General features: G+C 53.0%; 108 protein-coding genes and 3 tRNA genes (2 of these 111 running past the window's edge). 89 read left to right on the top strand and 22 right to left on the bottom strand.

All coding sequences use genetic code 11. The annotated features are described in order from the left end of the window. Nucleotides 1-396 carry the 5' portion of a 2OG-Fe(II) oxygenase gene (locus ACW4YW_RS10845; protein ID WP_457137544.1) on the bottom strand. It extends 210 nt beyond the left edge of the window, so 396 of the gene's 606 nt are visible here — the first part of the coding sequence; the start codon lies at nt 394-396; its stop codon lies off the left edge, out of view. 598 nt (nt 397-994) lie between these two features. On the opposite strand from ACW4YW_RS10845, the gene ACW4YW_RS10840 reads away from it, so the two are divergent. Continuing rightward, complete coding sequence (locus ACW4YW_RS10840) at nt 995-2,431, top strand: MBL fold metallo-hydrolase (protein WP_457137543.1); 1,437 nt, start codon at nt 995-997, stop codon at nt 2,429-2,431. A gap of 91 nt (nt 2,432-2,522) precedes the next feature. Here ACW4YW_RS10840 and ACW4YW_RS10835 read toward each other — a convergent pair whose 3' ends face one another. From ACW4YW_RS10835 to ACW4YW_RS10825, 3 genes are all read right to left on the bottom strand, one after another. Continuing rightward, nucleotides 2,523-2,906 (bottom strand): hypothetical protein, encoded by a 384-nt coding sequence (locus ACW4YW_RS10835; protein WP_457137542.1) that lies wholly within the window; start codon nt 2,904-2,906, stop codon nt 2,523-2,525. A gap of 83 nt (nt 2,907-2,989) precedes the next feature. Then, nucleotides 2,990-5,881, bottom strand: coding sequence for a TonB-dependent receptor (locus ACW4YW_RS10830; protein ID WP_457137541.1), 2,892 nt, complete (start codon nt 5,879-5,881; stop codon nt 2,990-2,992). Between the two features lie 291 nt (nt 5,882-6,172). Beyond that, a complete protein-coding gene (locus tag ACW4YW_RS10825) occupies nt 6,173-8,956 on the bottom strand; it encodes a TonB-dependent receptor domain-containing protein (RefSeq protein ID WP_457137540.1) in 2,784 nt (927 codons plus the stop codon). Nucleotides 8,957-9,567: 611 nt separating this feature from the next. Between ACW4YW_RS10825 and ACW4YW_RS10820 the strand changes: the two genes are divergently transcribed. The 10 genes from ACW4YW_RS10820 (at nt 9,568) to ccmI (ending at nt 16,673) form a co-directional block, all read left to right on the top strand. Then, nucleotides 9,568-10,032, top strand: coding sequence for a c-type cytochrome (locus ACW4YW_RS10820; protein ID WP_457137539.1), 465 nt, complete (start codon nt 9,568-9,570; stop codon nt 10,030-10,032). A gap of 123 nt (nt 10,033-10,155) precedes the next feature. Continuing rightward, on the top strand, nt 10,156-10,779 hold the full coding sequence (gene ccmA / locus ACW4YW_RS10815; protein WP_457137538.1) for a cytochrome c biogenesis heme-transporting ATPase CcmA: 624 nt from the start codon (nt 10,156-10,158) through the stop codon (nt 10,777-10,779). Then, entirely contained in the window at nt 10,779-11,447 is a 669-nt protein-coding gene (ccmB, locus tag ACW4YW_RS10810) for a heme exporter protein CcmB (protein WP_457137537.1), read from the top strand. The genes ccmA and ccmB overlap by 1 nt, the downstream gene beginning before the upstream one ends. Before the next feature lie 6 nt (nt 11,448-11,453). Beyond that, entirely contained in the window at nt 11,454-12,197 is a 744-nt protein-coding gene (gene ccmC / locus ACW4YW_RS10805; protein ID WP_457137536.1) for a heme ABC transporter permease CcmC, read from the top strand. Beyond that, nucleotides 12,197-12,391, top strand: coding sequence for a heme exporter protein CcmD (ccmD, locus tag ACW4YW_RS10800; RefSeq protein WP_457137535.1), 195 nt, complete (start codon nt 12,197-12,199; stop codon nt 12,389-12,391). Before ccmC ends, ccmD begins: the two co-directional genes overlap by 1 nt. Next, nucleotides 12,388-12,855 carry a cytochrome c maturation protein CcmE gene (gene ccmE, locus ACW4YW_RS10795; RefSeq protein ID WP_457137534.1) on the top strand — a complete coding sequence of 156 codons (468 nt, stop codon included), beginning with the start codon at nt 12,388-12,390 and terminating at the stop codon, nt 12,853-12,855. The genes ccmD and ccmE overlap by 4 nt, the downstream gene beginning before the upstream one ends. Further along, complete coding sequence (locus ACW4YW_RS10790) at nt 12,852-14,822, top strand: heme lyase CcmF/NrfE family subunit (protein ID WP_457137533.1); 1,971 nt, start codon at nt 12,852-12,854, stop codon at nt 14,820-14,822. The genes ccmE and ACW4YW_RS10790 overlap by 4 nt, the downstream gene beginning before the upstream one ends. Continuing rightward, nucleotides 14,819-15,355, top strand: a complete 537-nt coding sequence (locus ACW4YW_RS10785; RefSeq protein ID WP_457137532.1) for a DsbE family thiol:disulfide interchange protein — start codon at nt 14,819-14,821, stop codon at nt 15,353-15,355. Before ACW4YW_RS10790 ends, ACW4YW_RS10785 begins: the two co-directional genes overlap by 4 nt. Next, nucleotides 15,352-15,810, top strand: coding sequence for a cytochrome c-type biogenesis protein (locus ACW4YW_RS10780; RefSeq protein ID WP_457137531.1), 459 nt, complete (start codon nt 15,352-15,354; stop codon nt 15,808-15,810). The genes ACW4YW_RS10785 and ACW4YW_RS10780 overlap by 4 nt, the downstream gene beginning before the upstream one ends. After that, entirely contained in the window at nt 15,810-16,673 is an 864-nt protein-coding gene (gene ccmI / locus ACW4YW_RS10775) for a c-type cytochrome biogenesis protein CcmI (protein ID WP_457137530.1), read from the top strand. Before ACW4YW_RS10780 ends, ccmI begins: the two co-directional genes overlap by 1 nt. 81 nt (nt 16,674-16,754) lie before the next feature. On the opposite strand, the gene ACW4YW_RS10770 is transcribed toward ccmI, so the two are convergent. The 6 genes from ACW4YW_RS10770 to aceE form a co-directional block, all read right to left on the bottom strand. Then, nucleotides 16,755-17,237, bottom strand: a complete 483-nt coding sequence (locus tag ACW4YW_RS10770) for a cupin domain-containing protein (RefSeq protein WP_457137529.1) — start codon at nt 17,235-17,237, stop codon at nt 16,755-16,757. Nucleotides 17,238-17,434: 197 nt separating this feature from the next. Beyond that, a complete protein-coding gene (locus ACW4YW_RS10765) occupies nt 17,435-18,568 on the bottom strand; it encodes a DUF6607 family protein (RefSeq protein WP_457137528.1) in 1,134 nt (377 codons plus the stop codon). A 60-nt stretch (nt 18,569-18,628) separates the two neighbouring features. Beyond that, complete coding sequence (locus tag ACW4YW_RS10760) at nt 18,629-19,288, bottom strand: cytochrome b/b6 domain-containing protein (protein WP_457137527.1); 660 nt, start codon at nt 19,286-19,288, stop codon at nt 18,629-18,631. A gap of 261 nt (nt 19,289-19,549) precedes the next feature. Further along, nucleotides 19,550-21,328, bottom strand: coding sequence for a dihydrolipoyl dehydrogenase (gene lpdA / locus ACW4YW_RS10755; protein ID WP_457137526.1), 1,779 nt, complete (start codon nt 21,326-21,328; stop codon nt 19,550-19,552). A 16-nt stretch (nt 21,329-21,344) separates the two neighbouring features. After that, nucleotides 21,345-22,688 carry a dihydrolipoyllysine-residue acetyltransferase gene (aceF, locus tag ACW4YW_RS10750; RefSeq protein WP_457137525.1) on the bottom strand — a complete coding sequence of 448 codons (1,344 nt, stop codon included), beginning with the start codon at nt 22,686-22,688 and terminating at the stop codon, nt 21,345-21,347. A gap of 129 nt (nt 22,689-22,817) precedes the next feature. Then, a complete protein-coding gene (gene aceE / locus ACW4YW_RS10745; protein WP_457137524.1) occupies nt 22,818-25,472 on the bottom strand; it encodes a pyruvate dehydrogenase (acetyl-transferring), homodimeric type in 2,655 nt (884 codons plus the stop codon). A 198-nt stretch (nt 25,473-25,670) separates the two neighbouring features. Here aceE and ACW4YW_RS10740 point away from each other — a divergent pair, with 198 nt between their 5' ends. Continuing rightward, the gene (locus tag ACW4YW_RS10740) at nt 25,671-27,125 is read left to right on the top strand and encodes a M17 family metallopeptidase (protein ID WP_457137523.1); all 1,455 of its coding nucleotides are present in this window, start codon (nt 25,671-25,673) and stop codon (nt 27,123-27,125) included. Between the two features lie 10 nt (nt 27,126-27,135). After that, entirely contained in the window at nt 27,136-27,543 is a 408-nt protein-coding gene (gene arfB / locus ACW4YW_RS10735) for an alternative ribosome rescue aminoacyl-tRNA hydrolase ArfB (RefSeq protein WP_457137522.1), read from the top strand. Between the two features lie 87 nt (nt 27,544-27,630). Here the strand turns inward: arfB and ACW4YW_RS10730 are convergent, their stop codons facing one another. The 6 genes from ACW4YW_RS10730 to ACW4YW_RS10705 form a co-directional block, all read right to left on the bottom strand. Then, nucleotides 27,631-28,671, bottom strand: coding sequence for a M48 family metalloprotease (locus ACW4YW_RS10730; RefSeq protein WP_457137521.1), 1,041 nt, complete (start codon nt 28,669-28,671; stop codon nt 27,631-27,633). A 109-nt stretch (nt 28,672-28,780) separates the two neighbouring features. Then, nucleotides 28,781-30,472, bottom strand: a complete 1,692-nt coding sequence (locus tag ACW4YW_RS10725) for a potassium channel family protein (RefSeq protein WP_457137570.1) — start codon at nt 30,470-30,472, stop codon at nt 28,781-28,783. Between the two features lie 52 nt (nt 30,473-30,524). Beyond that, nucleotides 30,525-30,893: a DUF6394 family protein gene (locus ACW4YW_RS10720; RefSeq protein ID WP_309566689.1), complete on the bottom strand. Its 369-nt coding sequence runs from the start codon at nt 30,891-30,893 to the stop codon at nt 30,525-30,527. A 70-nt stretch (nt 30,894-30,963) separates the two neighbouring features. Further along, nucleotides 30,964-32,448, bottom strand: a complete 1,485-nt coding sequence (locus ACW4YW_RS10715) for a CYTH and CHAD domain-containing protein (RefSeq protein ID WP_457137520.1) — start codon at nt 32,446-32,448, stop codon at nt 30,964-30,966. Between the two features lie 15 nt (nt 32,449-32,463). Continuing rightward, complete coding sequence (locus tag ACW4YW_RS10710; RefSeq protein ID WP_407993958.1) at nt 32,464-33,096, bottom strand: nucleotide-binding protein; 633 nt, start codon at nt 33,094-33,096, stop codon at nt 32,464-32,466. Between the two features lie 46 nt (nt 33,097-33,142). Beyond that, entirely contained in the window at nt 33,143-33,595 is a 453-nt protein-coding gene (locus ACW4YW_RS10705) for a SixA phosphatase family protein (protein WP_457137519.1), read from the bottom strand. A gap of 121 nt (nt 33,596-33,716) precedes the next feature. Between ACW4YW_RS10705 and ACW4YW_RS10700 the strand changes: the two genes are divergently transcribed. The 34 genes from ACW4YW_RS10700 to ACW4YW_RS10535 all read left to right on the top strand — a co-directional run bounded on the left by ACW4YW_RS10700 (nt 33,717) and on the right by ACW4YW_RS10535 (nt 64,798). Then, entirely contained in the window at nt 33,717-34,613 is an 897-nt protein-coding gene (locus ACW4YW_RS10700) for a hypothetical protein (RefSeq protein ID WP_457137518.1), read from the top strand. Then, complete coding sequence (gene recJ, locus ACW4YW_RS10695) at nt 34,613-36,307, top strand: single-stranded-DNA-specific exonuclease RecJ (RefSeq protein WP_457137517.1); 1,695 nt, start codon at nt 34,613-34,615, stop codon at nt 36,305-36,307. Before ACW4YW_RS10700 ends, recJ begins: the two co-directional genes overlap by 1 nt. 81 nt (nt 36,308-36,388) lie before the next feature. After that, nucleotides 36,389-37,141, top strand: a complete 753-nt coding sequence (tpiA, locus tag ACW4YW_RS10690) for a triose-phosphate isomerase (protein WP_457137516.1) — start codon at nt 36,389-36,391, stop codon at nt 37,139-37,141. Nucleotides 37,142-37,174: 33 nt separating this feature from the next. Beyond that, the gene (gene secG / locus ACW4YW_RS10685; protein WP_309566676.1) at nt 37,175-37,510 is read left to right on the top strand and encodes a preprotein translocase subunit SecG; all 336 of its coding nucleotides are present in this window, start codon (nt 37,175-37,177) and stop codon (nt 37,508-37,510) included. A gap of 27 nt (nt 37,511-37,537) precedes the next feature. Next, nucleotides 37,538-37,622: transfer RNA gene (locus tag ACW4YW_RS10680), tRNA-Leu, on the top strand. A gap of 143 nt (nt 37,623-37,765) precedes the next feature. Continuing rightward, nucleotides 37,766-38,029: a hypothetical protein gene (locus ACW4YW_RS10675; protein WP_457137515.1), complete on the top strand. Its 264-nt coding sequence runs from the start codon at nt 37,766-37,768 to the stop codon at nt 38,027-38,029. Nucleotides 38,030-38,335: 306 nt separating this feature from the next. Next, on the top strand, nt 38,336-38,692 hold the full coding sequence (locus ACW4YW_RS10670) for an NADH-quinone oxidoreductase subunit A (protein ID WP_230346657.1): 357 nt from the start codon (nt 38,336-38,338) through the stop codon (nt 38,690-38,692). A gap of 13 nt (nt 38,693-38,705) precedes the next feature. Further along, nucleotides 38,706-39,182, top strand: coding sequence for a NuoB/complex I 20 kDa subunit family protein (locus tag ACW4YW_RS10665; protein ID WP_011480281.1), 477 nt, complete (start codon nt 38,706-38,708; stop codon nt 39,180-39,182). 11 nt (nt 39,183-39,193) lie between these two features. After that, nucleotides 39,194-39,787, top strand: a complete 594-nt coding sequence (locus ACW4YW_RS10660) for an NADH-quinone oxidoreductase subunit C (protein ID WP_457137514.1) — start codon at nt 39,194-39,196, stop codon at nt 39,785-39,787. Next, nucleotides 39,780-41,033, top strand: coding sequence for an NADH-quinone oxidoreductase subunit D (locus ACW4YW_RS10655; protein ID WP_457137513.1), 1,254 nt, complete (start codon nt 39,780-39,782; stop codon nt 41,031-41,033). Before ACW4YW_RS10660 ends, ACW4YW_RS10655 begins: the two co-directional genes overlap by 8 nt. After that, nucleotides 41,030-41,509, top strand: a complete 480-nt coding sequence (gene nuoE / locus ACW4YW_RS10650; protein ID WP_457137512.1) for an NADH-quinone oxidoreductase subunit NuoE — start codon at nt 41,030-41,032, stop codon at nt 41,507-41,509. The genes ACW4YW_RS10655 and nuoE overlap by 4 nt, the downstream gene beginning before the upstream one ends. After that, nucleotides 41,506-42,831 carry an NADH-quinone oxidoreductase subunit NuoF gene (nuoF, locus tag ACW4YW_RS10645; RefSeq protein WP_407996829.1) on the top strand — a complete coding sequence of 442 codons (1,326 nt, stop codon included), beginning with the start codon at nt 41,506-41,508 and terminating at the stop codon, nt 42,829-42,831. The genes nuoE and nuoF overlap by 4 nt, the downstream gene beginning before the upstream one ends. Then, entirely contained in the window at nt 42,824-45,250 is a 2,427-nt protein-coding gene (gene nuoG / locus ACW4YW_RS10640; protein WP_457137511.1) for an NADH-quinone oxidoreductase subunit NuoG, read from the top strand. Before nuoF ends, nuoG begins: the two co-directional genes overlap by 8 nt. Further along, complete coding sequence (nuoH, locus tag ACW4YW_RS10635) at nt 45,247-46,266, top strand: NADH-quinone oxidoreductase subunit NuoH (protein ID WP_457137510.1); 1,020 nt, start codon at nt 45,247-45,249, stop codon at nt 46,264-46,266. The genes nuoG and nuoH overlap by 4 nt, the downstream gene beginning before the upstream one ends. A 42-nt stretch (nt 46,267-46,308) precedes the next feature. Beyond that, nucleotides 46,309-46,800, top strand: coding sequence for an NADH-quinone oxidoreductase subunit NuoI (nuoI, locus tag ACW4YW_RS10630; RefSeq protein ID WP_457137509.1), 492 nt, complete (start codon nt 46,309-46,311; stop codon nt 46,798-46,800). A gap of 199 nt (nt 46,801-46,999) precedes the next feature. Then, a complete protein-coding gene (locus ACW4YW_RS10625; protein ID WP_457137508.1) occupies nt 47,000-47,641 on the top strand; it encodes an NADH-quinone oxidoreductase subunit J in 642 nt (213 codons plus the stop codon). A gap of 16 nt (nt 47,642-47,657) precedes the next feature. After that, nucleotides 47,658-47,966: an NADH-quinone oxidoreductase subunit NuoK gene (gene nuoK / locus ACW4YW_RS10620; RefSeq protein WP_457137507.1), complete on the top strand. Its 309-nt coding sequence runs from the start codon at nt 47,658-47,660 to the stop codon at nt 47,964-47,966. Nucleotides 47,967-48,025: 59 nt separating this feature from the next. Continuing rightward, a complete protein-coding gene (nuoL, locus tag ACW4YW_RS10615; RefSeq protein WP_457137506.1) occupies nt 48,026-50,050 on the top strand; it encodes an NADH-quinone oxidoreductase subunit L in 2,025 nt (674 codons plus the stop codon). A 6-nt stretch (nt 50,051-50,056) separates the two neighbouring features. Next, a complete protein-coding gene (locus ACW4YW_RS10610) occupies nt 50,057-51,544 on the top strand; it encodes an NADH-quinone oxidoreductase subunit M (protein WP_457137505.1) in 1,488 nt (495 codons plus the stop codon). A gap of 21 nt (nt 51,545-51,565) precedes the next feature. Next, nucleotides 51,566-53,014, top strand: coding sequence for an NADH-quinone oxidoreductase subunit NuoN (gene nuoN, locus ACW4YW_RS10605; protein WP_457137504.1), 1,449 nt, complete (start codon nt 51,566-51,568; stop codon nt 53,012-53,014). A gap of 47 nt (nt 53,015-53,061) precedes the next feature. Beyond that, nucleotides 53,062-53,355: a DUF2818 family protein gene (locus tag ACW4YW_RS10600; protein WP_457137503.1), complete on the top strand. Its 294-nt coding sequence runs from the start codon at nt 53,062-53,064 to the stop codon at nt 53,353-53,355. A gap of 39 nt (nt 53,356-53,394) precedes the next feature. Beyond that, nucleotides 53,395-53,979 carry an NUDIX domain-containing protein gene (locus ACW4YW_RS10595; protein ID WP_457137502.1) on the top strand — a complete coding sequence of 195 codons (585 nt, stop codon included), beginning with the start codon at nt 53,395-53,397 and terminating at the stop codon, nt 53,977-53,979. Further along, nucleotides 53,976-54,806, top strand: coding sequence for an SDR family oxidoreductase (locus ACW4YW_RS10590; RefSeq protein WP_457137501.1), 831 nt, complete (start codon nt 53,976-53,978; stop codon nt 54,804-54,806). Before ACW4YW_RS10595 ends, ACW4YW_RS10590 begins: the two co-directional genes overlap by 4 nt. A 357-nt stretch (nt 54,807-55,163) precedes the next feature. After that, complete coding sequence (locus ACW4YW_RS10585; protein WP_457137500.1) at nt 55,164-56,963, top strand: methanol/ethanol family PQQ-dependent dehydrogenase; 1,800 nt, start codon at nt 55,164-55,166, stop codon at nt 56,961-56,963. Between the two features lie 87 nt (nt 56,964-57,050). Next, nucleotides 57,051-57,893: a methanol oxidation system protein MoxJ gene (gene moxJ / locus ACW4YW_RS10580; protein WP_457137499.1), complete on the top strand. Its 843-nt coding sequence runs from the start codon at nt 57,051-57,053 to the stop codon at nt 57,891-57,893. 25 nt (nt 57,894-57,918) lie between these two features. Then, the gene (gene moxG / locus ACW4YW_RS10575) at nt 57,919-58,413 is read left to right on the top strand and encodes a cytochrome c(L), periplasmic (RefSeq protein WP_457137498.1); all 495 of its coding nucleotides are present in this window, start codon (nt 57,919-57,921) and stop codon (nt 58,411-58,413) included. Nucleotides 58,414-58,513: 100 nt separating this feature from the next. Further along, nucleotides 58,514-58,789: a methanol dehydrogenase gene (locus ACW4YW_RS10570; protein ID WP_457137497.1), complete on the top strand. Its 276-nt coding sequence runs from the start codon at nt 58,514-58,516 to the stop codon at nt 58,787-58,789. Between the two features lie 139 nt (nt 58,790-58,928). Continuing rightward, the gene (locus ACW4YW_RS10565; RefSeq protein WP_457137496.1) at nt 58,929-59,948 is read left to right on the top strand and encodes an AAA family ATPase; all 1,020 of its coding nucleotides are present in this window, start codon (nt 58,929-58,931) and stop codon (nt 59,946-59,948) included. A 31-nt stretch (nt 59,949-59,979) separates the two neighbouring features. Next, nucleotides 59,980-60,843, top strand: a complete 864-nt coding sequence (locus ACW4YW_RS10560; protein WP_457137495.1) for a DUF58 domain-containing protein — start codon at nt 59,980-59,982, stop codon at nt 60,841-60,843. Beyond that, nucleotides 60,843-61,715, top strand: a complete 873-nt coding sequence (locus ACW4YW_RS10555) for a hypothetical protein (RefSeq protein WP_457137494.1) — start codon at nt 60,843-60,845, stop codon at nt 61,713-61,715. The genes ACW4YW_RS10560 and ACW4YW_RS10555 overlap by 1 nt, the downstream gene beginning before the upstream one ends. Continuing rightward, nucleotides 61,712-62,713: a vWA domain-containing protein gene (locus ACW4YW_RS10550; protein WP_407993938.1), complete on the top strand. Its 1,002-nt coding sequence runs from the start codon at nt 61,712-61,714 to the stop codon at nt 62,711-62,713. The genes ACW4YW_RS10555 and ACW4YW_RS10550 overlap by 4 nt, the downstream gene beginning before the upstream one ends. A 14-nt stretch (nt 62,714-62,727) precedes the next feature. Further along, the gene (locus ACW4YW_RS10545; protein ID WP_457137493.1) at nt 62,728-63,270 is read left to right on the top strand and encodes a hypothetical protein; all 543 of its coding nucleotides are present in this window, start codon (nt 62,728-62,730) and stop codon (nt 63,268-63,270) included. A 2-nt stretch (nt 63,271-63,272) separates the two neighbouring features. Then, nucleotides 63,273-64,298: a VWA domain-containing protein gene (locus tag ACW4YW_RS10540; RefSeq protein WP_457137492.1), complete on the top strand. Its 1,026-nt coding sequence runs from the start codon at nt 63,273-63,275 to the stop codon at nt 64,296-64,298. Beyond that, nucleotides 64,295-64,798: an SRPBCC family protein gene (locus ACW4YW_RS10535; protein WP_457137491.1), complete on the top strand. Its 504-nt coding sequence runs from the start codon at nt 64,295-64,297 to the stop codon at nt 64,796-64,798. The genes ACW4YW_RS10540 and ACW4YW_RS10535 overlap by 4 nt, the downstream gene beginning before the upstream one ends. 66 nt (nt 64,799-64,864) lie before the next feature. Here ACW4YW_RS10535 and ACW4YW_RS10530 read toward each other — a convergent pair whose 3' ends face one another. Both ACW4YW_RS10530 and ACW4YW_RS10525 read right to left on the bottom strand, forming a co-directional pair. Then, nucleotides 64,865-66,334: a pyridoxal phosphate-dependent decarboxylase family protein gene (locus tag ACW4YW_RS10530; RefSeq protein WP_457137490.1), complete on the bottom strand. Its 1,470-nt coding sequence runs from the start codon at nt 66,332-66,334 to the stop codon at nt 64,865-64,867. Continuing rightward, complete coding sequence (locus ACW4YW_RS10525; RefSeq protein WP_457137489.1) at nt 66,331-66,969, bottom strand: 2OG-Fe(II) oxygenase; 639 nt, start codon at nt 66,967-66,969, stop codon at nt 66,331-66,333. Before ACW4YW_RS10525 ends, ACW4YW_RS10530 begins: the two co-directional genes overlap by 4 nt. Nucleotides 66,970-67,108: 139 nt before the next feature. Here ACW4YW_RS10525 and ACW4YW_RS10520 point away from each other — a divergent pair. The 28 genes from ACW4YW_RS10520 (at nt 67,109) to ACW4YW_RS10385 (ending at nt 99,594) form a co-directional block, all read left to right on the top strand. Next, a tRNA-Val gene (locus tag ACW4YW_RS10520) sits at nt 67,109-67,185 on the top strand. A 271-nt stretch (nt 67,186-67,456) separates the two neighbouring features. Further along, nucleotides 67,457-70,099 (top strand): TonB-dependent receptor, encoded by a 2,643-nt coding sequence (locus ACW4YW_RS10515; protein WP_457137488.1) that lies wholly within the window; start codon nt 67,457-67,459, stop codon nt 70,097-70,099. Between the two features lie 362 nt (nt 70,100-70,461). Then, nucleotides 70,462-71,301, top strand: a complete 840-nt coding sequence (locus ACW4YW_RS10510; protein ID WP_457137487.1) for a PEP-CTERM sorting domain-containing protein — start codon at nt 70,462-70,464, stop codon at nt 71,299-71,301. A gap of 114 nt (nt 71,302-71,415) precedes the next feature. After that, nucleotides 71,416-72,246, top strand: a complete 831-nt coding sequence (locus ACW4YW_RS10505) for a PEP-CTERM sorting domain-containing protein (protein ID WP_457137486.1) — start codon at nt 71,416-71,418, stop codon at nt 72,244-72,246. Between the two features lie 213 nt (nt 72,247-72,459). Next, on the top strand, nt 72,460-73,068 hold the full coding sequence (locus ACW4YW_RS10500; RefSeq protein ID WP_457137485.1) for a CAAX prenyl protease-related protein: 609 nt from the start codon (nt 72,460-72,462) through the stop codon (nt 73,066-73,068). Beyond that, on the top strand, nt 73,053-74,312 hold the full coding sequence (gene epsL, locus ACW4YW_RS10495) for an XrtB/PEP-CTERM-associated polysaccharide biosynthesis outer membrane protein EpsL (protein WP_457137484.1): 1,260 nt from the start codon (nt 73,053-73,055) through the stop codon (nt 74,310-74,312). Before ACW4YW_RS10500 ends, epsL begins: the two co-directional genes overlap by 16 nt. Before the next feature lie 9 nt (nt 74,313-74,321). Continuing rightward, nucleotides 74,322-75,707, top strand: a complete 1,386-nt coding sequence (locus ACW4YW_RS10490) for an undecaprenyl-phosphate glucose phosphotransferase (RefSeq protein ID WP_457137483.1) — start codon at nt 74,322-74,324, stop codon at nt 75,705-75,707. A gap of 58 nt (nt 75,708-75,765) precedes the next feature. Further along, nucleotides 75,766-76,695 carry an EpsD family peptidyl-prolyl cis-trans isomerase gene (locus tag ACW4YW_RS10485; protein ID WP_457137482.1) on the top strand — a complete coding sequence of 310 codons (930 nt, stop codon included), beginning with the start codon at nt 75,766-75,768 and terminating at the stop codon, nt 76,693-76,695. 31 nt (nt 76,696-76,726) lie between these two features. Continuing rightward, a complete protein-coding gene (epsE, locus tag ACW4YW_RS10480; RefSeq protein ID WP_457137481.1) occupies nt 76,727-77,518 on the top strand; it encodes a polysaccharide export protein EpsE in 792 nt (263 codons plus the stop codon). 31 nt (nt 77,519-77,549) lie between these two features. Further along, nucleotides 77,550-78,977 carry a chain length determinant protein EpsF gene (epsF, locus tag ACW4YW_RS10475; RefSeq protein WP_457137480.1) on the top strand — a complete coding sequence of 476 codons (1,428 nt, stop codon included), beginning with the start codon at nt 77,550-77,552 and terminating at the stop codon, nt 78,975-78,977. After that, nucleotides 78,974-79,858: a chain length determinant protein tyrosine kinase EpsG gene (epsG, locus tag ACW4YW_RS10470; protein ID WP_457137479.1), complete on the top strand. Its 885-nt coding sequence runs from the start codon at nt 78,974-78,976 to the stop codon at nt 79,856-79,858. Before epsF ends, epsG begins: the two co-directional genes overlap by 4 nt. Nucleotide 79,859: 1 nt before the next feature. Beyond that, nucleotides 79,860-80,753, top strand: coding sequence for an exosortase B (gene xrtB / locus ACW4YW_RS10465; RefSeq protein ID WP_457137478.1), 894 nt, complete (start codon nt 79,860-79,862; stop codon nt 80,751-80,753). Between the two features lie 6 nt (nt 80,754-80,759). Next, nucleotides 80,760-81,443 carry an exosortase-associated protein EpsI, B-type gene (gene epsI / locus ACW4YW_RS10460; RefSeq protein ID WP_457137477.1) on the top strand — a complete coding sequence of 228 codons (684 nt, stop codon included), beginning with the start codon at nt 80,760-80,762 and terminating at the stop codon, nt 81,441-81,443. A gap of 52 nt (nt 81,444-81,495) precedes the next feature. Continuing rightward, a complete protein-coding gene (locus ACW4YW_RS10455; RefSeq protein ID WP_457137476.1) occupies nt 81,496-82,953 on the top strand; it encodes an oligosaccharide flippase family protein in 1,458 nt (485 codons plus the stop codon). Nucleotides 82,954-82,959: 6 nt separating this feature from the next. Continuing rightward, nucleotides 82,960-83,988: a polysaccharide pyruvyl transferase family protein gene (locus ACW4YW_RS10450; protein WP_457137475.1), complete on the top strand. Its 1,029-nt coding sequence runs from the start codon at nt 82,960-82,962 to the stop codon at nt 83,986-83,988. After that, nucleotides 83,985-84,845, top strand: a complete 861-nt coding sequence (locus ACW4YW_RS10445) for a glycosyltransferase (RefSeq protein ID WP_457137474.1) — start codon at nt 83,985-83,987, stop codon at nt 84,843-84,845. The genes ACW4YW_RS10450 and ACW4YW_RS10445 overlap by 4 nt, the downstream gene beginning before the upstream one ends. A gap of 33 nt (nt 84,846-84,878) precedes the next feature. Continuing rightward, the gene (locus ACW4YW_RS10440; RefSeq protein ID WP_457137473.1) at nt 84,879-86,009 is read left to right on the top strand and encodes a glycosyltransferase; all 1,131 of its coding nucleotides are present in this window, start codon (nt 84,879-84,881) and stop codon (nt 86,007-86,009) included. Continuing rightward, the gene (locus ACW4YW_RS10435) at nt 86,006-87,493 is read left to right on the top strand and encodes a hypothetical protein (protein ID WP_457137472.1); all 1,488 of its coding nucleotides are present in this window, start codon (nt 86,006-86,008) and stop codon (nt 87,491-87,493) included. Before ACW4YW_RS10440 ends, ACW4YW_RS10435 begins: the two co-directional genes overlap by 4 nt. Beyond that, complete coding sequence (locus ACW4YW_RS10430) at nt 87,477-88,685, top strand: glycosyltransferase (protein ID WP_457137471.1); 1,209 nt, start codon at nt 87,477-87,479, stop codon at nt 88,683-88,685. Before ACW4YW_RS10435 ends, ACW4YW_RS10430 begins: the two co-directional genes overlap by 17 nt. After that, nucleotides 88,685-89,599: a glycosyltransferase family 2 protein gene (locus tag ACW4YW_RS10425; protein WP_457137470.1), complete on the top strand. Its 915-nt coding sequence runs from the start codon at nt 88,685-88,687 to the stop codon at nt 89,597-89,599. The genes ACW4YW_RS10430 and ACW4YW_RS10425 overlap by 1 nt, the downstream gene beginning before the upstream one ends. A gap of 14 nt (nt 89,600-89,613) precedes the next feature. Beyond that, entirely contained in the window at nt 89,614-90,108 is a 495-nt protein-coding gene (locus tag ACW4YW_RS10420; RefSeq protein WP_457137469.1) for a serine O-acetyltransferase, read from the top strand. 5 nt (nt 90,109-90,113) lie between these two features. Beyond that, nucleotides 90,114-91,154, top strand: coding sequence for an acyltransferase family protein (locus tag ACW4YW_RS10415; protein ID WP_457137468.1), 1,041 nt, complete (start codon nt 90,114-90,116; stop codon nt 91,152-91,154). A gap of 65 nt (nt 91,155-91,219) precedes the next feature. Next, complete coding sequence (locus ACW4YW_RS10410) at nt 91,220-92,197, top strand: acyltransferase (RefSeq protein WP_457137467.1); 978 nt, start codon at nt 91,220-91,222, stop codon at nt 92,195-92,197. Nucleotides 92,198-92,248: 51 nt separating this feature from the next. Beyond that, nucleotides 92,249-94,468, top strand: a complete 2,220-nt coding sequence (locus ACW4YW_RS10405; RefSeq protein WP_457137466.1) for a cellulase family glycosylhydrolase — start codon at nt 92,249-92,251, stop codon at nt 94,466-94,468. 25 nt (nt 94,469-94,493) lie between these two features. Continuing rightward, nucleotides 94,494-96,176, top strand: a complete 1,683-nt coding sequence (locus ACW4YW_RS10400) for a DUF4124 domain-containing protein (RefSeq protein WP_457137465.1) — start codon at nt 94,494-94,496, stop codon at nt 96,174-96,176. Between the two features lie 42 nt (nt 96,177-96,218). Beyond that, the gene (locus tag ACW4YW_RS10395; protein WP_457137464.1) at nt 96,219-97,388 is read left to right on the top strand and encodes a glycosyltransferase family 4 protein; all 1,170 of its coding nucleotides are present in this window, start codon (nt 96,219-96,221) and stop codon (nt 97,386-97,388) included. Further along, nucleotides 97,385-98,491 (top strand): glycosyltransferase family 4 protein, encoded by a 1,107-nt coding sequence (locus ACW4YW_RS10390; RefSeq protein WP_457137463.1) that lies wholly within the window; start codon nt 97,385-97,387, stop codon nt 98,489-98,491. The genes ACW4YW_RS10395 and ACW4YW_RS10390 overlap by 4 nt, the downstream gene beginning before the upstream one ends. Beyond that, nucleotides 98,488-99,594 (top strand): glycosyltransferase family 4 protein, encoded by a 1,107-nt coding sequence (locus ACW4YW_RS10385; protein WP_457137462.1) that lies wholly within the window; start codon nt 98,488-98,490, stop codon nt 99,592-99,594. Before ACW4YW_RS10390 ends, ACW4YW_RS10385 begins: the two co-directional genes overlap by 4 nt. Nucleotides 99,595-99,711: 117 nt before the next feature. On the opposite strand, the gene rfbD is transcribed toward ACW4YW_RS10385, so the two are convergent. The 4 genes from rfbD to rfbB are packed head-to-tail and all read right to left on the bottom strand — an operon-like array spanning nt 99,712 to nt 103,137. Then, nucleotides 99,712-100,617, bottom strand: a complete 906-nt coding sequence (gene rfbD, locus ACW4YW_RS10380; protein WP_457137461.1) for a dTDP-4-dehydrorhamnose reductase — start codon at nt 100,615-100,617, stop codon at nt 99,712-99,714. Then, the gene (gene rfbC, locus ACW4YW_RS10375) at nt 100,617-101,165 is read right to left on the bottom strand and encodes a dTDP-4-dehydrorhamnose 3,5-epimerase (RefSeq protein WP_457137460.1); all 549 of its coding nucleotides are present in this window, start codon (nt 101,163-101,165) and stop codon (nt 100,617-100,619) included. The genes rfbD and rfbC overlap by 1 nt, the downstream gene beginning before the upstream one ends. After that, the gene (gene rfbA / locus ACW4YW_RS10370; protein WP_457137459.1) at nt 101,165-102,043 is read right to left on the bottom strand and encodes a glucose-1-phosphate thymidylyltransferase RfbA; all 879 of its coding nucleotides are present in this window, start codon (nt 102,041-102,043) and stop codon (nt 101,165-101,167) included. Before rfbA ends, rfbC begins: the two co-directional genes overlap by 1 nt. Continuing rightward, complete coding sequence (gene rfbB, locus ACW4YW_RS10365) at nt 102,040-103,137, bottom strand: dTDP-glucose 4,6-dehydratase (protein ID WP_457137458.1); 1,098 nt, start codon at nt 103,135-103,137, stop codon at nt 102,040-102,042. Before rfbB ends, rfbA begins: the two co-directional genes overlap by 4 nt. Before the next feature lie 158 nt (nt 103,138-103,295). Here rfbB and galE point away from each other — a divergent pair, with 158 nt between their 5' ends. The 14 genes from galE to adh all read left to right on the top strand — a co-directional run. Then, nucleotides 103,296-104,300 carry a UDP-glucose 4-epimerase GalE gene (galE, locus tag ACW4YW_RS10360; protein WP_457137457.1) on the top strand — a complete coding sequence of 335 codons (1,005 nt, stop codon included), beginning with the start codon at nt 103,296-103,298 and terminating at the stop codon, nt 104,298-104,300. Nucleotides 104,301-104,473: 173 nt separating this feature from the next. Then, nucleotides 104,474-104,953: a hypothetical protein gene (locus ACW4YW_RS10355; RefSeq protein WP_457137456.1), complete on the top strand. Its 480-nt coding sequence runs from the start codon at nt 104,474-104,476 to the stop codon at nt 104,951-104,953. Nucleotides 104,954-104,963: 10 nt separating this feature from the next. Beyond that, complete coding sequence (locus tag ACW4YW_RS10350; RefSeq protein WP_457137455.1) at nt 104,964-105,407, top strand: PEP-CTERM sorting domain-containing protein; 444 nt, start codon at nt 104,964-104,966, stop codon at nt 105,405-105,407. 94 nt (nt 105,408-105,501) lie between these two features. Then, nucleotides 105,502-106,539 (top strand): TIGR03790 family protein, encoded by a 1,038-nt coding sequence (locus ACW4YW_RS10345; RefSeq protein WP_457137454.1) that lies wholly within the window; start codon nt 105,502-105,504, stop codon nt 106,537-106,539. Between the two features lie 225 nt (nt 106,540-106,764). Continuing rightward, a complete protein-coding gene (thrS, locus tag ACW4YW_RS10340) occupies nt 106,765-108,672 on the top strand; it encodes a threonine--tRNA ligase (protein ID WP_457137453.1) in 1,908 nt (635 codons plus the stop codon). 84 nt (nt 108,673-108,756) lie between these two features. Then, the gene (gene infC, locus ACW4YW_RS10335; protein WP_457137452.1) at nt 108,757-109,266 is read left to right on the top strand and encodes a translation initiation factor IF-3; all 510 of its coding nucleotides are present in this window, start codon (nt 108,757-108,759) and stop codon (nt 109,264-109,266) included. A gap of 111 nt (nt 109,267-109,377) precedes the next feature. Beyond that, nucleotides 109,378-109,575: a 50S ribosomal protein L35 gene (gene rpmI, locus ACW4YW_RS10330; RefSeq protein WP_011480222.1), complete on the top strand. Its 198-nt coding sequence runs from the start codon at nt 109,378-109,380 to the stop codon at nt 109,573-109,575. A gap of 11 nt (nt 109,576-109,586) precedes the next feature. Then, nucleotides 109,587-109,949: a 50S ribosomal protein L20 gene (gene rplT / locus ACW4YW_RS10325; protein ID WP_011480221.1), complete on the top strand. Its 363-nt coding sequence runs from the start codon at nt 109,587-109,589 to the stop codon at nt 109,947-109,949. 139 nt (nt 109,950-110,088) lie between these two features. Beyond that, nucleotides 110,089-111,072: a phenylalanine--tRNA ligase subunit alpha gene (gene pheS / locus ACW4YW_RS10320; protein ID WP_457137451.1), complete on the top strand. Its 984-nt coding sequence runs from the start codon at nt 110,089-110,091 to the stop codon at nt 111,070-111,072. A gap of 26 nt (nt 111,073-111,098) precedes the next feature. Next, nucleotides 111,099-113,453: a phenylalanine--tRNA ligase subunit beta gene (pheT, locus tag ACW4YW_RS10315; protein WP_457137450.1), complete on the top strand. Its 2,355-nt coding sequence runs from the start codon at nt 111,099-111,101 to the stop codon at nt 113,451-113,453. Between the two features lie 25 nt (nt 113,454-113,478). Then, on the top strand, nt 113,479-113,781 hold the full coding sequence (locus ACW4YW_RS10310; RefSeq protein ID WP_226757146.1) for an integration host factor subunit alpha: 303 nt from the start codon (nt 113,479-113,481) through the stop codon (nt 113,779-113,781). Continuing rightward, on the top strand, nt 113,762-114,184 hold the full coding sequence (locus ACW4YW_RS10305; RefSeq protein WP_457137449.1) for a MerR family transcriptional regulator: 423 nt from the start codon (nt 113,762-113,764) through the stop codon (nt 114,182-114,184). The genes ACW4YW_RS10310 and ACW4YW_RS10305 overlap by 20 nt, the downstream gene beginning before the upstream one ends. Nucleotides 114,185-114,268: 84 nt before the next feature. Further along, nucleotides 114,269-114,345, top strand: a tRNA-Pro gene (locus ACW4YW_RS10300). A 311-nt stretch (nt 114,346-114,656) separates the two neighbouring features. Further along, nucleotides 114,657-115,343 carry the 5' end (the start) of an aldehyde dehydrogenase gene (gene adh, locus ACW4YW_RS10295; protein WP_457137448.1) on the top strand. Its footprint extends 834 nt past the window's final position, so the window shows 687 of its 1,521 coding nt (coding positions 1-687); its start codon is at nt 114,657-114,659; its stop codon lies off the right edge, out of view.

Raw genomic sequence — 115,343 nt, 5'->3', positions numbered from 1 at the left:
ATGCTTTCCCACGGAATCGGCGTGCCAACGGAAATAACCTTCTTTTTGCGGATACATTTGGATCTTATATCCGGTTGCCTGCAAGTCGAACGACTGCAAGACCGGGCTTTTCGATAAATAATGCGATATGCAGGTTTGTATCCTGGGATGGATGCGTTGGAAAATATCCTGCCAAGCGCCTGCATTGCGTATCTCCAGATCCCAGGAGCGCTTGGTGTCCTCTTCGTAAGACACGTTCCCCGGCCCGCCGACGATTTTCCCGCGCCACTTGCTTTCATCTTGATCGAAAAGCGCAATGATGGATTGGCACAATTCTCTTTCCAACGCTTGATAGACAATAATGAAGTCTTGATCGTAAACGACATTGGCGAGCGGTTTTTCGTTAAGGTTTTGCAAGTTGCCTATATCCTGATGCTAATCAATAAAGAGCCTAATGTGATCTCAAGCATGAAATGACAATGCTGGATCCATGCAAGTTTTATTCCTCTCATCCAATGAACAATGTTCTTGACCAGCCTATTGCACAACAGATAAGCGTTTGGGTCTTGGGCGAGCTGCTTGGTATGAGGTGACACACAAAATGGTTGTAAAGCCAAATATAAGAAGTTAGCCATCGAGGTGAAGAATTGATAGGCCCGATTATGGATGCAATGCTATTTTTGCCTGCTTAATACCGCAGCGTGTGGTGTGAATGCAGCAACCCTATTTTGACTTTTGTTGTGCAAGCAACATTTCAATGGGCATTGCATTTAGTTGGAGATGGAAGCGTGCTTTTCCTAGCGTTTCTTCATTGTATAAAATGTAGATATATCAATGCATTATATGGGGCATGCATTGAACCTGTCTTAAGGAGGGCTTGGCATCGTAGCTGGTGTGTAAATTGCTGATTACCTGGGTTAATTGAGCGTGGTTTTTAAATTAATCTTTAAGGGAGAAACACATGTCGGCTTATTTCCACAGGCTTCACTGGAAGCATGCAGCAGCACTGCCAACCTTGCTTTTTTCATTAGGCCTGATCCCCACTTATTGCCTGGCAGCGGGTACGCTGCAGGAAGCGAGCGATGCGCTCGAGGCCAGTAAAGTTCAGTCCATCGCGTTTACCGGCACGGGCCGCTGGTACCAGTTCGGCCAGGCGCCGAACCCCAAGTCGCCGTGGCCTCCATTCGATGTCAGCAGCTATAGCGCCGAGATCAATTACGACCAGTCCGCCGCCCGCGTCCAAATTACACGCAAGCAGGTGGTGGAATCCGGCCGCGTCAGACCGGCTCCCGTGGAGCAGAAACCGGACCAATACGTGAAGGGCAATGTAGCCTGGAACCTGGCAGTGCCGCCTGGAGGCAGCGCTCCTGCGGTCCAGCCGCAGCCATTACAGATTGAGGAGCGTGCTGCCGAAATATGGTCCACGCCCCAAGGGCTCCTGAAAGCCGCCGCTGCGCATCATGCTGTGTCCGAGGCGTATAAAGGCGGCTCCAAGGTGACTTTCAGCGTGGGCAAGCACCGTTATGTCGGCATCATCAATGCAAAGAACCAGGTCGAGCGCGTGCAGACATGGATAGACAGCCCCGTGTTGGGCGATACCGAAATCGATTACGCCTATTCCGATTACAAGGATTTCAACGGCATTGCTTTTCCAACGCATATCGCACGCAAGCAGGGCGGTTATCCGGTACTCGACCTCAAGATTTCATCTGTCACTGCCAACCCGAATGTGCAGATCGATGTACCTGCGGAAGCTGGCAATGCACCGGCTATTGCCGTAACGTCAGAAGAGTTGGCGCCTGGTGTTTACTACCTCAGGGGCGGTACGCACCATAGCGTGCTGATCGACCAGAAAGACCATTTGGTGATCGTCGAGGGCCCGTTGAACGAGGAGCGCTCGCAGGCTGTGATTGCCAAGGCCAAGGAGCTGGCACCCAACAAGCCGGTTCGTTACCTGGTCAATACCCACCATCATTTCGATCATTCGGGAGGTGTACGTACTTTTGTCGCCGAAGGCGCAACGGTCGTGACGCACAAGGACAACAAGCCTTATTACGAAAAAGTATGGGCAAACAAACATACCATCAATCCCGACCGCTTGGCGCAATCGAACACGCCGGCAAAATTTGCCGCGTTCTCGGATAAGCATGTGCTGACCGATGGTCAGCGCAGCATCGAAGTGCATACGATCAAGAATAGCGGCCACAACGACGCATTTGCCCTGGTGTACTTGCCTGCGGAAAAAATATTGATCGAGGCCGACGCTTACACGCCATTGGCAGCTGGCGCGCCAGTGCCCGCAAGCGTCAATCCATACTCAGTGAACCTGCACGACAATATCAAGCGCCTGAAGCTGAGCGTGGACAAGATTGCGGCTTTGCATGGTCCTGGCGTAGTCACCTTGCCCGACTTGGAAGCGTTCATCGGAAAGTCGCAGAGCGCAAGCAACTAGCATCTAGGTTGTTTCATACGAATAAAAAAGGCCCTTGCGTAGGGCCTTTTACATGTTCGCCATCTATAGGCTTATTCGCGGTGGGCCGGCATCACTTGAATTTTTCACCGGCTGTTTTTGCATCTTCGGCAATTTTGCTGTTGGCTTCTTGTATTGCCAATTGCTCTTCCCTCGCCTGGTTGTTGATGGTCTGGATATCTGCATTGGCTTCCTCCACGATGCAATCCAGGTAAGGTTTCACCTGGCCCCGGTAAGCATTCACAGCGCCTACGCTCTGGTTGTAGGCGTCTTCATTGGTGAGGTCTAGCCTGGGTGCGACAGGCCTGCTCCCGCATTTTGCCGATGACCATTTGCCATCGGCCAGCGTTCCGGCGTCGGCAATATTGTTAAAGCTGTAGGCCGATATGGCTGCAATGGCAATGAGCTTGCAAAGCGTATTGATCAGGCTGCTGAGGTGAATGTGGTTGGCTGTCATGAGTTAGGTCCATTTAAGAGTGATGAAGAGGGAAAAGGCCTTGGGATATGTGAGTACCAAGGCCTCATTGATGCAAAGTCGCTTTATAGCTGCCCGCTCAGGCTGATGCCTATCCAGCGAGGATATGGGTAAGGCGCATAGCTCGCCCATCCCTCCTCGTGGGACCGATCGTTGAATGCATTGCGGGCAACAAAGCTGAGGTCAAATTGCTTGCTGAGTTGCAGGCCGATGGATAAGTCGGTACGGCTCAACGGCGTTATCCAGCCATAGCTTGAGAGGTTGTCGGTATTGTTGTATTTGCTTTGATAATTGGTATTGAAGCTGGCATGGAAAATCTTGTCGCCCAATACTGGCCGTCTATATTCGGCACCGACATTGAATGTCCACTTGGAAACTCCCGGCAGCGTCTTTCCACTTTGATCCATATACGGGTTGGTGGACGATGCCAAATAGCCTAGTTCCTCGGGAAATGCCGCATTGCCGAAATCGACGTAACGCGCATCAGTATACGCACCGGCAAAGCGGACGGTGGTGTATGGGATGCCGGAATAGAAGGCGTCGATCTCAATCCCCTGGGTTTTGGCTCTCTTGATGTTGCCCTGTGCGGTTATATAGGCGACCGGGTTTGTTTGGTTGTTATCAATATTGATTTGGGTCTGGATTTCGTCAAGCATGCGGATGGCGGCTTGGTAATCGCGGATATCCATATAAAAAAGATTGGCGTTGAATGCCAGCTTGTTATCCAGCCAGTTGGACTTGAAGCCGATTTCGTATGCATTGGTTTTCTCCGGCCTGACGTTGCGCGACCCGAAATTCACGTTCAAGGCGGAGCCGGATTTTTCGCCATATTGAAATGAGGTGTAAGCAGCTAGATTGTCATTGATCCTGTAGGTGGGGGTGACGACAGCCGTAAACAAGACATCCCGGTATGAGCTCTTCACGCTGTTGCTAAGCGATGCGATGGCATTGGCGCGAATTGCTTTTGCCGCGGCAATTTGTTGTTTTTGTTGAGCAGATAATCCGTTATATGCCACACCTGGATTGTTAGGGTCGATCGTAGCGCCAAAAAATTTATTAGCGACGCTATCGGCAAGCTGCAATTGCTCAGTCGTATTATTAGCCGTCAATTGACCCGGTTGAGTACTAAGGTCACCACTGAATGCATTCGAGTCGAAGCCTCCTAAATTGACGCCTCGGATGGATTCCGGATTGAGTGCTGAACCGACACCATTAGAGGCCAGAAATTTCGTATCCTCTGTCGTCCTGTCCTCATGGGTAATCCGCAAGCCGGTCAGCAAATCCAGCTTCTCGGTCAAATGCCAATTGATTTGCCCATAAACCGCGTTATGGCTAGTGTTCACTTTTGTGTCTGCAATGGTATAGGCATCGTCCAAGGAATCCTTAAGCAGTGCCAGGCCAGAGCCACGGTTAATTCCAGCATTGGTTTCCAGCACATTGTACTGGGCAGTGGTCGCAAGCCAGGCGCCCGCATCCGATCCCCAGCCGACCTTCGAGGAAATGGTGTCCTCTGTCTTCATTGCAAAGAACCCGGCGCTGTAATCGACTTTTTCTCCGGGCTCGGAGACGATCCTGAATTCCTGGGTATATTGCCTGTAGTCGACGCCGCCGCCATTGTTGCGCAGGATGTCAAACGGTGTGCCTTCATCGTTATGAGCGTCAAAACTGTAACTTCTCCATCCGGTGATGGATGTTAAGGTATGGCCGGGAACCAGGTAGTTCAACTCCAGGGATGCGCCCCGATTGGTGACGGTCTGTCCCTGGTTCTCGTTCTGCAAGAGCCTTTTGTTGATCCAGTCGTCGTATGTATATACGCCATTGAACTTGCCGTTGGAGCTATAAGTGCGGTTTTGGAACCATGAGCGGGAGGTCAGCTTTGCGCGTTCGCTGGTTCCATTGGGGTCGGTAGGCGCGCCGTTGGCATAGTACTGAGGTGGTGTTTTGCGGAAAGTCAGGCCATTTTCCACTTGAGGCGCCTCGGGTTCCAAATCGAAACTGAAGCGGGCAGAGAAATTCTCGGTCGGCGTCAGCAGAAACTGTGCGCGGCCTGCCAGGCGGTTGCGGTTGTAAAAGCTGTAATTCGAGTCGTAGTCGCTGTCGTAGAAACCCCGGCCGCGGTCTGCAATGAAAGAGCCGCGCCACGCCAAGACGTCATCGACAATCGCCCCGCCAAGGTTGGCTTTTGCCACCACGGTATCACGTACGCCATATACCAATTGATAATCCGCAGAAGGGGTAAACGAGGGACGCTTTGTCTTGATGGCGACACCTCCAGCACTGTAATTGAGGCCGCCTGCGGTTCCTTGAGGGCCACGCGACACTTCGACGTTGTCAATATCGTAGAAATCAAAATTCCCTAACTGCGTCAACCCATAGGGAACGCCATCGACAACCAAGCCCACGCTAGGATCTTGCGTTTCCGTGAAGGAGCGTTTGCCAAGTCCTCGGATCGATAAGGAAGCGCCACGCGTATTGTTTTGGTTGAATTGAATCCCCGCGGCACGGCGCGTGATCGCGCCAAGGTCAAAACCTAGCTCACGGTCAAGTTCCGCCCCTGAAATGACAGATATTGATTGTGGTACGTCTTGCACAAGTTCCAACTGACTGCGTGCCTGCACAACAACACTGCCCAATTGCGGTGGTTCCTGCCCTTGTGCAACAGCATCGGGAGATGCGCCAGCCTCGCTTTCAGGTGGAGAGATGACGCCTCCTTGCGCTGCAAGCGCTTGACGGCTTTTTTCTAACTCCTCTCTCAACTTGGCATTCTCTGTTTTTATCCGGTCATTTTCCGCTTGGAGTTCGGATAAGGAGGGTTCATCGGCTGCATATAGATAGCTAATGCCAAAAATGAACATCACGCTGATAGCAAAAATGAAGTTCTTGAGCGTTGAAAATATAAAACGAAGGACGAAACGGTGTGAATGAAAATACGATAGCGCTACTATTTTATTCTTCATTTGAATTTAATCCCTGCTTGTTATATTGAAATTGCATATGAATAACAGCAGAAATCATGCCAATTTTTATAAGAGTAAAACTTCTGGATTAATGTATTTAAAATACATAATGTTACGTTTTATTTGTAAAAATTAAGGAAGAGCGACGAATAGATATTTTCCGGATAATTGATGAATTTTGCACAGAATAAAACATGAGATTATTAAAAATAAGCAACGATAAAAATAAAAAACGGACTCTCAAGGAGTCCGTAATTAATTGATCTCAATCTTTATAATTATTTATTAGGTTTAGAGATCGCTCGTGAACATAACGCCAATCCAGCGAGGAATCGCAGGAACATAGCTGTTCCATGTGCGAATGAGGGCTGTATCATCATCAAACAGGTTTTTAACAAGGATGCTTGCATCAAACTTACGATCTCTTCTGCCAATTCCAATAGAGAAATCAACCCGAGTATTGGCATCAACCCAGCCATAATCAGAAAGATTTACTGCAGAGTTGAATCGACTCCTGTAAGCTAGATTGAAACTGGTATGAAATTCTGCATTTGAGAAGACAGGATAACGGAAATCACCCCCAATATTGAAAGTAAATTTTGAGGCCCCAGGGAGGTTTTCACCTGATACGTCACGATATGGATCTGCGTAATTATTGGAATTTACTTCAGGAGGCAATGGGCTGTTTTTAAACTCTCTGTAATATGCATTGTTATAAGCTCCGGCAAAACGCAAAGTGGTATGTTTAATACCGGTATATACACCATCTATTTCTAAACCGTAAGAGCGAACTTTTGCTGCATTTCCTGTAGCCTCGGTATATTGTATGTCTCCATTGGGATCCCCTGCTGTCCCATAAGCATCAAAAATGAGTACTCTTTGTTGATAGTCTTTAATATCCGTAAGATATAAGTTTGTGTTGAGTGTGAGAGTGTTATCAAGAAGAAGTGATTTAATTCCCGCCTCATAAGAAATGGTTTTCTCTGGCTTGACCTTCGCATCATAGCCATTCACCACTTGGGCAAGGCCAGCTTTCTCTCCATATTGCAAAGTTACATATCCAGTTAGGTTATCGTTAAATTTGTAGCTGGGGCTTAACAGAAGTGTTGGTTGAAGTTTTCTGAAGGTTTCTGCTTTTGTTTTGTTATATACGATACCAATATTTTGCGCACGAAGTGCCCTAGCGGCGTCAATTTGCTCTATTTGCTCAGGAGTTAAATTTCCATAATCAACGCCAAAATATTTCTGAGCTACAGCATCTGCAAGTGCTAGCTGTGTGGGGTCAGAAAAATTATCCTTATCATAACCTCCTAGTAAAATTCCATTGACAGAGTAAGGATTAAGCTCTGCACCATATCCTTGATTTACTATACTTTTCTCAGAACTGTTTTTTCTATCCTCTAAAGTTAATCTAAGTCCTGTTGTTACGGTTAGTGGCTCATTAATCTGCCAGTTAGCTTGACTGAAAATAGCGGTACTTTTGCTATAAATATCTTGAGGAGTATTATGCTCTAATCCATTAAGGGCGTTCTGCATCAAAAGCGGACCTGCACTGGCACTCCCATCCGGGTTAGCTAAAGTTTGGGGGTTTATTGCTCTGCTGAGTATTGCATATTGATCTGCACTGGCAAACCATGCACCTGCATCAGAGCCAAAACCAGTTCTGGAGCTGTAATTGTTACGCGAGCTCAAGAAATATAATCCTGCCTGATAGTCTACTAAATCAGGAATGCTGGAACTTAACCTGAATTCCTGGCTGATTTGATCATGACGTGTGACAAGACCCCCGCCATTTTTTGTAATATCAAAAGGGGTACCTTCATCATTACGCGCTTGAAATGAGAAGTTCTTGTAAGCTGTAATGGAGGAAAGGGTGTAATCGCCCACATTCCAATTCAAAACAGCTGATGATCCCCATGTAGATGTCACTAGTGGCCGTTGATCATTCATATTGACACTGTTATCAAGATAGTCATTTTGATAAGAATAGTCACTACGTTGGCGGAACCAACTTCTTGCTAAACGCCTTGATGGATCGGAGCCGAGCCTAGTTGCTGTTCCATCAGTATATGTAGTAGGAGTTGGAGTATAGAAATTCCAACCGTTGTAATACTCTTCATGCTTGGGAGTCAGTTCTAGTTTGACCAACGCATCGAAATTTTCAGTTGGAGTGAATAAGAACTGTACCCTACCCGAGACATTGTCTTTATTCATAAAGCGGAAATCACGATTGTAATCGTTGGGATAGTAGCCTTCCCCTTTATCCACCATGAATGCGCCTCGCCATGCGAGAACATTGTCAATAACAGTGCCTCCGATCGCTGCACTTCCAATGACCCGGTTATTGTCACCAAGTGTTAATGCATAACTTTGTTGGGATTCAAATGTGGGACGTTTTGTCGTGATGGTTATCGCCCCCATGCTGGCATTCTTTCCTCTCAATGTGCCTTGAGGCCCGCGAGCAACCTCGACTGCTTCAACATCGTAAAAGTCAAAACTTGCTAAAGGGTTATATCCATAAGAGACATCATCCACGGTCACGCCGACGCTAGGGTCCATCGCATCCGTTTGGGCTTGTTGACCCAGGCCTCGGATAGAAATGCTGCTGGTTCGCGCATTGCCCTGGTTCCATTGGATATTGCCCACACGTTGAGTAATTGACCCAAGGTCACGTGCCTGAAAGCGGTCGAGTTCTTGCCCGCTTACTACCGAGATTGAAATCGGCACGTCTTGCAGCGCTTCCAGCTTGTTCCGGCTACGGACGACGATTCTACCTAGCTCTGCCGGTTCTTCTTCCTGTGCTACTTGTTGAGGTTGTTCAGACGGTTGGGTTGCCTGGGTTTCTGAAGTCGTGGTTGGTTGCCCACTTTTTTGCGCAGCCAGTTCCTGCTGGCTTTTTTCCAATGCCTGCTTCAGGCGGGCGATCTCGGCCTGCAATTCTGAAATGTTGGGATCGTCCGCGGCATAAAGCGCGCTCGTCCCCATGAGGCTCAGTGTTGCACCGACAGCAGTGACGATTTGGGAAAGCTTGAACGGTCGCTGTAATGGTTTACGGCGGCGATGTGAAGAACTCATTATTTTAATTGCTCCCTAAACTGATGGATTAAAAACGGTGCATCAGTTAGCGCAAGGAGTATGCCAATTTATAATGTTTTATTCTTTACATAGTGTTAAATATTCCTTATTTGCCTATTGAGGCCTTGATATTATTGGCCTCGGCAAGAAATGCCGCAAAGAAAAAATCAAGATTTGGCTTGATCAATATTTGATAGTCGCTGTTGAGTTTGAACCACTTTTTGTGAAAAAGACGATAGTTCGCTGGTGTATTCCAAGCAGAATTTGCAGCGAGAATAATGCTTAAAAATTACCATAATATATTGCGAATGATAGTTATTTTTAAATGGGTGTGAGTGTGTGAAAAGTAACTGCTATTTTTTGAGCAGTAATTGTTTTTCTTTGAACAATGATGATGTTCCTTTTGTGATGAGAGTCTAGTAACTGGTTGATTATAAACAATGGTATGGATATTGCATTTAAAACCACAATGCCGAGCTTGGTTTGTCTGTCGCAATACGTTTTCTTGGTCAACCAATAGATATTTATGAATGAAACCGGCTGTGGATTTGCCGGTATTGAAATAGCAAAAAATCCAAGACTCTCAAAAACTAAATTACAAAGGAATCAACGTGAGAAAGTTATTACAGAAAATTGTTCTTGCAATGGCTGTCAGCGGGGCATTGCATGTTGCGTACGCGGCAGATCCGAAACCGGAGGAGGAAATCCGCTACCGTCAGTCTGCATTCAATGTGATCGGACGCAACTTCAATGCATTGGGCGCAATCGCCAAGGGCGAGCGTCCTTATGACCAGGCATTCGCGGTCAAGACCGCTACATTGCTGGAATTGCTGGCGCCATTGCCATTCGGCTCGTTCGGTCCAGGAACAGACAAGGGCGCCTTGAACAAGGCAGACCCGAAAATTTGGACTGAACAGGCGAAATACAAAGAGGCTGCCGAGAAATTCCAGGGAGAGATTGCCAAGTTGTCCGCCGCAGCCAAGGATTTGAATTCCCTGAAGGCGCAGGTTGGGGAAATCGGCAAGACCTGCAAGGGCTGCCATGACGACTTCCGGCTGAAGGAAGCTCGCCAATAGCGAATTCACAGGGTTGTCCTTTAACTAACGAAATCCTCAAGGTCGAAGATATTGGGGCCGGTTGGTTTAGCCGGCCCCGTTTTTGTTTGAATGCAGCTGTCGCGTATTGAAAAAGGCGGATAAGTGGTGGATCAATTGAAGGCTGAGCATCTCGCTTGCATACGCGGAGATAGGTTGTTGTTCAGCAGCCTGGATTTTTCCTTGCGGTCAGGGGAGCTGCTTTATGTGTCAGGCGAGAACGGTGCGGGCAAAAGCAGCTTGTTGAGGGTATTGAGCGGTTTGGCAATGCCGGAACAGGGAGCGGTGTTTTGGAATGGCGACGATGTGGGCAAGCGACAAGAGGCATATCGCCGCAGCTTGCTGTTGATCAGCCATACGGATGGGCTGAAGGACGATTTGAGCATTGCGGAGAATTTAAGGTTTGCCTCGCGCTTGGCGGGGCAGGATAGCCATGACGCCGAGATCGGGGACGCGATGGGTGCGGTCGGCCTTGAGGTATATGCGGATGAGCGGGCGGGGAGCCTATCGCAGGGGCAGCGCCGCCGGGCAGGATTGGCCCGCCTCTGGTTAAGCCGGGCACGGTTGTGGCTACTGGACGAGCCTTTTGTCTCGCTGGACAAGGCATCGGTCTCCATATTGGCGGAACGCATAGGTCAACATTTGGTGGGCGGCGGCATGGCGGTGCTGACTTCGCACCAGGCGGTGGATATACCAGGCCAAATCGTGCACCGGATCAAGATCGCCTGATGGCCGGGATATGGATTGAAGTCATCCGCCGAGACTTGTTGCTGGCGGTGCGCAAACCCGCCGAGGGCGTGACAGGCGCAATCTTCTTCATCGTCGTGGCGAGTTTGTTTCCGTTGGCGGCCAACCCTGCCCCGGCTGTATTGCGCAGCCTGGCGCCGGGCGTGCTGTGGGTGTCGGCATTGCTGGCTTGCCTGTTGTCCCTGCCGCGGATGTTCGCTGCGGATTATGCGGATGGCGCGCTGGAGCAAATGGTGATTGCTCCCCAGCCGTTGGCCGCGCTGGCGTTGGCCAAGATGGCAGCCCATTGGCTGGTGTTTGCCCCGCCATTGCTGGTACTAGCCCCTGCGCTGGGCATCCAGTACGGTCTGCAGGGCAGGCCCTTGTACGTGCTGGAGGCTGCGCTGTTGCTGGGGACGCCGACGCTGAGCCTGGTCGGGGGGATTGGGGCTGCGCTGACGCTGGGCAGCCGCGGAGGCGGGTTGCTGCTGGCCGTCCTGGTGTTGCCCTTGTACATCCCGGTCCTGGTCTTCGGTGCGGGGGCGGTGAGTGCCAGTCAGACGGGGCTGGAGCCGCAGGCCTACTTTGCGTTGCTCGGCGCATGCTTTTTACTATCGTTGGTGGTGGCTCCCTGGGCCGCTGCCGTTGCTTTGCGGATTGCATTGGAATAGGGCTACATGTCAGGCATCAATTGGTTCAAATATGCGGCGCCGCAGGCGTTCTATCCTGTGGCCGGCCGCTGGATTCCCTGGCTCTATAGCGTCGCCGCCTTGTTGGCGGCAATTGGGATTTACATCGGTTTGTTCATCGCTCCGAGCGATTTCCAGCAGGGAGAGGCCTACCGCATCATTTTCATTCATGTGCCCGCCGCATGGATGTCGATGGTGATCTATCTTGCCATGGCCTTCTGGGCAACGGTGGGGCTGGTGTTCAACACTCGATTGTCCGCGATGATGGCCCAGGCGCTAGCACCCACGGGAGCGCTGTTTACCCTGCTAGCGCTCGTAACCGGGTCGCTGTGGGGCAAGCCCACCTGGGGAGCATGGTGGGTTTGGGATGCCAGGCTTACTTCGGAGCTGATTCTTTTGTTCCTTTACATAGGCTTCATGGCGCTGCACGCCTCCATCGACAACCCCCAGCGTGCGGACCGGGCGGCGGCCGTCATTGCCGTGGTCGGGGCGGTCAACGTGCCTATCATCTATTTCTCGGTACGCTGGTGGAACACGCTGCACCAAGGCGCCTCCGTCAATGTGTCGTCGGCGCCGAAAATGGCAAGCATCATGCTCGCGGGCATGCTGGTGATGGCGCTGGCAAGCTGGATTTACAGCATCGCAGCCGCATTATCGCGTGCGCGTTGCGTCATTTTGGAGCGCGAGCGGCATTCGGCCTGGGTACAGCAACTGGAAGAGGTAAGAAGTTAATGCAATGGAATTCAGCAGCGGAGTTTTTCGCCATGGGAGGGTATGCCTCTTATGTATGGGGTTCGTTCGGGCTGACCCTGATTGGGCTGGCTTGGGAGCTGAGCGGGCTGGCATTCAGGCGCCGCAAGGCATTCAGGCGTATCCGGCAGGCACGTGCATGGAATGAGGCGCGCAAAGTGGGGCATTCGGAATGAAGCCGAGACACAAACGTTTGGCATTGGTCGGCGTAAGCGCCGTGCTGGTCGCCCTGGCGATCGCATTGGTCTTGAGCGCTTTCCGTAGCAATCTCGTGTTCTTCTATACGCCTTCGCAAGTGGCCAACGGCGAGGCGCCGGCCAATACCAGCTTCCGCATCGGCGGCATGGTGGCCGAAGGCAGCCTGGAGCGGCAGGCCGACGGCTTGACCGTGCATTTTGTCGTGACGGATACGGTCAAAGACATTCCGGTAAGCTACCAGGGAATACTGCCGGATCTTTTCAAGGAAGGAAAAGGCGTGGTGGCGCAAGGCGCTTTGGATGCGGATGGCCGTTTCATCGCGAGCAATGTGCTGGCAAAGCACGACGAGAACTATATGCCGCCCGAGGCGGCGGAGGCGCTCAAGCGGGCTAAGACTGCTGGAACGGGCCAGGCGGCCGATGTCGCGGGAGACAAGTCTTGATTCCCGAGATCGGCCATTTTTCATTGGTGCTGGCATTGCTGGTCGCCGTCGTGCAAGGGGTGTTCCCGATTGCAGGGGCAGCATTGCGCAGGCCTGCCTGGGTCGCGCTGGCCAGGCCCGCCGCCCGCCTGCAGTTCGTGCTGGTGGCCTTGTCTGCCGCCTGCCTTGCCTATACGTTCGCCGTCAAGGACTATTCCGTGCTTTACGTGGCGTCCAACTCCAATTCGCAACTGCCGCTGCACTACCGGGTGGCCGCGCTCTGGGGCGGGCATGAGGGGTCGCTGCTGCTATGGGTGTTCATCCTCAATGCCTGGGCGCTGGCAGTCAGCTTTTTCTCCAAGGGGTTGCCCGAGCTGACGCGGGCCCGCATCCTGGGCGTGATGGGGCTCATCAGCATCGGTTTCCTGCTGTTCCTGCTGACGGTTTCCAACCCTTTCGAACGGCTGATTCCGGCGGCGATAGACGGGAGGGACCTCAATCCGCTCCTGCAGGACCCGGGCATGGTGTTTCATCCTCCCATGCTGTATATGGGCTATGTCGGCTTTTCCGTCGCTTTCGCCTTTGCGATTGCCGCTTTGCTGGGAGGCGAGCTCGACGCAGCCTGGGCCCGATGGTCGCGACCATGGACCATCCTTGCCTGGCTGTTCCTCACCGTGGGCATCATGGCAGGCAGCAACTGGGCATATTACGAGCTGGGCTGGGGCGGGTGGTGGTTCTGGGATGCTGTGGAAAATGCCTCCTTCATGCCATGGCTGGTCGGCACCGCCTTGATGCACTCGCTGGCTGTGACGGAAAAGCGCGGCAGCTTCAAGGCCTGGACCGTACTGCTGGCCATCGCGGCATTTTCCCTAAGCCTGTTGGGAACCTTTCTCGTACGTTCCGGCGTGCTTACCTCGGTCCATGCGTTTGCCACCGACCCCGAGCGAGGTTTGTTCATCCTCGCTTTCCTCGTCATCGTGATCGGCGGTTCGCTGGGCTTGTTCGCCTGGCGCGCATCCTCGGTGGGCAGAGGCGGAGGCTTCAGCGCGCTTTCCCGCGAAAGCCTGCTGCTTTCCAATAACGTGCTGTTGGTGGTTGCGGCAGCTTCCGTCATGCTGGGCACGCTGTATCCCTTGGTCCTCGATACGCTCGGCTTGGGCAAGATATCGGTCGGGCCGCCGTATTTCGACACGGTATTTGCTCCGCTGATGGCTCCCGCGGTCTTCCTCATGGGCATAGGCCCCTTGGCGCGCTGGAAACATGCAGAGCTGCCGGAGTTGGCTGTACGGTTGCGCTGGGCCTTCGCCATCAGCCTGGCTACTGCGGTATTCCTGCCCTTGCTGCTCGGCCGCTGGACGCCGATGGTGGGACTGGGCCTGTTCCTGGCATTCTGGGTGTTTGCCGCTTCGGCGCAGACGCTGTGGCTGCGCTTGCGCGTAGGCGGGCTGCCGCTGGCCGAGCGCCTGCGTAGCCTGGCCCGCGCCTGGTGGGGGATGTGGCTCGCGCATGTGGGCATTGGCGTGTTCATCCTGGGCGTGACCATCGTCAAGGGTTTCGAAACTGAAACGGCAGTGCGCATGTATCCGGGCGATGTCGCCCACTTATCCGGCTACGACTTCGTGTTCGAAGGGGTGACCGAAGTGCAAGGGCCCAATTACACCGCCACTCAGGGCAACATGCGGGTACTCTACAACCAAAAGGAAGTGGCGACGGTGCATCCGCAAAAGCGCGTGTACACGGTACAGAACATGCCGATGACGGAAGCAGGAATTTCTGCTGGGATATGGAGCGATCAATATGCCTCCTTGGGTGAGCCGCTGGGTGACGGCAGCTGGAGCGTGAGGATTTACTACAAGCCAATGGTCAACTGGATCTGGGGCGGCTGCCTGTTGATGGCGGCAGGTGGATTCCTGGCCTTGAGCGACAGGCGGTATCGCATGCGCAGCAAGGCTAAGGCAAAAACTTTGCAGGAAGTGGTTGCAGCATGAGGCGCCTGTTGATTCTGGTGCCGTTGCTGGCTTTCCTGGTCCTGGCTGGATTCCTGGCGGTGGGTTTGCGCCATGACCCGCACGAGGTGCCGTCACCCTTGGTGGGCAAGCCGGCGCCCGTCTTCGGCCTTCCCAGGCTGGACGATCCGCAACGCGAATTTTCCCCTGTTGATCTGCAGGGTCAGGTCTGGCTGTTCAATGTGTGGGCGTCTTGGTGCGCACCGTGCCGGGAAGAACATGGTTTATTGCTGAAACTAGCCGCGAGCCAGGTCGCTCCTATCGTCGGCATGAATTATAAGGACCAGCGAGAAAGGGCGCTCGCCTGGCTCAAACAAGGCGGTGGCGACCCGTACTTGACCTCTGTGACCGATACGGACGGCAGGGTGGGGATCGATTACGGCGTTTACGGCGTGCCCGAGACTTACGTGGTCGACAAGGTGGGCATCATACGCTACAAGCACATCGGCGCATTGACCGAGCAGAGCGTTGCCGAGAAGTTGCTGCCCCTTATCATGGAGCTAAAGGCAGAATGAAATATTGCTTGATCATGCTCGGCCTGCTGTGGCCGGTGCTGGCATTACCGGCGCAGGAAGCGGTGCCATTGGCGGAAAATCCGCAGGTCGAGTCCCAGGTTTCGCGCCTGGCGGAGGAGTTGCGCTGCCTGGTATGCCAGAACCAGACACTGGCCGATTCCGACGCGCCGTTGGCGGAGGACCTGCGTAATGAAATCCGCGAAATGGCCGCCAAGGATATGAGCGATCAGCAAATCGTGGACTACTTGGTAGCGCGCTATGGAGATTTCGTACGCTACCGGCCGCCATTCAAGCCCAGCACGGCGGTCCTATGGGCCGGGCCGTTCGTACTGTTGGCAGTAGGTTTGATATGCATCGTCCTGTTGGTTAGGCGCCGCGAAGTGCCGCCGGTTGAGTTCCCTTTGGATGCGGACCAGTCCCGCAAGGTCGATGAGTTATTGAGGCAGGAGCAATAGTGTTGTTGATATTCTGGGCTGTGGCAGCATTGTTGCTGCTATTGGCGGTGGCAGTGCTGATTAGGCCGTTGCTGAGGCGCCAGGCTGCGCCTCTCGCCGCGATGCCAGCGATGGTCGCCGTGTACCGCGAGCAATTCGCCGAGCTGGAGCATGACCGGGAGAGCGGCCTGCTGGACGAAGCGCTATACCAGCAAGCGAAAAGCAAGCTGGAGCGGCGCTTGGTGGATGAGGCGCGCAATACTAAGCCAGCATCCGCTAAGGCCGATGGCAGGCCCGAGCGCTTGCTGGCCGCATCCCTGCTGTTGTTGTTGCCGGCGCTTGCCGTGCCGATCTATCTCAAGACTGGCAACCCCGAGGCGATCATTGCGTTGCACCAGCAGCAGGCCAGTCCTGTCGCCGATAGCGGAGCTGTTCCCGCCAACGTCGAGGCGATCCTGCAATCCCTCAGGCAAAAGCTAGAACTGGACCCGGACGATGGTGCGGGCTGGGCCTTGCTCGCCCGCGCCAACACCAAGCTGCACCGTTACGACGAGGCTGTGCAGGCATTCGAGCAGGCGGTCCGTACAATTCCCGACGATCCGCAGTTGCTGGTGGATTACGCCATCGCGCTGGCTTTCCTCAACCAGCACAGCATGGCCGGCAAGCCCGAAGCCCTGGTGGCGCGTGCGCTGGAGCTGGACCCAGGGCAAGCCAAGGCACTGATGCTGGCGGCATCGGCCGCATTCGACCGCGGCGACTATAGCCGCGCTATTGATCTATGGGAGCGCTTGCTGCAGAAACTGCCCCCGGACTCCGAGGCAGCGGCATCGGTCAGCCACGCACTGGAAGATGCCCGTAGGCTGCAGGGGCAGGAGTTGCCATGATAAGTGGGGGCATTGGCATGCAGATGCCTTTCGCCACGGGAACGTCAGCGGCTGTCTAGAACGGCGCTGGTGGTCGTCCTGCTATTGCTTTTCTGCAGCGCGGGTGGAGGTGGCTGGGCCGATGCCTACAATCTGGAGAATCGTGTCCTCGTCCTTGGCGCCGTCGTAGTGGATTTCATTGGCGTAATGCGTCACGAAGCTTCCAGCCGGCACGGGTTTGAAGTGCGCAGGGTTGTAATCGGCGCCCGTGGCAACCCACCACGTTCCTGACAATACGGTAATGAACCTGTCATTGGGGAGCGAGTGGGGCTTGCTATGGTGATTGGCTTTCCATTTGTTGAGGACTACATACAAGCCTGGCTTGGACGGGTCCCCTACCAATACCGCCGTTTCCGAGCCGCTTGGGTTGGCCGTCCACTTGATTTCCTTGGGTAGCTTGATCGAAATGGCTTTGGGATCCAGCTCTTCACCCGCGCTGGCAATGCCTACGGCGGTCGTAAGCGCTGCCAGGCCGATCAGTCCGGCGATGCCAAATACGATCAAAGGCTTGAAAGGGTTATCCATTGATTGCTCTCCATGGTTGTGAAATAAGGAGACCAGCACTGCGAGCATGGCCTGTATGATTGGATAGCAATCGATATGCCAAGCGCCGTCCATATATAACCCACTGATGGATATTGGATTTTACCTGGGGCGCGAGATGCGGGAGTTGCCACGGCAACAGCTAGGGCATGCATGCTGTTGCAATGGCAAATCTTAAATCAAGGAGTTGTTGAATTGCCGCCTGCAAGATAGGCCTGCACTGCCTGGTGGACCTTTGCCCTGATTTCTGTCGTTGGAACCGGGTTTTTGGCTTCCGCGACCTCCTGCGCATACCGGTAGAGCGGGACGAACAAGTTATCCTTGTCCGGGGCGCCGCGCAGCCGCAGGAACTCGTTGTCAGCGATCAGCTTGTCCCACTCCTCGCGCACTGCGGTCCATACTGGCCTGGTGGCCTCCAGGTACTTGTCGCCGGCGTCCCAGTCATATTCCTGGATGCGTTCGTAACGGTTGAAACCGGATTCGCGGCCGACGACGGGGGCATTCGCCGCAATTTTCGCGGTCTGGTCCAGCTTGACCTTGAGGTTCTGCTGCTCATGCACCCAGCCGGTGGGCGTGATGATATGCCGATTGTTCCCGATTAATACGTCATAGTCGCTGCGCACGCTGTATTCGCGGCGCGGCAAGGGCCTCCAGCCGTCTTCGTCGCTCCAGCTGGAGTAGTTGCCCAGGTGCTGCCATTTTGCGATGCCGGAGTAACGGGGGCTGTCGTCGACCTGGTAAACGGTCTGCCTCCATTGGCCATGTTGCCGCCCAGGCGTCTTGATGCGCTGCCAGGTATTGTTGCCGCGAAACACCAGTTGCTCGGAGGGCTCGTATTGCCAGTCCTGCCGCCAGTGCTTAGTGACGAAAGGTCCTTCGGCCTTGCCGTGTTCGCCCACGAAGGACATGACCAGAAGATGCTGCAAGACAATGGAGTCACCCTTGTCCTCGACGACATATACCTTTTCCGTGCCCCAGCTGCGGTAGGGGCGGTTGGGTTTGTAAGCGGAAACGAAACCGGCCGTTTCTACGAAGTCGAACGTGGCGCGATAACCACCTGCCATGGCCAGGATGGCGCGGCGGTCGCGTTCAAAGTCGCTCAGGCCGGGCTCTTGCAAGGCTTTCCATTCCGGTGTCGGCTCGGTGACCAGCTTGACGGGAGCGCCCTGGGTCGTGCCGCCCCTGGGCGACAGGTCTGATTCATCCTGGAATTGCCATGAGAACGTATATTGGCGCCCGGCAGCCGGTTGCGCATCGGCATGGGCCAACGGGATGCACAGCAAAAGCAATATGGGGACAAGTCTGGCAGCCATGAACGATTCTCAGTTAGTTTAATGATGCCATTTTCCTGGGAAATGGCATCGTTGCCAACCCTATCCGGCCCAGTGGGTGGAAATGAACCAAGTAATTCCTACGCTCGCTGCCAGCAACACCAGGCCAAGGATCACATGGCCGCCTTGACTGGCATGCGCATCAGGGATGGATGCGGGCACTTGCTTGCGCCCGGTGATCATGGCGCTTACCAGGTTTTCGCGCTTGAACAGCCGGTAATAGATGATGGCGGCGACATGCAGTCCGATCAGGCCATAGAGCACGTATTGATTGACCGTGTGCAAGTAGGTCAGGTAGTCACTGGTGTCCTTGTCGACTAGCGAGTACAGCGGGCCCTCGGTGAAGATGTCGTCATTGGCGAACAAGCCAGTGATCACCTGCGCCAACAGCAGCGCCAGCATCGCAACGACCGACCATCCGCCGAGCGGGTTGTGGCCGATAGTCTTGTCTCCCTTGCCCTTGACGTAACCCAGGATGGCACGCGGGCCGCGGATGAAGTTGGAGAACTTGGCATAGGTGCCGCCGGCAAATCCCCACAATATGCGGAAAATCAGCAAAGCTAGCAGCGCCAGTCCTGAAAGGACATGCCATTCCAAGGCGTTGCCGCCTATCTTGACGGTAATGATCGCAGTGGCGAAAAGCGCGACTAGCGCCCAATGGAAAACGCGTAAGGGAATATCCCAGGTTTTGATGTACTTCATGCTGACTCCTAAGTTCTTCTCATGCAGTTGGCTGCACAATATCCCTGGAGTGACAGCAAGTACCGTACCCGCCCAAGGGTATTGTGAATACAAAGACTTAGCGGTGGATAGGCCGGGATGGCAAAGCAGTCTGCTCAAGATTCAGCAGGAAGTGTTTTGTTCCAGGCAGGTATTTTGCTGGATGTCCCAGCAAGATTGCCCTTGTCTTTTCATAGACGAAAAAAATCCCGCATTGCGCGGGATTCTGTTGTGGGATGTTGATTATCTTTTCTTGATATAAAGGTCGGTGATGGTGCCTTCCTTCATCTCGGCCGCGAAGCAGATGGTCTCGGACAAGGTCGGGTGGGCGTGGATGGTGAGGCCCAGGTCGTGGGCATCGGCGCCCATCTCGATCGCCAGCACGGCTTCCGCCAGCAATTCGCCGGCATTGGTACCGACAATGCCGGCACCGATCACGCGGTGGGTTTCCTTGTCGAAGATCAGCTTGGTGGCGCCTTCGGAGCGGGCAATGGATAACGCCCGGCCGCTTGCCGCCCATGGGAAGGAGGCTTTCTCGATCTCCAGGCCCTTGGCCTTGGCTTCGGTTTCGGTGACGCCGACCCAGGCCACTTCGGGATCGGTATAGGCAACGGAAGGAATCGCCATGGCCTGGAACTCGACCTTGTGCCCGGCAATGACTTCAGCCGCCACTTTGGCTTCATGCGTCGCCTTGTGCGCCAGCATGGGCTGGCCGACGATGTCGCCGATCGCGAAGATATGCGGCACGTTGGTGCGCATCTGCTTGTCGACGGCAATGAAGCCGCGATCGTCCACTGCAACGCCTGCGTTTTCGGCGCCGATGTTCTTGCCGTTCGGTCGGCGGCCGATGGAGACCAGCACGCGGTCGTAGACCTGGCTTTCCTTGGGTGCGTTTTCACCTTCGAAGCTGACGTGGATACCGTCTTTCTTTGCTTCGATCTTGGCTACCTTGGTGGAGAGCATGATGCTCTCAAAGCGTTTTTCCATGCGCTTCTGCAACGGGCGGATCAGGTCGCGGTCGGCACCCGGGATGAGGCCATCCATGAACTCGACTACGCTGACTTTGCTGCCGAGCGCGTCGTACACTGTGCCCATTTCCAGGCCGATGATGCCGCCACCGATCACCAGCAGGCGTTTTGGCACGTCTGCCAGCGCCAGTGCGCCGGTGGAATCCATGATGCGATCGTCTTCAGGCGCGCCTGGGAACTTGGTGGCCTGTGAGCCGGCGGCGATGATGGCGTTCTGGAAGCCGACAGTGGTGACCTTGCCATCGGCTGCGGTCACGGCGATCTGGTTGGGACTGGTGAATTGACCTACGCCCTGCACCACGGTTACACCGCGCTGTTTGGCCATCTGTGCGAGGCCGCCGGTGAGCTTGGCGACGACGTCATTGGCTTTCCAGTTGCGCAGTTCTTCCAGATTGATCTTGGGTTTGCCGAAGCTGACGCCGTGATGGCTGGTTTCCTCGGCCTCGGTGATGACCTTGGCAGTATGCAGCAACGCTTTGGACGGAATGCAGCCCACATTGAGGCAGACGCCGCCCAGTGTGGAGTAGCGCTCGATCAGCACGACCTGCTTGCCGAGGTCGGCTGCACGGAAGGCTGCCGTATAGCCGCCAGGGCCAGAACCGAGCACCACGACTTCGGTATTGATGTCGGAGTCGCCGGTGGCGGTTGCCGGAACAGGCGCCGGTGCGGCAGGCGCTGCCGCGGGCGCAGGTTGGAATGGTTCCTGGGCTGCTGGTGTCGGGCTGGCAGCAGCAGCGCCAGCCTGTTCCGCACCGGCTTCTTCCACCAGCAGGATCAGCGCGCCCTTGGCGACCTTGTCGCCCACCTTGACCTTGACTTCCTTCACCACGCCGGCGTGGGAAGAGGGAATGTCCATGGAGGCCTTGTCGGACTCCAGGGTGATCAGCGCATCTTCCTTGGCGATGGTGTCGCCGGCCTTGACCAGTACTTCAATGACGTCCACGCTATCGAAGTTGCCGATATCGGGAACCAATACTTCAGTAATCTTGCTCATGTTGATCCCTCAATCCTTACAGCAACAAACGGCGCACATCGGACAACACCATGCGCAAATGGCTGGTGAAACGGGCGCCATCGGCACCATCGATCACGCGGTGGTCATAAGATAGGGACAAAGGCAGGACCAGGCGTGGCTCGAACTCCTTGTTCTTGCTGTTGAATACCGGCTGGATGCTGGAGCGCGATACACCCAGGATCGCCACTTCGGGGCAGTTGATGATGGGGGTGAATGCCGTGCCGCCGATGCCGCCCAGGCTGGAAATCGTGAAGCAGCCGCCCTGCATTTCCTCGACCTTGAGCTTGCGCTCGCGTGCCTTGGCGGAAAGCTCGCCCAGCTCGGCCGCGATTTCGAGCACGTCTTTGCGGTTGACGTCGCGGATCACCGGCACAACCAGTCCGTCCGGCGTGTCGCAGGCGAAGCCGACGTTGTAATACTGCTTGAGGATCAAGTTTTCGCCGTCGGCGGACAGCGAGGCATTGAAGTTAGGGTAGGCGCGCAACGCGTTGACCGAGGCCTTGATCAGGAAGGCCAGCATGGTGAGCTTGACGCCGCGTTTTTCCGCTTCGGATTGCATGGACTTGCGGAAATCCTCGAGGTCGGTGATGTCGGCCTCGTCGAATTGCGTGACGTGCGGCGCGGTGACCCAGTTGCGGTGCAGGTTGGCGCCCGAGAGCTTCTTGATGCGCGATAGCGGTTTGGTTTCGGTCTCGCCATATTGCGAGAAGTCGATGACGGGGGCCGAAATGACGGCAAGGCCGCCGGCTCCGGTGGCGATACCGCCGCCGCGAGGCTTGCTCAGCTCGCCCTTGACGTAGGCCTGAACGTCGGATTGCGTAATGCGGTTCTTGGGGCCGCTGGCGGTGACCAATGCCAGGTTGACGCCCAGCTCGCGTGCGAACTTGCGCACCGATGGGCTGGCATGCGCAAGCTTGCCAGCAGCGGTTTCAACGCTGGCCGCAACCGGGTTGGGCGTGGTTTGCGGCTGTATGGTCTGGGGAGGCTCGGGCGCAGGGCGGGTGGCCTCGGGTACGGGCGCAGGGGTTGCCGGCGCAGCTGCGGCAGGTGCTGGCTTGGCTTCCTCTTGCGGGGAGGCAGCGGGGACGCTTGCGCTTTCTTCCTCCGCTTCCAGCGTGAGGATGAGGGCGCCTTGGGCCACCTTGTCGCCTACCTTGATTTTTACTTCCTTCACGGTGCCGGCGAATGGCGCGGGAATGTCCATCGAGGCCTTGTCGGACTCCAGGGTGATCAGCGAGTCGTCCTTGGCAATGCTGTCGCCGGCTTTGACCAGGACTTCGATGACATCCACGCTGTCAAAGTTGCCGATGTCGGGAACGAGTACGTCTTTAATTGCCATGCTTGATGTTCCTTAAAATGTATCTTTTTAAGATATGCATTTACGCAAAACGCCCGCATGCGGTAAGCCGGGGCGTATGATTGCTGCGAACGGCCGCCAGGGGTGCCTGGCGGCCTGTTTGCCATGGGCTTACACCGTTGCCGGGTTTGGCCTGTTGGCGTCGAGCTTGTATTTCTTGATTGCTTCCGCGGCCTTGGCGGCAGGCAGTTTGCCTTCGTCCGCCAATGCCTTCAACGCTGCAAGCACGACATGGTAGCGGTCGACCTCGAAGAAGCTGCGCAACGCCTCGCGCGAGTCGGAACGGCCGTAGCCGTCGGTGCCCAGTGCAACATAGCGCTGCGGGATGAAGTTGCGGATCTGGTCGGCAAACGCCTTCATGTAGTCGGTAGAGGCGATCACCGGGCCTTCGGCTTTCTTCAATTGCTTGGCGACGTAGCTCTCCTTCTGCGGCTTTTCCGGGTTGAGCAGGTTCCAGCGCTCGACGTCCAGACCTTCGCGGCGCAGCTCGGTGAAGCTGGTGACGCTCCAGATGTCGGCGGATACGCCCCAGTCCTTTTCCAGCAGCTCGGCCGCGGCAATCACTTCGCGCAGGATCACGCCGCTGCCCAGCAATTGCACCTTGGGGCCTTTGGCCTTGGACTTGCTGAACTGGTAGATGCCCTTGAGGATGCCTTCCTCTGCGCCCTTCGGCAGCTCGGGGTGGGTATAGTTCTCGTTCATCAGGGTGATGTAGTAATACACATCTTCCTGGTTCTGTACCATGCGGCGCATGCCTTCCTGGATGATGACCGCGAGTTCGTAGGCGAAGGTCGGGTCATAGGAAACGCAGTTTGGGATGGTGGCCGACATCAGGTGGCTATGGCCGTCCTCGTGTTGCAGGCCTTCGCCGTTCAGCGTGGTGCGGCCGGCGGTCGCGCCCAGCAGGAAGCCGCGCGCGCGGCTGTCACCTGCCGCCCATGCCAGGTCGCCGATGCGCTGGAAGCCGAACATGGAGTAGAAGATGTAGAATGGGATCATCTGCACGCCGGTGACGCTGTACGAAGTCGCGGCAGCCAGCCAGGATGAGAATGAGCCGGCCTCGTTGATGCCTTCCTCGAGGATCTGGCCGTCCTTGGATTCCTTGTAGAACATCACCTGGTCGGCATCCTGCGGCTCGTAAAGCTGGCCGACGGAGGAATAGATGCCGAGCTGGCGGAACATGCCTTCCATGCCGAAGGTACGGGCTTCGTCAGGCACGATAGGCACGACGTACTTGCCGATCTGCTTGTCGCGCACCAGTGTGGAAAGAATGCGCACGAAGGCCATGGTGGTGGAGATTTCTCGCTCGCCGGTGGAGCCCAGCATGTTCTCGAAAGCGGACAGGGCCGGCACGGTCAGCTCGTTGCCCTTGCGGCGGCGTGCAGGAATGAAGCCGCCCATGGCTTCGCGGCGCGCCTGCAGGTATTGCATTTCCGGGCTGTCGTCGGCGGGACGGTAGAAGGAAAGTTTCTCCACCTGTTCGTCGGTCAGCGGCAGGTTGAAGCGGTCGCGGAATTTCTTCAGCGTTTCGATGCTCATGCTCTTCTGCTGGTGGGTGGTGTTCTGGCCTTCGCCCTCGTCGCCCATGCCGTAGCCCTTGACGGTCTTGGCAAGCACGACGGTAGGCTGGCCCTTGTGGTTCACTGCGGCCTGGTAGGCCGCGTACACTTTGTGCGGGTCATGGCCGCCACGGTTGAGGCGCCAGATGTCCTCGTCGGACATCGCCGCGACCATTTCCTTGAGTTCGGGATATTTGCCGAAGAAGTGTTCGCGCGTATAGGCGCCGCCCTTGGCCTTGAAGTTCTGGTATTCGCCGTCCACGCATTCTTCCATGCGCTTCTTGAGCAGACCGTCCTTGTCCATAGCGAGCAATGGGTCCCAATAGGAGCCCCACAATACCTTCACCACGTTCCAGCCGGAGCCGCGGAACGCGGCTTCGAATTCCTGGATCACCTTGCCGTTGCCGCGCACCGGGCCGTCCAGGCGCTGCAGGTTACAGTTGATGACGAAGATCAGGTTGTCGAGTTTCTCACGTGCTGCGAGTGAAATTGCGCCCAGGGATTCCGGCTCGTCCATTTCGCCGTCGCCGCAGAACACCCATACCTTGCGGTCGGCCGTATCGGCAATGCCGCGGTTGTGCAGGTACTTGAGGAAACGCGCCTGGTAGATGCCGGCGATCGGACCCAGGCCCATCGAGACGGTAGGGAACTGCCAGAAGTCGGGCATCAGCCAGGGATGCGGGTATGAGGACAGGCCGTTGCCGTTGGACTCCATACGGAAATTGGACAGCTGCTCTTCCGTAATCCGGCCTTCGAGGAAGGCACGCGCGTATACGCCGGGAGAGGAGTGGCCCTGGAAATAGATCAGGTCGCCGCCGAAGCTTTCGTTGGCAGCGCGGAAGAAATGGTTGAAGCCGGTGTCATACAAGGTGGCGGCAGACTGGAAACTGGCAATGTGGCCGCCCACGCCCGGGGATTTCTCGTTGGCGCGCAGCACGGTCATGATGGCGTTCCAGCGGATCAGCGCACGGATCTTGCGCTCCATGGCGGTGTCGCCGGGGTGCTTGGGCTGCAGGTGCGCCGGAATGGTGTTTACGTATGCAGTGGTTGCGTTGTACGGTAAATATGCACCTGAGCGGCGGGCTTTATCGATCAGCGTTTCCAGCAGGAAATGCGCTCGCTCGGTTCCCTCGTTCTCAAGTACCGATGAGATGGCTTCAAGCCATTCCTGGGTCTCTTGAGGGTCGATATCGGGGGTCAATGCCATGTAAGGTTCTCCGGGAAACTTTTAAGATACGCTTGGGTATAATCAGCCTGATGCAGCATCAAGCTTCAAATATTTGTTATGGCTTGAGGCCGTTGTGAAGACGCTATATTGGCTTTTTTGACTGTTTAGGTCAAGTTTTGTCGCTTGCCGCAGCGCATGAAAGTACGGGCCTAACCCGCTAAAAACAAGAGAAAACTTATGACTGTGCAACTCAAGCAACTCCCGCATCCCGCAGACGAGAAATCACTGGCAACGGCAAACCATATACTGTTTGTTCTGCCCAGGAGAAAGCCTGCCTCGCTACCGTTCGCCTCTGTGCTGGAAGCCAGGTTGCGCCGTGCCCGCAGCAAATATACCGACCTGGTGAAAAGCCATGTATCGGCGGACCTCCCGAACGGGGGCGTTGCAAGCTGGGTGGTGATGGATGAGCGGCAGAATGCTTTCCAGCGTCATACCTTGCTTCGCAAGGCTGCCAAGATATTGCTGGATGACCAGCCGCAATCGGTGACCATTGCGGTGTTTGGCGATGAAGCGTTGCGGGCGTTCGCCGCGCGCGAAGCGTTTTACGTGGTGAGCGTGAACGCGGTGGAGCTGCCTGCGCGCAAATCCAGGCACAAAGCGCATCCGCTCAAGCATATCGTGGTCCAGGGATGGAAGCAGGCCGACGGCTATGCCGGAATCAATGCGCTGGTGGCCGGCAATGCATTGGCGAGAAGCCTGACCCTGACGCCGCCTAATGAATTGACGCCGACCGCATACCGGGAAAAGATCGCGGAACTGGCCAGGCAATATGGCTGGAAACGCCAAGAGTACGACCTCAAGAAACTACGCAAGCTCGGTGCGGGAGCCTTTGTCGCGGTGGCGCAAGGCTCGCCAGAAGAGGATGCCGCGATCGTGCACTTATCTTACCAGCCCAAGGGTGCGCGTCAGCATGTGGCTGTGGTCGGCAAGGGTATCTGCTTCGATACCGGCGGACACAACCTCAAGCCGGCCAAATACATGCACGGCATGCATGAGGACATGAACGGCTCTGCGGTGGCGCTGGGCATCTTGCTCGCCGCGACCGAGGCTCAGCTGCCGGTCAAGATAGACTGCTGGCTGGCATTGGCGCAGAACCATATCGGGCCGCGCGCCTACAAGCAGAATGATGTGGTGACTGCCCTCAACGGCACGACCATAGAAATTGTCCATACCGATGCGGAGGGGCGAATGGTGCTGGCCGATACGCTGACCCTGGCCTCGCGCGCCAAGCCAGGATTCATGCTCGACTTCGCCACATTGACCGGCAGCATGCAGGTGGCATTGGGAGACCGTTATAGCGGCGTGATCGGCAATGACCATGACTGGCTGGACAAGGCGGTACAAGCCGGACTCACTGTCGGTGAGCGAGTATGCAGTCTGCCGTTCGACGAGGATTACGAGGAGGAGCTGGAAAGCGGCATTGCCGACATCAAGCAATGCGCGCTGGAGGGCGGCGCCGACCACGTGCTGGCCGCACGCTTTCTAGCCAGGTTCATCGAGCACGATATCCCCTGGGTGCACACGGATTTGTCTTCATACCACCGCAAGGGCGGGCTTGGCGCCGTGGGCAGCGACGTGAACGGCTTCGGCGTCAGCCTCGGCTTGCAGTTGATACGCCAGGTGCTGGATTAACGGATTTGTTATGGATTTGCCTGAACTGTACCTGGAGCCCGATGAAATCACGCTGACTGCCGTACGGGCGCAGGGAGCGGGCGGCCAGAACGTGAACAAAGTGTCGAGCGCCATCCACCTGCGCTACGACGTCAAGGCCTCCTCTTTGCCCGACCTGGTCAAGGCCAGGCTGTTGCGCTTGCGCGACCACAGGATCACCAAGGATGGCGTGATCATCATCAAGGCCCAGCTGCATCGCAGCCAGGAGTTGAATCGTGCCGACGCGCTCGCCAGATTGCATGAGCTGGTCAATAGCGTGGCCAGGACGCCCGCGCCGCGCATCGCCACCAAGCCGACCAAGGGCTCGAAACTGCGCCGGCTGGAAGGCAAGCGCCACCATGCCGAGCGCAAGGCGTTGCGGCGCAATGTCATTCAATAAAATGGCGGCAAACTTAACGCAGGTATACTGGCTATCCGCTGCGATGCAGGCAGGAAGACAGAGCCAAGCATGTTTCATCCGCCTCGCTTACTTCAGGTTGGGTACCAGCGCTTGTCCCAGTAGCTGTTTTTCATCGATTTCCTTGACCGCCTGGTCCAGCGCCAGGTAACGGTTGGCGGTATTGGGGTGCGACGCGCCATGTGAGATCGCCTTCGGGTGCTCCGCGCCCATGCGCCGCCAGAAGTTGGGCGCGCTCCTGATATCGTAGCCTGCGCGAGCGGTGGCATAGATGCCGACATAGTCGGCTTCCGTCTCGAAGTCCTGGCTGAATGCCCCGGCGCCGAGGTTGCCTCCCAGGTTGGTGACATCGACGCCGGTCACCGCAGTCACGACCGCCCCTAGAATGACGCCCAGCAATTGGTTGTTGGATTTCTTGCCCATGTGATCCATCTGGTTGTGCGCAAGCTCATGCCCAATCACGGTGGCCAGTTCATCGTCGTTTTCGGTAAAGCGCAGCATGCCGCTGGTGATGTAAATCCCTTTACCATCGGCATAAGCGTTGACATCGTCCGCGGTGACCACCGTCACGGGATAGTTGCATACCACGTCCATGGGAATATGGAGGGTCTGGGCCTCGCCGGCACGCAGGATGTCGACGGCGATTTCCCGGCCTGGTGTGTGGGGCGCCGCAATCAATGCCTTGAGGTCAGCCTGCTTGCTGCTGACGGTTTGGTTGTTGATGCGGACGATCACATCGCCTTTTTGCAACCCGGCGTTTTCGGCGGGGCTGCCGGCAAAGATTTCCACTACTTTGTAGTCGTCGGTCAAGTTCCAGTGTTTGACCGCCGCGCGCTGCACGTCGCCTTGAAACTGCGACTGGTAATATGCGAGGAAGCCAAGGTGGGGAGCAGTGTTGCTACCGCAGTGCGGGGCGGAGGTTCGCAATATCGGCAAGGCGACGCGCATGGCGTGCAGGTGCCGCTTCGCCTGGTTCTGGAAGGCCAGCTCATGCTGGATGGCTTTTTCAGATTCGCTGACCTGCTGGTCGATAGCGGTTTGCTTGGTGACGGGAGTGGAGCAGGCGAGAAGCAGCGAGCTGATTGCCAAAGCGCTGAGATTGCGGATCATACGTCCCCCTTGAATCGTGCCAATGGTTCGCCGGATACCTATGCTGGTATCTCAGGGCCGGGACAACATATCCCATGAAGAAATGTTGAACAGGCTATCGCCAGCAGTGTTACTGCTGTGCTTGTTTGCGCAACTTGCGCAAGCGGGTGAGCTTGCGCGTCACCCAGCGCCAGAGCCAGCCGTCGGCAATTTCGCGGCCATTGATGATCCACGTGAGGGTCTTGTGGTTGCTCAGGGTGATCGGTTGCACGCTCTTGGCCATGGCGCTGCCGCAGAATAGCAAGCGGTCGCCAACGTGCAACTGCTCGGTGACTTCCGGCAGCAAGGTGTATTGGCCGCTGCGTACCAGCATGAGGGGGACCAGGTCTAGTTTCTGCGTGCGGTTGCCGGGGTCGCGCGTCAATGCATTGAGCGTCACGGGCAGTCCCCAGGCAATCAGGTTGGCGACAGCGGGGCTGTGTTCCGCATCCACGGTCACGCCCCAGGCATCCGGTACGTTCTCGCCCACCACGCCCACTAGGCGGCTGATCAGTTGGTTGGCCCAGCTGTTATCCTGCGTGCGCACCAGCTGCAGGAAATGCGTCATCATCGGGGTGATCATGCGGGCCAGGCATTCATGCGCAATGATGTCGCTGGGATCCATCGAGATATCGGCATTGAAGTGCTCGAACAGGGGCTCGTTGAAGCGGCGGTTCTTGCGCACGACGACGAACAGGTTGGGGTTCATCTTTTGCGCGGTCATCACGATCGACAGGTTGTTGATGTCATTGTTGGTGCCGGCGATGATGCCCACGGCATCGTCTATCCCTGCCGCTTTCAGCGTCGAAGCTTCGGTGCCGCTGCCGACGATGCAGTTTTCGCAGTGCGTGAGCTCGGGGTCGGCCTCGATGACGATGGTCGTGATTTGCTCGCGCTCCAGGTTTTCCACCACCGCCTTGCCGAAACGCCCGTAGCCGCACACGATCCATTTGCCAATGGGGGGTACCTTGGGCAGGGTCAGGATATCGCCCGGCACGCCGGTGAGCCATTGGTGCAGCAGGTAAGTCCCGATCGCGTGAACCTCCATACCGAGCTGGTCGCCAAACAAGGTGTAGGGGTTGAGGATATGATCGGTGCCGAACGAGGCCATGTTGGCGGCGACCTCGTCGTCTTCCGCCCGCGCCAGCACCATGAGGTCGGGGTTGAGCAGCTTGGCCGCCACCGCCACCGCCAGGTTGACATGGTCGTTGTCGGTGAGCGCGGCGATGCCCTTGCACATGGGATGGCGCACTCCCGCGCGCAGCAAGGTGTCAGGCATCTTGGCATCGGCGCAGAGCACCGGGATGTCGAACTGGTAGTCTTCGAGCTCCAGGTCGTTGACGCGGTCCTGGTTCACTTCGGTGACCACGACGCGTATGCCTTTGTGGTCCAGCGCCTTCACCAGCAGGCTGCCGGTTTCACCATAGCCCGAGACGATGAAGAAGGGCTCGTGCAGGTGATCCACGGCCCGGGCGAAGCTGTTGGTGGTGAGCGCTTGCTTGAGTGCGGGGTCCTGGAACAGTGAAATGATCTTACCTATGGCGTAAAACCAGGGGATGACCGTGAAATAGATGGAGAAGGTCATCCATAGCCGCTGCGCATCGCTGTAGGGGAAAGGGACTTCGCCGAAGCCAATGGTGGTGGCCGTATAGCTGATGACATAAAAAGCCTCGAACAGGCTCATATGCCAGGGGTTGCCGTGATTATCGACGCCAGGCATCAATGTCAGCCCGACAATCGCGATGGTGTAGCTGACAATCACGGTGATCAGCGGCGCGCGCATGCGCCGCAGGATCAGGAAGAAAATATTGTTCACAAGCGGTTCCGCTCAGGATTTACCGGCGTAGCGTAATCGTTTCCGCAAGCAGCAGGATGACCGAGGTGATATTGGCGAGCAGGGCTCCGCCACTGAGCGAGACGACGCGCGCGGCCGTGCCGGATTCTTCGGCGCTGGCGACTACCCAGACGATGGCTGCCGCGATCAATTGCAGGTCAGCGACCAGGCTGGTGGACAGGTGGATGGCGCCGATCTGCGAACGGTCGCCGAACTTGAGCACTGTGGCGATCAGGTTCACCACGATCGCGGTATACAGCTCATAGATATGGTGTTCGATGGGGTTGCCGCTGCCCCCGACGAAGAAACCGAAGTTAAGGGTCATCGCCAGTACGATGAAGAAGCCGAAAATGACTTTTTCCAGATTCATTGTGATCCCTGTATGTGTGGAGTTGAGAGAATGGAGGCGAGTTTAGTGGATTTTGCCCGACATGGCACCTTTACCAGGCGGCAGGGGCTTGTTGAAACGCCTTCCATAGCGCCGGCAGGTCGGCAATCTGGCGCTTTTCCCGTTTGCGCGCGGCCTGCTGCCAGGCGAGCCAGGCCGGTTGCAGGCCAGGGTTGCGCTTGCTCATGCGCTCCAGGGTGCGGTTGGTGACGGCAAGGTCGTTGAGCGCCCCGAGGCTGGCTTGGATTCCGCTCAATGCATCCAGCAGTTTGGCCGTTTGTTTTTCCGCTTTCTTGCCCGGATAAAGCGGGCTGAATAATTCGACCGCGTAACGCAGGCGGCGCGCCAGGATGCGCAGCTTGTGCCTTTTCTCCACGGACAGCTTGCTGAGTCGCTTGCCTTGCTTGAGCAGTTTCTTATGCGTGTTGCGCAAATGCGATGCGGCGGTCTTGGATACGGCGTGACGGATTGCGGGCAATCCCATGGCAAACAGGTGGCCCAGCGTGAGCAGCAGGCTTTGATAGCGTGATTGCCTCAGTCCGTTGCGTAACGCGCCGTATGCCTGGCTTCTTGCGCGGGCAACGTGGGCTTGGGCCTGCTGCAGCTCATCTGCGGGCAGCTTCAGGCCCGGTAGGGTTTCATGCAGCAGTACATCGAGGTCGCGCGCCTTGGCGAGCAAATCATTGAGCCAGTCGATTTCATCGCCGAGCACATCGTCCTGGCTGCCAAAGGCTTTCAAGGCCACCTTCAGGCGGCGCAGCGCCACCCGCATCTGGTGCACGCCTTCCGGATCGTCGCCCTGTATTGCGATCGCCTGGTTGCTTTGCAACTGGCGCAGGCATTCCCAGCCCGCCTTCTCGAAGGCTTCTCCCGGGCTGTCCTTGGGCGTCAGGCCTGCAGGCTTGGCTTTGGAGGCCTGCTGCGGGAAATCACGGTAATAGGCATAGCCGCGCTGGGCTTTGCTGACGTTTTCTATGGTGAGCGGGATGTCGGATTGCAGCTCGAGCGCGAGCGCAAACAGGTGCGCGACCTTGCCGCTCTTCAGCTCCAGTTCGATCTCGATGAGCGGCTGACGGTGGTCCTTTGCGATCAAGAGACCGTCATCCAGCGACAGCTCGATGTGGCTGCCTTGGTAATCCAGCTGCCATTCGGTACGGCGCATATCGGTGGTGAAGATGGGAAGCAACGCCTGCCGGAGGACGGGATCGTCAAAAATAGGGGTAAGGCTGGGATCAGTGATCTTGGTGTAATCAGGCTCCCCTTTGGAGATGATGTCTTCCCACTCCAGGCGCTGGTGCAGCCCCGCAAGGGAATGGCCTGCCGCCTTGACCGCCTGGAACCAGCCGCCGGCCATGCGCCGTACCCGCAGGCTCACGCGCTGGTCGAGCAGCTGCAAGTCGGGCGTGTCGTAGTAGGTGCTCACCAGGCGGCGCGTGACGGCTCTTTCTGCCAGGTGCTTGCGGATGGCGGCATGCCGGCGCAGGCGGGGAATGTCCTCCTTGGCAATGCGCAGCTTGAGCTCGATCTCGTTGGGCATATTCCCTCCTGGTGTTTATTTTTGCTTGTTAGCGTTGACCAACCAGTGCAGCAGCGGAGCCCATTGCTGCAAATCGCGGCTGACCTGGGACGGGCGGATGTCGAACAGGCTGGCGCCTTGCTCCGCCGCGAGGGCGTACACCTGGGCATTGCGCAGGTTGCCGACGGAAGGGAAGCCCGATTTTGCGAGGAAATCCTGCAAGGCCAAGGCGGCGCGCGTGCGGTTGTCCACGCGCATGCCGACCATCGCGACGAAAGTGCGGCCTTTGCGCACGGATTTCTCCTCCTGCAGCACTTGCAGGAAATCCCGCGTCGCTCCCATGTCGAAAGCAGACGGCTGCATGGGGACGAGGATGAAATCGGCATCCTTGACGGCCTGGCTTAGCTTTTCGCCGCGCAACCCGGCCGGGGAGTCGACAATGGTCCAATCGGCGCTGAGGCTGTTGGTGTATTTGCCGCGGCCATCCTGGCCATGGATCAATGGCAGCTTGTACGGCCTACGCTCCAGCCATTGCAGTGCGGAGCGCTGCCGGTCCATGTCTGAAAGCACCACGTGCCGTCCTCGGCTGGCGAAATACCCGGCCAGGTTGGTCGCCAGCGTCGTCTTGCCGCTTCCTCCCTTGGGGTTGGCAATCAGCACGGTACTCACTTGTTCTCCCCAGAGCGATGGGTGGTTGGGATGGATGGGATGCTCATCAAATCAGCTCTGGCGTGACCATGGCGCGCAGTATGGTTTGCTCTTCCTCGCCGCGGCGGCGGTTGGCGATCCACCAAACAGCCCCTTTCTTGATGCTCCAATACTGCATGCGGCGCGTCATGGCATAGGCTGCAGCCATGCCCAGCGTCGGCTGGTGGCCGATGATGAGCACGCTGTCTTTACCCAGCGGCCAGCCTGCCGCATCAAGCAATACCTGGGGCGATGAACCCGGGGCAAGCTCGTCCAAAGTGGTAAACTCCAGCCCGAGGGCGTTGGCTGTCTGTTGCGTGCGTCTGGCAGGGCTCACAAGAATGCGGGTATCGGCTGGCATGTGCTGTTTCAGCCAGGCTGCCATTTTTGCCGCCTGTTGCTCCCCTTTCGGGGTAAGCTCGCGGGCAAGATCGGGAGAGCCTTCTTCGGCTTCAGCGTGACGCCATAAAATAATATCCATAAACCTTGTTGCTAAGCGGAGAATGTCCTTCTATCTTAGCGCTCAACCTGCTTCATGACAAAGTGACATCTGTGTGAAATTGCAAATCTTTCTTGCTGATACTGCTGAAAGCCGGGCTGCCATGGCGGCCGATGATGCCTTGCTGCGGCTGCTGGCGCGAGGCCGGGTGCAGTGGCTAGCGACAGGCTGGGAAGCCTATCTGTGCCAACAGTTCGGCATTGCAAAGCAGCAGGACTGGCCGCTCGCCGCATTGGCACGCCTGGGAAATCGATTGTCCGTAGACGGGGCGTACTGGATGCTGGCAAGCCCGGTGCATCTCATGTTGCAGCGGGACTCTTTCTCGCTTGCCCAGCCGGCGCCGCTGGCGCTGGGCGCCGAGGAAAGCGAGGCATTGCGGACCAGTCTCAACCGGCATTTTGCCGGGGAGGGATTCGAGTTCCTGCCGGGAGCACAAGGGCATTGGCACCTCAAGCTGCAATCGGCGCCGGCACTGTCGACCACCTCGATCAGCGTTGCCGCCGGGCGCGACGTGACACCCTGGCTGCCACAAGGGGATGATGCGCAGCACTGGCGGCAACTGCTCAATGAAATGCAGATGCTGTTGTTCAGCCATGAAGCCAATCAGGCGAGGGAAGCGCGCGGCGAGCTTGCCGCCAATAGCGTCTGGCTGCATGGGGGCGGCGTGTCGCCAGGCCAGGCCAAGGCAGTGCCGTGCAAGGTGTATAGCGGCGACGCCAGCGTGAGAGGCATGGCAGAGCGCGCAAGCCTGGAGCATGCTGCCGAGACCAATCTGCAGGCAGTGTTGCAGGAATCCTGCGCACAAGCCGTCGTGCAGTCTTCATATGCCGGGCTGGGGGCGGGCTGGGGTGGGCTGTTATGGCAGGCATTGAAAGCGCGGCGCATACAGCAGCTGGAGATATATTTCCCGTGGTTCGATCGCATGCTGCAGTTGCAGCTTAAGCCGGTTGATGTATATAAATTCTGGCGCAAGCCAACAGCATTGGAAACGTATTTTTGATGGTGCAGATCATACAGAGAAATATTGAGCAGGATGCCTATGAGGCATTGGTCGGGGCGGGCGTGCGCCCCACCATGGCGCGATTGTTTGCCGCGCGTGGCGTACGGGATATCGGCCAGATGGAGGCAAGTCTGGCCCGCCTGATTGCGCCGGAACGACTGACGGGCAACCCCGAAATGGCGACTCTGCTGGCAGATGCGATTGCGGCAGGCAAGCGCATCATGGTGGTGGGCGACTACGATGCCGACGGCGCAACCGCCACGGCGGTGGCCGTCAAGGGGTTGCGCAGCATGGGCGCTGCCGTGGATTTCCTCGTGCCGAACCGCTTCGAGTACGGTTACGGCTTGACGCCGGAAATCGTGGCATTGGCCGCCGGCCATCAGCCTGACCTGATCCTGACTGTGGATAACGGCATCGCCAGTGTCGACGGGGTCGATGCGGCCCATGCGCTTGGCATTCCTGTGCTCGTGACGGACCACCATTTGCCCGGGGATGAGACGCCTCGTGCGGCGTGCATCGTCAACCCGAATCAACACGGATGCGATTTTCCCAGCAAGAACCTGGCGGGCGTCGGCGTGATGTTTTACGTCCTGCTCGGACTGCGCGCAGAGTTGCGCCGGCGGGGGACGTTCGATGCAGGTTCCGAACCCAACCTGACCGAGCTGCTGGACCTGGTGGCGCTGGGCACCGTGGCCGACCTGGTGCGGCTGGACGACAACAACCGCATCCTGGTCGAGCAGGGCCTGCGTCGCATCCGTGCAGGCAAATGCAGCCCCGGCGTGCTGGCCTTGTTCGAGGTGGCGGGGCGCGACTATGCCAAGGCCGGTCCACAGGACCTGGGTTTCAGTATCGGCCCGCGCCTGAACGCGGCGGGGCGTCTTGACGACATGACGCTGGGCATCGCCTGCCTGTTGGCGCCGGATATGGCATCGGCCCGGCAGATGGCGCAGCAACTGCATGAGCTGAATCAGGAACGGCGCAATATCGAGGCCGATATGCAGGATGACGCCCTGGCGGTGCTGGACGAGATCGATGCTGCCGGACGCTATAGTCTGAGCCTGTTCCGTGACGGCTGGCACCAGGGCGTGATCGGCATCCTGGCCTCCCGCATCAAGGAGCGTTTTCATCGCCCCGTGATTGCATTCGCATCCGCGGGCGACGGCGTCATCAAGGGTTCCGGGCGCTCGATTGCCGGCCTGCACCTGCGCGATGCGCTCGACCTGCTTTCCAAACGCGAACCAGGGCTGCTGCTGAAGTTCGGCGGGCATGCCATGGCGGCGGGCTTGAGCATACGCGAACAGGATTTTCCGCGGTTCGATGCAGCGTTTGAGCAAGTGGTTGCTAGCCTGTTGACCCAACAGCAGCTTGAGGCCGTGATCGAGGTCGACGGCTCATTGTCCGTAGAGGATGCCGGGCTGGACATGGCGTATGCGTTGGAGCGCCAGGTATGGGGGCAGGGATTCCCTCCGCCGTTATTCCTGGACGAGTTCCGCGTCGTCAACCAGCGCATTGTCGGGGAACGGCATCTCAAGCTGAGCCTGGAAAAATCAGGCCAGGTGTTTGACGCCATCTTCTTCAGGCAGGAGCATTTCCTGCCTGAGCGGGTGCATGCGGTGTACCAAATGCAAGTGAACGAGTTTCGCGGTGCGCAGTCCGTACAGCTATGCCTGCAGCATTGGCAGGAGCCAGTCTAGCCGGGGCCGCGTGCGTTGACCGGCCCAATGGCTGCACTGTAATATCGACCAACAATATCAAGTAAACTTTTCGGGTTTTTTATGCGTCGCAAGCTGGTTGTCGGCAACTGGAAAATGAATGGCAACCTTGCTCAGAACAAAAGGTTGCTGGAAGCGCTCGTACGTCGCTTGCAGGGTGTGGACCACGCGGATATCGCTGTCTGCGTCCCTTATCCCTACCTGTTCCAGGCCCAGGAAATGCTCAGCAACACCAATATCGCCTGGGGCGCGCAGAATGTGGCCAAGCACGAGAATGGCGCCTATACCGGCGAAGTCAGCGCCGCCATGCTCAAGGAGTTTGGCGCCAGCTACGTCATCGTCGGGCACTCGGAGCGTAGCGACGCCTACTGCGAAAGCGATGCCAACATTGCCGACAAGTTCGCCATCGCCAAGCATTACGGCATCACCCCTATCTTTTGCGTCGGCGAAACCCTGCAGGAGCGCGAGTCGGGGGTCATGGAATATGCGATCGCCAACCAGCTGGACGCCATCCTATCCGTCTCGGGCGGCGCCTTGCTCGACCAGGCCGTGATTGCCTACGAGCCGGTCTGGGCCATCGGCACCAACAAGACGGCCACGCCGGAACAGGCGCGCGCTGCGCATTCCTTCATTCGCGAGCGTGTTGCCGCCATGCATCCCGGGGCGGCGGAAAGCGTAAGAATCATCTATGGGGGTAGCGTAAATCCGAGAAATGCGGCACAATTGCTGTCTATGCCGGATATAGACGGCGGATTGATCGGCAGGTGTTCTTTGGATGCCGATGATTTTGAAAGAATTTGTCGCGCTGCTTGCTGAGTTTACACTCAGGCAGGGGATTTAAAAGAGAAAATGGAAACAATCGTAACCGTCATTCATGTGATTGCAGCGCTGGGCGTAGTCGGCTTGGTATTGTTGCAGCATGGCAAGGGTGCCGACATGGGCGCTGCGTTTGGTAGCGGCGCTTCGGGCAGCCTGTTTGGTGTCAGCGGCTCATCCAACTTCATGAGCCGTGCAACCGCCATCTGCGTTGCGATCTTTTTCGTGACCAGCATGAGCCTTGCATACTTGGCCAGCCACCGTTCTGAACAAGGCAGCGTGGTACAGAAGTCCGTGGTAAAATCCGCTCCTGTTTCTGACGTGCCCAAGCCTGCTGAACCTACATCGGCAAAGGACGTACCTCAGTAATTAAAAGTTTTCGGGCGTGAGCCCATTGCCGTCGTGGTGGAATTGGTAGACACGCTATCTTGAGGGGGTAGTGGCGAAAGCCGTGTGAGTTCGAGTCTCACCGTCGGCACCAAATAAATCGAGAAATCGATCGTAAAACCCGCATTAACCTAAGTGTTGTGCGGGTTTTTTTATTGGCTTTAATTGCTGTTAAGAAGGCCATGCGAGGTGAGCGTTGTCTGCTTTGTGGCTGGAGCTAGTTCTTGTTTCATTTAATTGAAATATGACGGCAATACCATATTCATCAATGCGATTGCACGCATTGAATCTTCCAAACTCATGCAGGCCCATCCGGGCCTGTTTTTTCTTGATGTCTTCCGATCTGTCCTTCTTCCCGCCTTCCCTCTTGAGGCGGTGTTGCAACAGAAAGTGTTGTTGCCGCTGAATCACCTTTTCTTGATGCCTGATGATCTCTTGAAGTGTTCGATGCTTTGCGGGCTGACGTCTGGAAATCTTGTCGTTTTCGTCTTGTATGAATAAATTGAAATCCCTGTGAACTATTGAGGTTTTTGCGGGTATAACCTGTATCTTGTGGGGTTATTTTTGTAACAAAAAGTTAATTTGATTGCATTTTAACCCTGGTTTTATAAGGTTATTTGCAGCTAAACATCATATGAAACAATTGCTAATGGTAAAATCAGCCCCTGTGGCGGCATTCCGGGCTGTTTAGTTGTAATTTTCATGTTACAATTCATTAACAAATGCGGGGTATGATGAATGCATCGTTACCGCTGTCAAGTTGAATGAACTTGATTTCCTCAAGGCTGATTTGTATAGGGTTAGAACGTGCTGGAGAACTACTTCCCGATATTGCTGTTCATCATTGTGGGTCTTGGTGTCGGTGTCGCTCCTATTGTGCTTGGCAAGCTGGTTTCTCCCAATCGTCCTGATGCTGAAAAGAATTCTCCCTATGAATGCGGTTTTGAAGCGTTCGAAGATGCGCGCATGAAATTCGACGTGCGCTATTACCTGGTTGCCATCCTGTTCATCCTGTTCGACCTTGAAATCGCCTTTCTTTTCCCCTGGGCCGTCGTCTTGCAGGAAATCGGCCTGTTCGGCTTTCTGGCGATGATGGTCTTCCTTGGGATACTGGTCGTGGGTTTCGTCTATGAATGGATGAAGGGGGCGCTGGAATGGGAGTAAGAGGTAATCTGGCATGAGCATTGAAGGCGTACTCGAAAAAGGCTTTGTGACCACCACGCTGGATACGGTGATCAACTATACCCGTACCGGCTCCCTGTGGCCGATGACGTTCGGGCTGGCTTGCTGCGCGGTGGAAATGATGCATGCCGGCGCGGCACGCTACGACCTGGACCGTTTCGGCATTGTATTCCGTCCCAGTCCCCGCCAGTCCGATGTCATGATTGTGGCAGGTACGCTGGTCAACAAGATGGCGCCGGCATTGCGCAAGGTCTATGACCAGATGGCCGAGCCGCGCTGGGTGATCTCGATGGGTTCATGCGCCAATGGCGGCGGTTATTATCACTACTCTTATGCCGTCGTGCGCGGGTGCGACCGTATCGTGCCCGTGGACGTCTATGTCCCAGGCTGCCCGCCGACTGCCGAGGCCTTGCTCTACGGCATCATCCAATTGCAGAACAAGATTAAGCGTACCAATACGATAGCCCGCTGAGAGCCGACACAATGACGCGCCTGGAACAATTAAAGCAGAACTTGCAGCAAGTGCTCGGGGAAAGCATGACCCGCCTCAAGGACGATGGAGGCGAGATCACGATCGAGTGCAAAGCGCCATGCTTGCTGGAGGTGTCCAACCTGTTGCGCGATCACAAGCTGTTGAAATTCGAGCAATTGATCGACTTGTGCGGCGTCGATTATGCCGATTATGGCGAGGGTTCGTGGTCCGGCCTGCGCTATGCCACGGTATACCATTTTCTTTCTGTCAGCTTGAACCAGCGGCTGCGCCTGCGCGTGTTCGCGCTGGACGATGATTTCCCGGTATTGCCTACCGTGGTGGATGTCTGGCCGGCCGCCAACTGGTTCGAGCGCGAGTCCTTCGATTTGTTCGGCATCATGTATGAGGGCCATCCCGACCTGCGGCGCCTGCTGACGGATTACGGTTTTGTCGGCCATCCGTTCCGCAAGGATTTCCCGATGATAGGCAATGTGGAAATGCGCTACGACCCCGAGCAGCAGCGCGTGATCTATCAGCCGGTGACGATAGACCCGCGCAACAATGTGCCCAGGGTGATCCGCGAAGAAGGCTTTCATCATGGCTGAAATCAGGAATTACACCATGAATTTTGGCCCGCAGCACCCTGCAGCGCATGGCGTGTTGCGGTTGGTGCTGGAGCTTGATGGCGAGGTGATCCAGCGCGCTGATCCGCATATCGGCCTGCTGCACCGCGGGACGGAAAAGCTTGCCGAGAACCGCACCTACCTACAGTCGGTGCCTTACATGGACCGCCTGGATTACGTGTCCATGATGGCCAACGAGCATGCCTACGTCATGGCGATCGAGAAACTGCTCGGGCTGGAAGTGCCTTTGCGCGCGCAGTACATCCGCGTGATGTTCGACGAGATTACCCGCATCCTCAACCACCTGCTCTGGCTGGGCGCGCATGCGTTGGACGTGGGGGCGATGACGGTGTTCCTTTATGCGTTCCGTGAACGCGAAGATCTGTTCGATTGCTACGAAGCGGTATCCGGCGCGCGCATGCATGCGGCCTACTACCGCCCTGGCGGCGTCTATCGCGACCTGCCGGACCGCATGCCGCAGTATGAGGAATCGGCGGTGCGCAGCAAGGAAGACGTCAAGCAGCTCAACGAGAACCGCCAGGGTTCGCTGCTGGATTTCATCGAAGATTTCACTGACCGCTTTCCGGCCTATGTCGATGAATATGAAACATTGCTGACGGACAATCGCATCTGGAAACAGCGTACCGTGGGCATAGGCGTGGTGTCGCCCGAGCGCGCCTTGGCGCTGGGATTGACCGGGCCGATGCTGCGCGGCAGCGGCTTTGCCTGGGATTTGCGCAAGAAGCAGCCTTACGAGGTATACGACCGGCTCGATTTCGATATCCCGGTAGGCGTGAACGGCGACTGCTACGATCGCTACCTAGTGCGCATCGAGGAGTTCCGCCAATCCAACCGCATCGTCAAGCAGTGCATAGACTGGCTACGCAAGAACCCGGGACCGGTCATCAGCGACAATACCAAGGTCGCGCCCCCTCCACGTGAAGAGATGAAGCACGACATGGAGGCGCTGATCCATCACTTCAAGTTGTTTACCGAGGGTTTCCACGTTCCTGCGGGCGAAGCCTATGCCGCAGTCGAGCATCCCAAGGGCGAGTTCGGTATCTATTTGATTTCCGATGGTGCGAACAAGCCATACCGCGTGAAAATCCGTGCACCGGGCTTTGCCCATTTGGCGGCTCTGGACGAAATGACGCGCGGCCACATGATCGCCGACCTGGTGGCGATTATCGGTACGCAGGATATTGTATTCGGAGAAATTGACCGATGAGTTTGTCTGCTGAATCCTTAGCCAAGATCGACCGCGAGTTGACCAAATACCCGCCCGAGCACCGCCAGGCGGCGGTGATGTCCGCATTGCGGATCGCACAGACCGAGAAGGGCTGGCTGTCGAAAGAGACGATCTCGGAAGTAGCCGACTTCCTTGGTATTCCCGCCATCGCCGCACTGGAAGTGGCGACCTTCTACAACATGTACGAACTGGAGCCGGTCGGCAAGTACAAGATCACGGTGTGCACCAATATTTCCTGCATGCTGCGCGATTCCGCCGAAATCGTGGAGCATTTGCAGAAGCGCCTGGGCATTGGCTTCAATGAAACCACGGCAGATGCGCGTTTTACCCTCAAGGAAGGTGAATGCATGGGATGCTGCGGCGGGGCGCCGTTGTTCCATATCAACAATACCGAAATGCATGAGTTCCTGACGCCGGAGAAGGTGGACCAGATATTGGAGGGCCTCGAGAAATGAGCGCGACACAAACATTGGTTTGCTTGCGTACCGTCGGGCAAGAGAATCCTGCGTCGCTGGATACTTATCTCAAGGTGGGCGGCTATGCCCAGCTGAAGCGGCTGGTGACCGAGAAGGTCAAAGCCACCGAGATCATCAGCCAGGTCAAGCTCTCCGGCTTGCGCGGGCGAGGCGGGGCTGGTTTCCCAACTGGCCTCAAGTGGAGCTTCATGCCGCGCTATTTCGACGGCACCAAGTACTTGGTATGCAATACCGATGAGGGCGAGCCTGGCACCTTCAAGGACCGGGACATCATCCGCTACAATCCGCACCAGTTGATCGAAGGCATGGCGATCGCAGCCTATACCCTGGGCGCGCGGGTGGGTTACAACTATATTCACGGTGAAATCTGGCAGGATTACGAGATATTCGAAGCGGCGCTCGACGAGGCGCGAGCAGCGGGCTATCTCGGCGAACGACTGTTCGGCACCGACTTCAGTTTCGATCTATATGCAGTACACGGCTACGGCGCTTATATCTGTGGCGAGGAGACTGCATTGATCGAGTCGATAGAGGGCAAGAAGGGGCAACCGAGGTTCAAGCCGCCTTTTCCTGCCAGCTACGGCGTGTTTGGCAAGCCGACCAATGTGAACAATACGGAGTCATACACGTCGATACCATGGATCATGGAGCACGGCGGCCAAGCTTTTCAGGAACTTGGTGTCGCCAATTCAGGGGGAACCAAAATCTTCTCGATCTCGGGTCACGTAGACAAGCCCGGGAATTACGAGGTGAACATGGGCATTCCTTTTGCTGAATTGCTGGCACTGGCTGGAGGTGTATGGAAGGGGCGTCAGTTGAAAGCCGTCATCCCCGGAGGGCCGTCAACTGCCGTTTTACCAGCTTCAGCCATCATGGGAGCGACCATGGATTACGATGGTCTTTCCAAGGCGGGTTCGAGCTTGGGCGCCGGCTCCATGATTGTCATGGACGAAACCACCTGCATGGTGAAAACCCTCAAGCGCTTGTCCTATTTCTTCTTCGAGGAATCTTGCGGGCAATGCACGCCGTGCCGAGAAGGCACGGGTTGGCTATACCGGGTCATCAAGCGCATTGTCGACGGGCAAGGCCGGCTGGAAGACCTGGACTTGCTGACCGACGTCAGCAGCAATATCTCCGGCCGTACCATTTGCGCGCTGGGCGATGCGGCCGCGACGCCGGTGCTGAGTTTCATCAAGCATTTCCGCCCCGAATTCGAATACTACATCCGCCATGGCCGCAGCATGGTGGAGGACGGCCTGGCAGGGCAAGGCCAGGCGCAGCAAGAGGTAGCCTATGCTTAATGTCGAGATAGATGGCAAGCAGGTCGAGGTAGAGCACGGCTCCACCATCATCGATGCAGCCGACCAGTTGGGCATTGCCATTCCGCGCTTCTGCTATCACAAAAAGCTTTCCGTCGCGGCCAATTGTCGCATGTGCCTGGTGCAGGTGGAGAAATTCAACAAGCCGCTGCCCGCCTGCGCCACGCCCGTGGCCGACGGCATGAAAATATTCACGCGCTCCAAGGCTGCGGTGGAAGCCCAGCAGAGCGTGATGGAGTTCCTGCTGATCAACCATCCCCTCGATTGCCCGATCTGCGACCAGGGCGGCGAGTGCGACCTGCAGGATATCGCGGTGGCCTATGGCGCGCCCGCATCGCGCTACACCGAGGAAAAGCGCGTCGTCATCAACAAGAACATCGGTCCCCTGGTATCCACCGACATGACGCGCTGCATCCAGTGCACTCGCTGCGTGCGCTTCCTCAAGGAAGTCGGCGGCATGATGGAGCTGGGGTTGATCAACCGCGGCGAACATGCCGAGATCACGGCCTATGTCGACAAGAGCGTCGATTCGGAGCTTTCCGGCAACATCATCGACCTTTGCCCGGTGGGCGCCCTGACCAGCAAGCCGTTCCGCTACACCGCGCGCAGCTGGGAGCTGATCCGCCGACCCTCCATTGCGCCGCATGACGGCTTGGGCTCGCATATCGAGGTGCATATCAAGGACGGCAAGGTGCTGCGCGTGCTGCCGCGCGAAAAGGAAACCATCAATGAATGCTGGCTGTCCGACCGCGACCGTTTTTCCTACGAAGGATTGAACAGCCCCGACCGGCTCAAGGTGCCCATGGTCAAGCACAATGGCGCCTGGCATGAAACCGACTGGAAAACCGCGCTCGAGCTGGCTGCGGGACAGATCAAGGATATCGTGAACAGCGAGGGCGGGGATGCGCTGGGCGTGCTGGTCTCGCCCAATAGCACCATGGAGGAAGCTTACCTCGCCACCAAGTTCGCCCACGGCCTGGGTTCGGACAATGTCGACTACCGGCTGCGCCACACCGACTTCCGTCATGACGGCAAGCGCCTTGGCGTGATCTGGATGGGTTGCAACATCCCCGATGTGCAGGAAATGGACCGCATCCTGGTGATCGGCGGCAACCTCCGCAACGAACACCCCTTGCTGGCCCAGCGCATCCGCCGCGCGGTTGCCAACGGGGCTGAGCTTTCCGTGGTGAACCCGCTGGATGACGACCCTTTGATCCCGATCAAGCACAAGGCCATCTGCTCGCCGAACGACATGGTCAACGTGCTGTCGCAGATACTCAAGGCCGTTTCGGGCATGGAAAGGCTTTCCCTGTGCCTGCCCAAATCCTTGAGCGAATTGCTGGAAGGCGTCAGCGTCTGGGACAACAGCAAGGCTATCGCCCTCAGCCTGACAGGCCATGGCGAAACCATGGACTTGATCAGCCCGCGCTCCGCCGTATTCCTGGGCAATATCTCCCAGCACCATCCGCGCTATACAGAAATATTCAGCCTGGCCGAAGCGATTGCCTCCCTGTGCGGCGCGACGTTCGGCGTATTGAGCGCCGGCGCCAACAGCGTCGGCGCCAACCTGGTCGGCGCCATGCCCAAGGCCGGCGGCCTGAACGCCCGCACCATGCTGGAATCGCCGCGCAAGGCCTATATGCTGGTCAATGTGGAGCCCGAGCTGGATTGCCATAACCCCAGCCTGGCGAGAAATGCATTGCAGCAGGCGGAGTGCGTGGTGGCATTGACCGCGTACAAGTCGGAAGCGCTGGAGCGTGATGCCGATATCCTCTTGCCCATCACGCCGTTTACCGAAACCTCCGGCACTTTCATGAGCATGGAGGGCAGGGTGCAGAGCTTTACCGCCGTGACCAAGGCATTGGCCGAAGCGCGCCCCGGCTGGAAGGTGCTGCGCGTATTGGGCAATCTTGCCAGCGTGAGCCATTTCGATTTTGACAGCACCGAGCAGATCAAGGACGAGATATTCGGCGGCGAGAAGCCTTCGGCCGTTGTCTGGCGCACCTTGAACAACAACCTGCGAGAGCTGATCGATGTCGAGATCAAGGTCAAACTGGATAGCGATTTGCAGCGCGTGGGTGAAATTCCTCAGCTCCAGTCCGACGGCATTGTCCGCCGCTCGCCGCCTTTGCAGAAGACGCGCCAGGTAGCGAAGGCGGTACTGGCTGCGCTGCATCCCGAGCAGATGCAGAAGCTGGGCATCCAGGAAGGGGAACGTATCCTGGTCAGGCAAGGCGAAGGCAGCGCTGTGCTGGAAGCGCATGCGGATATCCGCGTGCCGCATGGCTGCGTGCGGATTCCCGGCGCCTTGCCACAAACCGCGGGCTTGGGCGATTTGCTCGGCGAGATTACGGTAGAGCGTATTCCTGTCGAGCAGCCGGCGGATGAGGTGGTCGCATGATCGCGGAAGTGCAAACCCTGCTGGGGCCGCTTTGGCCCGTGGTCTGGAACCTGCTCAAGATCATTGCCATCGTCCTGCCGCTCATGGGTGCCGTGGCCTACCTGACCTTAGCCGAACGCAAGGTGATCGGCTTCATGCAGGTACGCCTCGGGCCGAACCGTGTCGGTTATCGCGGCCTGCTGCAGCCATTGGCGGACGGCATCAAGCTGCTGATGAAGGAAATCATCATCCCGAGCGCGGCGAACCGCACCTTGTTCCTGCTAGGCCCGGTGCTGGCGATCGCGCCAGCATTGGCGGCCTGGGCCGTGGTGCCGTTCGACCTGACCCTGGTGCTCGCGGACATCGACGCAGGCCTGCTCTATATCCTGGCGATGACCTCTGTCGCCGTGTACGGCGTGATCATTGCGGGCTGGGCTTCCAATTCCAAGTACGCCTTTCTCGGATCGCTGCGCTCCGCCGCACAGATCGTTTCCTATGAAATCGCGATGGGCTTCGCGCTGGTGGGTGTGCTGATGTCTGCCAACAGTCTCAACCTGGGCAAGATCGTCCTCGCCCAGTCTGGCGGCTTTTGGCAATGGTACTGGCTGCCTCTGTTCCCTTTGTTTGTCGTCTATTTCATCAGTGCGGTGGCGGAGACCAACCGGGCGCCGTTCGACGTGGCGGAGGGCGAGTCGGAAATCGTGGCCGGCTTCCATGTGGAGTATTCCGGCATGGCCTTCGCAGTGTTCTTCCTGGCGGAATACGCCAATATGATCCTCGTGGCCATGCTCGCGGCGCTGATGTTCCTCGGCGGCTGGCTGTCGCCTGTGCCGTTCCTGCCCGACAGCATCTTGTGGCTGTTGTTCAAGGTCGCGGCCTTGCTGTTCTTCTTCCTCTGGTTCCGTGCCACCTTCCCGCGCTACCGCTACGACCAGATCATGCGCCTGGGCTGGAAGGTGTTCATCCCCGTGACCTTGGTCTGGATATTGTTTGTGGGCGCGATGATGCAGACGCGCTGGGCTTATTTGTTTCATTGAGCGATTGGCTTACTTGAGAAACCATTTCATTGAGAAACTAGGATGATCAGCAAGATAAAAGAATTGTTCGCAAGTTTCATGCTGCTTGAGCTGGTCAAGGGCATGGCCCTGACCGGCCGCTACTTCTTCGCGCGCAAGGTCACCGTGCAGTTCCCCGAAGAGCGCACGCCCATGAGCCCGCGCTTCCGCGGCCTGCATGCGCTGCGCCGCTATCCCAACGGCGAGGAGCGCTGCATTGCCTGCAAGCTGTGCGAAGCGGTATGCCCGGCCCTGGCGATCACGATCGAGTCCGAGCAGCGTGAAGACAATACCCGCCGCACCACGCGTTACGACATCGATCTGACCAAATGCATTTTCTGCGGTTTTTGCGAAGAATCCTGCCCGGTGGATTCGATTGTCGAGACCAGGATTTTCGATTACCACGGCGAGAAGCGCGGGGATTTGCTGTATACCAAGCCCATGCTGCTGGCCGTTGGCGACAAGTACGAAGAACAGATTGCCGCGGACCGTGCAGTGGATGCCCGGTATCGCTAGAAATTTGATAATAAGAGCGGCTTAACAAAACCCAGCAAGGCGGTCCTAGCGAGGCGCTCTGCCGCAGGCAGTACAGTTGTTGTATGACCAGGCAGGGCAACAACGCCGGGAGAGTTTTGTTAAGCCGATCTAAGAAAGCCACGAGGAGGAGTGATGGATATGGCGCTGCCAATGCGCTTGTATCCATGAGGAGAGCATCATGATATTCCAGGATTATGTTTTTTACGCCCTAGCCGCCATCCTGCTGTTTGCCGGATTGCGCGTGATTACGGCCCGCAACCCGGTGCATGCCGCCTTGTTCCTGGTATTGGCTTTTTTCACTGCCGCAGGCATCTGGCTGCTGTTGGAGGCCGAATTCCTTGCCATTGCCCTGGTGCTGGTTTACGTAGGCGCGGTGATGGTGCTGTTCCTCTTCGTCGTGATGATGCTCGACATCAATCTCGACAAGCTGCGCGAAGGGTTCTGGAACGCATTGCCGGTTGCCTTGCCAGTCGGCCTTCTCATGGCCGCCGAAATGGTGATGATCCTGGGCAGTAAGCATTTCAGCGCGGACATGCTAAGCGCGCCTGCGCCCCGGCCGGCGGGATATAGCAATACTGCTGAGATCGGCCGCCAGCTGTACACCGACTACCTGCTGCCGTTCGAGCTGGCTTCCGTCGTGCTGCTGGTCGCGATCGTGGCGGCGATCGCGCTGACCTTGCGCGAACGCAAGGATTCCAAGTTCATGGATCCTGCGGAGCAGGTCAAGGTCAAGCGCGCCGACCGCGTGCGCATCGTCAGCATGCCGGCAGAAAAGGAAGTCGTACTGGCTTCATCAGAACCTGTGGTTGAAAAGAAATAAGAATGGGGATGCAGCAATGAGCGTAGGACTCTCTCACTACCTGATTTTGGGCTCGATATTGTTCGCCATCAGCGTGATCGGCATTTTCCTCAACCGCAAGAACGTGATTGTGCTGCTGATGGCGATCGAACTGATGCTGCTGGCGGTGAACATGAATTTCATTGCGTTCTCGCACTATCTGAATGACCTTGCCGGGCAGATATTCGTCTTCTTCATCCTCACCGTGGCGGCGGCCGAGTCTGCAATTGGCCTGGCGATTCTCGTCCTGCTGTTCCGCAATTTGAGAACCATCAATGTCGATGATATTGGCAGCTTGAAAGGATAAACCATGCAAGCCCCGCAAATTTTCATTCGGCATGCCGTGTTGAGTCCTGGAGTATTGGCATGACGGTGCAAAGCCTGTATCTCTGGATTCCCCTGCTGCCATTGTTCGCCGCCGCCGTGGTCGGACTGTTCGGCCGCCAGTTGCCCCGCGCCTCGGCGCATTGGCTGACGATTGCCGGCGTGGCTGCATCGTTTGCCTTGTCTGTCTGTGTATTCATGGACGCATTGCACGGCAATGTCTTCAACGGCACGGTCTATACCTGGCTGACCAGCGGCGGGCACCGCTTCGAGGTGGGCTTCCTCGTCGACCGCCTCACGGCGACCATGATGGTGGTGGTGACCTTCGTCTCGCTGATGGTGCATATCTACACCATAGGCTACATGGCGGAAGACCCCGGCTACAGCCGTTTCTTCAGCTACATTTCGCTGTTCACCTTCTCGATGCTGATGCTGGTGATGAGCAACAACTTCATGCAGCTCTTCTTCGGCTGGGAAGCGGTGGGGCTGGTGTCTTACTTGTTGATCGGCTTCTGGTACAAGCGGCCGACGGCGATCTATGCCAATCTAAAGGCATTCCTGGTGAACCGGGTAGGGGATTTCGGCTTCCTGCTCGGTATCGGCATGGTGCTGTACTATCTCGGCAGCCTGGATTACGCCGCCGTGTTCTCGATTGCGCCGCAATTTGCCGATACCACGGTTGAGCTGGTTCCGAGGCATCCGTGGTCATTGATGACGGTGATCTGCATCCTGCTGTTCATCGGCGCCATGGGCAAGTCGGCGCAGGTGCCGCTGCACGTTTGGCTGCCGGATTCCATGGAAGGCCCGACCCCGATCTCCGCATTGATCCATGCCGCTACCATGGTGACGGCCGGCATCTTCATGGTGGCGCGCATGTCGCCATTGTATGAGCTGTCGACCACGGCATTGTCGTTCGTATTGGTGATCGGCGCGATCACGGCCTTGTTCATGGGCTTCCTCGGTATCATCCAGCACGACATCAAGCGGGTGGTGGCGTATTCCACCCTGTCGCAACTTGGCTACATGACTGTGGCGCTGGGCGTTTCCGCCTATTCGGTGGCGATTTTCCACCTGATGACGCATGCCTTCTTCAAGGCCTTGTTGTTCCTCGGGGCCGGGTCGGTGATCATGGGCATGCACCACGACCAGGACATGCGCAACATGGGCGGCTTGCGCAAATACATGCCGATCACCTGGATCACCTCCTTGGTCGGCTCGCTGGCGCTGATCGGCACGCCATTGTTCAGCGGCTTCTACTCCAAGGATTCCATCATCGAGGCCGTCAGTTTCTCCCATACTCCTGGCAGCTGCTTTGCCTATTTTGCCGTGCTCGCAGGCGTGTTCGTCACCGCGTTCTATTCCTTCCGCATGTATTTCCTCGTCTTCCACGGCAAGGAAAAATGGATGCAGGAAAAAGCCCACGACCATCATGACGAACACCACCACGATGACCAACATGACGAGCACCATCATGGGCTGGGGCCGCACGACAAGCCGCATGAGTCCCCATGGGTGGTGACGGTGCCGTTGGTGCTGCTGGCCATTCCCTCGGTGCTGATCGGTTATGTCGCGATCGATGCGATGGTGTTCGGCGATTACTTCAACGACATCATCTATGTGGATCACCAGCAGCACGGCGCAATGCACGAGCTGGCGCATCATTTCCACGGCGCATGGGCGATGGCGCTGCATGGGCTGACATCGCTGCCGTTCATCCTCGCGGCTTCCGGCGTGGCGCTGGCCTGGTTCTTCTACATGAAGCGCCCGGATATCCCGGCAGCGATCAAGGACAGGTTCGGGCTGGTCTATCGCATCCTCGACAACAAGTACGGCTTTGACAGCTTCAATGAAAAATTCTTTGCCGGCGGTTCGCGCTTCCTCGGCGGCAAGCTTTGGCAGATCGGGGATGTCAAGCTGATAGACGGCCTGCTGGTGAACGGCTCTGCGCGCCTGGTGGCCTGCGTTGCCGGACTGGTGAGGCGCCTGCAGACCGGCTTGGTGTACCACTATGCGTTTGCCATGATCATCGGCGTTTTCCTCCTGCTCACCGTCTTCATGAAAATATAACAAGCTATGAATGACTTACCTTTCCTGAGCCTGTCGATCTGGGTGCCTATCCTGGCAGGCGTATTGGTGCTGTCCACCGGCGGGGACAAACACGCCGGCGCTGCGCGCTGGCTGGCCCTGCTCGGCAGCATTGCCGGCTTTGTCGTGACCGTGCCGCTCTATCTCGGTTTCGATACGCAATATGGCGGCTTCCAGTTCGTGGAGCGCCTGCAGTGGATTCCTGCGTTCAATATCCAATACCATCTGGGCGTAGACGGGATTGCGGTGCCCTTGATCCTGCTGACCAGCTTTACCACCTTCATCGTCGTCATCGCCGGCTGGGAAGTGATCGAGAAGCGGGTGGCGCAATACATGGCGGCCTTCCTCATCATGTCCGGCATCATGATCGGCGTATTCTCCGCCTTGGACGCCATCCTCTACTATATCTTCTGGGAGGCGATGCTGATCCCGATGTTCCTGGTGATCGGCGTCTGGGGCGGGCCGAACCGGGTCTATGCCACCATCAAGTTCTTCCTCTATACCTTGCTCGGTTCGTTGCTGATGCTGGTGGCGTTCATCTACCTGTATCACCAGAGCGGCAGTTTCGATATCGCCGAGTATTACCGCATGCCGTTGGCCTTGGACGTGCAGGTCTGGATATTCATCGCCTTCTTCATGGCGTTTGCCGTCAAGATCCCGATGTGGCCCGTACATACCTGGCTGCCGGACGCCCACGTCGAGGCGCCGACAGGCGGCTCGGTGGTGCTGGCCGCGATCGCGCTCAAGCTGGGCGGATATAGCTTCCTGCGGTTCGCCATGCCCATTGCGCCGGACGCGTCGCATTACCTGGCGGGCTTCATGATCACCCTGTCGTTGATCGCCGTGGTGTATATCGCGTTGGTGGCCCTGGTGCAGAAGGACATGAAGAAGCTGATCGCCTATTCGTCCATTTCGCACATGGGCTTTGTCACCCTGGGCTTTTTCCTGTTCAACCCGCTGGGCCTGGAAGGCGCGATCGTGCAGATGATCTCGCACGGCTTCATTTCTTCCGCGATGTTCCTATCCGTGGGCGTGCTGTACGACCGCATGCATTCGCGCCAGATTGCGGATTACGGCGGCGTGGTCAACACCATGCCGGTGTTTACGGCTTTTGCCGTGCTGTTCGCCATGGCCAATGCGGGCTTGCCAGGCACATCCGGCTTCGTCGGCGAGTTCATGGTGATCCTGGGCACGGTGCAGGTGAATTTCTGGTATGCCTTCCTGGCGGCGACCACCCTGATCTTTGGCGCCGCTTACACCTTGTGGATGATCAAGCGCGTGTATTACGGCGAGATCGCGAATCCCCAGGTGGCCGCATTGCAGGACATCAATCGACGAGAGTTCTTCATCCTGGGCCTGCTGGCCATCCTGGTGCTGGGTTTCGGGATTTATCCGCAGCCCATTACCGAAATGACGCATGCAACCGTGAGCCAATTACTTGAGCATATGGCGTTGAGCAAGCTGCCGCCACTGTGATTGTGACGAGAATATACCGACATGAATGCCATATCCCTTGACCTGATGACAGCACTACCAGAAATCGTCGTGCTCGTGATGGCGATGTTTATCCTGTTGCTGGACCTGTTCCTCAAACCCTCCAGCCGTTTCCTGATTTATGTGCTGTCGCAGCTGACCTTGCTTGTAGCGGCCGTGATTACAGTCACGACTCATTCCACGGTGATCGAATATGCGTTTAACGGCATGTTCGTGGATGACGCGCTCGCGGATATCCTCAAGCTGGGAATCTACCTGGCCACTTCGGTCACCCTGATCTACACCCGGACCTATGTCTCGTTGCGGGGCATGTTCAGGGGCGAGTTCTATGCATTGGTGCTGTTCTCGACCCTGGGCATGATGGTCATGGTCTCGGGGCAGCATTTCCTCACCTTGTACATCGGTCTGGAATTGCTGTCATTATCCTTGTATGCGCTGGTGGCGCTGGACAGGGACAACGCCAGCTCGACCGAAGCCGCGATGAAGTATTTCGTGCTCGGCGCGCTTGCCTCCGGCATGCTGCTGTACGGCATGTCCATGCTCTATGGCGTCACCGGCAGCCTGAATGTCGCCGAGGTGGCAGAATCGTTGCTCAATGGCGCGCCGGATCATGGCGTGCTGGTGCTGGGGCTGGTGTTCATTGTTGCCGGCTTGGCGTTCAAGCTCGGCGCGGCACCGTTCCAGATGTGGGTGCCGGATGTCTATCACGGCTCGCCGACGGCGGTCACCTTGTTCATCGGCTCGGCAACCAAGATAGCGGCCTTCGCGATGGTGGTGCGCCTGCTGGTCCAGGCCATGTTCGTGCTAGCAGCGGACTGGCAGGGGATGCTGATCATCATGGCGGTCCTGTCCATGGTGATCGGCAATATAGCTGCGATTGCGCAAACCAATATCAAGCGCATGCTGGCGTATTCGACTATCTCGCATATCGGCTTCCTGCTGCTGGGCTTCCTGAGCGCCAGCCTGAACGGCTATGCCTCGGCGACTTTCTACATCCTGTCGTACGTGCTGATGACACTGGCAGGCTTCGGCGTCATCCTGCTCTTGAGCCGGCAAGGGTTCGAGGCCGACAGGCTGGAGGACCTCAAGGGGCTGAACCAGCGTAATCCCTGGTATGCCTTCCTGATGCTGCTCGTCATGTTTTCCATGGCGGGTATCCCACCGACGCTGGGTTTCTACGCCAAGTTCACGGTATTGCAGGCGGCGCTGCAGGCAGGCTTCACCGTGCTGGTGGTGTTCGCCGTGATCATGGCGCTGATCGGGGCCTTCTACTATCTGCGCGTCGTCAAGTACGTCTACTTTGACGACCCGGACGACCATAGCGCGATTGCGGCGCCGATTGACATGAAGCTGGTCTTGAGTATTAATGCTATTGGTTTACTCATACTCGGCATGCTGCCGCAACGTCTCATGGACGCCTGCGCCTATGCCATTATTCACAGCATTCAATAATCAGGTCAGGCACAGCCATGCGCTGCGCCTGAAGTGTAGCGTACGTCATGACAATTACGATCCTGTTGCTGCTGGCATTGCTTGCGGCCAACCTGCCTTGGTTTTCCGAGCGCCTGTTTTACCTCATTCCGTTGAAAGGCCAGCGTAAAGCCATTGGCTGGAGCTTGCTGGAGCTAGTCGCGCTGTATTTCGCGGTTGGCATGATCGCGATTGCGGTCGAGCGCGGTAGCATCGGCCAGGTGGCTGCGCAGGGCTGGGAATTTTATGCCATCACCTTCAGCTTGTTCATCGTGTTCGCATTCCCGGGTTTCGTATATCGTTATCTCTGGCGCAAGTCCTAGGGACTGCGCCCCCGCCATATCACACCAAGAGTTCATTTTATGAGTCATCACCAATACGACGACCAGGACCTCGCCGAGGTCACCTTGTCATCCGAAACCATTGCCGAGGGTGGTATGCTGCTGGTCAAGCGCGACCAGGTGCGCGTGCCCTCGGGAGCCATCAGCCAGCGCGAATATGTCATCCATCCCGGTGCGGTAGTGGTAGTTCCCGTGCTGGATAACGGCAATTTATTGCTCGAGCGTCAGTTCCGTTATCCTTTGTCCCGCGTGTTCATCGAGCTGCCTGCCGGCAAGATCGACGCAGGAGAGCCGCACCTGGAGACGGGGAAGCGGGAACTGCTTGAAGAGACCGGCTACGCGGCGGCGGATTGGGTGTATCTCGGCCTGCAGCATCCCTGCATCGGTTATTCCAATGAAGTGATCCACATCTACCTTGCTCGCGGCTTGTCCGCCGGGCAGCATAACCGCGATGTGGACGAGGCCTTGCAATTGTTCGAGGCCAGCCTGGAGCAGTGCCTGCAGATGATACGGAACGGCGAGCTGACCGACGGCAAGACCATCGTCGCATTGTTCCATGCGGAGAAATTCCTTCGTGGCGAATGGCCGGCAAAGGAGCAGCGTTGAGCAGGGTATTGATCGCAGGGTGCGGCGATCTTGGCCTTGAGCTGGCTCGCCGCCTGGCGGGGCAAGGGCATGAGGTGACGGGATTGCGGCGTTCCGCGCAACCCATGCCCGCAGGCGTGCAAACCCTGATTGCCGACGTCACCCGGCCGGAAACGCTGCAACCGCTTTCCCAAGTCCGGCCGGAAATACTGGTGTACTGTGTCGCAGCGACCGAGTACAGCGATGAGAATTACCGTCTCAGCTACGTTGAGGGCTTGCGCAATGTATTGTCGGCATTGCAGAGCGTTCCATTGCAGCATGTGTTTTTTGTCTCCAGCACGGGCGTATACGGCCAGGAAGCAGAAGGGTGGCTGGATGAGAGTACGCCGCCCATTGCCGTCGACTTCAGCGGCAAGCGCATGCTGGAGGCAGAGGCCCTGCTGGCAGATTATCCTTCCAGTGTGCTGAGGTTTTCCGGCATCTACGGACCAGGGCGCCTGCGCATGATCACCTTGGCGCAAACGCCGCAGCAGTGGCCCGCAAGGAACGCATGGACCAACCGCATCCACCGCGATGACGGCGCGGCGTTTATCGCTTACCTGGTTCAGCAACGTGCGCACACCGTGCCTGAGCGCCTCTATGTGGTGACGGACAACCAGCCCTTGCCAGTCCATGAGCTGCTGCGCTGGCTTGCCGACCGGCAAAATATTGCGTATGTCAGCGGTGCGATGCCGGCGGTGCAAGGCAACAAGAGGTTGAGTAACGCGCGGATGCTGTCGAGCGGCTATCAATTTATCTACCCGGATTATGTATCAGGATATGGCGCCTTGCTCGCCGCAATGAATTGACTGTTATTGGTTGAGATTATACAAAAACGCCACAAGGGAAACCTTGTGGCGTTTTTTCTTGAACGGCAGTTTCAACATAATCCTTAGGCTGTTCGGGTGATTTTCCCGAAAGCAATATTTTAAATATAGCAATATGCCCCAGCCATTTAGGGGAAGTAGCTCAGGCAGTTTAGCCATACGCCCTGTAAATATCATGCTTCCCGGAAAGGTTGGGTCACAAGATTGGTGTGAATACTTTCCTATCTAATCGGGAATCTTTCATCTGTTGTACTTGTTACAAATTGTTGAAAATTGTTTCTGCCGAGTAACAACCGATCGGCAGGGAGTTTGTAATCAAACCAGAATGAGGAGAAGTATATGAAAGGCAGAGTAACCCACGTCGGTATCAGCGCTGCTGTCAGCAGTCTGCTGGTGCTTGCGACGATGCAAGGTGCTCAGGCAAACCAAGATCTGCAGAATCTGACAAAGAACGCAGACAACTGGGCTTTGCAAACCGGTAACTACACTGGTCAGCACAATAGCACACTGAGCCAAATCAATAAAGGCAACGTCAAGAACCTGAAGGCAGCTTGGTCTTTCTCCACCGGCGTGTTGCACGGTCATGAAGGCGCGCCATTGGTGATTGGCGACATGATGTACATCCACAGTGCGTTCCCTAACAACACATTCGCTGTTAACTTGAATGATCCAGGCGTGATTGCCTGGCAGCACAAGCCAAAGCAAATCGCTTCCGTTAAAGCTGTTGCATGTTGCGACATCGTTAACCGCGGTTTGGCTTATGGCGACGGCAAGATCGTCAAGACTCAGCTGGACGGCAAGCTGGTTGCCCTCGATGCTAAGTCCGGTAAGGTCGTGTGGGAAATCGAAGTATGTGATCCTAAGGTTGGTGCAACACTGACCCAAGCTCCATTCATTGTGAAGAACACTGTTCTGGTTGGCTGCTCCGGTGCTGAGCTGGGTGTTCGCGGTGCTGTTAACTCCTTCAATCTGAAGACCGGCGAACTGCAATGGCGTGCCTTTGCAACTGGTCCTGACGAAGAAGTGCGTTTGGCCAAGAACTTCAACAGCGACAATCCACACTACGGTCAATTCGGCCTGGGTCTGAAGACCTGGGAAGGTGATGCATGGAAAATCGGTGGCGGTACTAACTGGGGTTGGTACGCTTACGATCCTAAGCTGAACCTGTTCTACTACGGTTCCGGTAACCCAGCACCATGGAACGAAACCATGCGTCCTGGCGACAACAAGTGGACCATGACCATCTGGGCGCGTGACCTGGACACAGGCGAAGCCAAGTGGGGCTACCAAAAGACTCCTCACGACGAGTGGGACTTCGCTGGCGTGAACCAAATGATCCTTTCCGATCACAAGGTTGACGGCAAGGTAACTCCTCTGCTGACCCATATCGACCGTAACGGCATCATGTACACACTGAACCGTGACAACGGTAACCTGGTACAAGCTGCTAAGGTTGATCCAGCTGTGAACGTGTTCAAGAAGGTTGACCTCAAGACAGGTACTCCAGTACGTGACCCTGAGTTCAGCACACGTATGGACCACAAGAGCACCAACGTATGTCCTTCCGCCATGGGTTTCCACAACCAAGGTCTGGATGCATTGGATCTTGACGAGCCTATCGTTTACGCAGGTCTGAACCACATTTGTATGGATTGGGAGCCGTTCATGCTGCCATACCGTGCTGGTCAGTTCTTCGTAGGTGCAAGCCTGGCTATGTACCCTGGACCTAGCGGCCCAACCAAGAAGGAAATGGGTCAAGTACGCGCCATGGACATCGTGACTGGCAAGTACAAGTGGACCAAGTGGGAGAAGTTCGCTGTTTGGGGCGGTACTCTCGCTACCAAGGGCGGCCTGGTTGCTTACAACACGCTTGATGGCTACATCAAGGCCCTGGACAAGGACGACGGTAAGGAACTGTGGAAGTTCAAGATGCCATCCGGTGGTATCGGTGCTCCTATGACCTACCAGTTCAAGGGTAAGCAATACATCGGTTCCATGTACGGTGTGGGTGGTTGGCCTGGTGTTGGTCTGGTATTCGATCTGACCGATCCTAGCGCTGGTCTGGGTGCTGTAGGTGCCTTCAAGGAACTGCAGAACCACACTCAAATGGGCGGTGGCCTGATGGTATTCAGCCTGTAATTCAGTAAAAGCAAGCTGATGTGATATTCCGGGGCAGCAGGTCTGCCCCGGTATCTAAGTGAAATTGCGTTTTGGAATTGAGTACACATGCATATTGTTGATAAGAAATCCTGTGTCAGTGCTGTTAAGGCTGCATTGGTTGGTGTTGCCGGAATGTTGGCCTTGCAGGCCCAGGCGGCAGATGAGTTGAGAGTATGCGCAGGTAAGGACGAGTTGCCTTACTCGAATGACAAGCAGCAGGGCTTTGAGAATGAGATTGCCAAAGTAGTCGGCAAGGCCATGAATCGCAAGGTCTCATTTGTTTGGTGGTCTGATGCGCGTTACTCGGTCAGGGATTTTCTTGACAAGAAGCAGTGTGATGTTTTGCTGGGATTGGACAAGGGCGATCCACGCGTCCTGAATACCAAGACCTACTATAAGTCCGGCTATGTGTTCGTGACACGCAAGGACAGGGAAATAGATATTGCCTCCTGGGATCATCCATATCTCAAGGAGCGTAACTTTAGGCTGGGATTCTTACCTGACAGTCCTGCCAAGAACATGATGCTTGAGATCGGCCGTTTTGATGACATGTTCGACTATCTGACCGAATTGACTGATTTCAAGTCCACGCGTAATCGCTACATCAAGATTGACGAGCGCAAGCTGGTCGATGACGTGATTACCATGAAATTGCATGCTGCTGCCATTTGGGGCCCGACAGTTGCAAAGTATGTGGCGGAATCCCCCACACCGTTAAATATGGTGCTGATCGAAGACAACGCCACGCGTGCCAACGGCAGCAAAATTCCTATGCAGTACGAAGTAGTAATGGGCGTACGGCTTGGCGATGAAGCCTTGAAGGCTGAGTTGGACAAGGCCATTACGTCTAGCCAGGAAGAGATTGATGCGATTCTCAAGAGAGAACACATTCCTCTCTTGCCAATCTAGTTTTTTTGTAACTCCGGGGTAGTAAATGTTTAAAAAATTAGCAGTTGTAGGTGGTTTGAGTGTGTTTCTGGCTTCAGGCTTTGCCTTGATGCCTGCACAAGCGGACCTTGATTTCCGTGGCACCATTTCTGGTGAGCCTTTGGATTTTGAAGGCGAAACCGAAAGCCCGCAATTCAAGGAATTCAAGAATACTGGTGTCAATCCATACAACGGTGACCAAGAAGCCTTGAATAAGGGCTACGTCATCTTTGCAACGGCTTGCTCTGGTTGCCATGGCCACTTGGCTGAAGGCAAGCTGGGTCCTGCATTGGCAGATGACTATTGGACTTATCCAACCAATTTGGAAGACAAGGGCCTGTTTGAAACCATTTATGGTGGAGCAGCAGGTCAAATGGGTCCGCAGCAAGGCTTGCTTGAGCCTGATGAAATTTTGCATGTGATGAGCTGGGTGCGTGCTCTGCAAACTGAGCCTGCGAAGGCGAAGAAAGCAGTGGATACCTTTGAGCATCGCAACGGTTAATTTTCAGTTAATCGTGCACTAGGAATTCTGCCGGAAAGCTGACTGGTGGCCTCCGGCAGATCAGTAGTACCACCAGCAACCATAACACAAGGAGATATCAATGAAACGCGTTTTGACATTAGTAGCAACCGTAGGTGCGATGGTTGCCTCTGGCCTTGCCTTCGCATATGACGGCCAAACCTGTCGTGCTCCTGGCGACTGCTGGCAAGCCAAGCCTGGTTACCCAGAGAAGATTGCTGGTTCCAAGTACGATCCTAAGCACGATGCTGCTGAACTCAGCAAGCAAGAAGCTGCTACCAAGGCAATTGATGAGCGCAATGCTAAGCGTATTGCCAATGCAAAGGCTACCGGCACTTTCAAGTTTGACGTGAAGTAAGCTTGTGATATGTCGAAGGCTGATGTTCGGATACGGACATCAGCCTTTTTACTGAGGCGGCAGTCTTGGTGGTTTATTTAAATGGCATTTACCAAAGTGCCATTTAAATAAAATCTTCAGTCAGCAGGGTGCAATTAAGATGCAAGAGCAAATAAATCTGAATGAGTGGCGAGAGCGTGCACTATCATTTGAGCAGTCTGCCAATAAGGTTGTGCTTGGACTGGAGAGACAGGTTCGCGCACTGACGATTGCCATCTTCTCGCGCGGACACGTCCTGCTTGAAGGCGACGTCGGGGTTGGCAAGACAACCTTGCTGAAAGCGGCCTCCCGCTTGCTCGGCGGCGCGTATCAACGTATCGAGGGCGCGATCGACCTGATGCCGGGTGATTTTCTCTACCATGCCTATATCGACCAGAATGGCCAGCCTGCCGTGGCGCCTGGGCCGTTGTTGCGGCATGAGGAAAACCTGGCCGTATTTTTCTTCAACGAAATCAACCGCGCCCGGCCGCAAGCCCATTCGCTATTGCTGAGACTGATGGCTGAGCGCAGCGTCAATGCTTTCAATCGCGACTATTCCTTTCCCCACTTGACGGTCTTTGCCGATAGAAACGGCCTTGAGCGCGAGGAAACGTTCGAACTGCCAGCCGCGGCTCGCGACCGTTTCTTCATGGAAGTGTCCGTGACTGCACCGGAGGATAAGGAGCTGCAGCGCGACTTGATGTTCAGTACCCGGTTCCACGATGCGGACGCGCTGATCGAGACCTTGGAGCCAGGCTTGGTTCCCTACGACAAACTGAACGAGGTGTCCGCCGCGATTCAGGAGAACGTGCGTTCCGAGCTTGCCTTGCAGGATTACGCGGTCAATATCTGGCAAGCTTTGCGCCATCCGGAGCGTATCGGCATCGAGATCGAAGACGTCGATATCAGCCGCTTGGTGGCCGGCGGTGCCAGCCCGCGCGGCATGGCCATGTTGATGCGGGCAGCGCGTACACGCGCCTGGCTGGAAGGCCGCGATTACCTGACTCCGGATGATATCCGTGCTGTTTTCCCTGAAACCGTAGGGCACCGTGTGTTCTTTACGCCGGCGTACGAATTGCGCCGCGATGAAATTGCCCCTGCACTGCTGAGCGGCGTACTCAACAAGATCCCTGCGCCGTAGGTTGCACAGGCCCTGACAGGCAAGCATTATTTTGGCAAGTTTTACACCACAGGAATTCTATTACCACCTGCGCTGGCGTGCCCGCGGTGCCCAGCCCGGAGCCCATGCCACCCGCACACCCGGTAGCGGGACAGATTTTGCCGGGCATGTGCCTTTCATGGACAACCCCGACCCGCGCAGGCTGGATCTGCGTGCCAGCCTCCGCGTGATTCCTCGGCGTTACGTGGTGCGCTCCTTCTTCGAGCGCGGGGCGATCGTGGTATATGCCCTGTTGGATGTATCGGCTTCCATGCGGTTTGCGGGCAATGCCGAAAAGAAGCGTTTGCTTGCCGATATTACTTCAGCAATCGCCTGGTCCAGCACACGCCATGGGGACTCGTTTTCGCTGCTGGCCTGTGATGACGTTGTCCGGCAGGATCTGTTTAGTCCTCCCTCCGCCCGACGCGGCCTTGCCCAGGAATTGCATCGGAAAATACTGAGTGCGGACATTCGCCCCCAATCTGGGGCAACAGGCTTGCCGCGCGCAATCGAGCAGGTGCGGCCAAGCCGGTCATTGGTGTTCCTGATTTCCGATTTCCACCTGGATGAGGCATTGCTGAGCAATACCTTGACAAGTTTCTCTGTACACGACGTCGTGCCCTTAGTGCTGTGGGACAGCAGCGAATACCGCGACCTTCCCGAATGGGGATGGGCACGTGTCAGGGATATGGAGGGTCAAGGCGACCGTTCCATTTTCCTGCGGCGCAGCCTCAAGCGCGAAATCGAACAGCGCTACCTGGAACGCAAGAGCGAACTCAAGAAGCTGTGCCGGCAATACGGCGCCCGCGCACCATTTTTTATTGAAGACAAATTTGATGCCGGCTTGCTGACGCGTCATCTTTTGGAGGCTAGTTGATGAGACGTGTATTGTTGTCTTTGCTATTCCTGACCTTGCCTGCTTTCGCTGCGGAAAAGAGCATCAATGCGCAATCGTTCGTGCGCGACATCGGCTACCGTGTCGGCGACATCGTCGAGCAACGGGTAGAGGTCGTAGTGCCAGCAGGCTTTGAGTTCGATGAAAGCTCATTACCAAAGCGCCTTGGTGCGGGCGCCCATATCGAGTTGCGCGATGTCGTGCATAAAACCGAGAACACCAGCAAGGGAGTCAAGCATACTCTCCTGTTCGATTGGCAAGTATTCCGTACCCTGCGGGATGTCCGGCCGATTCCATTGCGCGCCCTGGATTTGCAGTTCCGCAAGGGGGATGAGATCCTGGTGGCGCGTCTGCAGCCAGCCGAAGTCCTGATGGCTCCCATGCTGCCCACGATGCTGACCAAGGAGCAGGCGACGCCGCGTGAGGCAATCGCGCCTAAGGTGCAGCCGCTGGAACCTATTCTGCAGCAAATAGGCTGGTCTGTCGTCGGGCTCTTGGTCGCTGTTCTTTATTTTGCCTGGCGGTTCGACTATCTGCCTTTCCGCGGCAAGCATGCCAGCCCTTTCCGCAAGGCCGCGCGGGAAATCCGCCGCCTGCGCAACCAGCAAGGCGGGTTGCAGGCATCGATCCGGATTTTGAGCCGTGCATTCAACGACTATGCCAATGCTGCTGTCACCCAGGAAGGCCTCAAGCAATTCTTTGCAAAGCATCCTGAAACGCAGCAATTCCAGGCTGAGATAGAAAAATTCTTCCTGGCGACGCAACAGATGTTCTTTGCGGGCAAGGCCGACACCATCAGCAAGGCCGAGGTGGAAAAGCTGGCACGCCAGCTGAGCTTGATGGAGACGCCGTGAGCGAGTTTCTCCAGAACGCGGGCGCCGGGCTGCAAGCGCCAGGCTGGCTGGCGTTATTGCTGCTGGCTTTGGTGCCATTGCTGGTGCGTGGCCATGCCGCATTTCCTTACCCTTCCATTCTGCGCTTGCCTGAGGATGAGCTATCGCTGTGGATAGAACGCTTTTGGCGCTGGGCGGGGGCGTTGGCTATTGCGGCAATGGCGATTGCATTGTCCGGGCCGTATTGGGGCGAGCAACAGCTGGAAAAAGTCGGGCGCGGTGCGCACGTCATGATTGTGCTGGACCGCAGTGCGAGCATGAATGACAGTTTCGCCGACTCCGCCAAGAGTGATAGCGAGTCGAAAATGGCGGCGGCACGCCGTGTTCTGCAGTCTTTTGTGAGCCAGAGCCGCGAGGATTTGCTGGGCATGGTGACGTTCAGCACCTCTCCCATCTTGGTTGCGCCCCTGGGTGGCGACCGAGAGGCGGTGCTGGCCGCATTGCGTGCCACGGAAGCGGGCGGCATGGGCTTTACCGCGGTGGCGCGCGGCCTCGGCATGGCGCTGGATTATTTCGAGGGACGTCCTGTTACCGGCGCACGGGCGATCCTGCTGGTTTCCGATGGCGGGGCGCATCTGGATGTGAAGACGCAGGATTTGCTGCGCGAAATGTTCCATCGCCAGGGCGCCTCCCTGTATTGGGTTTACCTGCGTTCTGCCAATGGCGTCAGCATCAAGAATGCGCCTGAGGATGAGGACCTCGATGCTTATCCCGAGCATCAGTTGCATGATTACTTCAAAACGTTGGGTGTGAACTACCACATATACGAAGCGGAAAGCCCAAAAGCGGTCGAAGAGGCGCTGACCGACATCGCCGAGCTCAAGAACCAGCCTGTGAAGTATTACGAAGCCGCTGCGCGCCAGGATTTGAGCTGGATATTCTATTTATTGTCGCTGTTGTGTGCCGCAGCATTATTTGCCCTACACCTGACGGAGGTTAAGAGATGGCGCGCCGTTTAAGGCTATTTCCGTGGATGTTGCTCTTGTTGGTGCTGGCTACGGCGGGCCTGGTCTGGAGCAGTGTGAGTTTGTACCGTGCAGGTATTTACAACCAGAAGTTGGAAGCAGGAGAGCCGCAGTCAGGCAAGTCCGCGCGCGAGCTGTTTGCCGATGCCTGGTTGCTGGCAGAGCAAGGGCAAACCGAGCAGGCGCTCGAGCTCTATGTCGAAGCCGCTGCCAAGGGGGATGACGAGCTGCGTAAAGCCGCGTATTTCAATTCCGGCAACCTGTATCTTGCCCAGAGCGTGGATATCCTCGAAAGCGAAGGCTACGTTTCCTGGGACAAGGTTGGGCCGTTGATGTCGTTGTGCAAGGAGAACTACAGCAAGGCGCTCCTCATCGATCCTGAATGGATCGAGGCCAAATACAACCTGGAGCTTGCTTTGCGCTTGTCGCCGTCGTTTGCCGGGGTGAAGACGCCAAACCGCTATAACGAGGATGACGATGAAGTGAAGGAAGACGAAAAGCGTCCTGACGGCTGGCCGTCGATTCCCGGTTTTCCTAGAGGGATGCCTTGATTTTGCAGCGATTTAAATTTTCCAGCCTGGACCTGCGCGGCCGCATGATGTTGGCAAGCGTGGTGTTGCTTGCGATCACCATGCTGAGTCCCAGTGCCACTTTGCCGCGGCGGGTGTTCGATTGGTTTTTCGTGCTGGATATTACCCAAAGCATGAACGTGCGTGACTATACGCTGGACGGGAAGAGCATCAGCCGACTGGAGCTCTCCAAGAAAGCCATGCGCGAAGCATTGCGCGACCTGCCTTGCGGCTCCACCGTCGCCCTTGGCATGTTTACCGAACGCGGAACGCAGAACATCGTGCGGCCGCTCGAGGTCTGTGCGCATTTCTCCGCGCTGGACCAAACCATAGACCACATGGATTGGCGCATGGCCTGGGCGGCGGATTCATTCATCACCCACGGCGTATTGAGCGGCATCGAGCTGGCAGCCAAGCTTGGGCCCGACGTGCACCTGGCATTCTTTACCGACGGGCACCAGGCGCCGCCCTCCAACCCTGATTATTTGCCCAAGTTCGAGGGCAAGCCGGGCGAAGTCGGCGGCATATTGGTCGGTACAGGCAAGGAAGAGCTGAGCAGGATTCCCAAGCTGGACGAGCACGACAATATCATTGGCTATTGGGAGTTGGAAGAAGTGATGCGTTTCGCCACGTTCGGCATGTTCACCTCCAAGTCGGTCCATGAAATGGAAAAGGATATGGAGGTCGAGGAGGAGGACGACGGCCTTAACCGCCGTAACGCATCCCACGGCCGCAACCCGGCAGAAGATACAAAAGCCAACCTTTCCGGGCTGAATGAAAAAGAACTGAAACAATTGGCCGAAACCACAGGTCTTAGATACGAGCGCCTGGATTCGCCGCATGGATTCGCGCGTGATGCCACAGCGACCGGCATGGCGACATGGCGGTCGGGCAAGACCGACCTCAGGCCATGGTTCGCCTTGCCAGCTCTTTTATTGATTTTGGCGTTCTTTATGCCACCAAGGTTTTTCGATTTCGTTCAACAACATTTGAGGTTCAAGAAAAGATGAAGTTATTAATTGCAATACTCAGCCTTGCCATTGCCGCGCCCGCATTTGCTCACGGCCCTACTCCGCGCAAGACGGATGAGGCGGTGGTGGTCAAGGCAGCCCCGGACGCAGTCTGGGCCAAGATTGCCGAGCCTTGCGGCATTGCCAAGTGGCACCCTGAAGTCAAGGCATGCGAAGCCGTCGACGACAAGACCGCCAACCTGACTCTGCAAAACGGAGGCAAGATCCAGCAGCAGGTGGACGAGCTGGACGCCGCCAACAAGACATTGTCATACCGCCTGGGCGGCGAGATTGCCCTCGAGGCATTGCCGGTAAGCTCGCTGACCGGGCGCATCAAGGTGGAGGCCGACGGCAGCAATTCCAAGGTGAGCTGGATGGCGCGTTTCTACCGTTTCGATACCGGTAACGAACCGCCTGAAGGCCAGGACGATGAGACTGCGCAAAATGCGGTAGACAGCTTCATCAAGGCCGGCTTGGCTGGCCTGGAGTCTGGCAAGTAAGCAGACGGCATTTGGGAATGCAAAAGGGCAGGTTCACCTGCCCTTTTTTATTGGCGCTTGCGAATATCAAGCCGGCTGTATAAGCAAGCTTTCCCCGATAAGCTTAATATTTTCCAATAGGGCTTGCTGGTGCAGTGGCTGGGTATAAGGGTTCATGAATGTGCACCGTAGCCAGATATGGCCGTCGATATCGACCTGGCTCAAATGGAATAACCCCTGTTGCAGCAGTTTTTTTCGGATATCCATCTGTAAGGCATTCAACGTTGCCGTATCCAATGCGGCATTGCCCAAATAGCGGAAGCAGACAATATTGGTCTGCGGCAGCATCAATAATGAAAAGTGTTGGGTTTTGGCGACAAGGCCGGCAAACTGTCCAGCCAGCGAGAATACATGCTCGATCAAAGACGCTATTCCCTGCCTGCCGTAGAGCTTGAATGCCGCCAGCAATTTCAGCCCCATCATGCGCTTGGTGCATTCCAAGGTGCGGCTGCTGGTATTGAAACCCATTGCTTCTATGTCGTCGTCCTCATGAAACAGATAAGAGGCGTCCTGCGAGAATGCGCTATAGCTGCTGGCTTCGTCGCGGAACAGCACGGCAGAGACCGTGGCGGGCATGTACAGCAGCTTATGCGCATCCCAGGTGACGGAATCCGCCAGCGCTATGCCTTCCAGCTTTGTGCGATGTTCTGCCGAAAGCAGTGCCGAGGCCCCGTGGGCGGCATCGACATGCATCCAAAGGCCATGCGAGCAGCAGTATTCCCCTATTGCCTGCAAAGGGTCGATACTGCCGGTGGCTGTGCAGCCTGCGGTCGCCACCACCGCCATGACGGTTTCCTGCCGTGCTGTGCACATGTCATGCGCTTGCTTCAGGGCCTCGGTGGACATTCGTCCTTCTGCATCCACTGCGACAGCGATGACCGCTTCCGCGCCCAACCCCATGATGCCTGCAGCACGGCTGATGGAATAATGTGAAAGCGCTGACGTGAGGATGCGCAACCGTGACGTAGTGCTGACGCCTTGGCTCCATATGTTGTTTCCCGCCTTTTGCCGGGCTGCCAGCAGCGCGGTGAGGTTGGCCTGGCTGCCGCCCGAGGTCAGCACACCAGATCCTTGCGGCCAGCCGATCAGGGTATTAAGCCAGCGGATGAGCTGGCGCTCGATGAGCGTGGCGGCCGGGCCGGCCTCGTAGACCGCCATGGCCTGGTTGCTCAATGCCGCCACCAGGTCGGAAAGCGCCGCCATGGGCAAGGGCGGCGCTGCCTGGTGCGCCATGCTGCGAGGGTGGTGCATAGCGAGGTTGCGGGGCAATATTACCTGCCGGATCCAGTCCGTGAAGTCCTCAGGGCGGAGTTCCGGATACTCCGGCATGGTTTGCTGCCATGCTTGTTCCGCCTCAAGCGGAGGTTGCCATTGGATGAGGCTGGCATTGCCCTCCAACTCATGGGAGAGCTGCTCGGCCAGCGCATCAATCAACGCATGGCCGCTGGCACGGAATTGTTCCGGGTCGAATAGGTGGTCGAGCCCTGGCAAAGTCATGTCAGGCCGGGCCCGCGCTTCCTGAACCATCCGGTCAGGCTGACGCGTGGCTGCGACGCCGGAAGCACCTCATGCCAGAACCTGCCGGAGAGGAATGCGACCAGCGTGCCGCCAAACGGTACGGTGTCGATATAAGGCTCGGGTTCTTTCCCATCCAGGTAGAGGCGAAGCTGGCCGCCGTATTCCTCTTTCCAGTCTTCGTTCAGGTAAAGAATGCAGCTGACCTGCCGCTCCTCGTTGCCACGAAATTGGTCCAGGTGCTTGTTGTAAATCGCGCCCGGAGGGTAGATGGCAAAGTGGTTTTCAAGCTCGAACAGGCCCAGGAAAAGGTGGCGGTTGAGCGATTCGCGCAGGGTTTCCATGATGGCGGAAAACTCTTGTTGCACCGGGCTGGCATCGGCATGGTCGAGCCAATGGATCATGTCGCCGCGCACCTTGCTATCCAACTGGTTGTTTCCAGCCTTGCCTATTGTCGCGCGCTGCAGCTTGCCGGCTTCCTGCAGCGCCATGGCTTCAGTACGCAATGATTGAATAAACGTGTCAGGCAGGAACCCAGGCACGATCACGTAGCCTCGCTCGGCAATGCCGTCAGTAATTTGGTCGATATGGTGGCTGGCTATGGCAAAAGGAAGCATGAAGAACCTTGGTTTGAACTTAGTCATTATTATAGCGGCGTGTTCTCTGCGCATGCAGGCTTACATTTTTGGCATTCAGCATTGCGAACCCAGGGGCATTGCGCTAAAATGCGCAGCTCTCTTGTTCTCAAGAGCAAATAGACCCGTAGCTCAGCTGGTTAGAGCGCTGCCTTGACATGGCAGAGGTCGATGGTTCGAGTCCATTCGGGTCTACCAATATTCCAAAGCCACCATCCGGTGGCTTTTTGCTTTTCTTCACTCTGCTCGATATGGCTGCATATAGCCAATTGGCTACAGCCATGTGGGTGTGTATACAACCATCACCCTGTTCTTACATATCCAGATTTTATAGATTTTATAATGAAAACAGCCTGTTATATGGGTGTTAAACAAGTGGCTTAACTTTTGCTGGATTGCTCTCCAAGCTGGCTGGAAAGCCGGTATTCATTAGAAAAAACAAGATGATGGATATGGAGAAGGAGAGAGCGTGTCGGTACGAGTTAAGCTGGGGAGCATACGCCAGCGTAAGATCATTTATGCATTGCTGTTGATGCTGGGGACTTCTGTAGGGTTGGCAGTCGCTGCAGAAGAAGAGGAAGCAAATATTGCCGCGGAGGAGGGAAACGCGGTTCCCGAACCTGCCATCAGGGTGGAGGAGATCGTGATCCGGGCTCCACGTGTCCGCATCGTCAGCCCATTGCCTGGCGTAGGCATTGACCGGGAACAGGCCGCAACCAATATTCAAAGCGCGACCGGAAAGGAAATCTCGGAGTCGCGGGCGATCAACATTACCGAATTCATGAACAATAACATGCAGTCGGTGAGCATCAATGATTACGCAGGCAATCCTTTCCAACAAGATCTCAACTTTCGTGGCTTTACCGCCTCACCCATGCTGGGCACCCCGCAAGGCATTTCCGTTTATTTGGATGGTGTGCGGGTTAATGAGGCCTTTGGTGATGTCGTGAATTGGGATTTATTGCCCATGAACGCGATTGCGTCCATGGACCTCTTGCCGGGCTCAAGTCCATTGTTCGGGCTGAATACTTTGGGGGGCGCGCTTGCCATTCGTACTAAGACTGGTTTTACCGATAATTTCTTGCGCGGGGAAGTCGTCTCTGGCGCTTGGGGACGCCAGCAGGTACAGCTTTCCAATGGCATCAATAATGGCGTCCTGGGATTGTTCACGGCCTATAACCACTTTGAGGAAGACGGCTGGAGACGCAATTCGCCCAGCAATCTTCGCCAGCTATACAACAACGCGAGTTTGAAGCTGCCCAAAGGCGAGCTCAACTTCAGCGTGCTCAATGTGGATACCGCATTGACCGGCAACGGCCTGTTGCCTTTCGAAATGGCGGAGACCAACCGTAAATGGGTGTTCACTTCTCCCGATGAGTCCACCAACAAACTGGATCATTACAACCTGAATGGTCGCTGGGACGTAAGTGATAATTTTGTCATCTCTGCCTTGGCTTATAAGCGCAAGATGCGCCAGTCCGCGATGAATGGCGATTTTTATGATGAGTATCAGCAGCTTGTTAGCCGGTTGCATATTGATTACATCAATGGGCGGTTCAATCTTTCCGACCTGAACCAGGACAGTTTCGGATTGACCTTGCAAGCGGCATGGGATGTGGGAAACCATCAAATAGTGTTTGGAGGAAGCTTTGACAAGAACAAGGTCAAATTCAAACAACAGGAAATGTACGGCGAGCTTGACGCTGACCGTCAAGTCAACAATGTCAGGGATGAAGGGTATTACTGGGACGGGCTGTATGCGGCAAAGTATCCTGTATTGCGCAATGACTTGAAAGGGCACAGTACAACGAAAAGCTTATTTTTCAGCGACACCTGGTCTCCCAAGGACAATCTGCACATCACTTACGGCACGAGGTTTAACTGGTCGCATGTGGTGAATGAATTAATGTCCGACTTTGGCAATGATCTTTATCAGTTTGAAATCAACCCTGCAAACCCGTTGAATGGAAATAGCGGCAGGTTGCTGGACCCAAGAAGGCAGCGTTGCCCGTTGCCTGGCGACCCCTTTGTCACTTTTGCCCGTTTTGTCTGTACTGATGGGGATTACAAGTACAAAAGTTTCAACCCTTCCATTGGGGTGGTCTGGGAGGCGATGGAGAGCCTGAGCTTTTATGGAAATATCAGCCGGGGCGCGCGCATTCCTACTATTGTCGAGCTTGGCTGTGCGCGTGATCATACTAAGGATAACCAGCCTGGCAGCACCAATTTTCAGTATGGCTGTTCGATTCCCACTTCTTTATCTGCGGATCCTTATTTGAAGCAGGTGCGCTCAACTTCATACGAGATCGGTCTGCGTGGCAGTCATCGTGGCATGACCTGGAATGCCGGACTCTTCAGGACGGAGCTTAAAGACGACATTCTGTTCATGCCCTTGGGACGAAAAAATCGTGGCGTATTCGACAACTTCGGTGAAACCCTGCGCCAGGGCATAGAAATGGGCTTCAGGGGAGAAGTGGGCAAGAGCAGGTTTGGCGTTAATTACACTTATCTACTGGCCACCTTTGAGTCGCCAGCCAATGCCATCAATCCCAATAACAGCAGCAATACCGCTCCGCAAACTTTGCAGTCCTATGTGAATATTGAGCCGGGGGACAGCTTGTCCGGGATGCCGAGGCATATTGTGCAGGCTAATTGGAATTACCGTTTAAGCGACAGGTTTGATGCCACGTTGAATATGATCATGCATTCATTCTCTTATGTACGTGGAAATGAGAATAATGAACATAGACCAAGGGCGGCCACGCATGCCGGCTATCCCGGAGATGCGCAATATGCTGACCGCGATCCTTACGACTACATTGGCAAAGGCACTATTCCGGGCTATGCCATATTCAACTTGCGGGCTACTTATAAGTTTGACTATGGCATGACGCTCTTCGTCAAGGCAGACAATATTTTCAATAAAGAATATGCCACTGCCGGCGACCTAGGGCGCAGTCCGTTCGGTTCGAGCGGCGTCTTCAACCCTGATACCTCTCAATGGCAGAACACCACCTTCATTGGGCCAGGAGCCCCTCGTGCTATCTGGATTGGTTTGGCATTTGATCTTAATTGGAAAAAGCTTTCTGCCAATCCAGATAGCCCCAAGTAGAAGGTGGTTGTTGGTGGTTGTGGATAGCCGAACTGGTTGCTTATAGCCGAAATGAGGAGGAGAAATTGCAAGGCATGGATTTTTCCTCCTTTGGGTTGGAATAGTCCGTTTGGACTATTTTCGATGAGAAATCCATCGCCTGATTCTACATTGATCCTTCATATGTAAATGATTTGTAAATATTTTGTTTCGTAATGGTTATTTCTCATCGACGCTGTTGCGAGGGCGCATGTCCTTAATCACTTCAATTAGGCCCGGAATTTGCAGGTAGTGGCAGGTGATAGTCAATATCAAACCATGACTGTCAGTAATGGGAGCCTCGTTCATAGAGGCTTGGCCATATCTTAAATAAAAGGAGATTGATGATGAGTTTTAGGTCTATGGCAATAGTTGCCATGCTGGTTTCGGCCTCGTCTGCATATGCAGGTGATTTCGTTAACTTGCGTGATGACTTGGCAAATCTGAGCACAGCAAATGGTGGTTTGATTGCTGGTGCCAATAATCCATTCCGGGACCCTCTGTTCCTGGATGCCACTAGCTATACATGGCTGAGTGGATATGGCAGCAATCCAAGCCAGTTGATTGCGACTTCGATTTCTTATTCTGCAAGCGGCGGTGCTGGTGTGCTGACCTTGCTCGACTATCACGTGACAACCGGGGTTGAGTTGTTGCCTGGCGTTGCACAGGCCACTATCTATGATTTCGTGTTCCGTGACAGCAGAGACGATTCCTTGGTATTTGGTACCCGCTATATCAACCAAGTCAATAATAACCAGGAAGTGAACTTCCTCTATCGCTATGGTTTTGATGGATATGACGCTGCCTCTGCATGGCTATTCCTATCCGATTACGACCTGCGTCTATATGAAACCGGCCGTACTGACGACTTTTCCTATAATTCCTCCGTTGCATTTGACGCGGACGCTGTGCGTCAGAAGTCTGACATCAGTGTAAGCGAGGGCAACCCATACAGCGGCCTGTTCCTCGTAAAGACCGATGCTACAGAGTATGTCTGGGGCGATAAGGCAATTGGCTACTACCAAGCTGGTGAAGAAGGCCAAGCTATCGTTGGTGGCTTTATTGGTGGTTTCGTGCCAACTGTCGCTGCAGTACCTGAGCCATCAGAATATGCTTTGATGATGCTTGGTTTGGGAGTAGTAGGTTTTGTGGCTGCACGCCGCAAAAAGCAAAATCTGGCTTAAAAGCCAGGGCTTGGCATCTCACGACGCTAAGCACTATGGAGATAGCAGTTTATCAAGAACGGAGTCATTGCCTGCTCATAAGGTAATGACTCACTTAAGAGGGGATTTAAAAAAATGCAACAAGTATTCAAGCAAGCTATTGCCAGTGCTGCACTGGCGCTCGTTAGTGTCAGCAGCGTCTATGCCGGTGGTTTTGTCGATGTCCTGAACACAGGCGAGCGCACTCCTGGCAGCGTGAACAATGTATTGACAGACCCGTTCTTCCTGACTGGTGGCATTCCATCCAGCTGGACTCAGCAGGCTTCTGTCACTACTGCCGTATACTCTCCTGTGAACAACAGCATTCAGGTTGGCAATTTCATCGATACCGTATGGATTGATGCAACTACTAACCAGTTGATTATCGGAAGTTATTTCCAACTGTTGCCTAATTACCCGCAAGGTAATATCCATGGAGGCGGAGGTATCTCCGAAATCAACTCCATTGTTCGTACTGGCTTTTCCGATGTAGATACGGTGTCTGCCGCTTGGTATTTTGCTGAGGGCATTTATAGTGGAGCTGAAGATGGCTACCGTCTGCGTGATCCATCCCGCTCTGGCTATGTAGCGTCTTACGATGCTGCCAATGCCGCTGCAGGTGATTATCTCGATCTGGACAAGGTTGCGATTCGTACTGATGTAAGTATCGGTGAAGACAATCCTAACTCCGGTATTTATTTCTTGAGCGTGGATGCATCCCAGTACACCTATGTATTTGGTAGCAATGCTATTGGTATCATCCAAGGCGCATCCAGCAACGAAGGCGGACGTCAGTTCCAAGAAATCTGGTTGAGCGGTTTCCGTGTGGCAGCTGTACCTGAGCCATCCGAATATGCATTGATGCTGATCGGCCTGGGCCTGATGGGTGTTGTGGCACGTCGTCGCAAAAGCAAGGATTTGTCATAAATCTATCGCAGTAGCTCAGTAGCATCTAATAAGTCGGCTTTATGCCGACTTATTTTTTAGTCCGAACAGACTATCCAAATGAGAACTTATATCATTTGTGGGCAAAATTTTGTATCATGGTTGATTAAGTTGATTTTCTAGCATATGTTTTTATCCCGGTTGAATATGCCGATTTGGAGTCGTATAGCGCCATTTGCGCTATATATGCTATTCATGGTAGCGGTGGATCTGGTTGCTCGGTTCGCGCCTGCTGATTTTGACCTGCGTTGGCTCTATGGCATCAAGGTAGGCCTCGTGGCCATATTGCTCTGGGTTTTACGTAAGCATTACGTCGAGCTACGCGGCATATCCTTGTTGAGCGCAACGTCGTGGTTGAGCGCAATTGCTATTGGTGTGCTAGTATTTATCGCCTGGATCAATCTGGATGCACCATGGATGTTGCTTGGCGACCAGTCCGAAGGATTTAATCCAGAAAGCGGACCAGATGCCTGTCTGCTAATGGCGACAAGAGTGATGGGGGCTGCACTGGTTGTGCCCCTGATGGAAGAGCTGTTCTGGCGTTCATTCTTGATGCGCTGGATTCATAATCAACACTTCCTCAACGTCGACCCGCGGCAATTAAGCATCTTGGCCTTGCTTGTTTCATCCGCATTGTTTGCTATAGAGCACACCGAGTGGCTTGCCGGTTTGCTGGCTGGCTTGGCATACGGCTTGCTTTATATTCGTAGCGGAAAAATATGGATGCCGATCATCGCCCATGCGGTGACCAACGGTGTATTGGGAGTTTGGATCATCTATACCGGTAATTGGCGTTACTGGTAGCAATTGGGGAAAGTACTTCTTTGCAATCATCTCAATCAACACATCTACGAAAAGCTGTTGTTATTGGCGTGCTGTCGATGGGCCAAGCCTATTTTGCTAGCCCTGTCCTGGCATTGGAGGGGGATGTTGTCAGGCCGTACGTCAAGGCTATCTACTCCTATGATGACAACCTCAGAAAATTCAGCAGTGCAAGACAGGCTGAGCTAGCAACGGGCAGTAGAAACACTGCCGATACCTCTTTGCTAACAGGCGTCGGGATCATCCTAGACAAGCAAATCAGCCGCCAGACGCTTTATGCTGATCTCAGCGTTACCAAGACCAAGTTTGATAGAAATTCTTTTTTAGATAACGACGGAAAGAGATTCCTTGGTCGATGGGATTGGCGTATTGGCAATTATTGGAAGGGTCGCCTGGAAGCGTCTCATCAAGAGTCCATGGTCCCGTTTGGTGATTTTCGGGGTAACTCACTCAATCTATTGACACAGGACTCTACAGTGCTAGATGTCATTAGAAGCTTGCACCCACGGTGGCAATTGCGCGGAACCGTTAGGCGAAATGAGGCTGAGTACAGCGATATTTCACAGCGTGCCGCAAACCTTACCGAGTATACCCAGGAAGCTGAGCTGGACTATTTGAGTCCCACCAAGAGCATGGTTGGGTTGGTCTACCGGCACACCCGAGGCGATCGGCCCCAGAGGCAGCGGGTTGGTTTGATAGATGTTGATAACAGTTACGACGAGAACTCCCTTAAATTGAATGTGGATTGGAATTACTCTGATCAAACACGATTGCAAGTATTAACTGGCTGGGTAGAGCGTAAGCATGATGATTTTTCCGAACGAGATTTCCGTGGTTGGAATGGACGAGCAAATTTCAATTGGAGTATTACCCCAAAAACTTCCATGAATGCCTCGATGTGGCGAGAAGCAAATGCGCAGTCTTTTGTTACTTCAAGCTACACCCTTAATAAGGGGTTAAATGTGGGTGGCGTTTGGAATGCGACTAGCAAAATTGCACTCCAAGCAAGTTATCGCTACGAAACGATTGATTTTGTTGGTGATGCCTTCAATGTCAACAATGATAGAGAAGATACCAGAAAAGTATCCACGATCTCTTTGTCCTATCGACCAATACTTGCTTTGCGACTGAATTCTTATGTGAGTAGAAATGTCAGGAATTCTTCCCAATCAGCATTTGAGTTTGAATCAACTGCAATGGGATTGACAGCGCAGTACGAATTTTGATGAAAAATAATGACAGTTAACGACATTCCTTTAGTCGCGTTTTTCAAGCAACTGCTTGATCCCTTAATCATTTTGGGAACGCTGTATGGGTTTACTTTGCTTTACGGTGAACCATTCAATGGCTATTACTTGATCCTTGCATTGCTGGCATATTTTGTTTCATCAAATGTTTATGAGCGTCTAGATCTTTACCGGACATGGCGTAGCGGTAAGGTGTTGGGTTATATGCGAGATATCCTCTTTGGCTGGGGGATCGTGGTTGCAGTTCTCATATTCATTGGATATGCAGCTGATTTGTCCAGTCAATATCTTGATGCAATGATTTATGCCTGGTTTGTCAGTGTGCCGTTGATTTTGATCGTGGCACATTTGGCAATGCGTAAGATAGCTTCTGATTTGCACAAGAATGGGGAGGTGCGATCAGTCGTAATTGTAGGAGCCAATGACATTGGAGTTCGATTGGTGAATCGCATCAATGAAGATCCATATCTCTTCATGGAGGTGAAAGGTCTATTTGATGATAGGGAAGTAGCAAGGCATCCAAAGGGCATGCGTAACGTGCCGCTACTTGGTTCCATGGCTGACATAGCTCCCTATGTACGTGCAAACAACACACAGATCATTTTCATCAGTTTGCCGATGTCGGCTCAGCCGCGGATCCGGCAATTGTTTGAGGAGTTGCAAGATACAACGGCATCAATTTATTTTGTCCCAGACATTTATATATTCGATTTGGTGCAAGCACGATTTGATGACGTGGCTGGGGTTCCGGTCGTGGCGATTCTCGAAACCCCTTTCACTGGCTTCAACAGCTTAATCAAACGGACTAGTGACATTATTCTGGCCTCGCTTATCCTATTAATGCTTTCACCTATCATGTTGACTATAGCGTTGGCAGTGAAATTGACCTCCAAAGGTCCAGTGATCTTCAAGCAGCGCCGATATGGTTTGAATGGTGAAGCCATTATTGTGTACAAGTTTCGTTCCATGAGCGTCATGGAGGATGGGGATAAAGTAGTTCAGGCCCAGAAGCGAGATCAGCGATTAACGCCGATTGGTGGTTTTCTACGCAAGAATTCGCTGGATGAATTGCCGCAATTTATCAATGTGCTTCAAGGGCAGATGAGTATTGTTGGTCCGAGACCTCATGCGATTGCACATAATGAGCAATACCGTAAATTAATCCGTGGCTATATGCTCAGGCATAAGGTGAAGCCAGGAATCACCGGTTGGGCACAGGTGAATGGTCTGCGCGGCGAGACTGAGACGCTGGATAAAATGGAAGCTCGTATTGAATACGATTTGGATTACTTGCGTCATTGGTCCTTGGCATTCGATTTCTGGATAATCGTTCGGACCGTGTTAGTAGTTTTCAAAAAAGATAATGCCTATTAATGGTGGTTTTGCGGAATTTTGAGGAGATTTAAATTTGAATACCCAGGACGGAATCACAATGAATAAATGGTCAAAACTTACTAGTAGTGCATTGCTAGCCTTGGTAGTTGCTGCTGCATTGTCAGGGTGTGGTAACAAGGAGCACGACAGCAAGGCAACCCAGGCTCTTGTCAACGTCAACGGCAAGGAGATCACAGTTCACCAACTGAATGAAGAGCTGAGTCGTGCAAATGTGCAGCCTGCTCAAAAAGATGCGGCAGCCAAGCAAATACTCAATGCCCTAGTTGATCGTCAATTGCTTGAACAGGCAGCGTTAAAAGCCAAAGTGGATCGTGACCCCAATGTGATGCAAACCATTGAACGTGCCAAATCACAAATCATTGCCCAGGCCTACTTGCAATCTAAGGTGGCAGGTGTGAATAAACCTGAAAAATCCGAAATTGAGAATTTCTATAACCAAAACCCGCAACTTTACAGCGAGCGAAAATTGGTTGAGATGGAGCAGTTGCTGATTGACTCGCGTCATATTAATGACGAGTTCAAGTCTGCTATAGGTGGTTTCAAGACCCTACAGGAAGTTGCTGTTTGGCTTGATTCCAAGGGTATTCAATATGATCGTGGCGAAGTCTCTCGCAGTATTGCAGAACTGCCTCCTCAGATTTCTGAAAGGCTTAAGGATGCTCGCCGGGGGCAATTGTTTGTTATCGGTATGGGTCCTAGAACAATGTTGGTCTTGATGGACAATATCAAAGACAGCAGTGTGTCATTGGCAGATGCTGCTCCTCAAATTGAGCAATTGCTGTTGAACAAAAAACGCAAGGAAGTTGGTGAGCGTGAAATAGCTGATTTACGTTCGAATGCAAAAATTGAATACTTTGAAAAGTCGGTGCAACCGGAGTCAGCGACAGTTAAATCTGAAGAAAAGCCAGTAAAACCTTCATCTAAGAAAGATGATGATATTGGTAGTGGAATTAGTGGGCTTAAGTAACTTATTTAACATCTTTTGATAGTGAGTCGCCATGAATAACTTTATTAAAATTCTAATTACATTGCAATTTTTCATAACTTTCACTGCGTTTGCCGCTAATAGTGATATTCCCTTGGGTCCTGGTGATGTCTTGAGAATATCCGTATTTGAGCAGCCGGATTTGTCACTGGAAGTGCGCGTCAGTGAGACGGGCTCCATTACTTATCCATTGATTGGTGAAGTGGTGGTAGGTGGTGATACAGCTGCCGCTGCGGAACGAAAAATTGCTGGCCTTCTCGAATCCGGCGGTTTTTTACGTAATCCTCATGTCAATGTGATTGTGACCCAGTTGCAAAGTCAGCAGATTTCCGTTCTTGGTCAAGTTTATCGTCCTGGAAGATATCCTTTGGAAGGTGAGCGTACCTTGGCTGATCTGCTTGCAACAGCAGGTGGTCTTTCTCCTGAAGCCGGCGATTTGATCACCTTGATCCGCACCAAGGATGGCACAACGACACGTCAAGTGATTGATCTGCCCAAAATGTTGATCTCGGGTGATCTTAGCGAGAATGTCAATATCGTTGCAGGTGACATTCTCTACGTTGAGAAATACTTGAAATTTTATATTTATGGTGAAGTGCAGCGTGCCAGTCAATATCGCCTTGAGAAAAACATGACAGTACTGCAGGCTTTGTCTGTCGGTGGTGGTCTTTCTGCCCGAGGTACTGAGCGCGGCGTAAAAATCAAGCGCAGGAATGCCGAAGGTTCAATCGAAGTTATCGATGCAAAACACGATGACTTAGTAAGACCGGATGACGTGATTTACGTCAGGGAAAGCTTGTTCTAATCCAGATAGTTTTTCAGTTAAGGTTCCAATTATGAGTATTTCCCAATTTTTGCTGATCCTCCGCGCGCGCTACAAGATCATATTGTTTGTATTGTTTGTGACGATTGCGACAGCGGTCATCGTCAGTATGCTGCTGGCCAAAACCTATAAATCCAATACGACGGTGATTGTGAATTATAAGGGTGCTGACCCAGTGACGGGTTTGGCGATGCCAGCCCAGCTTATGCCAGGTTATATGGCGACCCAGGCTGATATCATTTCTAGCAAGCATGTCGCAAGGAAAGTGATTGAAGATCTCGGGCTGGTGGATAGTCCATCTGTGCAGCAGAGTTTTCAACAGGCAACACAAGGGGAAGGTGATATCTACGATTGGCTTTCCAACCTTTTGCTGAAAAATCTGGACGTCAATCCATCAAAAACCAGCAGCGTTATTGATATCAGTTTTAGCGGTACCAACCCGCAGTTTGCAGCGGCTATTGCTAACGCTTTTGCTAATGCATATATCAAAACCAATATTCAGTTGAAGGTCGATCCTTCTAAGAAAGCCGCTGAATATTTCACTGGCCAAATCACCACTCTAAAAGCTGATCTTGAAGCTGCTCAAAAAAAGCTTTATGACTATCAGCAGGAGAAAGGCATCATCAGTGTGGATGAGCGCCTGGATGTAGAGCGCTCACGCTTGAACGAACTTTCCACGCAGTTGGTCATGGCCCAGTCACAGACTATGGAAGCCCTTTCCAGGAAAAGAAATGCGACAGGTGAAGGTGCACTGGAATCGCCTGATGTGATTGCTAATCCTTTGGTGCAGGCTCTGAAAACAGATCTGGCACGCGCAGAATCAAAGTTTGCCGATATTTCTCAGAAATTCAGCAAGAACCACCCTTCTTACCAAGGTGCACAGGCCGAAATTGAAAAAATCAAGGCTGATCTTGCCAGGCAAATCAGTAATGCTTCGGGCAGCGTAGCGACTAACTCTAAAATCTTGCAACAGCGCGAGGGAGAAATCAGGGCCGCTCTTGAGGCACAGAGAGCTAAGGTACTTGAGCTCAACCGTAACCGTGATGCATTGGCATCCTTTACCCGTGAGATCGAAAATGCACAACGTGCTTATGACGTGGCTACACAACGCTTCACTCAGAACAATATGGAAGGTCAATCCAACCAGTCGGATATTTCAGTGTTGAATGCGGCTGTTCCTAGTAGGCAGCCTAACAGTCCCAAGATGCTGTTGAATGTGTTGCTTTCTATTATTTTGGGTTCCATCTTAGGTGTGGGTATTGCATTGCTGACTGAGCTTCTTGATAGAAAAGTTCGCTCGCCAGAAGATCTGAACTTCATTCCTAATGTGCCAGTGCTGGGAGTGTTACCTAAAGATGCTTTGCTCAGAAAGAAACGTATTTTTGGTTTGCTTGGCCGTAGCTCGAAAAAGTCAAATACCTTGAGGTTGAAATCGTTATGAGTAACTCAGTAGAAAATCAACAACCCTCAGATTTACTAAAAGTGGACGCGTTCTCTGAATTTAGTATTGGCAGCCTGCTGTTACGCATGGGGAAAATTACTCCTGCAGATGCTGAACGCATCATGGCCTTGCATAAGGATCATGGTATCCGCTTTGGTGAAGCTGCAAAGAATTTAGGTCTTGTAACAGATGCTGATATTCAAGAGGTTTTGTCCAGGCAGTTTGATTACCCATATTTAATGCCTGAGCAAGATAGCTTTGCTGCTGAATTAGTCATGGCCTATCAACCATTTAGTGCCAAGGCAGAGGTCTATCGCGCCATTCGTAGCCAACTCATGCTGCACTGGTTTGGAAAAGACAAAAAGGCCCTAGCCTTGGCTGCTGTCAACAGTGGTGATGGTGGCAGTGTATTTGCGGCCAACCTCGCAGTGGCTTTCTCACAGCTTGGCGAAAACACTTTGTTGATTGATGCCAACCTGAGAAGCCCAAGGCAGCAGGAAATTTTTGATATCCAGGAGAAGCGCGGTCTTTCCGACATCTTGGCTAGCCGTGCCAATAAGGATGTCATTGCTTCCATTAACGCCTTCGAAAACCTATCGGTATTAGGTGCCGGTACTATTCCGCCTAATCCTCATGAGTTGGTAAGTCGCTCTCAATTCCGTAGATTAATCGCGGATCTGACGCTGGAGTATGACGTTGTTTTATTTGATGTTCCTGCATTTACATCCGGTCCAGATGCGTACTCCATTGCTTCAGTAATAGGCGGTGCGGTGATTGTGAATCGTAAGCACTACACCAAGTTGGCAGATACTGAAGTGGCAGCTGAGCAATTGGCGGCCAATGGTTCGCGCATTGTTGGAACAGTGTTAGTAGATTTCTAATATGAATACTTTGTCCAGTAAGTTAATGCCGGAGGGTTGGCTGCCTGTATTAGTCAGGACATTGCCAATCCTGCTGGGACTGGTGTTGATGTATGCAGTGGTCTATCAGGGGATGGTACAGACAACCTGGCGAGATCAGGATCAAGCCCATGGTCCTATTATTGTCATGGTGGTGCTTTATTTATTCTGGATAGACAGAGCATTTTTCTTCCAGAAAAGTTCTGGGGGAAAACCTGCCCCTTTAAGTGGCTGGCTAGTGCTGCTTCTTGGATTGCTGCTGTATATAGTTGGACGTGTATTCGAAATTCAGATTTTCGAATTAGGCTCGCAAATTCTGGTGTTAGCTGGCATTTTCCTGATTACACGCGGTTGGATCGCTATTAGAACTTTCTGGTTTGCATTGTTCTTCTTGGTATTCATGATCCCCCTACCTGGTTTTATCGTGGATAGCGTTACACTGCCGATGAAAATTGCGGTGTCATATGTAGCAGAGTATTTGTTGTATGCCTTGAATTACCCCATTGCAAGAAGTGGGGTGGTGCTGCAAATTGGCCAGTATCAACTATTGGTAGCAGATGCTTGCGCTGGCTTGCACACTTTGGTCTCCTTGGAAGCGTTGGGTCTGCTCTACCTCAACATTATCCGTAGCAGTTCCATATTCCGTAATGTGACTTTGGCGATCTTGATTATTCCTATCTCATTCACTGCGAATGTGATTCGGGTGATTACCTTGACGCTGATCACCTACTATTTTGGTGATGCTGCCGGCCAGGGCTTTATGCATGGTTTTGCCGGGATGCTGTTATTCGTGGTTGCCCTGATGTTGATCATTTGGATTGATACCATCTTGCAATTTATTGAGAAAAAATTTAGGTCGCGTAAAGCTGCTGCGTAAAACTGTATGAATAAAATCATATTAAGAAATCTGTCGATCTTTATCGCGATGCTGCTTGCGTTTCTAGTTAGCTATCAGTTGAAGCCCTCAGGTAAGCTCGAGCACAAGGGGCCGGTGATCTCCCTTGAGGACTTGATTCCAAAGTCATTCGAAGACTGGCAGGAAGATCCTGTTCCCATGCCCATGGTCAGCCCTGACGTGCAAGCCGCTCTGGATAAGGTTTATGCCCAGACATTGTCGCGCACATATATCAACGCTGCGGGTGAGCGCATCATGCTGTCCATCGCCTATGGTCAAGATCAGAGTGATAGCCTGGCAATCCATTTGCCGGAAGGGTGCTATCAGGGACAAGGTTTTGCTGTAGGTAAAAAAGAACTCCAGATTCTCAATACCCCTTATGGCGATATTCCCGCAGCCAAACTGCTTGCCACTAAAGGCCTGCGTAACGAACCCATCACTTACTGGGTCATCATTGGTGATCGGGTAGTCAGTACGGCCTGGGATATGAAGAAGGTCAAATTTGAATATACCTTGCGTCATGAAGTGCCGGATGGCTTCTTGATTCGTATATCCAATATCACTTCCCAGACCAAGGATGCCTACGTCTTACAGGAAGAGTTTGCAAAAAAAATGATTTCTGGCATTGCGCCTGATAAACGCCAACTGTTGATTGGCAGCAAAGTTCAATAGCTTTTGCTTAGGCCTTAGCTGATTTCTATGACTGCAAATGAAATAAAAATTTATGGCATCCCCCCCCAAATCTGCAGTTATTCTTGGAGTCTTCTGGTCCAGCCTTAGAAGCTGGGGAGTAAGAGTCACTACACTAGGCGTCTTCCTGGTGCTGGCAAGATTGTTGAGTCCTGCCGAAATCGGTGTCGTCATGTTCATCTTGGGCTGGCTGGCACTGATTGGCATCGTTGGCGACTTAGGCTTGGCTGAATACGTTGTCTATAACGACACAGCCGCTGAAGTCGATGCCTCCATTTGGTGGTTACAAATGGGCATTACCCTGCTCATGTCTTTCACCTTGGCTATTGTGGTATTTTTTGGCATCTGGGAGATTGATCCTACGCAGCCAGATGCCCAGATGGCCATGCTCGCGCTCATCACAACGCTGCCCTTGATGGCAGCGATCAAAATTCCAGAGGCCATCCTGCGTCGGCGCATGGAGTTCAAGAAGCTGGCCATACGCTCCCTGATATCCATTTTATTCGGTGCGGTTGTCGCAGTATCCCTTGCGTATAAAGGCTTTGGTATTTGGAGCCTGGTGTTCAAGCAGATCATTGAGGCATTCTTTGACCTGGTGCTGTTTTTTTATTACAGCCGCTGGCTGCCCAGCAGGCCTAATCTCCATGCAGTCAAATTTGCCTTTCTGGGCGGATGGGGCATTGTCGGTAGCCGCATACTGGATGTCATCACCCAAAAGGCAGACGCCGTCATTATTGGAAGTTTTATTGGTATGCAGGAGCTGGGGTTCTACTCTATTGCCCTACGCGTCTATCAGGTGGTGAATGAGGGGGTAGTGCAACCTGTTACCAGCGTGGTAGCCACAGCGTTTGGTCGAGTGAAGACTGATCCTGAAAAATTTAAGGCATTTTTCCTTAGCGCGGTGCAGTTTGCTGCCCTGATTACCATTCCCGTGTTTGCGCTCGCTTTCGCACTGGGCGGGGAGTGGATACCGGTCGTATTTGGTGAGCAATGGCAGGCGAGTAGCACCATTTTCCAGATTATGTGCATTAGCGGTATTTTGGTTGGATACAGTGGACTTAGCGGTTTCAGTCTGTTGGCGCAAGGCCGCAACAAGGCCTTCATGCTACTCATGACCTATGCTGCAGCCGCTGCACTGCTCAGTTTATTCCTGCTTGCGCCGTTTGGTGTGTCAGCAGTTGCCTGGATGTTCCCGCTTAAAGTATTGGCCGTATTCCCGCTGAGCTTATTACTGGCGCGCAGGCTCATAGGCTTCAGGCTGCAGGATTACTTCCTGGGATTGTTGCCTAGTCTCCTGCTGGGTCTGATTGTGCTGGTAGCGGCTTTTGGCGTGAATGCGCTCATGGGCGTCTTGGATTCCAGCCTTCTGGATAATCGCTTTGTTTATATGAGTGTTAATACAGGATTGGTGATGCTGATCATCATGGTGATTGCCCTGCTTGGCTATAAGCAATATTTCAAGCGCATACGCGCAACCCTACACATTCAATAGGCCATTATGTATTCATCTCTGGTTAATGATTTACAGCAAAAAATTCGCGCGGTTCTTGACCCCATTATTTTTGAAGGCGCTCGTGTAGCCCTGCTGGACTATCCCTACCATACCAACGTCGGTGACTGCCTGATCTGGCTTGGTGAAGTTGCCTATCTCGAAGAGAGAAAGTGCAAGATCGAGCTCGTCTCTACATTGGGGATGAATGATATTGCACTGATCAAGCAGAGAGAGGCTGACCTCGACTTCATCCTGTTGCACGGAGGTGGCAACTTTGGTACGGTGTGGCCGCAATTCCAGGCAAATCGTGAAAGCATCATCCAGGCTTTTCCCAGCCTGCCGATTGTGCAATTCCCTCAGTCTGTGTTTTACGCACAGGAAGAGGATGTCGCCAAGACCGCGCACATTATCCAACAGCATGGCGAGGTGACCTTGTTGGTGCGTGACCGAGCCAGTTACGACTTGATGAAATCTGCACTGGCCAGCCCGGTCCACCTTTGCCCTGACATGGCATTCATGATGGGATCACTGGATTCACCACAGGCCATAAAGGGTAGTGCTGTGTTTTTATCTCGTACCGATAAAGAAAAGCTGCATCTCGGGATAGGGGAGCAATTACGTCAAAACGCTGGTGTTGCACTGGCGGAAACAGACTGGTTGGATGAAAGTGCTTTGGAAAAGTGGATTATTAAAGTTGAGTACAGGCTGCGAAAATTTTTAGGCCATCATCCCACTGCCAACAGAATTTTATTACCCCTGTGGAATGCCTTGGCGAATGCCAGAAAAAAGCGGGGCATTAAAAAATTATCACAAGGTGACATAGTCATCACAGACCGGTTGCATGCACATATTCTGAGTATCTTGCTAGGAAAACCCAATATTATTCTTGATAACAACAATAAAAAACTGAGCGGTTTTCACAAGGAATGGACGCATGGGCAGGCCAGCATTCGGATCATTGATTCTGATTCGAATATGGTAGAAGCCTTATCCAAAGCTGTGAATGAATTAACCACACAGAGATCGTTATCATGATGAATACTCAGCCTGTCATCTCAGTCGTGATTTGTACCCGCAATAGAGCCGCATTTTTACAGCCGTTTTTTTCAGCTCTGGACAAGATATCGACGACGATTTCTTGGGAGCTTATCGTGGTCAACAATGCCAGTACTGATAATACGGCAGAGTTGCTTGCAGAATATGCGAACCGGGCCAGTGTCCCCGTGCGTGTCGTTTATGAATCTCTGCCTGGCTTGGGACGAGCCAGAAATGCAGGATGGAGGCAGGCGCAGGGGGAAATAGTAGCTTTCACTGATGATGATTGTTACCCGGAGCCTAACTTCATCGACAAAGTGCTGGCTGAGTTTGCCGACAACAATATTGGCTTTGTCGGTGGGCGTGTTGAGCTGTTTGATCCTCAAGATTTACCCATCACGATTAAGGTAGATAAGACACCGCAGTTTTATCCCGCTTATTCCTTTATCGGTCCAGGCGGTCTTCATGGTGCCAATTTCAGTTTTCGCAAGGACATATTGATTGCGATGGATGGGTTTGATCCCTGCATGGGATCAGGTACACCTTTTCCTTCGGAGGATTGCGACGCCGTTTATCGGGCACTGCAGGTAGGCAAGGCTGGAAAATACAGTCCCGATATCGTGGTTTACCATCATCATCGGAGAAGAACAGAAGCCGATCGCATCAAGATTGAATCCTCATATCTAGCTGGACGAGGGGCGTTCTATACAAAAATATTAGTCAGTTATCCAAGGAAAGCGAAGACTTTTATTCAATGGATGAAGTCTGCCAAATGCTTTGGATGGCATTTCTTGCCTAAGGAAGTCTGGATAGGCATTCAATATCTTTTGTTTGCTGCCAAAAATAAAAATGTTTGAAGCATATTTTGAAAAAAGTGAGGCTGTACGCACATGACTAGTAAAAAGAAATGTGTGGTTGTCACTTGCTTTTCCCAGCATCAGCCAGGGTTTTTGGACTTTTCCTATCGTATCCAGGCCCTGGCAGAGCAATACGAGCTGACCATCATCAGTCAGGATGTCTTGACGCAGACCGAGCTTCAGATAGCCGGTGCTGAATATATTGCCATCGGTCGTTTCCATGGAAAGCTGGGATGGCTGAAATACCTCTGGCTTGCTGCGCGCATCATTAGGAAAAATCAGCCTGATGTTGCCGTTTTACTGCATTCCAGTGCTGCGCCTATCGTCATGATGGTGGGGAATATACCAACCTGCTTGTATTGGAATGAGCATCCAACCAATTTGATTCACTTGCCTGAGAGCAAGTCGCTGCGTTACCTGATAACTGTGGCTTTGCATCATCTTATATTTATGGGTGCTCGCCATGCAGATATCGTGATGCCTATAGGCGAAGAGCACCGGGATGAGTTGCTGAAACGAGGTTGCCAGCCATCCAGAGTCAACATGATCTACATGGGTGTGGATGACTGCTTTGCCCAGGTACAAAAATCGTCACCTACTGGTGACAAATTATGTCTTATATATGTGGGCAGCATTAGTATTCCACGAGGCAGGGATGTCATGCTGGAGGCAATGAACATCGTTGCTCAACAATCCATACCGGTAAAGTTGAGCATGGTTGGAGCCGATGCAGAGCAACTACAGATCTGCCAATCCTATATTGATACGCATCATTTAGCTGACTATCTCGAGGTTCATGGCCGAGTGCCAGGGGCAGCCATACCGGCAATGCTGGCAAATGCCGATGCAGGAATCTGTCTTTGGGAAGATAGGCCATGGTGGCGATTCAATCCACCAACCAAGTTGTTTGAATATTTTGTCGCAGGATTACCAATACTCGCCAGCGATATCCGCACGCACACGAGATACGTCGTCAGTGGCAGCAATGGCATCATTTTTGCATATCATGCTCCAGCTCTTGCAGAGGCCATTGTCGCGCTGTACCAGTCAAAATCACAAATTGATGTGATGAGTGAGAGCGCCAAGGCAGCAGGATTGGTACACCTCTGGAGTCAGATCAAGCCTGTGTTCTTACAGGCAGTTAAAAGAGTGGAGAAAATATGAAAGCGAGGATGAATCCGATGGCTTTATTGGGCCAGATAGGTTTGTTAATAGGGATTGCTTTCTTTGCAATGATCTTTGGATTGGTTGCAACGACAGCTAATCCCATGATTGTGGTGTTGACCATAGGAGTGGTCGGCGGCATTTTCTTGATTGCATTACCCAAGATTTCTATTACCTTGCTGTTCTCGTTGGGGCTGGTATCAGGTGTACTGGTTTCCATGATTGGGCCTTTGTCGGGCAAGTTGCCCTGGGCGATGGCCTTGCTGGGTATGTCATTGCTGCTTCCTGCGCTCTTGATGATGTTCAACAAACGTGAACGAAAAGTGCCCTGGTTTATCTGGCTGGCATTCATTTTTATGCTTTATGCCGTTGGCAGCAGCCTCTTGAACTGGAGTGGCTTTGCTGAGTTTGTGGGGGGATTCAAACGCTATTTCCAAGTGTATGGCCTGTTGCTGGCATTAGCCTTTTTGCCTCTCACCAAGAAAGATATCAGTCTTTGGCAAAAGGTTTTATTGGGTGTAGCGATGCTGCAACTGCCATTTGCGCTGTATGAATTGCTTATCCTCGTGCCACAACGTGGTGGTTTGGAATTGAACAGTTTTGCAACCGATGTGGTGGCGGGCACCTTTGGCGCAAACATGGAAGGGGGCAGCCCCAATGTGGTGATGGTCGTGTTTTTGCTGATTATCTTTTCCTTTATTTTTTCTAGATGGCGAAATGGCTTGATTGACACCAAGTGGATGCTGGGCTTGGGCTTTATATTATTGCTACCGTTGGGCTTGGGTGAAACCAAAATTGCGGTAGTGATGGTGCCTATGGCCTGGTTTATCTTGATCAGACACGATGCTATGAGATCACCAGTTAAGTATTTACCTGTACTTGCTGCAGGTGCATTGGTCACCTTGATGCTGTTGTATGTGTATGTAGAGCTCATCATGCACAGCACGATCTCCGAAGTGCTTGAAGGAACAATAAGCTATAACTTTTCTGATGGTAAATATGGTGAGTCCTTTCTTAACCGAACCACAGTGCTGTCTTTCTGGTACAACCAACAAAGCCTATCTGACCCTTTGGCTTTCTTTTTTGGTAACGGTATAGGAAGCTCATATCTTGGCCAGATTTCTGGACATATAGGCTTGATGTTCCCCGGCTATGGTATCAATCTGACGGCACTTTCAACTTTGCTTTGGGATTTGGGGATTGTTGGAGCGATTATTTATATCGCGATCTTTGCTTGTGCGTGGTTACTAGCCAATAAGCTATATCGCTTAACGAATGACACTCAAGTCAAAGCCGACCTGCTTGCTATACAAGTTAGCATTGCACTGTTTGTACTGTTGATCGACTATTCTCAGGATATGTTGAGTTTGATTGGATTGGAAATAATCTACTCATGCATGCTTGGCTATCTTGCCTATTTATACAAACAGCATCATCAAGCTGCTGCAAAACTTCAGACTGGTCCGTATGAAGTCCAAGGTTAAGATCCTCTTCCTTATGGCGGAAGCTTGGCCAACGTTTCGTGCAGATGTTGCTGTGCTCTTTGGTAAATATCTCCCAAGGTATGATGTCCAAGCCTCGCTATTGACAGAGCGAGGTGAGGGCAAGGCTGATTGGCAAGGGGGATCGGAATATTTATTCGAAGCTCCTAAAAATAAAATTTTGTATTACTTCTCCAAAAGTATTTGCACACTTTGGGGACTAATTAAAGCTCCACTAGAAGAATATTCTGCTGTTCAAGTCAGGGATATGCCTGTCATCGGAGCTGTAGCATTAATAATAGCCAAATGGAGAAACATTCCTTTTATTTACTGGATGTCTTTTCCACAATCAGAAGGCCAAGTATTTCGCGCTCGCGCTAGAGGGCCACGAGCAGGTTTAAAATATTGGTTCCCATTGATACAGGGCAAGATTGGCCAGCATTTGCTTTATCGCTTTATCTTTCCGAGATGTGAACACATCTTTGTACAAAGCGATCAGATGGTTGAGGATGTTGCTGCTTATGGTATAGCCAGAAACAAAATGACACCTGTACCTATGGGCGTGGATCTTGAGGTTTCCCAAACTAATAAGATTTTGCCAATAGCTGATGCTAAGTTGCTGAATAAAAGAGTTCTGGTCTATCTAGGGACGCAAGACAGAGCAAGAAGTATAGAAGTGCTATTTGCAATGCTTGCAATCATCAAACAGCAATACCCAGATGTCATGCTGGTGCTGGCTGGAGACACGGAAGATAAAGCACATGCCTCATGGTTGAGGGAACAAGCGCAATCGTATGGGGTAGGCGATGATGTTCTGTGGACAGGCTGGCAACCCGCAGAAATTGCATGGGGCTATGTTGCTGCTGCCGAGATTGGCATCTCGCCATTTCCAAGAAGCTTTCTGCTCGATAGTGCTTCGCCTACCAAGGCCGTGGAATATATGGCCATAGGCTTGCCAGTGGTGGCTAATGATAATCCTGATCAGAAAAAAATATTAAAAGAAAGTCAGGGAGGCCTATGTGTTCCCCTGGATGCACAGCATTTTGCCAAGGCAGTTATGAGCATCTTGGATGACCCCGAATCGGGAAAAGCAATGGGCGATCGAGGAAGGATATACATAGAGCAACATCGTGGTTATGACCACATCGCTATGCGTGTTGCACAAACATATAAAGCAGTATTGCGAGCTGAATAATGACCGTAGCGCAACAATTTACTTACACAGTTTTTACACCCACATTCAACCGAGAGCATACTCTGCATCGAGTTTATGACAGCTTGAAACTGCAGACATATCGGAATTTTGAGTGGATTATTGTAGATGATGGTTCCTCGGATGGTACGCAGAATTTAATAGAGAAATGGCAGTCTGAAGCAGACTTTCCTATCATTAATCTGTATCAGAAAAATAGTGGCAAGCATGTAGCGTTTAATCGTGCGGTTCAAGCTGCCAGGGGAAGCCTTTTTTTGGTAATTGATTCGGATGATGGCTTCACCGCGGATGCTTTGCAGACAATGCTGGAGGCCTGGGAGGAAGTCGAGGATAAATCTAGTTACACTGGTATTGTTGTGCTTGCAAAGTATGACAATGGACAAATTTCCGGTGATCCTTTTCCGAGCTCTCCCTTTGATACAGATGCATTAAGTCTGAATTACAAACATAGACTCCCAGGGGAGCGGTGGGGATTTCACAGAACAGAGGTACTTAAACAGTACCCATTCCCCGAAGATAATGCACACGTTAGATTTGTCCCTGAGAACATTGTTTGGGATGCAATAGCTCGTCAATATAAAATTAGGTGTATCAATCAAGTTCTGAGGATTTATTACCAAGACTCTGGTAATCAAGTTACAAGAGCAAATCCAAAACGTAAGGCACTGGTAAAAGATTATTTCTTGCAGTTGCTAAATCGGGATTTTGATTACTTTAAGTATGCACCTAAGCCCTTTATTAAATATGCAATTTTGTATATACGTTATAGTTTGCATTTGGGTGAGGCTGCATTTTTGAAAAGATCAACATTTTCTAGCCTAAATATTTATCTATTGAACCTTTTGCTGATTCCAGTTGCACTCGTTTATTATTTTCAAGATAGATTTATTCGTTAGGGTTGAGGTTGTGAATGTTTTTAGAAGATTATAGAGCACATAGAGAGGGGTTTTTAGCTCAGGGTTTTTGGGCGTTGCAAGTTTACAGGTTTGGGCATGCTAGGTTTAAATATAAATCAAAAATAATAAGATGGCCTTGGGGATTTATTCATTTAATTTTATCAAAATTATGTGAAATATTTTTTGGTATATATATTGGAGTGAATGCCAAAATAGGTCGCAGATTTGTTATCGAGCACTTTGGTCAAATCATCATACATGGTGAGACGGTGATTGGTGATGATTGTATGGTTAGGCAGGGTGTAACCATAGGAAATCGTCATATTAGCCATCCGCTCGATGCGCCGGTTATTGGCAATAACGTCAATATTGGTGCAGGTGCAAAAATTTTAGGAAAAGTTTCAATCGGGGATAATGTTGATATTGGCGCTAATGCAGTCGTGATTAAAGACATTCCATCGAATCATATTGCTGTAGGAGTGCCTGCTAAAAATATTCCAAAAGGATAATCGGCATGTATCTTAATTCCTTCAATTATTTTCGGGCTTTGGCAATTATTTTTATTGTTGCTGGCCATAGTGTTGCAGCCGCAAATGTTGAATACAACAGTATTTTTTCATTAACCGTTGGCAATATTATTGCTGGGGGTACAACGCTTTTTGTATTCATTTCAGGATTTTTGTTTCATCATATTTTTTATAAAAAATATGTTTATCAGAAATTCATAATTAACAAATTTAGAAATATATTAATACCATATCTTGTATTATCTTGCGCACCAATTTTAATGTTGGTGGTTGCTCAGTCTGATCATTACGGCGCCTACTTTTTGCCAAGTGGGGATGATTTTTTTTCTAAATACATCTTGCCATATTTTCAGTATCTCTGGACTGGGAGAATGTTAAATGGTTACTGGTATATTCCATTTATCATCGTCACTTTTCTAATCTCGCCTTTGCATATTGCTTTTATTAGGTTGTTATCGCGTCAGCAGCTTGTATTGATTGCATTGAGTCTAATGGCAGCTATTCTGATACAACGGCCAGTTGATAATCTCAGTGTATTTCAATCTGTAATTTTCTTTACCCCGGTATATTTAATCGGTATTTTTTGCTCTATTCATAAAGAAAAAATATGGGTTGCATTGGCTGGTAAAGAGTTGTGGTTATTGCTAATCGTAATTACTTTAGCTTACATACAAGCTGCTCTAGGCAAGGGTGGAAATTATCATTCTGATTTTCTTCAGTTTAATGGTGTTGATATTCAACTAATCCAGAAGCTGGTGCTTTGTTTTTTCTTTATGGTTTTGTTGCACCGTTGGGAAGGGAAAGAGTGGAAATGGTTTGGTTTGATTGCTGATACTAGTTTCGCAATATTTTTCTTACATGCTATCCCTCTTTTTATGATTCGTAAAATCAAGGGAGATTCAGTTTTTGAATATCCATGGCTTGTATATCCATTGCTTGTGCTTGCAATTGTTGTTGCGTGTGTTTTTGTTGCAAGTTTCCTAAAAAGGTTGCTAGGGAAAAAGAGTCGTTTTGTAATTGGATATTAAATTCGATCATTTTGATATCAATATGTTTGAAATACTAGCTTGAATTATATTTGGGTTTAATTCCTATGAGAAACTCATCATTCGATATAGCAAGATTTTTTGCCTGTTTTTTTATTGTCGCGGTACATGTTGGTTATTACAACGATTATTCACAACAGTTTGGTGAAATGTTTCGTGCTTTGTCTAGATGGGCTTTGCCTTTCTTCTTTTTGCTCTCTGGTTATTTTATTGGCATCAAGAATGTAGATAATTACTCTAAAAGAATTAATAAACTCATTTGGATATTCATAGTGGCATCTGTTATTTTTATACCTTATGCCATTCTGAAGAAAATGGAACATGGCCCTGTTTCGTTTGTGCAGATTGCAGCATCTCTATTTTCTCTTGATAGCTTGGTTTATGGAAATTACTTCCATCTATGGTTTTTGCCATCATTGATTACAGGTATGTTATTAACCCGGTTAGTGATTGATAATTTCAAGATCTCAACTGGCTTGACTGTGTCATTACTAATGATTTTATTAACCTGGTTAGCAGATGTACTTGCATTTTTGGGGCATGGAGAAGGGTTCTTTTACTATTTTAGATTTTTGCTTGCATTCCCTTTGGTATATATCGGTTGGTATGTGGCGAAAATTAAACCCCGTTTTTCGCTATCTCTAGCCTTGGCTCTACTAGTATTTGGTTTTGCTATGATCGCTAGTGAAATGTCATTGTTGCGATATTTCACTGGATACAATGGAATGGAAAGGCAATTCCCACTTTTTTCTGCCTTTGTTGCAATTGTATTGTTGTTGTGCTGCGCTAATGTGACTTTAAGTAGAAATTTGCTTTCTGATCTTGGGGAAAAGTATTCACTTGGTATTTATTTGTTTCATCCACTTTTTCTCCCAATTGCTAAAATGGCATTGAATAAAATCCAGTTTTACAATTCTTTTATTCATCTTGTATCTACTTTTTTATTAACTATATTATTCGTCGTGGCATTAGATAGGCTGGTGCCTCGGCTTAATAATTATATAAATGGTTCTTCAATTAAGTGATTATCACTTTCCTCACAACTTTAGCTGGATAATATTATGTTGCCGAGTCGATTGAGTAAGTCACTAAATGTTTTGATTCTACTAAGTGCGTTGGATGTTCATGCTGCGTGGATGCCAATATCTGATGTTTCTTTAATGGTAGAGCCAGGTAGTATCTTGGACTTTTCTGAGCTTACGCGGGCACAAAGAGAACGTGCGACTTATCTAGGTAAAGAAGGTGTCCAGCGAGGCATAGATACTAGCTCAAGATACTTGATGGCCAATTTGGGGTTTGGTGTTAGTCAAGGTGGATATCCTACTCACACAATCACCAATTTATACATTCAGGAGCTGATTAAGCACGGATATAATTCAGTCAGGCTTGATTTTACTGAAGCCATCCTAATGGAAGGCCGCAAAAATGATTTTGATTTCGATCCTGAACAACTAGACAGATTTTACTATTTGCTCGCCCAGCTTGATAAGCATGGCATTAAATATGTACTTAATGGTTTAAGTTCTGATAATGGTGGCTACGGCAACATTAAGGAGCGTTGGCTAAGTAATAAGCATGTCACGATTGGCCTGTATTATAGTCAAGAATCACAAAATCATTGGAAAGCCCTAATGAAACGGCTTTTTCTGCCGTTAAATCCGTATACAGGTGTTGCGCTCATTCATGATCCTAATTTAATGGGCATCATCATGGTTAATGAAAGTGGTATACCTTTTCTTACGCGGAAAGCACCCTTGCCAGAATTCAAACCGTTGATGAAAGAGTGGCTGGCTAGTAAATATGGATCTTATGAATCAATTCCCAATGTTTGGAAGCGTGATGGGGCACTACAAGTAGATATCCCCAAAGTTAATGATCAACCTGGTCAGCGGATGCGCGATACTCAGGAATTTTATCTTGATCTAGAGTTGCGTACTGAAAAATGGATGCGGGATTTCTTTAGGGAGATGGGATATCAAGGCTCCTTAACTATTTACAACAACTGGAACTCACCCGGTGAGCATTTGGCAAGAGGTGGCTTGGAGTGGGTGGATATGCATAATTATTTTGCACATCCTGCCTATCTGCCAGACAGAACAGTTGTCACGCAAAATAGCATGTTAGGAACACATGCAGGATACATCCGGGAATTGGCCATAACCCGATATATGGGCAAGCCGTTTACCGTCAGTGAGTTTGGCCAGGTATTCTGGAACCCTTACCGCCGGGAGTCTGCTTTAGCTGTTCCGGCTTACGCAGCGCTTCAGGGCTGGAATGCAATTTGCCAGCATTCGGGGCCTATTCAGCTGAGTTACGCCAGCAAAAATCCCAAGTGGGATGTAATAAAGCCTTTTGGTATTGGTGTTGATCCTATAGGTAGGATTACTGAAACTTTAGGTGCTTTACTTTATTTGAGAGGGGATGTCAGTCCTGCTAAAAACAATGTGGTGGTTAATATTACCCCAGAAATCTTGCAGACTACTTCTCAAATGTATGGCATGCCGGAGGATGTTACCCGCCTGTCTTTAGTGACCGGAGTGAATCTTTTTAAAGGTAGTTACCAAGGCAGTAATGCCAAGCTCGAGCTTGGAAAGCCGGGAATAACTTATAATGGTAAAACTTACAAAAGTTCAGATTTTGTAAGCTCTTCCATACGAACGATTGCAGACAAGGCAGGTCATATTGGTCATAATGCTGCCAAAGCTGATTTTTCTAAAAATCAGCTTTGGCAGTCTCGATTTGCAGAGTTAAAGCTGGCGGGTTTAGTCGGTTTTGACAACGCAACTGATGTAAGCGCAAGTGTTTATCAGTCAGATACCGGTGAATTATCACTGGATGCTGTAAAAAAGAAGTTGCAATTAATATCCTCAAAAACTGAAGCTGTTGTATTTGACAGTTTTGAGCCAGTAAAACTTAGTAATCTGGAAGTTGTCGCTGCAGATGGCCCAGCTTTATTTTCAGTATCCTCAATAGATGAAAATTCATTAAAGGATAGTAAGCGTATGTTAGTGATCATAGCTACTGACGCTAGAAATTCTGAAATGAAGTTTGCCGATAAGGCCGAAACGATGGTGTTGGATATTGGTAAAAAGCCAATAACTATGCGCACCATCGAAATACAATTTCGTTTAAAGAATACTAATAAGAATGATCTCAAGGTTTATTCCGTAAATCTTAGAGGTCAGCGCATGGATCAGCTACCTGTCAAGGTAACTGATAATGGCATTGAAGTGGTTTTGAATACCAATGTACTGACACATGGGCCTACACCTTATTTTGAAATTGTTAAACAGTAATTGTATTTTTTCGAGGGTATAAATCATGAGCGTTAAAGCTAGTTCTATTTTGATGTTGATGGTATTTTCCATCTCATCCTTAGCCTATGCAGACGTCTATAAAAATGTAGATAGCAAGGGTAATGTTACTTACTCAGATAGACCGACACAGTCGAATTCTGAGATCATCAGAACCTCACCTGGTAATACTACCAATTCAACACCCAGGGTCACTACCAACCCAGCACAGGCGCGTACCAACTCTACAGCGGATCCACAAGCTGGTTCCTCTACGGTGAATATAAGCCCGTCACCAGCGCAGACTCAATCTGGTCAAAACACGAATAGATCCTCATCCAAATCAAGTACAACAGCTGGTTCAAGTTCTGGAGGTGGAGGCAGTAGTTCCGGTTCTGGTGGTTCTTCATCCAGCAGTGGCGGGTCAACCACGAAAGCGGGTACTACCGCTCCTACAACAGGTGCCAAGACTGCCGCTCCTGCTGCTGCCAATACGACTGCAGGTAACACCACGACAGGTAACACCACGACAGGTAACACCACGACAGGTAACACCACGACAGGTAACACCACGACAGGTAACACCACGACAGGTAACACCACGACAGGTAACACCACAGCAGGTAACACCACAGCAGGTAACACCACAGCAGGTAACACCACAGCAGGTGGGGAAACAATAACTATCAACTTTACTGGTCAGAACAAAGTTAAATGGCATCCAGGACACTACCTGTTGGTTTACCCACAAGGGACTCAATCGGACGCATCGTTTGCCAATTACACCAACTTGGTTATCAAGGGTGTGGCGGAAACACCAGGTTTGCAAGGCATACAAAAACAATACTTCTGGAACAAGCTAGAGCCCAGCAAAGGTGTATATGACTTCTCGGAAATTCGTCGTGATCTGACTGCATTAAGGGCGGTCAATAAGCGTCTTGTCATCTCGTTTCAAGAAAGAAGTTTCATTGACGGCAAAAATTATGCACCTACTTACTTGTTGACTCCAGAATATGGTGGTGGTGTATATACATTCAATAATGGTAAAGGCATTAACGTCAATTATTGGAATGTAAAAGTGCAGGATAGATTGGTTGCGTTAATGAAGGAGCTTGGGCGTCAGTTTAATTCACACCCAAATCTTGAAGCGATTAATTTCGAGGAAACTTCGCATAGTAATAACAACGCAGAATGGAAAACACTTTATTCCACTGCTTATTACTCTGGCATGATTCGCGTAGCCCAGGCAGCAAAAGAGGCATTCCCCAATACAGTGGTGCTGCAATATATCAATTATGCAGACTGGAATATGCCAAAAATCGTTAGAGAGATGGGTAGCAGCGGTATCGGTGTTGGTGGCCCTGACTCCTCTGAAAAAGATGTGAATTTATTGAGTTACTCCTATGAATTTATCCGCAACCTGGCAGGTACGGTTCCGGTGGGGATGGCGGTTCAATACTTGAATTACGAGTTTGATAATGGGAAGGGGCCAGTGAATAATCCATCGATAGCTTCTATTCATGCTTTTGACCAAAACTACCTCAAAGCCAATTATATTTTCTGGATGCGACGTACAGCTGAAACCTGGAACGGTTCCAATTATTACCAGGATGTTCTCAATCATCTAAAAACCATTAACTGGAACAAAAATCCGTCTGGAGGCTTGCCAACGGCTTGTCCAAAGGTTTACGAGTCTTGCATTGATGATTAATCAAATAATAATTTTTGCACTATGCCAACACTAGCAGTTATTGTGCCTGAACTCCTCCCCGTTCCTGCAGTTAAGGGCGGGGCTGTGGAGCACTGGGTAGAAGAAGCCATAAACCGGTTAGATCATAAAAAATACGAGATTACGGTATTTTCCCGGCCTTCTGGTTTGGAAAGTGTCAATGCCAATATCCGGTTTCAAGGAATTCCATGGACAGCCCTGGAAAGTCGTGTCTTGAAATGGAAAAATGGCATGTCATGGAAAAATCCATTGCGATATTTTGCCAAATTTCAAAATGTAATATCTTATGGAAATCGGGTAGCTGCTTCGGTAAAGAATTTTGATATTGTCTATGTGCATAATGAGCCAAATCTATTTCTGCTAATGCAGAAAAAGGTTGGACAGTACTTTGTACTGCACATGCATAATGATCATTTATCATCTCGATTATTTCGGCCTATCTACAGAAAAATGTTGGCCAAGGTTGATGAGGTTATTTGCGTCAGCGAGTATATAAAGCAGAGGGCCGTTTTGGCGTTTCCAGAATTCAAGCATAAGTTTTCTGTTATTTTAAATGCGACAGATCCAGAGTTGTTCCAGCCTGCAGCGCAACTGGCAGTCAATGCGCAACCCATGCCCTATATCAAGCCAGGCGCTAAGCATATTTTATATGTAGGCAGGCTGACGGAAGTGAAAGGGGTGGAGGTTTTAATCAAGGCTTTTGGACACCTTTACAAACAAGACCCATCACTGCAATTGATCATTGCAGGCACTTCTTTTTTTGCCGATGCCGAGAAAACACCTTATGTTCAGCATTTGGCTGATCTTGCCGTTCCCTATAAGGATGGCATTCAATTCACAGGTTTCTTGCCGCATGATCAGTTAAAGCATTTATATGCTGCAACCGATGTTCTTGCATTCCCTTCAATCTGGAATGAACCTTTTGGTTTGGTCATTCTGGAATCGATGGCTGCTGGCACTTGTGTGGTGGCGTCTGATGTCGGGGCAGTGGCCGAAATCATTCAGCATGAAGAGAATGGCCTGTTGGTTGAGGTGAATAATCCCATCGCGCTGGCTAACGCCATTCAGGACGTGTTGGGCAATACTGAGAAAAGACAAACAATGACCAAACGGGCGCGCGAAATTGTCCTTGAGAAGTTTAATTGGGGAAGGTTGATCGCTGAGTTGGATATGATTTTAGGAAAAGCGACATGATTGCAGTGGTGTATCCGCAGTTTTATGGTGTTGGTGGCATAGCGCGATATCTGGATTCTTTCTTTGAAAACCTCCCGACGAATAGTGAAAAGGTTTATTTAATTACTAGTGATGATGGGCAGACTGACCTGCAATATCCTCAGCTGGAAATTATCCATGTGCCTGCCGGCAAGGGCAGGTTGGCCCTGTTGCAGTGGAGTTGGCGAGTCAGGTCCTTGCTGAGGGAGATGTATGCCTCTGGCAAGATTCGCATTGTGAATTTTCATTTTCCTCCCTTGATCCCTGGGTTATTTCTACCCTCATATATTCCTATTGTTTTGACTGCACATACCACTTATCAAGGTATGTCTGGCAGGTTCTATGAAACCAAGCATTTCAATAGCCCATGGAATAAGTATTCACTGGCCATCAAAATGTGGATGGAATCCAGGGTTTTCAGTAAGACGCATCACGTGATAAGTTTGACTGAGCAAGGTCGGCAAGAGGTTCTTACTTATGGGTACAAAGGACCCATTACGGTTATACCTAATGGTGTAGACCTTAAGAAATTCACACCCAGTGCTGAGGTGGAAAAGGATATTGACGTCCTTTTCTGTGGCCGTATCGAAATGCGCAAAGGCAGCAGGCCTATGGTGGAGGTTTGTAAACAGCTGTTAGCTGCCAAGCCGGATATCAAGATTTGCATAGTCGGATATGGTGATGATGACCAGTATGTGCAAGAGGAATTGGGACCATTGGCGCCTGCGATCACGCTCACTGGCAAGGTTAAATTTGACCAAATGCTGGCTTATTACAATAGAAGCAAGGTCTATGCTTCTACTTCCTACTATGAAGGGCTGCCTGGCACTTGCTTGGAAGCCATGGCAATGAAGCTACCCGCGGTGGTATGGGATTTTCAGTTTTATGAGCGATTGGTGAATCATGGCGTCACTGGCTATGTTGTTCAGCCTAATGATTATGCCAATATGGCTAAGCAGACATTGAGCTTGCTCGCTGAGCCTGAGACCAGGCAAATGATGGGCGAAAATGGCCGCATCGTTTTGCGAGACCATTATGATTGGTCTGCCTTGTCTCCAGCTTTGCTGCAAGTGATTCAATCATGAAGGTCATGCTGTTGGGTTTGCGAGGCTTCCCGGATGTACAGGGTGGCGTGGAAAAGCACGTTCAGGAGTTAAGCCAGTTATTGGTGAAGCAGGGCGTTGAGGTCAAGGTCATAGGCCGATCATCTTATCAGCCGGTTTTACCAGACCAAACCTGGCAAGGTGTGAAATTCACTAGTATTTGGGCCCCCCAAAAGAAATCCCTGGAGGCGATAGTACATACGTTTTTAGGGGTGTGTTATGCAGCTTTGCAACGCCCTGATATCTTGCATATTCATGCGGTTGGCCCTTCCCTAATGGTGCCTTTGGCAAGAGTGTTCGGTCTACGTGTCGTTGTGACACATCATGGTCCTGATTATGACCGTCAAAAATGGGGCAGGTTTGCCAAGTTCGTTCTCGAGCTGGGCGAGCGCTGGGGAATGCAATATTCCAACGCACGTATCGTGATCTCCACCGTCATCAGTAAGCTAATAAAATCCAAGTATGGACTGGATTCCCATCTCATACCCAATGGTGTGCAATTACCAAGCTTGCTCACCTCGACAGTGCAATTGGAGAACTTTGGGTTGGTGCCAGGTCAATACATCTTGCTGGTGAGTAGGTTGGTGCCAGAGAAGCGACATATTGATTTAGTCAAAGCATTTTCCCAGTCCGGGCTTCAAGGCTGGAAGCTGGCCATCGTAGGGGCCTCAGATCACCCGGATGATTATCTCCGTGAGCTGCAGCATTTAGTGAGCAATACACCCGATGTCGTGATGACTGGTTATCAAAGTGGTGATGGTTTGCGCGAGCTATACAGCCAAGCTGGATTATTTGTTTTGCCTTCATCCCATGAGGGTTTACCTATTGCTATGTTGGAAGCCCTGAGTTTTGGATTGCCTGTCCTAGCCAGTGATATACCGGCCAATCTGGAGGTTGGGCTGGATCCAAAACACTATTTCCCGCTAGGTGACATTCAGGTGTTAGCTGGAAAATTGAAAGAGTTTTCTCGACATCAGCTTACTACTAATGAAAGAAATGCCACTAGGCAATGGGTGCTGGAGAAATACGATTGGGAGAAAATTGCGGCTTCTACATTGCAGGTTTACTCAAACGTAGCGAAATAGTTGGCTGAAATTGAGTATGCGCAGCGTGTACTGCTTGCTTGTAAGCTCGTTTGGCAAGCCGGAGAGTTGGAGAAGCATACTTGGAAACTTGACGCTGAGTGTTATCGAAAAAGGCGCTTAGGCTGAATTTCTTGTGGAGAGGACTCTCTCCAGTTCTATTTGCCAATCCGGTAACGCTATCCCAAATGAGGTCTGTAATTTTTGATTATTCAGTACTGAATAATGGGGACGAGCAGCTATAGTGGGGTAATCGCTGGAAGCCAATGCCTGCACTTGCGATGCCTTGATCTTGAGCATAGGCCAAGCTAGTGTTGAGCTGAGCGCCTCATATTGGCTTAGAATCTTGGTACAAAAGCCATGCCAGCTAGTCTGGCCTGCATTCGTCAAATGGTAAGTGCCGACCTTTTGGGGATCCCAAAGCTTTATTATTTCAACGGTTGCTTCAGCAATGCATGCACTGGATGTCGGTGCTCCAAATTGATCTGCCACGACTTGTAAGCTTTCCCGGTTTGCAGCTAGGTTAAGCATGGTCAACATAAAGTTTTTACCGTAATTGCCGTATACCCAGCTGGTTCTCAAAATGAGGTGCTGAGCATCCGTTGCCTGTATGGCGAATTCTCCTGCCAGTTTGCTTTCCCCATATACGCCAAGTGGATTTGGCGTGTCGGTTTCAACATATGGCACAGTGCTGGTGCCGTCAAAAATGTAATCAGTCGAATAGTGAATAAGTAAAGCACCGCAGCGCTCTGCCTCTTCCGCGAGTATGCGCGGGGCAGTGCCGTTAATAGCATGAGCCAGGGATGGGTTGGATTCGGCAAGATCGACAGCAGTGTATGCGGCGGGGTTGATGATGATGTCGGGTTGTATGGTTTTAACCATAGTACGGATGTCATCGGCGCTTCTAAGGTCAAGTTGCTCACGGCTCACTGCCACTACATTGCCGATAGCGGCTAGCCTTGACCGCAAAGTATGGCCTACTTGACCGGTAATGCCGGTCAATAAAATGGTTTTATTGCGGGACATTATTCAAACAACTCGGCATTGAGTAGCAAAGATCCCTGCTGATCTTTTGGGGACAATATGGGCAGGGTTCCTGTATATGGCCAATCAATGGCAATGTCTGCATCATGCCAGATGATGCAACGCTCATGCTCGGGGGCATATAAATCAGTCGTCTTGTAGAGCACTTCTGCCGACTCTGAAGTCACAACAAAGCCATGAGCAAAGCCCGCAGGTATCCATAGCTGCTTTCTATTTTCTTCGGATAGATACTCGCCAACCCATTTCCCAAAAGTCGGAGATGAGCGACGAATATCTACCGCGACATCGAAAATTTGGCCACTGATCACACGAACCAATTTACCTTGAGTTTGCTTAATCTGATAATGCAAGCCACGCAGTATACCTTTGCCGGATTTTGAGTGATTATCCTGCACAAAGTCATAGTGCTTGCCTGTTGCCTGTTCAAAGACTTTTTGATTGAAACTTTCAAAGAAAAAGCCGCGATCGTCACCAAATACCTTGGGTTCAAATACGAGAACCTCAGGAATGCCGGTTTCACTGACGTTCATTAAAATACCTTTTCCTTCAACAGGCGTAACAGATACTGGCCGTAGTCGTTCTTGAGATAAGGCTGGGCAATCTTCTCTACCTGATTCGCGGTAATATGGCCCTTGCGATAGGCAATTTCTTCTGGACAGGCAATTTTCAAGCCCTGGCGCTTTTGTATGGTTTCGATGAACAGAGAGGCCTCGAGCAAAGATTCGTGAGTGCCGGTATCCAGCCAGGCATGACCACGCCCCATTAGTTCCACATTGAGTGTGCCCTGCTCAAGATAGGTCTTATTGACGTCAGTGATTTCGAATTCGCCGCGGGGTGATGGCTTGAGGTTGGTGGCAATATCAACTACCTGGTTGTCATAGAAATACAAGCCCGTGACTGCGTAACGTGATTTGGGTTGCTGCGGTTTTTCTTCTAGGCTGATGGCCTGTCCGGCATCGTTGAATTCAACAACACCATAACGTTCTGGGTCATGCACGGGATAGGCAAATACCGTGGCACCTTCCTTGCGCTGGTCGGCTTGTACCAGGTCATTGGCGAGGTCGTGCCCATAAAATATATTGTCCCCCAGGACGAGGGCGCTGGGATTATTGCCTATAAAGTCTTTGCCAATAATGAAGGCCTGGGCTAGTCCATCTGGCGAGGGTTGCACACCGTACTGCAGATTCAGGCCCCATTGGCTACCATCACCGAGTAACTGCTCGAAGCGTGGTGTGTCCTGTGGGGTCGAGATCAGTAGAATGTCGCGTATTCCTGCCAACATTAGCGTGGACATGGGATAGTAGATCATTGGTTTGTCATAGACAGGCAGCAATTGCTTGGAGACTGCTTGCGTGACCGGGTACAGGCGTGTGCCGGAGCCGCCGGCCAGGATGATTCCCTTTCTCATGCTACTCTCTCGGTGTATTGCTTGCTGATCCAATTGCGGTATTCGCCACTGGTGACATTGTTTACCCATCCCTGGTTTTGCAGATACCACTCAACGGTTTTGCGTATGCCAGTTTCGAAGGTTTCAGCGGGTTTCCAGCCTAGTTCGCGCTCCAGCTTGGTGGCGTCAATTGCGTAACGTCTGTCATGGCCCGGACGGTCTTGGACAAAGCTAATTTGTTCTTCATATTTCTTGCCGTCAGCGCGCGGCTGTAACTCATTAAGTATGTTGCAGAGGATGTGAACAACTTCAAGGTTGGCTTTTTCATTCCAACCACCGATGTTATAGGTTTCCCCCAGTTTGCCTGCTTCCAGCACGCGACGAATTGCGCTGCAGTGGTCTTTGACGAAAAGCCAGTCGCGAATTTGCTGCCCATCGCCGTAGATAGGCAGGGGCTTGCCGTTCAAGGCATTCAGCAAGCACAGAGGGATCAGTTTTTCCGGGAAATGGTAAGGCCCGTAGTTATTGGAGCAATTTGTTGTAAGTGCGGGCAGTTCATAAGTGTGGTGATATGCACGTACCAAATGGTCGGATGCCGCCTTGGAGGCAGAGTAGGGGCTGTTGGGTGCGTAGGGGCTGGTTTCCGTAAATGCCAGATCATTGGGGCCTAGTGTGCCATAGACTTCATCTGTTGATACATGCAGGAAGCGGAATTGCGGGTTGGTTTTTTCCTCTGGGTTGGCTACAATCAGAGCGTTCCAGTATGCGCGTACTTCTTCCAGCAGGTGAAAGGTTCCAACAACATTGGTCTGGATAAAATCCTCAGGCCCATGGATGGAGCGATCTACATGGCTTTCAGCTGCGAAGTTGATGACTGCGCGTGGTTTGTGCTCAGCCAGGAGTTTGGCCAACAGCTCTCTATCACCAATGTCCCCATACACAAATACATGCTCTGGATTGCCTTCAATAGCTGCTAGGTTTTCCAGGTTGCCAGCATAAGTCAGTTTGTCTAAATTGATGACTGTGCCCAGCCCTGCTTTAACCCATTCTAATACGAAGTTGCTACCGATAAAGCCAGCGCCGCCAGTAACAAGTATTGTCTTTGATAATTGCATTTATGATCTATATCAAGGCTACCTTATTAAAAAGGAGCCCAAAATGGTATTTTAAAGTGTCTAATTGTAAAGGAACATAGAGAGGTTGAAATTGAAATGTTAATAAATTATGGTATTTTTTGATGGTTTAGTTTTTATTAATATAAGGTTGGGTTTAAATGATTTTAGTAACAGGCGGTACAGGCTATATAGGCTCCCACGCATGTGTGGAGCTGATCAACGCGGGTTATGAGGTGGTTGTGCTGGATAATTTCAGCAACAGCCAGGCGCATATAGTCGACCGCATCAAGCAAATTACGGGTAGGGCGCCTTGGCTGGTTGAAGGGGATGTACGCGATGAAGCGTTGTTGCGTGACCTGTTTTCCAAGCATCCGTTCAAAGCGGTGATGCATTTTGCTGGACTCAAGGCGGTGGGCGAGTCGGTCGCGCAGCCTTTACGCTATTACGATAACAATGTCGCGGGCAGCGTTACGTTGCTGCGAGTGATGCAGGCATTCGGCGTCAAGCAGTTTGTCTTCAGTTCTTCCGCCACTGTCTATGGCGATCCCGCCAGCGTGCCTATTCGTGAGGGCTTCCCGTTGTCTGCGACCAACCCTTACGGCGCGAGTAAGCTGATGGTGGAGGATATTCTGCGCGATTTGGCAGCTTCCGACCCCGAGTGGCGCATTGCCATCCTGCGTTACTTCAATCCTGTTGGAGCGCATGAAAGCGGCCTGATCGGCGAAAATCCGAATGGCATTCCCAATAACCTCATGCCTTACATTACCCAGGTGGCGCAAGGGCAGCGTGAACATCTCTCGGTGTTTGGCAGCGACTACCCGACGGTGGACGGCACTGGCGTTCGCGACTATATCCATGTGGTCGACCTGGTGGTCGGGCATTTGCGCGCTCTGGAACGGCTGGACAAGGAAGCGGGGGTGTTCACATGCAATCTCGGCACTGGTCAGGGATATAGCGTGCTGGAGATGGTCAAGGCCTTTGAAGATGCTAGCGGCCGGGCTGTTCCGTATCAATTGGTTGCACGCCGCCCAGGTGACGTGGCGGCGAGTTATACTGATCCCGCATATGCCGAACAGGCGTTGAACTGGAAAGCGACGCGTGGTATTGAGCAGATGTGCGTGGATAGTTGGCGCTGGCAGCAAAACCTTGTCCAAAAGAGCTAATGTTGTGCGTAAAAATGCATTTTTTTTGCTGGCATGGTGTTTATGGTGCAAGGTTTGGTCAATTTAAATTCTGAATTGATATAAGATTTTGATTGTAAGTATAATTTTTCAATTCAAATTTCTGGCCTGCTTATTGCTTTTCCCATGTTGTCTTGACCTTAATGGGAGATGTAATGATGAAGCGCTTTGTAATGAAGTGGTTGGTGGGTGCATTGATGCTGGTCATGATGACAGCGGCCAATGCAGCTACCAAGGTTGATGAGGTCGGCTATCTTTACGCTGACGGCGGCTTGCCTAGTGATGCTGTCTTTTCTCATAGCCTAGATGCGGGTGTTTATGAGTTGTCCTTGCTGGATTACGCGTTTCCGGTTGCATTTGTGAACGGAAGCTTCGGCATCAATGTATTCAGCGGGGCCACGCTTATCAGCACATTCTATGGTTCCGGCACGTTCCTCCTGCCTGAATTGACCGGTGGTTCTTATCTGTTCAGTGTGTTTGGCGACGCTAACAACGGCATTGGAGTCGGCTCTTTCGGCTTTACCGTCTCATTGGTGCCGGAGGCTGACACTTGGGCGTTGCTTTGCGTAGGGATAGGCTTGCTGGTGGCGTATACCTCACGCCGCAGAACGCCTGCTATTTCTGATAAAGCATAAGGATCGGATCATGAAAAAATTATTGAATGCAGTCAAATATCTGCTGGTGGCATTGACCTTTTCTGGCAGCATGGCGGCGCAGGCCGCACCGGTGTTCGAGGTGGATGCCGCGACCACGATCCCGGGTATATACAAATACAATGTGGCATTGCTGGCCGGCGATTATTCACTGACGCTCGAGGATGTGGACAGCAGCTTTTCCTGGCTGGGTGTGACGATCGGGCAAGGCGCAACGCAATTCGGCACCTTGAACTTGCTGGGCAGCGTGGACGAGGGTGTGTTGAACTTCTCCATTGCCAACACCGGCATATATACCGCCCTGTTGTTTGCCCAGGGTAGAATCGGTCCTGTCAACCTGGCGATTACTGCCGTGCCTGAGCCGGAAACGGCCGCCATGTTGATGGCCGGGTTGAGCCTGGTTGCCTTTAGCTCACGGCGCAGGCGCAAACTGTAATAGCGTCCGACATCCAGTCATTGTAAGATTCATGGGAGCTTCGGCTCCCATTTTTATTAATGTGGTCTGGATTAGGTACAGGATAAAGGCTGGCGTGCGATATTTACTGATGTTCTGCTTGATGCTGCAAAGCCTGGGAGCGCTGGCGGGCGAGGCAATTTCCCTGCGCACCCCCAATAGGGACGGCTACAATCTGCAGCCGGAGAATGTGGCGGTGGTGGTGAATACCGATCAGCCGGAAAGCGTGCAGGCCGGGGAATATTACCTCAAGGTACGCCGTATCCCGGCGGACAACCTCATCAAGGTCAGTATTCCCGGCAGCCCGAAGAAGCTCAGCGCGCAGTATTTCGGCCAGCTCAAACAGGAGATCGACGCCCAATTGCAGCCCAGGCACCAGGCCATCGTCATGATGTGGACTGCTCCTTATGCCGTGGAGTGCAACTCGATCACTTCCGCCATCACCATGGGTTTCGATCCCGAACAGTGCGCCAATACCTGCGCGCCTGCCAAGCATCCCAGCCGTTATTTCAATTCGCGCTCGCTCAAGCCTTTCAATGACATGGGGTACCGCTTGTCCATGCTGTTGCCGGTACAGTCGTTCGAGGATGCCAAGGCCTTGATCGACCGCGGTTTCGCCAGCGACTATAGCGCACCGGCGGCCACCGCGTATTACTTGACGACATCGGACAAGAACCGCAGTAGCCGCGCCTTGTTTTTCCCGCCTTCGGGCAAGGTAGCGCAGCGCTATCTTGAGATCAAGAACCTCAAGGCTGACAGCATCCGCGACGTGCAGGACGTCATGATCTACCAGACAGGGCTGGTGAAAGTGCCTTTTCTCGAGACCCTACAGTTTTTCCCTGGCGCGCTGGCTGACCACCTGACTTCTGCTGGCGGCGATTTGCTGGGCAATGGCCAGATGAGCAGCCTGCGCTGGCTGGAGGCGGGTGCCACGGCAAGCTATGGTACAGTGTCCGAGCCTTGCAATCATTGGCAGAAATTTCCCAACCCGGCTGTGTTGCTCAAGCATTACCTGTTGGGTGCCACGGCCATCGAGGCTTATTGGAAAAGCGTGGCCTGGCCGGTGCAAGGGGTGTTTATCGGCGAACCGTTGGCCTCGCCTTACAAGCGGTAGGGGCGGCTAACAAACCTCTCCTGTCGTTGTTGCTCTGCCTTCGTGCTGCTTGTACTGCCTGCGGCAGAGCGCTTAGCCAGGATCGCATCGCTGAGGCTTGTTAGCCATCCTTAGTTCGTGTGCGAGTTGTGGTGTCTGCCGCCTCTATGAGATAATCGGCAACTAAATTGATTGCGCAAGCAAAAGCCGTCTGGACGGCTTTTGCTGTTTATTGGGTAGGGATATATGCCAGTTATTCGTTTGCCAGACGGTTCCGAACGCAAGTTCGATGGGCCAGTGACTGTCGCAGAGGTTGCGATGAATATTGGTGCCGGTTTGGCACGTGCCGCATTGGGCGGCAAGGTCAATGGCAAAGCCGTGGATACCTCGTATCAAATCACGGACGACGCGGATCTGGCGATCATTACCGACCGCGATGCTGAAGGCCTGGCTATTATCCGCCACTCTACCGCGCACTTGCTGGCGCAAGCGGTTAAGCAGCTTTTCCCCGATGCCCAGGTTACTATCGGGCCAGTCATAGAAAATGGATTTTTCTATGATTTTTCCTATAAGCGTCCTTTTACGCCAGAAGATCTGGAAAAAATCGAAGCGCGCATGCAGGAGCTCGCCAAGCGCGACATTCCTATCGTGCGCACCGTGATGGAGCGTGACGAGGCGGTAGCCTACTTCAAATCCATCGGCGAGCAATACAAGGCGGAAATCATCGGCTCTATCCCTGCCGACCAGGAAATTTCACTCTATACCCAGGACGATTTCACCGACCTGTGCCGCGGTACTCATGTGCCATCGACAGGCAAGCTCAAGGCATTCAAGCTCATGAAGGTGGCGGGGGCTTACTGGCGCGGCGATTCCAACAACGAAATGCTGCAACGCATCTACGGCACGGCCTGGGCCAAGAAAGACGATCTGGATGCCTATCTGCACATGCTGGAAGAGGCGGAGAAGCGCGACCATCGCAAGCTGGGACGCCAGCTGGATTTCTTCCACATGCAGGACGAGGCGCCAGGCATGGTGTTCTGGCACCCGCGCGGCTGGGTGATCTGGCAGGAAGTTGAGCAGTACATGCGCAACATGTTCCGCGAGTTCGGCTATCAGGAAGTGCGCACCCCGACCATCATGGACCGGGTTATGTGGGAAAAGTCCGGGCACTGGCAAAACTACCATGACAATATGTTCACCACCGCCTCGGAAAACCGCGATTATGCGGTCAAGCCGATGAACTGTCCCGGGCATATCCAGATATTCAACAGCACCCTGCATAGCTATCGCGACCTGCCGTTGCGCCTGGCCGAATTCGGCTCCTGTCACCGCAACGAGCCGTCGGGCGCCCTGCACGGCTTGATGCGCGTGCGTGGTTTTACCCAGGATGACGCGCATATCTTCTGTACCGAAGATCAGGTCAAGGACGAGGTGGCCGATTTCATCGTCATGCTCTACAAGGCCTACAAGGATTTCGGTTTCAACGAGGTACTGGTCAAGCTATCCACCCGGCCTGCTAAGCGTGTGGGCACCGACGAAGCCTGGGACAAGGCCGAAGAGGCGCTGGCAGTCGCCCTCAAGCAGAACAACCTCGAATTCGAGCTGCAGCCGGGCGAGGGCGCTTTCTATGGCCCCAAGATCGAGTTCACCCTGAAGGACAGCCTGGGCCGCTTGTGGCAATGCGGCACCATCCAGCTCGACTTCAACTTGCCGGAGCGCCTGGGCGCGGAATACGTCGACGAGGACAACTCCCGCAAGCATCCGGTCATGCTGCATCGCGCGATCGTCGGTTCCATGGAGCGCTTCCTCGGCATCCTGATCGAGAACCATGCAGGCGCCATGCCGGCTTGGCTTGCGCCGGTGCAGGCCATGGTGCTCAATATCAGCGACGGGCAAGCTGAATATGTCACTTCCGTGGTCGAGGAGTTGCGGAAAAATGGCTTCCGCGTCGATTCGGACTTGAGAAATGAGAAAATAACCTATAAAATCCGCGAGCATAGCTTGCAGAAGCTGCCTTACCTCCTGATTGCAGGTGAGCGCGAAATGCAAACTGGTCAAGTGGCCGTGCGTACCCGCAAGGGCGAAGACTTGGGTTCAATGCCGGTAAGCGCTTTCATTGAGCGCTTGCGGAGCGACATTGCTGACAAGGTCTAGAATGCCCGCGTGAGTAGCGCGGTCTATTATTTTGGCCTTCAATATTAAATAACGGGAGATTTTGCGATAGCTCAGGAAAAGGAATTGCGGATCAATGGCGATATTACTGCGCCACAGGTTCGTCTGGTTGGGGTGGATAACGAGCCGTTAGGCATCGTCAGTCTGAACGAAGCATTTGCCAAGGCAGAAGAGGTGGATACCGACTTGGTCGAGATCGCGCCGCAGGCAAGCCCGCCTGTGTGCCGCTTGATGGATTACGGCAAATACAAATATGCCGAGAGCAAGCGTCAGCACGAAGCACGCCTCAAGCAAAAGCAGGTGCAGGTAAAGGAAGTCAAGTTCCGCCCTGGTACCGATGATGGCGACTACCAAGTCAAACTGCGCAATCTGATCCGTTTCCTGCAGGAAGGCGACAAGGCCAAGGTGACCTTGCGTTTCCGTGGTCGTGAAATCACCCACCAAGAACTCGGCTTGGCATTGTTGAAGCGGGTCGAGGCGGATTTGACCGAACACGCGGTGGTGGAACAGTTCCCGAAGATGGAAGGCCGTCAGATGGTGATGGTGCTGTCACCGCAAAAGAAAGCAAAGCCTTGAGGCCCTCGGGCGGCAAGGTTTGTGAGTAGTAGTAAGCAGTAAGGAAGCGGCGACGAGGCCAAAGGCATGCCCGATCGCTCTTTTTTCAATATCCCTTTATAGGAGAACAAAATGCCAAAGATGAAGACCAAGAGCAGCGCCAAGAAGCGCTTCAAGTTCTTGGGAAATGGCAAGGTGAAGCGTACCCACTCCCACCTGCGTCATATCCTGACCAAGAAGACCACCAAGCAGAAGCGTAACCTGCGCGGCACGGCTATTATTTCCTCCACTGACGTCAAGCGCGTACGCGCCATGATGCCAACTCAATAAGGAGATAAGAGATGCCTAGAGTAAAGCGTGGTGTTATTGCCCGTGCGCGTCACAAGAAGGTTCTGAACGCTGCCAAGGGTTATCGTGGTCGTCGTAAGAATGTCTACCGCATCGCCAAACAGGCGGTGATGAAGGCTGGTCAATATGCTTACCGTGACCGCCGTCAGAGAAAGCGTCAATTCCGCGCACTGTGGATTGCACGTATCAATGCCGGTGCCCGTGAGTATGGCTTGACCTACAGCCGTTTCATCAACGGCCTGAAGAAGTCCGCGGTTGAAGTCGACCGCAAGGTGCTGGCCGATCTGGCAGTGTTCGACAAGCAGGCATTTGCCAAGTTTGCCGAACTTGCTAAATCCGGTCTCGCCGCTGCCTAAGCAACAGCAATAAGAAAAGGAGGCCTCGTGCCTCCTTTTTTTTCCGGGTTTTTCCACAAGCGGCCATGTCGATATGATGGCGTATGGCATTAAACATAGTGGTCGTTTATGAAAGCATCCGTGAGGACAACACCATAATATGCAAAATCTAGATCACATCATCAGCGAGGCACAGCAGGATTTCGCGGCCTGTGCCAACATTGCCGACCTGGAGCAGGCCAAGGCGCGCTACCTCGGCAAGAGTGGCAGCCTGACAGAGGCCTTGAAAGGCCTGGGCAAGCTTTCTACAGAAGAGCGTCCTGCAGCAGGCGCGGCCATCAACGTCGTCAAGCAGCAAGTCGAATCGGCACTCAAGCAATGCCGTGACGCGATTTTGCAGGCGGAGCAGGACCGCCAGCTTGCCAGCGAGACGATCGACGTTACGCTCCCAGGCCGGAGCGCCGGTACAGGCGGGCTGCACCCGGTATCGTTGACCTTGAGGCGCGTGGAAGAACTGTTCCGCTCCATCGGCTTTGAAGTGGCGGAAGGCCCCGAGATCGAATCCGATTTCTACAATTTCACCGCGCTCAACATCCCGGAAGACCACCCTGCGCGTGCGATGCATGACACGTTCTATGTCGACGACAAGCATGTACTGCGCACCCATACCTCGCCAGTGCAGGTGCACTATATGCAGGACAAGGCGCCGCCGCTCAAGATCATTGCGCCGGGCCGCGTATATCGCGTCGATTCCGATGCCACGCATTCTCCCATGTTCCACCAAGTGGAAGGTTTGTGGGTGGATGAGCACATCAGCTTCGCCAACCTCAAGGGCGTGGTGCAGGACTTCCTGCAGCGCTTCTTCGAGCGTGACGACTTGCAGGTACGTTTCCGCCCGTCCTTCTTCCCATTCACCGAGCCTTCTGCGGAAATGGACATGAGCTGGAATGGCGGCTGGCTGGAGATCGGCGGCTGCGGCATGGTGCATCCCGAGGTGTTCCGCCATGTTGGCATCGATAGCGAAAAATACCGCGGTTTTGCCTTCGGTCTCGGCGTTGAGCGCCTGACCATGCTGCGGTACGGCGTCAATGACTTGCGCCTGTTCTTTGAAAACGATTTGCGCTTCCTCAAGCAATTCGCCTAGCCCTTACTTCTGGACAGATCAATACTATGCAATTCTCTGAACACTGGCTGCGCCAATATGTAAATCCTGCCCTGGACAGCCAGGGCCTGAGCCATGCCCTGACCATGGCAGGGCTGGAAGTGGAGGAGCTGGAGCCGGTCGCTCCCGAATTCACCAAGGTGGTGGTGGCTGAAATCATCAGCGCCGAGAAGCACCCGGATGCAGACCGCCTGCAGGTGTGCAAGGTCAATGTCGGCAGCGGTGAGCCGCTGCAAATCGTCTGCGGTGCGCCCAATGCCCGTGCCGGGCTCAAGGCGCCCTGCGCGCTGGTGGGGGCAGAACTGCCTGGCTTCAAGATCAAGCAGGCCAAGGTGCGCGGCGTCGAATCCTCCGGCATGATGTGTTCCGCCAAGGAACTGGGTCTGGCCGAGGAGAGCGATGGCATATTGGAGCTGGCCGCAGATGCGCAGGTCGGCCAGGATATCCGTGAGCTGTTCGACCTCAACGACAAGCTTTTCACCCTCAAGCTCACACCCAATCGTACCGATTGTCTCAGCATCGCCGGCATCGCACGTGACGTGACGGCATTGACCGGCGCGCCATTGAATCTGCCAGAGATTGCTCCTGTCTCGGTTGTCCATGCGCAACAACTGGCGGTCGATGTCCGTGAGCCCGAGGCCTGTCCACGCTATGCGGGCCGCTTGATCCAGGGTGTCGACGCCACCGCCGCAACGCCGGACTGGATGGTGCGTAAACTCGAGCGCAGCGGTATCCGCAGCATTAGTGCAATCGTCGATATCACCAACTACGTGCTGCTTGAGCAAGGCCAACCCCTGCACGCCTTTGATGCCGACAAGCTCCAGGGCGGTATTCAAGTGCGTTATGCGCGCAATGGCGAGGAATTGCTGCTGCTCAATGGCCAGCAAGTCACCTTGAGCAATGACATATTGGTGATTGCCGATGACAAGGCTCCTCTGGCCCTGGCTGGCATCATGGGCGGCGAAGCAAGCGCTGTTGGTGACGCCACCCGCAATATTTTCCTCGAAAGCGCTTTCTTCGCCCCAGCCGTAATCGTGGGCAAGGCGCGGCGTTTGAATTTTTCTACCGATTCTTCTTACCGTTTCGAGCGCGGCGTTGATTTCGGCAATACCCTGCAGGCCTTGGAACGCGCGAGCCAACTGGTATTGGAAATCTGCGGCGGGCAGGCGGGGCCGGTCACCGAGGTATTGCACCAATTGCCTGAGCGCAAGCCGGTGCGTCTGCGCCTGGCGCGCCTGAATTCCGTATTGGGGATTGTCCTGGATGCGGAGGCGGTCGGTACATTGCTTGGCCGCTTGAATTTCAAGTTTGCTGCCGTGGATGGTGGTTTTGAAGTGACCCCTCCCAGTTACCGTTTCGATATCGAAATTGAGGAAGATCTGGTCGAGGAAATCGCCCGCCTGCACGGATACGACAATATTCCGGCATTGGCGCCGCACGACGAGCAGCGCATGTTGCCTTCGCCCGAAGCTAGGCTGAACCGCAACCGTCTGCGCGATACCTTGGCTGCCAGCGGCTACCAGGAAATCGTCAGCTACAGCTTTGTCGATGAAAGCTGGGAGCGCGATTTTCTCGGCAATGCCAGCCCGATTGCCTTGAAGAACCCAATCGCAAGCAATCTGAGCGTGATGCGTACCGGCTTGTGGGCAGGCCTGATAGAGACCTTGATCTACAATCTCAACCGCAAGCAGGAGCGTGTGCGCCTGTTTGAAATCGGCTCGGCTTATTTCGCCGAAGAGGCCGCCTACCGCGAGGTCGGGCGGATTTCCGGTTTGGCCTACGGCAGTGCTGAGCCGGAACAGTGGGCTACGGCTGCTCGCGAGGTCGATTTCTTCGACGTGAAGGCCGAGGTGGACCGCCTGGCAGGAGGGCGTGTGCAGTATGTTGCCGCGCAGCATCCTGCATTGCATCCAGGCCAGACGGCCCAGGTCCTGCTGGACGGGCAGCCCATCGGCTGGATAGGGAAATTGCATCCCAAGTGGCAGCAACATTACCAATTGCCGCGCAGTGTGATCCTGTTCGAGCTGGATGTGGAGCCATTGTTGCAGTCCAGCGTGGCATCCTATGTCCAGGTTGGCAAGTTCCCTCCAGTGCGCCGCGACATTGCCGTCGTGGTCGACCAGGCTACGCCAATCCAGTCGTTGCTGGATACCATGCGATCCAGCAAAAATGCATTGATCAGCGACATTGCGTTGTTTGATGTCTACCAGGGGAAAGGCATCGCTGAAGGGAAGAAAAGCCTTGCATTTCTTGTGCTTATGCAAGATACTCAAAAGACTTTGACCGATGCAGAAGCCGATGCAGTAATGACCGGGTTGCTGGATTTGTTGGCTCAGCGACATGGTGCAGCATTAAGAAATTAGAAAAAGTAGTAGGGAAGGGTTTTGCATGACATTAACAAAAGCTGATTTGGCTGATTTACTGTTTGAACAAGTGGGGTTGAACAAGCGCGAAGCCAAAGACATGGTGGAAGCATTCTTCGAAGAAATCCGTACGGCACTGGAAGCTGGCGACAGCGTCAAGCTCTCGGGTTTCGGCAATTTCGAGTTGCGCCAGAAGTCCGAGCGTCCAGGCCGCAATCCCAAGACAGGCGAGGAAATCCCGATCACCGCCCGCCGCGTCGTGACTTTCCATGCCAGCCAGAAGCTCAAGAGCAAGGTAGAGGAGGCATATGCCGGAGCAAGCGCCTAAGGTTCAACTCCCGCCGATTCCCGCCAAGCGCTATTTCACCATTGGCGAAGTCAGCGAGTTGTGCGGGGTCAAGCCTCATGTATTGCGGTACTGGGAGCAGGAGTTCACCCAGCTCAAGCCAGTGAAGCGTCGTGGCAACCGCAGGTATTACCAGCACCATGAAGTACTGCTCATCAGGCGCATACGCGAGTTGCTCTACGAGCAGGGCTTCACCATCAGCGGAGCACGCAATCGCCTGGATGAAAGCGGCGGCAACGCATTGAGCCGCGAAGTGGAGTCCAGTGAGGGGCTCGCTCTGAATGCGTCGTTACCGACAGTTCCCGTCGATGTAGCGCCAGCTGTCGATTTGATAGCGTTGCGCTCGGAACTGCGTGAAGTATTGAGTTTACTAAGCCAGCATTAACAAAACCCCGTTTTTATCTGTGCTAAATCCAGTATTTTCGATATAATCTCTTTCTCGCTTCCGGCCCTGTCGGAAGCGTAGGTTCGGGGCGTAGCGCAGCCTGGTAGCGTACTTGCATGGGGTGCAAGGGGTCGTGTGTTCGAATCACACCGTCCCGACCAAAAAAAATCTATTAAAGCCAGTTATTCTGAATTGAATAACTGGCTTTTCGCTTTTATAGGCAACAATCTTCTCTTGATAATCACAGGAATTCAGCTCACTCCCATTCAATATTGCTCGTCAGATATGAGTGCTGAAACCATAATGCATCACGATGGCCCTCGTATTTTTCCTCTGAAAATCCAGCCTGAATGTAAGACAAAAATTAGACTAGGTAGTATATTAACGAAAACGTAGGCATGGGATGCATCATCCCAATATCAAATCGTGGCAGTTCTGCACAGTCGTCAATAACTCTTGGAGGAGTGTAGTAATGAGTCTTGATAGTTTGAAGGGTCTAGGTATTAAGGTTCCGTACAAAAATAAGTATGACAATTACATTGGCGGAAAATGGGTTGCACCGGTAGATGGCGAATATTTCGACAATATCAGCCCGGTGACCGGCAAGGTGTTCTGCCAGGTGCCGCGTTCGAACGAAAAGGACATCAACCTGGCGCTGGATGCGGCGCATGCTGCCAAGGATGCCTGGGGCAAGGCTTCAGGCACCGAGCGCGCCAATGTCCTGCTCAAGATCGCGGATGCGATGGAAGCCAATCTTGAAACCATCGCGATTGCGGAAACCATAGACAACGGCAAGCCCATCCGCGAGACCATGGCCGCCGATATTCCGCTGGCGATCGACCATTTCCGTTATTTTGCAGGCTGTATCCGTGCCCAGGAAGGTGGGATCAGCGAGATTGATCATACAACCGTGGCTTACCATTTCCATGAGCCGTTGGGCGTTGTCGGGCAGATCATTCCATGGAACTTCCCGATCCTGATGGCGGCCTGGAAGCTTGCGCCCGCATTGGCGGCAGGCAATTGCATTGTCATGAAGCCTGCCGAGCAGACACCGGCCTCGATCCTGGTGGTGCTGGAAATCATCGGCCACCTGTTGCCGCCTGGCGTGCTCAATGTGGTGAATGGGCATGGCGTCGAAGCCGGCAAGGCATTGGCGACC

This window comes from Methylobacillus pratensis, from assembly GCF_054072455.1.
Note: the sequence above shows the minus strand (reverse complement) of the source record. Positions and strands in the feature narration are given on the sequence as shown.

Excerpts from the sequence above, each read along its gene's own strand:
- ACW4YW_RS10835 (WP_457137542.1), bottom strand. The coding sequence starts at position 2,906 with ATGACAGCCAACCACATTCACCTCAGCAGCCTGATCAATACGCTTTGC.
- ACW4YW_RS10830 (WP_457137541.1), bottom strand. The coding sequence starts at position 5,881 with ATGAAGAATAAAATAGTAGCGCTATCGTATTTTCATTCACACCGTTTC.
- ACW4YW_RS10825 (WP_457137540.1), bottom strand. The coding sequence starts at position 8,956 with ATGAGTTCTTCACATCGCCGCCGTAAACCATTACAGCGACCGTTCAAG.
- ccmB (WP_457137537.1), top strand. The coding sequence starts at position 10,779 with ATGGCCGGGATATGGATTGAAGTCATCCGCCGAGACTTGTTGCTGGCG.
- ccmC (WP_457137536.1), top strand. The coding sequence starts at position 11,454 with ATGTCAGGCATCAATTGGTTCAAATATGCGGCGCCGCAGGCGTTCTAT.
- ccmD (WP_457137535.1), top strand. The coding sequence starts at position 12,197 with ATGCAATGGAATTCAGCAGCGGAGTTTTTCGCCATGGGAGGGTATGCC.
- ccmE (WP_457137534.1), top strand. The coding sequence starts at position 12,388 with ATGAAGCCGAGACACAAACGTTTGGCATTGGTCGGCGTAAGCGCCGTG.
- ACW4YW_RS10785 (WP_457137532.1), top strand. The coding sequence starts at position 14,819 with ATGAGGCGCCTGTTGATTCTGGTGCCGTTGCTGGCTTTCCTGGTCCTG.
- ACW4YW_RS10780 (WP_457137531.1), top strand. The coding sequence starts at position 15,352 with ATGAAATATTGCTTGATCATGCTCGGCCTGCTGTGGCCGGTGCTGGCA.
- ACW4YW_RS10770 (WP_457137529.1), bottom strand. The coding sequence starts at position 17,237 with ATGGATAACCCTTTCAAGCCTTTGATCGTATTTGGCATCGCCGGACTG.
- ACW4YW_RS10765 (WP_457137528.1), bottom strand. The coding sequence starts at position 18,568 with ATGGCTGCCAGACTTGTCCCCATATTGCTTTTGCTGTGCATCCCGTTG.
- ACW4YW_RS10760 (WP_457137527.1), bottom strand. The coding sequence starts at position 19,288 with ATGAAGTACATCAAAACCTGGGATATTCCCTTACGCGTTTTCCATTGG.
- lpdA (WP_457137526.1), bottom strand. The coding sequence starts at position 21,328 with ATGAGCAAGATTACTGAAGTATTGGTTCCCGATATCGGCAACTTCGAT.
- aceF (WP_457137525.1), bottom strand. The coding sequence starts at position 22,688 with ATGGCAATTAAAGACGTACTCGTTCCCGACATCGGCAACTTTGACAGC.
- aceE (WP_457137524.1), bottom strand. The coding sequence starts at position 25,472 with ATGGCATTGACCCCCGATATCGACCCTCAAGAGACCCAGGAATGGCTT.
- ACW4YW_RS10740 (WP_457137523.1), top strand. The coding sequence starts at position 25,671 with ATGACTGTGCAACTCAAGCAACTCCCGCATCCCGCAGACGAGAAATCA.
- arfB (WP_457137522.1), top strand. The coding sequence starts at position 27,136 with ATGGATTTGCCTGAACTGTACCTGGAGCCCGATGAAATCACGCTGACT.
- ACW4YW_RS10730 (WP_457137521.1), bottom strand. The coding sequence starts at position 28,671 with ATGATCCGCAATCTCAGCGCTTTGGCAATCAGCTCGCTGCTTCTCGCC.
- ACW4YW_RS10725 (WP_457137570.1), bottom strand. The coding sequence starts at position 30,472 with ATGCGCGCGCCGCTGATCACCGTGATTGTCAGCTACACCATCGCGATT.
- ACW4YW_RS10720 (WP_309566689.1), bottom strand. The coding sequence starts at position 30,893 with ATGAATCTGGAAAAAGTCATTTTCGGCTTCTTCATCGTACTGGCGATG.
- ACW4YW_RS10715 (WP_457137520.1), bottom strand. The coding sequence starts at position 32,448 with ATGCCCAACGAGATCGAGCTCAAGCTGCGCATTGCCAAGGAGGACATT.
- ACW4YW_RS10705 (WP_457137519.1), bottom strand. The coding sequence starts at position 33,595 with ATGGATATTATTTTATGGCGTCACGCTGAAGCCGAAGAAGGCTCTCCC.
- ACW4YW_RS10700 (WP_457137518.1), top strand. The coding sequence starts at position 33,717 with ATGGCGGCCGATGATGCCTTGCTGCGGCTGCTGGCGCGAGGCCGGGTG.
- recJ (WP_457137517.1), top strand. The coding sequence starts at position 34,613 with ATGGTGCAGATCATACAGAGAAATATTGAGCAGGATGCCTATGAGGCA.
- tpiA (WP_457137516.1), top strand. The coding sequence starts at position 36,389 with ATGCGTCGCAAGCTGGTTGTCGGCAACTGGAAAATGAATGGCAACCTT.
- secG (WP_309566676.1), top strand. The coding sequence starts at position 37,175 with ATGGAAACAATCGTAACCGTCATTCATGTGATTGCAGCGCTGGGCGTA.
- ACW4YW_RS10665 (WP_011480281.1), top strand. The coding sequence starts at position 38,706 with ATGAGCATTGAAGGCGTACTCGAAAAAGGCTTTGTGACCACCACGCTG.
- ACW4YW_RS10660 (WP_457137514.1), top strand. The coding sequence starts at position 39,194 with ATGACGCGCCTGGAACAATTAAAGCAGAACTTGCAGCAAGTGCTCGGG.
- ACW4YW_RS10655 (WP_457137513.1), top strand. The coding sequence starts at position 39,780 with ATGGCTGAAATCAGGAATTACACCATGAATTTTGGCCCGCAGCACCCT.
- nuoE (WP_457137512.1), top strand. The coding sequence starts at position 41,030 with ATGAGTTTGTCTGCTGAATCCTTAGCCAAGATCGACCGCGAGTTGACC.
- nuoF (WP_407996829.1), top strand. The coding sequence starts at position 41,506 with ATGAGCGCGACACAAACATTGGTTTGCTTGCGTACCGTCGGGCAAGAG.
- nuoG (WP_457137511.1), top strand. The coding sequence starts at position 42,824 with ATGCTTAATGTCGAGATAGATGGCAAGCAGGTCGAGGTAGAGCACGGC.
- nuoH (WP_457137510.1), top strand. The coding sequence starts at position 45,247 with ATGATCGCGGAAGTGCAAACCCTGCTGGGGCCGCTTTGGCCCGTGGTC.
- nuoI (WP_457137509.1), top strand. The coding sequence starts at position 46,309 with ATGATCAGCAAGATAAAAGAATTGTTCGCAAGTTTCATGCTGCTTGAG.
- ACW4YW_RS10625 (WP_457137508.1), top strand. The coding sequence starts at position 47,000 with ATGATATTCCAGGATTATGTTTTTTACGCCCTAGCCGCCATCCTGCTG.
- nuoK (WP_457137507.1), top strand. The coding sequence starts at position 47,658 with ATGAGCGTAGGACTCTCTCACTACCTGATTTTGGGCTCGATATTGTTC.
- nuoL (WP_457137506.1), top strand. The coding sequence starts at position 48,026 with ATGACGGTGCAAAGCCTGTATCTCTGGATTCCCCTGCTGCCATTGTTC.
- ACW4YW_RS10610 (WP_457137505.1), top strand. The coding sequence starts at position 50,057 with ATGAATGACTTACCTTTCCTGAGCCTGTCGATCTGGGTGCCTATCCTG.
- nuoN (WP_457137504.1), top strand. The coding sequence starts at position 51,566 with ATGAATGCCATATCCCTTGACCTGATGACAGCACTACCAGAAATCGTC.
- ACW4YW_RS10600 (WP_457137503.1), top strand. The coding sequence starts at position 53,062 with ATGACAATTACGATCCTGTTGCTGCTGGCATTGCTTGCGGCCAACCTG.
- ACW4YW_RS10595 (WP_457137502.1), top strand. The coding sequence starts at position 53,395 with ATGAGTCATCACCAATACGACGACCAGGACCTCGCCGAGGTCACCTTG.
- ACW4YW_RS10585 (WP_457137500.1), top strand. The coding sequence starts at position 55,164 with ATGAAAGGCAGAGTAACCCACGTCGGTATCAGCGCTGCTGTCAGCAGT.
- moxJ (WP_457137499.1), top strand. The coding sequence starts at position 57,051 with ATGCATATTGTTGATAAGAAATCCTGTGTCAGTGCTGTTAAGGCTGCA.
- moxG (WP_457137498.1), top strand. The coding sequence starts at position 57,919 with ATGTTTAAAAAATTAGCAGTTGTAGGTGGTTTGAGTGTGTTTCTGGCT.
- ACW4YW_RS10570 (WP_457137497.1), top strand. The coding sequence starts at position 58,514 with ATGAAACGCGTTTTGACATTAGTAGCAACCGTAGGTGCGATGGTTGCC.
- ACW4YW_RS10565 (WP_457137496.1), top strand. The coding sequence starts at position 58,929 with ATGCAAGAGCAAATAAATCTGAATGAGTGGCGAGAGCGTGCACTATCA.
- ACW4YW_RS10555 (WP_457137494.1), top strand. The coding sequence starts at position 60,843 with ATGAGACGTGTATTGTTGTCTTTGCTATTCCTGACCTTGCCTGCTTTC.
- ACW4YW_RS10545 (WP_457137493.1), top strand. The coding sequence starts at position 62,728 with ATGTTGCTCTTGTTGGTGCTGGCTACGGCGGGCCTGGTCTGGAGCAGT.
- ACW4YW_RS10535 (WP_457137491.1), top strand. The coding sequence starts at position 64,295 with ATGAAGTTATTAATTGCAATACTCAGCCTTGCCATTGCCGCGCCCGCA.
- ACW4YW_RS10530 (WP_457137490.1), bottom strand. The coding sequence starts at position 66,334 with ATGACTTTGCCAGGGCTCGACCACCTATTCGACCCGGAACAATTCCGT.
- ACW4YW_RS10525 (WP_457137489.1), bottom strand. The coding sequence starts at position 66,969 with ATGCTTCCTTTTGCCATAGCCAGCCACCATATCGACCAAATTACTGAC.
- ACW4YW_RS10510 (WP_457137487.1), top strand. The coding sequence starts at position 70,462 with ATGATGAGTTTTAGGTCTATGGCAATAGTTGCCATGCTGGTTTCGGCC.
- ACW4YW_RS10505 (WP_457137486.1), top strand. The coding sequence starts at position 71,416 with ATGCAACAAGTATTCAAGCAAGCTATTGCCAGTGCTGCACTGGCGCTC.
- ACW4YW_RS10500 (WP_457137485.1), top strand. The coding sequence starts at position 72,460 with ATGGTAGCGGTGGATCTGGTTGCTCGGTTCGCGCCTGCTGATTTTGAC.
- ACW4YW_RS10490 (WP_457137483.1), top strand. The coding sequence starts at position 74,322 with ATGACAGTTAACGACATTCCTTTAGTCGCGTTTTTCAAGCAACTGCTT.
- ACW4YW_RS10485 (WP_457137482.1), top strand. The coding sequence starts at position 75,766 with ATGAATAAATGGTCAAAACTTACTAGTAGTGCATTGCTAGCCTTGGTA.
- epsE (WP_457137481.1), top strand. The coding sequence starts at position 76,727 with ATGAATAACTTTATTAAAATTCTAATTACATTGCAATTTTTCATAACT.
- epsF (WP_457137480.1), top strand. The coding sequence starts at position 77,550 with ATGAGTATTTCCCAATTTTTGCTGATCCTCCGCGCGCGCTACAAGATC.
- epsG (WP_457137479.1), top strand. The coding sequence starts at position 78,974 with ATGAGTAACTCAGTAGAAAATCAACAACCCTCAGATTTACTAAAAGTG.
- xrtB (WP_457137478.1), top strand. The coding sequence starts at position 79,860 with ATGAATACTTTGTCCAGTAAGTTAATGCCGGAGGGTTGGCTGCCTGTA.
- epsI (WP_457137477.1), top strand. The coding sequence starts at position 80,760 with ATGAATAAAATCATATTAAGAAATCTGTCGATCTTTATCGCGATGCTG.
- ACW4YW_RS10455 (WP_457137476.1), top strand. The coding sequence starts at position 81,496 with ATGGCATCCCCCCCCAAATCTGCAGTTATTCTTGGAGTCTTCTGGTCC.
- ACW4YW_RS10450 (WP_457137475.1), top strand. The coding sequence starts at position 82,960 with ATGTATTCATCTCTGGTTAATGATTTACAGCAAAAAATTCGCGCGGTT.
- ACW4YW_RS10445 (WP_457137474.1), top strand. The coding sequence starts at position 83,985 with ATGATGAATACTCAGCCTGTCATCTCAGTCGTGATTTGTACCCGCAAT.
- ACW4YW_RS10440 (WP_457137473.1), top strand. The coding sequence starts at position 84,879 with ATGACTAGTAAAAAGAAATGTGTGGTTGTCACTTGCTTTTCCCAGCAT.
- ACW4YW_RS10435 (WP_457137472.1), top strand. The coding sequence starts at position 86,006 with ATGAAAGCGAGGATGAATCCGATGGCTTTATTGGGCCAGATAGGTTTG.
- ACW4YW_RS10430 (WP_457137471.1), top strand. The coding sequence starts at position 87,477 with ATGAAGTCCAAGGTTAAGATCCTCTTCCTTATGGCGGAAGCTTGGCCA.
- ACW4YW_RS10425 (WP_457137470.1), top strand. The coding sequence starts at position 88,685 with ATGACCGTAGCGCAACAATTTACTTACACAGTTTTTACACCCACATTC.
- ACW4YW_RS10420 (WP_457137469.1), top strand. The coding sequence starts at position 89,614 with ATGTTTTTAGAAGATTATAGAGCACATAGAGAGGGGTTTTTAGCTCAG.
- ACW4YW_RS10415 (WP_457137468.1), top strand. The coding sequence starts at position 90,114 with ATGTATCTTAATTCCTTCAATTATTTTCGGGCTTTGGCAATTATTTTT.
- ACW4YW_RS10410 (WP_457137467.1), top strand. The coding sequence starts at position 91,220 with ATGAGAAACTCATCATTCGATATAGCAAGATTTTTTGCCTGTTTTTTT.
- ACW4YW_RS10400 (WP_457137465.1), top strand. The coding sequence starts at position 94,494 with ATGAGCGTTAAAGCTAGTTCTATTTTGATGTTGATGGTATTTTCCATC.
- ACW4YW_RS10390 (WP_457137463.1), top strand. The coding sequence starts at position 97,385 with ATGATTGCAGTGGTGTATCCGCAGTTTTATGGTGTTGGTGGCATAGCG.
- ACW4YW_RS10385 (WP_457137462.1), top strand. The coding sequence starts at position 98,488 with ATGAAGGTCATGCTGTTGGGTTTGCGAGGCTTCCCGGATGTACAGGGT.
- rfbD (WP_457137461.1), bottom strand. The coding sequence starts at position 100,617 with ATGTCCCGCAATAAAACCATTTTATTGACCGGCATTACCGGTCAAGTA.
- rfbC (WP_457137460.1), bottom strand. The coding sequence starts at position 101,165 with ATGAACGTCAGTGAAACCGGCATTCCTGAGGTTCTCGTATTTGAACCC.
- rfbA (WP_457137459.1), bottom strand. The coding sequence starts at position 102,043 with ATGAGAAAGGGAATCATCCTGGCCGGCGGCTCCGGCACACGCCTGTAC.
- rfbB (WP_457137458.1), bottom strand. The coding sequence starts at position 103,137 with ATGCAATTATCAAAGACAATACTTGTTACTGGCGGCGCTGGCTTTATC.
- galE (WP_457137457.1), top strand. The coding sequence starts at position 103,296 with ATGATTTTAGTAACAGGCGGTACAGGCTATATAGGCTCCCACGCATGT.
- ACW4YW_RS10355 (WP_457137456.1), top strand. The coding sequence starts at position 104,474 with ATGATGAAGCGCTTTGTAATGAAGTGGTTGGTGGGTGCATTGATGCTG.
- ACW4YW_RS10350 (WP_457137455.1), top strand. The coding sequence starts at position 104,964 with ATGAAAAAATTATTGAATGCAGTCAAATATCTGCTGGTGGCATTGACC.
- thrS (WP_457137453.1), top strand. The coding sequence starts at position 106,765 with ATGCCAGTTATTCGTTTGCCAGACGGTTCCGAACGCAAGTTCGATGGG.
- rpmI (WP_011480222.1), top strand. The coding sequence starts at position 109,378 with ATGCCAAAGATGAAGACCAAGAGCAGCGCCAAGAAGCGCTTCAAGTTC.
- rplT (WP_011480221.1), top strand. The coding sequence starts at position 109,587 with ATGCCTAGAGTAAAGCGTGGTGTTATTGCCCGTGCGCGTCACAAGAAG.
- pheS (WP_457137451.1), top strand. The coding sequence starts at position 110,089 with ATGCAAAATCTAGATCACATCATCAGCGAGGCACAGCAGGATTTCGCG.
- pheT (WP_457137450.1), top strand. The coding sequence starts at position 111,099 with ATGCAATTCTCTGAACACTGGCTGCGCCAATATGTAAATCCTGCCCTG.
- ACW4YW_RS10310 (WP_226757146.1), top strand. The coding sequence starts at position 113,479 with ATGACATTAACAAAAGCTGATTTGGCTGATTTACTGTTTGAACAAGTG.
- ACW4YW_RS10305 (WP_457137449.1), top strand. The coding sequence starts at position 113,762 with ATGCCGGAGCAAGCGCCTAAGGTTCAACTCCCGCCGATTCCCGCCAAG.